Source organism: Pseudomonas sp. SDI (assembly GCF_003105155.1).
GTDB lineage: Bacteria > Pseudomonadota > Gammaproteobacteria > Pseudomonadales > Pseudomonadaceae > Aquipseudomonas.
The window spans coordinates 1-81,672 of record NZ_QETK01000025.1; the positions used below are offsets into that span (position 1 = coordinate 1).

At 64.4% G+C, this 81,672-nt stretch carries 65 protein-coding genes, 3 tRNA genes, 1 other RNA gene and 2 pseudogenes; 24 read left to right on the forward strand and 47 right to left on the reverse strand.

All coding sequences use genetic code 11. The annotated features are described in order from the left end of the window. Nucleotides 1-172: 172 nt before the first annotated feature. From DCO48_RS22755 to DCO48_RS16715, 3 genes are read left to right on the forward strand one after another with little or no spacing between them, the layout of a single operon-like run. Nucleotides 173-337 (forward strand): hypothetical protein, encoded by a 165-nt coding sequence (locus tag DCO48_RS22755; protein ID WP_165840788.1) that lies wholly within the window; start codon nt 173-175, stop codon nt 335-337. Then, nucleotides 334-540: a hypothetical protein gene (locus tag DCO48_RS16710; RefSeq protein WP_116551725.1), complete on the forward strand. Its 207-nt coding sequence runs from the start codon at nt 334-336 to the stop codon at nt 538-540. Before DCO48_RS22755 ends, DCO48_RS16710 begins: the two co-directional genes overlap by 4 nt. Then, nucleotides 537-1,319, forward strand: a complete 783-nt coding sequence (locus tag DCO48_RS16715) for a BRO family protein (protein ID WP_116551726.1) — start codon at nt 537-539, stop codon at nt 1,317-1,319. The genes DCO48_RS16710 and DCO48_RS16715 overlap by 4 nt, the downstream gene beginning before the upstream one ends. Here the strand turns inward: DCO48_RS16715 and DCO48_RS16720 are convergent. The 7 genes and pseudogenes from DCO48_RS16720 to DCO48_RS16750 all read right to left on the reverse strand — a co-directional run bounded on the left by DCO48_RS16720 (nt 1,264) and on the right by DCO48_RS16750 (nt 10,990). Beyond that, nucleotides 1,264-2,670 (reverse strand): site-specific integrase, encoded by a 1,407-nt coding sequence (locus tag DCO48_RS16720; protein ID WP_116551727.1) that lies wholly within the window; start codon nt 2,668-2,670, stop codon nt 1,264-1,266. The two genes, DCO48_RS16715 and DCO48_RS16720, sit on opposite strands and share 56 nt — an antisense overlap. Before the next feature lie 80 nt (nt 2,671-2,750). Then, nucleotides 2,751-2,847: signal recognition particle sRNA small type (gene ffs, locus DCO48_RS16725), an RNA gene on the reverse strand. A 133-nt stretch (nt 2,848-2,980) separates the two neighbouring features. Further along, nucleotides 2,981-3,235, reverse strand: a pseudogene (locus tag DCO48_RS16730) (putative zinc-binding metallopeptidase); the annotation flags it as partial. 17 nt (nt 3,236-3,252) lie between these two features. Further along, a complete protein-coding gene (gene ligA / locus DCO48_RS16735) occupies nt 3,253-5,607 on the reverse strand; it encodes an NAD-dependent DNA ligase LigA (RefSeq protein WP_116551728.1) in 2,355 nt (784 codons plus the stop codon). A gap of 145 nt (nt 5,608-5,752) precedes the next feature. Further along, on the reverse strand, nt 5,753-6,625 hold the full coding sequence (gene zipA / locus DCO48_RS16740; RefSeq protein ID WP_116551729.1) for a cell division protein ZipA: 873 nt from the start codon (nt 6,623-6,625) through the stop codon (nt 5,753-5,755). A gap of 214 nt (nt 6,626-6,839) precedes the next feature. Continuing rightward, on the reverse strand, nt 6,840-10,328 hold the full coding sequence (gene smc / locus DCO48_RS16745; RefSeq protein WP_116551730.1) for a chromosome segregation protein SMC: 3,489 nt from the start codon (nt 10,326-10,328) through the stop codon (nt 6,840-6,842). Nucleotides 10,329-10,330: 2 nt separating this feature from the next. Then, nucleotides 10,331-10,990, reverse strand: coding sequence for a GntR family transcriptional regulator (locus DCO48_RS16750; protein ID WP_116551731.1), 660 nt, complete (start codon nt 10,988-10,990; stop codon nt 10,331-10,333). A gap of 281 nt (nt 10,991-11,271) precedes the next feature. Here DCO48_RS16750 and xdhA point away from each other — a divergent pair, with 281 nt between their 5' ends. From xdhA to guaD, 4 genes are read left to right on the forward strand one after another with little or no spacing between them, the layout of a single operon-like run. Then, nucleotides 11,272-12,726 (forward strand): xanthine dehydrogenase small subunit, encoded by a 1,455-nt coding sequence (gene xdhA, locus DCO48_RS16755; protein WP_116551732.1) that lies wholly within the window; start codon nt 11,272-11,274, stop codon nt 12,724-12,726. After that, complete coding sequence (xdhB, locus tag DCO48_RS16760) at nt 12,719-15,118, forward strand: xanthine dehydrogenase molybdopterin binding subunit (protein WP_116551733.1); 2,400 nt, start codon at nt 12,719-12,721, stop codon at nt 15,116-15,118. Before xdhA ends, xdhB begins: the two co-directional genes overlap by 8 nt. A 35-nt stretch (nt 15,119-15,153) precedes the next feature. Continuing rightward, entirely contained in the window at nt 15,154-15,999 is an 846-nt protein-coding gene (gene xdhC / locus DCO48_RS16765) for a xanthine dehydrogenase accessory protein XdhC (RefSeq protein WP_116551734.1), read from the forward strand. A gap of 10 nt (nt 16,000-16,009) precedes the next feature. Further along, complete coding sequence (gene guaD / locus DCO48_RS16770) at nt 16,010-17,314, forward strand: guanine deaminase (protein WP_116551735.1); 1,305 nt, start codon at nt 16,010-16,012, stop codon at nt 17,312-17,314. On the opposite strand, the gene aqpZ is transcribed toward guaD, so the two are convergent. Together aqpZ and DCO48_RS16780 are read right to left on the reverse strand one after the other, a co-directional pair. After that, complete coding sequence (gene aqpZ / locus DCO48_RS16775; protein WP_116551736.1) at nt 17,311-18,009, reverse strand: aquaporin Z; 699 nt, start codon at nt 18,007-18,009, stop codon at nt 17,311-17,313. The genes guaD and aqpZ overlap by 4 nt on opposite strands. 188 nt (nt 18,010-18,197) lie before the next feature. After that, nucleotides 18,198-18,962 carry a GntR family transcriptional regulator gene (locus DCO48_RS16780; protein ID WP_116551737.1) on the reverse strand — a complete coding sequence of 255 codons (765 nt, stop codon included), beginning with the start codon at nt 18,960-18,962 and terminating at the stop codon, nt 18,198-18,200. A 357-nt stretch (nt 18,963-19,319) separates the two neighbouring features. Here DCO48_RS16780 and DCO48_RS16785 point away from each other — a divergent pair, with 357 nt between their 5' ends. Both DCO48_RS16785 and DCO48_RS16790 read left to right on the forward strand, forming a co-directional pair. Next, nucleotides 19,320-20,669, forward strand: coding sequence for an NCS2 family permease (locus DCO48_RS16785; protein ID WP_116551738.1), 1,350 nt, complete (start codon nt 19,320-19,322; stop codon nt 20,667-20,669). Nucleotides 20,670-20,856: 187 nt separating this feature from the next. Then, entirely contained in the window at nt 20,857-21,876 is a 1,020-nt protein-coding gene (locus tag DCO48_RS16790) for an RHS repeat-associated core domain-containing protein (RefSeq protein ID WP_116551739.1), read from the forward strand. A 15-nt stretch (nt 21,877-21,891) separates the two neighbouring features. Here the strand turns inward: DCO48_RS16790 and DCO48_RS16795 are convergent, their stop codons facing one another. From DCO48_RS16795 to DCO48_RS16815, 5 genes are all read right to left on the reverse strand, one after another. Next, nucleotides 21,892-23,421: a DHA2 family efflux MFS transporter permease subunit gene (locus DCO48_RS16795; RefSeq protein WP_116551740.1), complete on the reverse strand. Its 1,530-nt coding sequence runs from the start codon at nt 23,419-23,421 to the stop codon at nt 21,892-21,894. Continuing rightward, nucleotides 23,418-24,620, reverse strand: a complete 1,203-nt coding sequence (locus DCO48_RS16800; RefSeq protein ID WP_116551741.1) for an HlyD family efflux transporter periplasmic adaptor subunit — start codon at nt 24,618-24,620, stop codon at nt 23,418-23,420. Before DCO48_RS16800 ends, DCO48_RS16795 begins: the two co-directional genes overlap by 4 nt. 17 nt (nt 24,621-24,637) lie before the next feature. Continuing rightward, complete coding sequence (locus tag DCO48_RS16805; RefSeq protein WP_116551742.1) at nt 24,638-26,116, reverse strand: efflux transporter outer membrane subunit; 1,479 nt, start codon at nt 26,114-26,116, stop codon at nt 24,638-24,640. Further along, nucleotides 26,113-26,586 carry a MarR family winged helix-turn-helix transcriptional regulator gene (locus DCO48_RS16810; RefSeq protein WP_116551743.1) on the reverse strand — a complete coding sequence of 158 codons (474 nt, stop codon included), beginning with the start codon at nt 26,584-26,586 and terminating at the stop codon, nt 26,113-26,115. The genes DCO48_RS16805 and DCO48_RS16810 overlap by 4 nt, the downstream gene beginning before the upstream one ends. 109 nt (nt 26,587-26,695) lie before the next feature. Beyond that, the gene (locus DCO48_RS16815; RefSeq protein ID WP_116551744.1) at nt 26,696-28,147 is read right to left on the reverse strand and encodes a DUF2235 domain-containing protein; all 1,452 of its coding nucleotides are present in this window, start codon (nt 28,145-28,147) and stop codon (nt 26,696-26,698) included. A 229-nt stretch (nt 28,148-28,376) separates the two neighbouring features. On the opposite strand from DCO48_RS16815, the gene DCO48_RS16820 reads away from it, so the two are divergent. The 10 genes from DCO48_RS16820 to DCO48_RS16865 all read left to right on the forward strand — a co-directional run bounded on the left by DCO48_RS16820 (nt 28,377) and on the right by DCO48_RS16865 (nt 41,693). Next, entirely contained in the window at nt 28,377-29,336 is a 960-nt protein-coding gene (locus DCO48_RS16820) for a MoxR family ATPase (RefSeq protein ID WP_116551745.1), read from the forward strand. Nucleotides 29,337-29,339: 3 nt separating this feature from the next. Next, nucleotides 29,340-30,284 carry a DUF58 domain-containing protein gene (locus DCO48_RS16825; protein WP_116551746.1) on the forward strand — a complete coding sequence of 315 codons (945 nt, stop codon included), beginning with the start codon at nt 29,340-29,342 and terminating at the stop codon, nt 30,282-30,284. Beyond that, nucleotides 30,281-30,775 carry a DUF4381 domain-containing protein gene (locus DCO48_RS16830; protein WP_116551747.1) on the forward strand — a complete coding sequence of 165 codons (495 nt, stop codon included), beginning with the start codon at nt 30,281-30,283 and terminating at the stop codon, nt 30,773-30,775. The genes DCO48_RS16825 and DCO48_RS16830 overlap by 4 nt, the downstream gene beginning before the upstream one ends. Further along, complete coding sequence (locus DCO48_RS16835; protein ID WP_116551748.1) at nt 30,768-31,844, forward strand: VWA domain-containing protein; 1,077 nt, start codon at nt 30,768-30,770, stop codon at nt 31,842-31,844. The genes DCO48_RS16830 and DCO48_RS16835 overlap by 8 nt, the downstream gene beginning before the upstream one ends. After that, nucleotides 31,841-33,559, forward strand: coding sequence for a VWA domain-containing protein (locus DCO48_RS16840; RefSeq protein ID WP_116551749.1), 1,719 nt, complete (start codon nt 31,841-31,843; stop codon nt 33,557-33,559). The genes DCO48_RS16835 and DCO48_RS16840 overlap by 4 nt, the downstream gene beginning before the upstream one ends. Beyond that, the gene (locus DCO48_RS16845; protein ID WP_116551750.1) at nt 33,556-35,181 is read left to right on the forward strand and encodes a BatD family protein; all 1,626 of its coding nucleotides are present in this window, start codon (nt 33,556-33,558) and stop codon (nt 35,179-35,181) included. Before DCO48_RS16840 ends, DCO48_RS16845 begins: the two co-directional genes overlap by 4 nt. A 164-nt stretch (nt 35,182-35,345) precedes the next feature. Next, nucleotides 35,346-36,587, forward strand: coding sequence for an exonuclease SbcCD subunit D C-terminal domain-containing protein (locus DCO48_RS16850; RefSeq protein WP_116551751.1), 1,242 nt, complete (start codon nt 35,346-35,348; stop codon nt 36,585-36,587). After that, a complete protein-coding gene (locus DCO48_RS16855) occupies nt 36,584-40,231 on the forward strand; it encodes an AAA family ATPase (RefSeq protein WP_116551752.1) in 3,648 nt (1,215 codons plus the stop codon). The genes DCO48_RS16850 and DCO48_RS16855 overlap by 4 nt, the downstream gene beginning before the upstream one ends. After that, entirely contained in the window at nt 40,228-40,821 is a 594-nt protein-coding gene (locus DCO48_RS16860; RefSeq protein ID WP_116551753.1) for a glutathione S-transferase, read from the forward strand. The genes DCO48_RS16855 and DCO48_RS16860 overlap by 4 nt, the downstream gene beginning before the upstream one ends. A gap of 149 nt (nt 40,822-40,970) precedes the next feature. Continuing rightward, entirely contained in the window at nt 40,971-41,693 is a 723-nt protein-coding gene (locus DCO48_RS16865; protein WP_116551754.1) for a ribonuclease, read from the forward strand. A gap of 49 nt (nt 41,694-41,742) precedes the next feature. On the opposite strand, the gene DCO48_RS16870 is transcribed toward DCO48_RS16865, so the two are convergent. The 11 genes from DCO48_RS16870 to DCO48_RS16920 all read right to left on the reverse strand — a co-directional run bounded on the left by DCO48_RS16870 (nt 41,743) and on the right by DCO48_RS16920 (nt 53,776). After that, nucleotides 41,743-41,922: a hypothetical protein gene (locus tag DCO48_RS16870; RefSeq protein WP_116551755.1), complete on the reverse strand. Its 180-nt coding sequence runs from the start codon at nt 41,920-41,922 to the stop codon at nt 41,743-41,745. A 122-nt stretch (nt 41,923-42,044) separates the two neighbouring features. Further along, nucleotides 42,045-43,184, reverse strand: coding sequence for a lactonase family protein (locus DCO48_RS16875; protein ID WP_116551756.1), 1,140 nt, complete (start codon nt 43,182-43,184; stop codon nt 42,045-42,047). Continuing rightward, nucleotides 43,150-43,446 carry a DUF5629 family protein gene (locus tag DCO48_RS16880; RefSeq protein ID WP_116551757.1) on the reverse strand — a complete coding sequence of 99 codons (297 nt, stop codon included), beginning with the start codon at nt 43,444-43,446 and terminating at the stop codon, nt 43,150-43,152. Before DCO48_RS16880 ends, DCO48_RS16875 begins: the two co-directional genes overlap by 35 nt. A 131-nt stretch (nt 43,447-43,577) precedes the next feature. Continuing rightward, nucleotides 43,578-45,962 carry an RND family transporter gene (locus DCO48_RS16885; RefSeq protein ID WP_371919521.1) on the reverse strand — a complete coding sequence of 795 codons (2,385 nt, stop codon included), beginning with the start codon at nt 45,960-45,962 and terminating at the stop codon, nt 43,578-43,580. Nucleotides 45,963-45,976: 14 nt separating this feature from the next. Then, the gene (locus tag DCO48_RS16890; protein ID WP_371919520.1) at nt 45,977-47,041 is read right to left on the reverse strand and encodes a WD40/YVTN/BNR-like repeat-containing protein; all 1,065 of its coding nucleotides are present in this window, start codon (nt 47,039-47,041) and stop codon (nt 45,977-45,979) included. A gap of 235 nt (nt 47,042-47,276) precedes the next feature. Continuing rightward, complete coding sequence (gene pepN, locus DCO48_RS16895) at nt 47,277-49,934, reverse strand: aminopeptidase N (protein WP_116551760.1); 2,658 nt, start codon at nt 49,932-49,934, stop codon at nt 47,277-47,279. Nucleotides 49,935-49,946: 12 nt separating this feature from the next. Then, on the reverse strand, nt 49,947-50,777 hold the full coding sequence (locus DCO48_RS16900) for a DUF2797 domain-containing protein (protein WP_116551761.1): 831 nt from the start codon (nt 50,775-50,777) through the stop codon (nt 49,947-49,949). Next, a complete protein-coding gene (locus DCO48_RS16905; protein ID WP_116551762.1) occupies nt 50,774-51,034 on the reverse strand; it encodes a YeaC family protein in 261 nt (86 codons plus the stop codon). Before DCO48_RS16905 ends, DCO48_RS16900 begins: the two co-directional genes overlap by 4 nt. 14 nt (nt 51,035-51,048) lie before the next feature. Next, complete coding sequence (locus DCO48_RS16910) at nt 51,049-51,918, reverse strand: rhomboid family intramembrane serine protease (protein WP_116551763.1); 870 nt, start codon at nt 51,916-51,918, stop codon at nt 51,049-51,051. Next, nucleotides 51,915-52,886: a metallophosphoesterase gene (locus tag DCO48_RS16915; RefSeq protein ID WP_116551764.1), complete on the reverse strand. Its 972-nt coding sequence runs from the start codon at nt 52,884-52,886 to the stop codon at nt 51,915-51,917. Before DCO48_RS16915 ends, DCO48_RS16910 begins: the two co-directional genes overlap by 4 nt. After that, the gene (locus DCO48_RS16920) at nt 52,886-53,776 is read right to left on the reverse strand and encodes an NAD(+) kinase (RefSeq protein WP_116551765.1); all 891 of its coding nucleotides are present in this window, start codon (nt 53,774-53,776) and stop codon (nt 52,886-52,888) included. The genes DCO48_RS16915 and DCO48_RS16920 overlap by 1 nt, the downstream gene beginning before the upstream one ends. A 134-nt stretch (nt 53,777-53,910) precedes the next feature. Here DCO48_RS16920 and DCO48_RS16925 point away from each other — a divergent pair, with 134 nt between their 5' ends. After that, nucleotides 53,911-54,855, forward strand: a complete 945-nt coding sequence (locus DCO48_RS16925; protein WP_116551766.1) for a DUF1853 family protein — start codon at nt 53,911-53,913, stop codon at nt 54,853-54,855. A 263-nt stretch (nt 54,856-55,118) separates the two neighbouring features. Here the strand turns inward: DCO48_RS16925 and DCO48_RS16930 are convergent, their stop codons facing one another. Next, nucleotides 55,119-56,405, reverse strand: coding sequence for an arsenic transporter (locus DCO48_RS16930; protein ID WP_116551767.1), 1,287 nt, complete (start codon nt 56,403-56,405; stop codon nt 55,119-55,121). A 161-nt stretch (nt 56,406-56,566) separates the two neighbouring features. Here DCO48_RS16930 and DCO48_RS16935 point away from each other — a divergent pair, with 161 nt between their 5' ends. Then, the gene (locus DCO48_RS16935; protein ID WP_116551768.1) at nt 56,567-57,115 is read left to right on the forward strand and encodes a cytochrome b; all 549 of its coding nucleotides are present in this window, start codon (nt 56,567-56,569) and stop codon (nt 57,113-57,115) included. Here DCO48_RS16935 and DCO48_RS16940 read toward each other — a convergent pair. Together DCO48_RS16940 and DCO48_RS16945 are read right to left on the reverse strand one after the other, a co-directional pair. Continuing rightward, nucleotides 57,112-58,017: a 1-aminocyclopropane-1-carboxylate deaminase/D-cysteine desulfhydrase gene (locus tag DCO48_RS16940; protein ID WP_116551769.1), complete on the reverse strand. Its 906-nt coding sequence runs from the start codon at nt 58,015-58,017 to the stop codon at nt 57,112-57,114. The two genes, DCO48_RS16935 and DCO48_RS16940, sit on opposite strands and share 4 nt — an antisense overlap. Nucleotides 58,018-58,110: 93 nt before the next feature. Beyond that, nucleotides 58,111-60,147 carry an NADPH-dependent 2,4-dienoyl-CoA reductase gene (locus DCO48_RS16945; protein WP_116551770.1) on the reverse strand — a complete coding sequence of 679 codons (2,037 nt, stop codon included), beginning with the start codon at nt 60,145-60,147 and terminating at the stop codon, nt 58,111-58,113. 226 nt (nt 60,148-60,373) lie between these two features. On the opposite strand from DCO48_RS16945, the pseudogene DCO48_RS16950 reads away from it, so the two are divergent. The 3 genes and pseudogenes from DCO48_RS16950 to DCO48_RS16960 form a co-directional block, all read left to right on the forward strand. Continuing rightward, nucleotides 60,374-60,499: pseudogene (locus tag DCO48_RS16950) on the forward strand (OprD family outer membrane porin); the annotation flags it as partial. Nucleotides 60,500-60,589: 90 nt separating this feature from the next. After that, the gene (locus DCO48_RS16955) at nt 60,590-61,711 is read left to right on the forward strand and encodes a carbon-nitrogen hydrolase family protein (RefSeq protein ID WP_116551771.1); all 1,122 of its coding nucleotides are present in this window, start codon (nt 60,590-60,592) and stop codon (nt 61,709-61,711) included. Nucleotides 61,712-61,715: 4 nt separating this feature from the next. Next, complete coding sequence (locus tag DCO48_RS16960; protein ID WP_116551772.1) at nt 61,716-62,753, forward strand: AraC family transcriptional regulator; 1,038 nt, start codon at nt 61,716-61,718, stop codon at nt 62,751-62,753. Nucleotides 62,754-62,967: 214 nt separating this feature from the next. Here the strand turns inward: DCO48_RS16960 and DCO48_RS16965 are convergent, their stop codons facing one another. The 19 genes from DCO48_RS16965 to DCO48_RS17055 form a co-directional block, all read right to left on the reverse strand. Continuing rightward, nucleotides 62,968-63,846: a DUF2242 domain-containing protein gene (locus DCO48_RS16965; RefSeq protein WP_116551773.1), complete on the reverse strand. Its 879-nt coding sequence runs from the start codon at nt 63,844-63,846 to the stop codon at nt 62,968-62,970. 113 nt (nt 63,847-63,959) lie between these two features. Continuing rightward, entirely contained in the window at nt 63,960-64,709 is a 750-nt protein-coding gene (locus DCO48_RS16970; RefSeq protein WP_165840790.1) for an SDR family oxidoreductase, read from the reverse strand. 175 nt (nt 64,710-64,884) lie between these two features. Continuing rightward, nucleotides 64,885-64,961 (reverse strand) — tRNA-Asp (locus tag DCO48_RS16975). Between the two features lie 99 nt (nt 64,962-65,060). Further along, a tRNA-Asp gene (locus DCO48_RS16980) sits at nt 65,061-65,137 on the reverse strand. A 76-nt stretch (nt 65,138-65,213) separates the two neighbouring features. After that, nucleotides 65,214-65,289 (reverse strand) — tRNA-Val (locus DCO48_RS16985). A gap of 158 nt (nt 65,290-65,447) precedes the next feature. Then, entirely contained in the window at nt 65,448-66,206 is a 759-nt protein-coding gene (locus DCO48_RS16990) for an SDR family oxidoreductase (RefSeq protein WP_165840791.1), read from the reverse strand. 11 nt (nt 66,207-66,217) lie between these two features. Continuing rightward, nucleotides 66,218-67,429 (reverse strand): O-succinylhomoserine sulfhydrylase, encoded by a 1,212-nt coding sequence (locus tag DCO48_RS16995; protein WP_116551776.1) that lies wholly within the window; start codon nt 67,427-67,429, stop codon nt 66,218-66,220. 15 nt (nt 67,430-67,444) lie between these two features. Continuing rightward, nucleotides 67,445-68,950: an amidophosphoribosyltransferase gene (purF, locus tag DCO48_RS17000; protein WP_010223267.1), complete on the reverse strand. Its 1,506-nt coding sequence runs from the start codon at nt 68,948-68,950 to the stop codon at nt 67,445-67,447. Between the two features lie 41 nt (nt 68,951-68,991). Further along, complete coding sequence (locus tag DCO48_RS17005) at nt 68,992-69,546, reverse strand: CvpA family protein (protein ID WP_116551777.1); 555 nt, start codon at nt 69,544-69,546, stop codon at nt 68,992-68,994. Nucleotides 69,547-69,644: 98 nt separating this feature from the next. Then, complete coding sequence (locus tag DCO48_RS17010; protein ID WP_116551778.1) at nt 69,645-70,304, reverse strand: SPOR domain-containing protein; 660 nt, start codon at nt 70,302-70,304, stop codon at nt 69,645-69,647. After that, nucleotides 70,288-71,595 carry a bifunctional tetrahydrofolate synthase/dihydrofolate synthase gene (folC, locus tag DCO48_RS17015; RefSeq protein ID WP_116551779.1) on the reverse strand — a complete coding sequence of 436 codons (1,308 nt, stop codon included), beginning with the start codon at nt 71,593-71,595 and terminating at the stop codon, nt 70,288-70,290. The genes DCO48_RS17010 and folC overlap by 17 nt, the downstream gene beginning before the upstream one ends. Then, nucleotides 71,592-72,512, reverse strand: coding sequence for an acetyl-CoA carboxylase, carboxyltransferase subunit beta (gene accD / locus DCO48_RS17020; RefSeq protein WP_116551780.1), 921 nt, complete (start codon nt 72,510-72,512; stop codon nt 71,592-71,594). The genes folC and accD overlap by 4 nt, the downstream gene beginning before the upstream one ends. A 281-nt stretch (nt 72,513-72,793) precedes the next feature. Continuing rightward, entirely contained in the window at nt 72,794-73,414 is a 621-nt protein-coding gene (locus tag DCO48_RS17025; protein ID WP_116551781.1) for a phosphoribosylanthranilate isomerase, read from the reverse strand. Nucleotides 73,415-73,453: 39 nt separating this feature from the next. Beyond that, entirely contained in the window at nt 73,454-74,329 is an 876-nt protein-coding gene (truA, locus tag DCO48_RS17030) for a tRNA pseudouridine(38-40) synthase TruA (protein ID WP_116551782.1), read from the reverse strand. Between the two features lie 90 nt (nt 74,330-74,419). Then, entirely contained in the window at nt 74,420-77,227 is a 2,808-nt protein-coding gene (locus tag DCO48_RS17035; RefSeq protein ID WP_116551783.1) for a FimV/HubP family polar landmark protein, read from the reverse strand. A gap of 150 nt (nt 77,228-77,377) precedes the next feature. Beyond that, nucleotides 77,378-78,388 carry an aspartate-semialdehyde dehydrogenase gene (locus DCO48_RS17040; RefSeq protein ID WP_116551784.1) on the reverse strand — a complete coding sequence of 337 codons (1,011 nt, stop codon included), beginning with the start codon at nt 78,386-78,388 and terminating at the stop codon, nt 77,378-77,380. A 150-nt stretch (nt 78,389-78,538) separates the two neighbouring features. Next, the gene (asd, locus tag DCO48_RS17045) at nt 78,539-79,651 is read right to left on the reverse strand and encodes an aspartate-semialdehyde dehydrogenase (RefSeq protein ID WP_116551785.1); all 1,113 of its coding nucleotides are present in this window, start codon (nt 79,649-79,651) and stop codon (nt 78,539-78,541) included. Between the two features lie 66 nt (nt 79,652-79,717). Continuing rightward, on the reverse strand, nt 79,718-80,800 hold the full coding sequence (gene leuB, locus DCO48_RS17050) for a 3-isopropylmalate dehydrogenase (RefSeq protein WP_116551786.1): 1,083 nt from the start codon (nt 80,798-80,800) through the stop codon (nt 79,718-79,720). A gap of 54 nt (nt 80,801-80,854) precedes the next feature. Beyond that, nucleotides 80,855-81,622 carry a class I SAM-dependent methyltransferase gene (locus DCO48_RS17055; protein ID WP_116551787.1) on the reverse strand — a complete coding sequence of 256 codons (768 nt, stop codon included), beginning with the start codon at nt 81,620-81,622 and terminating at the stop codon, nt 80,855-80,857. Between the last annotated feature and the right edge of the window lie 50 nt (nt 81,623-81,672).

An 81,672-nucleotide genomic window follows, 5' to 3' on the forward strand; every position in this document is an offset into this window, starting at 1 on the left:
CAGCTATCGATCGCCAGTTACATCCATGGGTTTTACAACGACAGCCGACTGCACTCTGCGCTGGGCTACCGTTCTCCGAACGAATATGCCAAAGGCTTGAGGCAGAAGGCTGGATAACAAGCTTCTTGGCGTCCGCTGCCAGGGGACAGGCCCAGTCGTTATTGATTGCATCGTGGATGAACAGCTAAGCCTCTTTGAAGCCCGTCTCCGGGAGCGCCTGGAAGCGACCGTCCGGTCTATCACCCTGGGCCACATCCATCAGGTCCAGGACTTCCTGCAAATGACCCAGGAGCTGGTCGTCAAAATCGACGTGAACATGCAGGAGGTGAAGGCATGAGCCGCGTAGCCGTCATTCTGAACGTCTTCACCAAAACCATTGCACGCCTGGAGGCCCTGGCTAAGCGCAACCGCCGTCGAGCCAGTGTGAAGTCCGCTAAGGCCGACGTACTGGATACCCAGGCCCAGGAACTGCTCAAGGAAGCCGAAACCGCAGACAAAGCAGCAAGCCGACTGAAGGGCTTCCTGGAGGAGCCGGTATGAGCCTGCAGGTATTCAACTTCGGCCTGCAGGATGTTCGGGTCGTGGAGCTGAGGGGTCAACCGTGGTTCGTCGCAAAAGACGTTACGGAGGTGCTTGGCTTCACCATCGACAACATGCGTTATCACGCCAAGCAGACCTTTAATGCGGACGAAAAGCAGGTAGTCAAACTACCGGGCTTCCGTGGCTTAGGCGCCCTCTGCCTGTCTGAATCAGGCCTGTACAAGATCATCATGCGGAGCGACAAGCCCGAGGCCAAAGCCTTCCAAGACTGGGTAACGCGGGTAGTCCTCCCAGCCATCCGCAAGGACGGCGCCTACATCATGGGGGAGGAGAAGGTAGCAACCGGCGAGCTGTCGGAAGACGAACTGCTGGAGAAAGCCTTCGGCATCCTGCAGCGCAAGGTCGACCGCCTGACCCAGGAAAAGGTGGCACTGCAGGCTGAGAACGCCCGCATCCTCCCTGCAGCCCAGGTCGGGGAAGCCGTTGGCCAACGCTCCCGTATCGGTGTGGTCGACTTCGCCAGGAAGCTCCCAGGCGTGAACACCATGCAACTGCAGAAGACCCTCCAGGTTATGCAGTACCTGTTCAAGCGGGATGGCCACTGGGCTGTTTACAACAAGCACAAGGGCGTTCTGTTCGACGAGGTAATGGCACCTGATGGCCGTTCCAAGATTGTTGTACTGGAGAAAGGCCAGCGACTCCTGGTCCAGCTCTCCATCGCACTTACAGGGACTCCAGGGAAACCAGCTCTACTGTCGGCGCCAATATGCCCGGTTTAAAGTCTTTGCCGTAACGGTTGAAGGTAATACCTCCCGCCTGATGGCCGAGCAGCCCACCGACCAATGACTCAGCAACCCCCTTCTGTTTCAGATGGTCGGCCAATGTGTGTCGGAAGCTATGGAAGTCCTTCTTGCCGACTTCATCACGGAACCCCAACTGGTCACGCAATCGAGCAAACCACTTGGACGGAGCCGCGCTATAGCCATGCTTACTATGGCAGGTCAGTTCAGGGAACACCCGTTGCTTCCCAGACTCCTTCACCTTCTGCACGTACGCCAAGAAACCCAACTCAACCAGCTTAGAGTGGATCGGCACCAACCTCTCCGACCCCGGTGTCTTGAGCTTCTGGTCGGGCCGAGTGGCACGTATATGAATGCAGGCGATACCGTCAATGGTGACGATGTCGTCAGTGTAGAGCTGGCAAAGTTCATTGAGCCGGGCACCCGTATAGAGCCCAAGTAGCGGTAGCCAGTATTGGTTCGGCTTGCCGCCATGAGCGGGCGGGTACGTGGCTTTGTCGAACAGCCGCTTTAGATCCTGCACACTGAATACGCTACGCTCCTCACTGACCTTATGCCGCTGACGCACACGAAGACCATCAAAGGGATTACGGCTGCAATAGCCCTCCCTGACTGCATATGAGAAGAATGTCGTTAGGTTCTTGATGTAGTTGTTGAACGTCGTGACGCTAATGGTGCTGGTCGCCTCCGCGATAGTCTGCTCTAGCGGCTGGTCAGGCAGTTGGTGGAGACGCGGCGGTAGTTTCAACGCAGTCTCCCGGAACCGATGAGCATCCTTACGGGTTATCTGGTCGATGGGTAGGTCGCCAATGATTCTGGTCAACAGCACAGCCACAGCACGCTTGTCGTCCAGGGACTTCACCAGTACCCCTTCCCTACATTGCTGAGCCAAGTGCTCCTCGACCACAGCAAGAAAGCCCGGCGATTGCGGTGTAACCGAGGGCTCTATCACGGACGGCCTCACTGGAGCGACCGAGACGGCTACTGAAGGCTGGGACGGCGATGCAGAGGGCAAGGGCATGGTCGTGCCAACCATCTGCTGCTGACGAAGCCATGAGGCCCAACTGGCAAGACGCTTACCCCCAACCTCCCAGGCCCCGCGAATCAAGTCGAGCGACGGTCGCAACCCCTGGAATGCCTGGGTAAACAAACCCTGGACCTGGGCCAGAATATCCCGCCCACGAATCAACGCCTCCCGCTTGCAGCGAGTCTGCAGGGAGCGACGTATTTCTCTTTGAGGGAATAACGGACGAATTAAATCCGGCACCACAATTCGGAAGTAGTAAACCGAGTGGCGGGACAACAAAAGATAGGACGGGATGGTCGACACGGATGTATCACTCCTTGTACCACCGCGTGGTAAAGGGTGAAAAACCGTTAAGAATCAATCACTTAGATGATTGGAGGCGACCCCACCAGCCACACCCCGGCACACAATGTTCCCGCTGTGGCTGCTCCCTTCCGGGCCTGACCAGGTTGACGGGTAATCGTTGCGGGGGGACCGATGGGGTCACCATAACGCAGCCTGTCTAGCGACAAGCCGCGCCATTGTACCGGCCTGATACCAAGTTACAACCTTTTATTTTCAGAATCAGCTAGATAGCCGCGTCCGCGACACACAAATGAATGAAATGCAGCTTGCCCAGCGCCAGCGCCGTGTCCAGCGCATCGGTCATGTGCAGGTAATGCGCCCAGGTTTCGGCCCAGTCCTCCCACGGGTGCATGGTCGCGTAAGCGCTGACATGCGCCATCGCCCAATTGGCCGGGGCGCCCTGCTGGTAATGCCACTAAAGCGCCGCCGCATAGCTGGCACGCTCGTCGCCGAACAACCGGCGAAAATCCTCCAGCCAGACGCTGTCGATCACCAGCCGATCCCCGTAGTAATGCCCCACTTCGCTGCCGCGCCGTTCGCTCAGACCGTAATACCATGCTTAGCCAGGAAGCCGACGAACTGGTCTTCGTCCAGCACCTCCAGGCCCAGCTCGTTGGCCTTGGCCAGCTTGGAGCCGGCACCAGGGCCGGCCACCACACAGTGGGTCTTGGCCGACACCGAGCCGGCCACCTTGGCCCCGAGGCTTTCCAGCTTGTCCTTGGCGATGTCGCGACTCATGCGCTCCAGCGAACCGGTCAGCACCCAGGTCTGCCCGGCCAGCGGCAAGCCCTCGGCAACTTTCTTCTCGCAGGCCCAATGCATGCCGAACTCGCGCAACTGCGCTTCGATGGCGTGCGCCAACTGTTGATTGGCCTCATCGCGGAAAAACTCGCGCACCGCATCGGCCTGCTTGGTGTTCAGTGCCTGACGCAAGTCGATGCCATCGGCGGCGATGATCGCGTCGAGGCTACCGAGCTTGGCCACCAGCTTCTCGGCACCGGTGGGGCCGACCGAGCTGATGTCGAGCTTGGCGATCAGCCCGGCCAGGGTGGTGCTGGCAGCGAACTCGGCCGCCAGCTCACCTTCGTCCTGCAGTTGCATGCCACAGGCCAGCAGTTGCTCGATGACGCCCTGGTTGTGCGCGTCCTCGAAGAAGTTGTGGATCTCATGGGCCACTTCCAGGCCGATGTCCGGCAGGTAGGTGAGTACCTGCGGCAAGGCCACCTGCACCCGCTTCAGCGAACCCAGCGAGCGCGCCAGCACCTTGGCCGTCTCCTCGCCGACATCGGGAATACCCAGGGCATAGATGAAGCGCGCCAGGCTCGGCCGCTTGCTGTCTTCGATGGCCGCGAGCAGCTTGTTGCTCGACACTTCGGCAAAGCCTTCGAGGTCGACGATCTGCTCGAAGGTCAGCCGATAGAGGTCGGCCGGCGACTTGATCAGGCCTTCGTCCACCAGTTGCTCGACGCTCTTCTCGCCCAGGCCTTCGATGTCCATGGCGCGTCGCGAGACGTAGTGAATGATCGCCTGCTTGAGCTGCGCCGCACAGGCCAGGCGGCCGACGCAACGGTACACCGCGCCCTCGCTGTGGGTTTGCTTGCCCTTGCTGCGCTTGACCAGCACGGTGCGCTCGACGCGCGAGCCGCACACCGGGCATTCGCTGGGAATATGCACCGGACGGGCATCGGCCGGACGCCGCTCGGTAACCACCTGCATCACCTGCGGGATCACATCGCCGGCGCGGCGGATGATCACCGTGTCGCCGATCATCACGCCCAGGCGGGCCACTTCGTCCATGTTGTGCAGGGTCGCGTTGGCCACGGTGACGCCGGCCACTTTGACCGGCTTGAGCCGCGCCACCGGGGTCACCGCACCGGTCCGGCCAACCTGGAATTCGACGTCGAGCACTTCGGTCAGCTCTTCTAACGCCGGGAATTTATGCGCGATGGCCCAGCGCGGTTCGCGGGCGCGAAAGCCCAGCTCGCGCTGCGAAGCCAGGCTGTTGACCTTGAACACCACGCCGTCGATCTCGTACGGCAGCTCGTTGCGACGCTCGCCGATGTCACGGTAGTAGGCCAGGCATTCGTCGATGCCAGCGGCGTGCTTGAGCTCGCGGCTGATCGGCAGGCCCCAGCCCTTGAGGGTTTCGAGAATGCCGATATGAGTATCGCCGATCTGCTCCGAGACTTGCCCGAGGCCATAGCAGCAAAACTCCAGCGGACGGCTGGCAGTGATCTTCGAATCCAACTGGCGCAGGCTGCCGGCGGCGGCATTGCGCGGGTTGGCGAACGTCTTGCCACCGCTCTCTGCCTGGGCGGCATTCAAGCGCTCGAAGCCAGCCTTGCTCATGAACACCTCGCCGCGTACTTCCAGCACGGCCGGCCAGCCGCTGCCGTGCAGCTTGAGCGGGATGTTGCGCACGGTGCGCACGTTGACGCTGATGTCTTCGCCGGTGGTGCCGTCGCCACGGGTGGCGCCCTGCACCAACTGACCGTCGCGGTACAGCAGGCTGACGGCGAGGCCATCGAGCTTCGGTTCGCAACTGTAGTCCACCGCCGAACCGCCGCCGAACAGGTCGCCGGCAGGCAGGTCGAGGCCTTCGACCACCCGGCGGTCGAACTCGCGCAGGTCGGTTTCCTCGAAGGCGTTACCGAGGCTGAGCATCGGCACTTCATGCCGCACCTGGGTGAACGCCGTCAGCGCCGCACCGCCAACCCGCTGGGTGGGCGAGTCGTCGCTGACCAGTTCGGGGTGCTCGGCTTCCAGGGCCTGGAGTTCACGGAACAGGCGGTCATACTCAGCGTCTGGCACGCTCGGCTCGTCGAGCACGTAATAACGGTAGTTGTGCTGGTCGAGTTCGGCGCGCAGTTCGAGGATGCGGGTTTCGGCGGTCATGGTTGTAATCTCTTGCAAAGCAAAAGAGCAGCCTGGGCTGCTCTCGCGTAGTTCGGTAAGGCCTTGAGGACCTCATCGCGGGACAAGCCCGCGCCCACAGTGTGCTGCGGTGCTCTTGTGGGAGCGGGCTCGTCCCGCGATGCTTTTAGCGTTTTTGAGTCAGCGCACGACGCTCAAACTCGACGATCCGCTGACGGTAATGCTCAATCGTCTGCGCGGTCATCACGCTGCGCTGATCGTCCTTCAGCTCGCCGTTCAGCTCATGCGCCAGCTTGCGTGCCGCCGCCACCATCACGTCGAACGCCTGTTTCGGGTGACGTGGGCCTGGCAGGCCGAGGAAGAAGCTCACCGCGCGGGTGCTGAAGTGGTCGATGTCATCCAGGTCGAACACCCCCGGCTTCACCGCGTTGGCCATCGAGAACAGCACTTCGCCGTTACCGGCCATGCTTTCATGACGGTGGAAGATGTCCATCTCGCCGAAGCGCAGGCCGCTTTCGAGTATGTTCTGCAGCAGCGCCGGGCCCTTGAAACCACCCTCGTCGCGGGAAATCACGCTGATCACCAGCACTTCTTCAACCGGCGGCAGGTCTTTGCCTTCGCTGGCGCCGAAACCGCTGGTCTTCGGGCTTTCGTCCGGGAAATCGTCGTCGGCATTGCCGAACAGGTCCGGCTCACGCGCCTCGGCGGCCAGGTTCAAGTCGCCCTGGCTCGGCTCGCTGGCACGCTTGCCACGCTTGCTCTTGCCAACTTTCGGCTCGCGCTGCTCGCGCAGCGGGACGCTCATCGACGGCAGGTCATGCTCATCGAGCTGCGGCTCTTTATGGTTGTCCAGCACACGGGGCGGGCCGAGCACCTCGGCGCCACCGCTCTCGTCGTCCGGCAGATTGGAGAAACTGCGGTCCAGACGGAATTTCAACTTGCCCTTGCCACCGCGCATCCGGCGCCAGCCGTCAAAAAGAATACCGGCGATGACAATAATGCCGATGACGATCAGCCACTCGCGCAGACCGATTTCCATGTAATCCCGTGCCTCTGTGAAAAATGCTGAAAAATAAAGGGTTTAAACCCCTTTAAAACGTGGCGCCAACTCTATGTTCTGACAGGCGTTTTACCCACGCATAGAAAAATTGACATTAAGCTAGCACGACCAAAGATAACTTTACACCGTCTGTCGCAACTGACACGGCCATTTGCTGCAAGTTCGTGCGCCATCTCGCTTTTCGCGGGTCGTTTCAGGCGTCGACCATGGCCATCGCCTCCTCTACGTCCACTGCCACCAGCCGTGAACAGCCCGGCTCGTGCATGGTTACCCCCATCAACTGATCGGCCATTTCCATGGCGATCTTGTTGTGGGTGATATAGATGAACTGCACCGTCTGACTCATCTCTTTAACCAACCGCGCATAGCGACCGACGTTGGCATCGTCCAGCGGCGCATCGACTTCGTCGAGCATGCAGAACGGCGCCGGATTCAATTTGAAAATGGCAAATACCAAGGCCAGGGCAGTCAGCGCTTTTTCACCGCCCGAGAGCAAATGAATGGTGCTGTTCTTCTTGCCCGGCGGCCGCGCCATGATCGTTACCCCTGTATCGAGTAGATCTTCGCCCGTCAGTTCCAGATAAGCGCTGCCACCACCGAAAACTTTTGGGAAAAGCGCCTGTAATCCGGCATTTATCTGATCAAAGGTATCCTTGAAGCGGTTGCGGGTTTCCTTGTCGATTTTGCGGATGACGTTTTCCAGGGTCTCGAGCGCTTCGACCAGGTCATCGTTCTGCGCATCCAGGTAGCGCTTGCGCTCGGACTGCTGCTGGTACTCGTCGATGGCCGCCAGGTTGATCGCACCCAGGCGCTGGATACGCCCGTCGATGCGCTCCAGCTCAAGCTCGGCCTCCTGCTCGCTGGCCCCCTCGGCAAGGGTGGCCAACACGCCGTCGAGGTCGTAGCCGTCGGTGTGCAGTTGCTCCTGCAAGGTCTTGCGGCGCACGCTCAGCCCCTGCCATTCCATGCGGTGCTGCTCCAGCTGGCTGCGCAACAGTTGTGCCTGCTGTTCGGCCTGGGTCCGGCGCTTCTCGGCGTCGCGCAGTTCACGGTCGGCTTCGTCCATGTGCAGGCGGGCCTGACGCATTTCCTCGTCGACGCTCATGCGCTTTTCCAGCAGTTCTTCGAGTTTCAGACGCAGCTCTTCCAGCGGCGCCTCGCCCTCCTCCAGGCCCAAGCTCAACTGCTCGCGCTTTTCCGTCAGGCGTTCGGCCTGCAGTTCCAGGCGCTCCAGGGCCTGACGGGTAGAATCGTGCTGGGCGCGCAACGACCCCAGGCGCACCGCCAGTTGATGACCGTGATCCTTGTGCTGGCGGGCCTCCTGGCGCACGCGGTCGAGGCGCTCGCGCAACTGGTCGCGCTGGGCCAGCAGTCGCTCACGCTGCTCGGTGTCCTGGGCCATCAGGTCGAGGGCGTCCTGCAATTGCAGACGCGACTCGCCGAGGCTTTCGTGTTCGAGGGCGCGTTGTTCGAGCATTTCCGCCAGCTCTTCTTCCAGACGCTGACGCCGCAGGCTCAACTGCTCGGCGCGGGCCTTGCCGGCGGACAGCCGGGCCTTCAGCTCGCCCTGCTGGCGCGCCTCGTCCTGACTGCGCCGGCGCAGCTGTTCGCGCCCCTCTTCCAGCTCGCGCTGCTGTTCACGCAGGGCCAGCAGTTGTGCTTCAAGTGCTTCGAGGTTGGCCGCGAGGGTTTCGCGCTCAAGGCCCAGTTGCTCCAGCTCCTGGCCACGCGCCAGTACGCCGCCCTGGGCGTCGCTGGCGCGGTTGACGCGCAGGAAGTGCCGGCCGACCCAGTAGCCATCGCGACTGATCAGGCTGACGCCGTCAGCCAGTTGGCTGCGCGCAGCCAGTGCGGCTTGCAAGGTTTCCACCGGGCGCACCTTGCCCAGCCACGGGCTCAGGTCGAGTGTGCTCTGCACCTTGTCCAGCAAGCTGCCCGCCACCCCGGCGCCCGCTGTGCCAGACTCGATCAGACGCAGGTCACCCTGGCTGAAATCGCCCAGCTCCAGGCCGCCGAGATCGTCGACCAGCACCGCCTGCAGGTCGGCACCGAGCACGGTTTCCACCGCCAGCTCCCAACCGGCGTCCACCCGCAGACCTTCGGCCAGCCGTGGGCGCTGTTCCAGGCCCTGCTCGCGCAACCACTGCGCGGTGCCACTGTCGGGATCGAGCGCGGCCTGTTGCAAGGCCTCCAGCGACGCCAGCCGCCCGCCCAGACGTTGCAGCTCGCCTTGCGCCTGCTGCTGGGCCTGGGTGGCCTGCTGCAGGCGCTCGCGCAGGGCGTCGAGGCGCTCGCCGGCTTGCAGCTCTTCAAGCTGAAGGTCTTCCAGCAGCAGTTCGCTGCTGGCCAGTTGTTCGCTCAGTTCGAGGATCGCTGCGTCTTCCGGGTCGGCACTGAGCTGATCGCGCTCTTCGCTCAACTTGCGCTGGCGCTCGGCAACCCGTTCCAGGCTCTGCTCCAACTGCTGGATGCGCGACTGCTGCACCTCGGCCTGACGGCGCGGCTCGGCGGAGCGGCTGTTGAAGGTATCCCACTGCTCCTGCCAGCCGTGCATGGTGGCTTCGGCTTCTTCCAGGGTGGCCGCGGCTTCTTCGGCGGCGGCCAGGGTCAGTTCCTGTTCCGGTTCGAGCATTTCCAGCTCTTCGCCGAGGGTCGCCAGCAAGGTGCGGTCATGGCCCAGGTGCGACTCGGTTTCCAGGCGCGAACGCTCGGCTTCCTTGAAGTCGTCCTGCAACTGGCGCAGGCGCTGCTGGCCATGCTGGATGTTCTGCTCGACCCGGGCGATGTCGCCGCCCACCGAATAGAAGCGCCCCTGCACCAGGCTGAAGCGTTCCGACAGGTCGTGGTGACCATCGCGCAGGCGCTCAATGCTCGCATCGGCATTGCGCTGCTCGGCCACCAAGGCCTCGAAGGCGATTTCCTGATCGGCGATGATCGCCTCGCGCTGGCCGACCTGGTCGTGCAGCGCCTGCCAGCGCAGGGCGGCCAGTTGGGCCTTGAGCTGACGCTCCTCGGCCTTGTATTCCTTGTATTTCTCCGCCGCCTGGGCCTGCCGGTGCAGGCGTTCGAGCTGGCGTTCGAGCTCTTCGCGCAGGTCGGTCAGGCGCTCCAGGTTCTCGTGGGTGCGGCGGATACGGTTTTCGGTCTCGCGGCGGCGCTCCTTGTACTTGGAGATACCGGCGGCTTCTTCGATGAAGTTGCGCAGTTCTTCGGGCTTGGCCTCGATCAGCTTGGAGATCATCCCCTGTTCGATGATCGAGTAGCTGCGCGGGCCCAGGCCGGTGCCGAGGAAGATATCGGTGATATCGCGGCGCCGGCACTTGGCGCCGTTCAGGTAATAGGTGTTCTGCGCGTCGCGGGTCACCTTGCGGCGGATAGAGATTTCCGCGTAGGCGGCGTATTCGCCGACCAGGGTATTGTCGCTGTTGTCGAACACCAGCTCGATGCTCGCCTGGCTGACCGGCTTGCGGCTGGTCGAGCCATTGAAGATGACGTCGGTCATCGACTCGCCACGCAGGTTTTTTGCCGAGCTTTCGCCCATCACCCAGCGCACGGCGTCGATGATGTTGGATTTGCCGCAGCCGTTGGGGCCGACCACGGCCGCCATGTTGCTGGGGAAATTGACGGTGGTCGGGTCGACGAACGACTTGAACCCCGCCAGGCGAATGCACTTCAGGCGCATGCTTAGGCAGGCACCAGGGCGCCCAGTACCACCAGGCAGCTGCGTTCGCAGTAGGCCGTGAGCACCTCACGAATACGCGGCTGGTCATTGGCCACCACGGCAGCCAGCAAGTTGGCGAACAGCTCGAGGAACTCGCCCATCTCGGCCTTGCGCTGGTCCAGCGCCAGGTAGTAATTGCGGCTCATCGCCGGCTGCAGGTTCTCGACGGTTTCCTGCAGGTACGGGTTGTTGGCGAACGGATAGGCCGCCCGCATCACGGCAAAGCTGTCTTCGACGAAGGCGCGGATGTCCTGGCGTTCGCAGGCGTCCTGCAGGCGCTGCTGGATTTCGAGGAACGGCCACAGGTCGGCATCGCTGCGTCGGCCATGGGCCACCGCGTTGGCCAGCAGGATGTACAGCTCGCTCATCAGCGTGCAGAGGCTGCGCACGTTGTGCTCATTGAGCTCGGTAACGTGGGCGCCGCGGCGCGGCAGGATGGTCACCAGGTGGCGTCGCTCAAGGATCAGCAGCGCTTCGCGCACCGAACCACGGCTGACATTCAACGCCTGGGTGACTTTCAGCTCCTGGATACGTTCGGCAGGCTTGAGCTCACCGCGAATGATCCGCTCGGCCAGGTAATGGGCAATTTGCTCGGAGAGGCTGTCCGGCGCCTTGAACGTCATGGTTTTCCTTCAAAATCATTGAACTGTGCACAAGCGCGGATTGTAGCGCACTTGCCCGGCCCTCGCGCAGGGGCAGCAGCGCAGAAGTTGGCACGAATGCCGCAAAACATTCGCCTGCCGCCAGGGGTTCTATGCTCAAGGGACAGGTTGGCGAAAGGCGCTAGTGCTTGCACGCGCAAAAACTTGACCTTTAAGTCAGAAAACAATTGACCGAAAAGTCAGGGCTGAATAAAGTCAGTGCCAGTCCGCTCAACAACAATAATTCGCTTGTGAGGCCTTCCGTGATCCAGTTTCTATTTAACCAGGAGCTGCGCAGTGAGCATGCCCTGGATCCCAATCTGACGGTGCTTGAGTACCTGCGCGAGCATCTGGGTAAATCCGGCACCAAGGAAGGCTGCGCCAGCGGCGATTGCGGTGCCTGCACAGTGGTGGTTGGCGAGCTTCAGATCGATGCCAGCGGCGCCGAGCATCTGCGCTACCGCAGTCTCAACGCGTGCCTGACCTTCGTTTCCTCGCTGCATGGCAAACAGCTGATCAGCGTCGAAGGGCTCAAGCACGAAGGCAAGCTGCACAGCGTGCAACAGGCAATGGCCGACTGCCACGGCTCGCAGTGCGGCTTCTGTACGCCGGGCTTCGTCATGTCGCTGTTTGCCCTGCAAAAGAACAGCGATGCACCGGACCTGCACAAGGCCCAGGAAGCCCTGGCCGGCAATCTCTGCCGCTGCACCGGCTACCGGCCGATTCTGGATGCCGCCAAGCAGGCCTGCTGCCAGGCCCAGCCGGACCAGTTCGACAGCGCCGCAGCGCAGACTATCGCCCGCCTCAAGGCCATCGCGCCGAAAGAAACCGGTGAACTCAACAGTGGCGACAAGCGCTGCCTGGTGCCGCTGACCGTCGCCGACCTGGCCGACCTCTACGGCTCGCACCCGGAAGCCCGCCTGCTCGCCGGCGGTACCGACCTGGCACTGGAAGTGACCCAGTTCCACAAAACCCTGCCGGTGATGATCTATGTCGGCAACGTCGCCGAACTCAAGCGCGTCGAGCACAGCGCCACGCACATCGAGATCGGCGCGGCTACCCCGCTCACCGACTGCTACGAGGCGCTGAGCAGCGAGTACCCGGACTTCGGCGAACTGCTGCACCGCTTCGCCTCGTTGCAAATCCGCAACCAGGGCACCCTGGGCGGCAACATCGGCAACGCCTCGCCGATTGGCGACTCGCCGCCCCTGCTGATCGCGCTCGGTGCGCAGATTGTTCTGCGCAAGGGCGAAAACACGCGCACGCTGAACCTGGAAGACTATTTCATCGACTACCGGATCACCGCGCGCCAGGAAAGCGAGTTCATCGAGAAGATCATCGTGCCACGCGCCAGCGCCGAATGGACGTTCCGCGCCTACAAGGTGTCCAAGCGCCTGGACGACGATATCTCCGCAGTCTGCGCCGCGTTCAACCTGCAACTGGACAACGGCATCGTCAGCGACGCGCGCTTGGCCTTTGGCGGTATGGCGGCGATCCCGAAACGGGCCCGCGCCTGCGAAGCCGCGCTACGCGGCAAGCCCTGGAACCAGGCCGCCATCGAGCGCGCCTGCCAGGCCCTGGCCGAGGACTTCACGCCGCTCTCGGACTTCCGCGCCAGCAAGGAATACCGCCTGCTCGGTGCGCAGAACCTGCTGCGCAAATACTTCATCGAACTGCAAACGCCGCACATCGAAACCCGGGTGACCGCTTATGTCTAACCATCATCACGTCGCCAAGAGCCAGGCGGAACTGGCCGCGCTGTTCAGCCAGGACCTGACCACCGGGGTCGGCCGCAGCATCAAGCACGACAGCGCCGACAAGCAGGTCGCCGGCGAAGCCACCTACATCGACGACCGCCTCGAATACCCGAACCAGTTGCACGTCTATGCGCGGATGTCCGACCGCGCCCACGCGCGCATCCTGAGCATCGACACCCGCCCGTGCTACGCCATCGATGGCGTGCGCCTGGTGATCACCCATGAAGACATTCCCGGCCTGAAAGACATCGGCCCGGTGATGCCCGGCGACCCGCTGCTGGCCATCGACGTGGTCGAGTTCGTCGGCCAGCCGGTGCTCGCCGTCGCTGCCCGCGACCTCGATACCGCGCGTCGCGCAGCGATGGCCGCGATCATTGAATACGAGGACCTGGAGCCGGTGCTGGACGTGGTCCAGGCACTGCGCAAGAAGCACTTCGTGCTCGACACCCACACGCACAAGCGCGGCGACTCGAACCGCGCCCTGGCCAGCGCTCCGCACCGCGTGCAGGGCACCCTGCACATCGGTGGCCAGGAACACTTCTACCTGGAAACCCAGATTTCCTCGGTGATGCCCACCGAAGACGGCGGGATGATCGTCTACTGCTCCACGCAGAACCCGACCGAAGTGCAGAAGCTGGTGGCCGAAGTGCTCGACGTACCGATGCACAAGATCGTCGTCGACATGCGCCGCATGGGCGGCGGTTTCGGCGGCAAGGAAACCCAGGCAGCCAGCCCGGCCTGCCTCTGCGCGGTGATTGCACGGATCACCGGCCAGCCGACCAAGATGCGCCTGCCGCGCGTCGAAGACATGCTGATGACCGGCAAGCGTCACCCGTTCTATGTCGAGTATGACGTCGGCTTCGACGACAACGGCCGCCTGCACGGAATCAACCTCGACCTGGCCGGGAACTGTGGCTACTCGCCGGACCTCTCGGCGTCCATCGTCGACCGGGCCATGTTCCACTCCGACAACGCCTATTACCTGGGCGATGCCACGGTCAACGGTTTCCGCTGCAAGACCAACACCGCGTCGAACACCGCCTACCGTGGCTTCGGCGGCCCGCAGGGGATGGTCGCCATCGAGGAAGTGATGGACCGCATCGCCCGCCATCTGGTACTCGACCCGCTGGCGGTGCGCAAGGCCAACTACTACGGCAAGACCGAGCGCAACATCACCCACTACTACCAGACCGTCGAGCACAACATGCTTGAGGAAATGACCGCCGAGCTCGAAGCCAGCGCCGACTACCAGCAGCGCCGCGAATCGATCCGGCGCTTCAACGCCAACAGCCCGATCCTGAAAAAGGGCCTGGCGCTGACCCCGGTGAAGTTCGGCATCTCGTTCACCGCAACCTTCCTCAACCAGGCCGGCGCACTGGTGCACATCTACACCGACGGCAGTATCCACCTCAACCACGGCGGCACCGAGATGGGCCAGGGCCTGAACACCAAGGTGGCGCAGGTGGTGGCCGAGGTGTTCCAGGTGGATGTCGGGCGCATCCAGATCACCGCGACCAACACCGACAAGGTGCCGAACACCTCGCCGACGGCGGCCTCCAGCGGCGCCGACCTGAACGGCAAGGCGGCGCAGAACGCCGCGCAGATCATCAAGCAGCGCCTGGTCGAGTTTGCCGCACGACACTACAAGGTGACCGAGGAAGACGTCGAGTTCCGCAACGGCCATGTGCGCGTGCGTGACGAGATCCTCACCTTCGAAACCCTGATCCAGCAGGCGTACTTCGGCCAGGTATCGCTGTCGAGTACCGGCTTCTACCGCACGCCGAAGATCTTCTACGACCGCAGCCAGGCGCGCGGCCGGCCGTTCTATTACTACGCCTTCGGCGCGGCCTGCGCCGAGGTGATCGTCGACACCCTGACCGGCGAGTACAAGATGCTGCGCACCGACATCCTGCATGACGTCGGTGCCTCGCTGAACCCGGCCATCGACATCGGCCAGGTGGAAGGCGGCTACATCCAGGGCATGGGCTGGCTGACCACCGAGGAACTGGTGTGGAACGCCAAGGGCAAACTGATGACCAATGGCCCGGCCAGCTACAAGATCCCGGCGGTGGCCGACATGCCACTCGACCTGCGGGTGAAGCTGGTGGAAAACCGCAAGAACCCGGAAGACACGGTGTTCCACTCCAAGGCGGTCGGCGAGCCACCGTTCATGCTTGGGATCGCGCCGTGGTGTGCCCTGAAGGACGCCGTGGCGAGCCTGGCCGACTACAGCGTGCAACCGCTGATCGACGCCCCGGCGACGCCGGAGCGGGTGCTCTGGGGTTGCGAGCAAATGCGCAAGGTGGTGGCGGCCCGCGCGGCGGCCGCCGAGGTTGAGACAGTGACGCCGTGATGAGGCCAGCCCAGAGCCAAAAAGGTAACTGACTTATGCACACCTGGATCAACGCCCTCGCCGACCTGCACGACCGCGGCGAACCCTGCGTACTGGTGACCATCATCGAAGAGCGCGGCTCGACCCCGCGCAATGCCGGTTCGAAAATGGTCGTCAGTGCCAGCCAACTGTTCGACACCATCGGTGGCGGCCACCTGGAATACAAGGCCATGCACATCGCCCGGCAGATGCTCAGCGAAGGCCGCCAGAACACTCACCTGGAGCGCTTCAGCCTGGGCGCCAGCCTCGGCCAGTGCTGCGGCGGCGCCACCGTGCTGCTGTTCGAACCGATGGGCGGCGTGCAGGCGCAGATCGCCGTGTTCGGCGCAGGCCATGTCGGCCGCGCTCTGGTACCCTTGCTCGCCGCGTTGCCCTGCCGGGTGCGCTGGATCGATTCCCGCGAGCAGGAATTCCCTGCGGTGATTCCCGCCGGGGTCAGCAAGATCGTCAGCGAAGAACCGGTCGACGAGGTCGACGACCTGCCCCCGGGCAGCTACTGCATCGTCATGACCCACAATCATCAGTTGGACCTGGAACTGACCGCCGCCCTGCTCAAACGTAACGATTTCACCTGGTTCGGCCTGATCGGCTCGAAGACCAAACGGGTCAAGTTCGAGCACCGCCTGCTCGAACGCGGGTTTACCGCCGAGCAGTTGCAACGCCTGCGCTGCCCGATGGGTATCGCCGAGGTGAAAGGCAAGCTGCCGATCGAGATCGCCGTGTCCATCGCCGGCGAAATCATCGCCACCTACAACGCCAGCTTTGGCCAGCACAACCCGGCCGCCAATGCTGAACCCATTGCCCAATTGCTGCCGCCGTCACGGCGCAGCCAAGCCATTTGACGAGAGCCTTATGAGCGCAACCCGCAAAGCCTACCGTGCCGCCCTCCTGCACAGCGTCGCCGACCCCGCCGAAGTCGGCGTGGAAGCGTCCTACGCGTATTTCGAAGACGGCCTGCTGATCGTCGACAACGGCAAGATCAGCGCCATCGGCCATGCCGCCGAGCTGCTGCCGAGCCTGCCGGCCGACATCGAAGTGGTCCACTACCAGGACGCGCTGATCACCCCGGGCTTCATCGACACGCACATCCATTTCCCACAGACCGGGATGATCGGCTCCTACGGCGAACAACTGCTGGACTGGCTGAACACCTACACCTTCCCCTGCGAAAAACAGTTCGCCGACAAGGCCCACGCCGACAAGGTGGCGAAGATTTTCGTCGAGGAACTGCTGCGCAATGGCACCACCACCGCGCTGGTGTTCGGCAGCGTGCACCCAGCGTCGGTCAACGCCTTCTTTGAAGAAGCCGAACGCCTCGACCTGCGGATGATCGCCGGCAAGGTGATGATGGACCGCAACGCTCCCGACTACCTCACCGACAGCGCCGAATCCAGCTACGTCGAGAGCAAGGCGCTGATCCAGCGCTGGCATGGCAAGGGTCGCCTGCACTACGCGGTCACCCCGCGCTTCGCGCCGACCAGCACCCCGGCGCAACTGGCCCTCGCCGGCCAGCTGCTGAAGGAGTTCCCTGCGCTGTACCTGCACACCCACCTAAGCGAGAACCTCAAGGAAATCGAATGGGTGAAGGCGCTGTTCCCGGAGCGCAGCGGCTACCTGGACGTGTACGACCACTTCGAACTGCTCGGCGAGCGCTCGGTGTTCGCCCACGGCGTGCACCTGTGCGACGCCGAGTGCAAGCGCCTGAGCGAGACCGGTTCGGCGGTGGCGTTCTGCCCGACCTCGAACCTGTTCCTCGGCAGCGGCCTGTTCAACCTGCCGCAGGCCGAACAGTTCAAGGTCAAGGTTGGCCTGGGTACCGACGTGGGTGCCGGCACCAGTTTCTCGCTGCTCAACACGCTGAACGAAGCCTATAAAGTGATGCAACTGCAAGGCGCGCGCCTGAGCCCGTTCAAGTCGCTGTACCTGGCCACCCTGGGCGGCGCTCGCGCGTTGAGCCTGGAAGACCGCATCGGCACCCTGCAGGCAGGCACCGATGCCGACTTCATCGTCCTCGACTACAAGGCGACGCCGTTGCTCGACTACCGCATCCAGCAGTCGAACAGCATCGAGGAGACGCTGTTCGTGCTGACCACCCTGGGCGACGACCGTACCATTCGCGAAACCTACGCCGCCGGGCGTTGCGTGCACCAGCGCTAAGGTTCGCGGAACAGTCCACGGTAGAGCGTGCCGCCGATCACCGCCCCGATCAGCGGCGCCACCCAGAACAACCACAGCTGTTGCAGCGCCCAGCCGCCGACGAACAAGGCCGGCCCGGTGCTGCGTGCTGGGTTGACCGAGGTGTTGGTGACCGGGATCGAGATCAGGTGAATCAGCGTCAGCGCCAGGCCGATGGCGATGGGCGCAAAGCCAGCCGGGGCACGGGTATCGGTGGCGCCCATGATGACCAGGATGAACATCGCGGTCATCACCACTTCACTGGCAAAGCCGGCTGCCAGCGAGTAGCCGCCCGGGGAGTGTTCGGCGTAGCCGTTGGAGGCCAGGCCGGCGGACAGCTCGAAGCCGGCCTTGCCACTGGCGATGAAATAGATCACTGCCGCACCGAGGATCGCCCCGACGACCTGGGCGAGGATGTAGGGCACCAGCTCTTTGGCCGGGAAGCGCCCGCCGGCGACCAGCCCGACGGAAACCGCGGGGTTGAGGTGACAACCGGAGATGTGCCCGATGGCGAACGCCATGGTCAGGACCGTGAGGCCGAAGGCCATGGCCACCCCGACCAGTCCGATACCGCTCGGGAATGACGCGGCGAGCACCGCGCTACCACAACCGCCCACTACCAACCAGAAGGTGCCGATCAGTTCTGCACCCATGCGTTTGCCCAGTGGCATCGACATTTGTCCATCCTCAAAGAAGTTGATGTACGCCGCAAAGCGCAAGCCCAACTGCTTTGATGAGGTTTGCAAATGTGAATCTAGCAGAGGTTGGAAGGAGTGCCAGTGGCACCCCGAAAGCATCGCGGGACGAGCCCGCGCCCACAAGAGCGCGGGAGCGGGCTCGTCCCGCGATTGATGTCGGCGCGAACTCAGCCCTTGATCGAAACCGGCCCACGCTTCTTGGTTTGCAGCAGGTGCGAGAACACCGCGTGCAGATCGTCCGAAGCGCTTTCCTCGTCGAGGTTGAGCTTGCTGTCGATATGATCCATGTGATGCATCATCAGGCTCACCGCCTGCTCGGCATCGCGCGCCTCGATGGCGTCGATCAGTTGCATGTGCTCGTCGTACGAGCAGTGCGAGCGGTTGCCGCTCTCGTACTGGGCAATGATCAACGAGGTCTGCGACACCAGGCTGCGCTGGAAGCTGATCAACGGCGCGTTACCCGCCGCCTCGGCCAGCTTCAGGTGAAATTCGCCGGAGAGCCGGATACCGGCGCCGCGATCACCACGCGAGAAGCTGTCGCGCTCTTCGCGAACCATCTGGCGCAGTTCGTTCAGCTGTTCCAGGGTAGCGTGCTGCACCGCCAACTCGGTAATGGCCCGTTCGACCATACGCCGCGAGAAGAACACCTGACGCGCCTCCTCGACCGTGGGGCTGGCCACCACGGCGCCGCGGTTCGGTCGCAGCAGCACCACGCTTTCGTGGGCCAGCCGCGACAGCGCGCGACGAATGATGGTGCGGCTGACGCCAAAGATCTCGCCCAACGCTTCCTCACTCAACTTGGTACCCGGCGCGAGACGTTGTTCGAGGATCGCCTCGAAAATATGCGCGTAGACGATGTCGTCCTGGGTGCCACTACGGCCGGCCTTGCCAGCACGCGTGGGCTTCTTGAGAGGTTGCAGCTGTTCGTTCATGGGCACTCGAGCACGGAGATCCACCTATCGGACCTTGACTGTAATACCAGCCAGTGGGGCGAAGGCAAGTCCTGGATAGAAAATTAGATGAATAAGGTATGGGCGCATTGTACACAGGCGAAGCGATTTCTGCAGTGGATGATGGCCTTTATAGCGCAGTCGACAAATATTGTGTGTTCAGCAGCAAAAACATTATTTGCATTCTTTGTATACAAACGCATAATCCACCCGTGCAACTTCCTGACTCCACGGTCAACAAACGGAATCGGTCAGCTGCCAACCACTCTCTCCAGGGCCCCCTAGTGCGTGCGCAGGCTATGGCCCTGAACAATAAGAAAGACTTGAGGAGTACACGCTGTGGAAAGCCGCAAATCCGACGCCCCTACGCTGGATCTTGCTCCCCCGCTCGAAACGAGCTGGCTGGAGCGGATTTTCAAACTCAAGCTACATGGCACGACCGTCAAGACCGAGCTGATCGCGGGTCTGACCACGTTCATCACGATGGCCTACATCATCTTCGTCAACCCCAACATCATGGCCGATGCCGGCATCGATCACGGTGCGGCCTTCGTCGCCACCTGTATCGCCGCGGCACTCGGCTGCCTGCTGATGGGGCTGTACGCCAACTGGCCAGTGGGCCTGGCCCCGGGCATGGGCCTGAACGCCTTCTTCACCTACACCGTGGTCGGCACCATGGGCTACACCTGGGAGGCCGCGCTGGGTGCGGTGTTCGTCTCCGGGGTGTTGTTCATGTTCCTCACCCTGTCCCGCGTGCGCGAATGGCTGCTCAACAGCATCCCGGTCAGCCTGCGCCACGCCATGGGCGCCGGCGTCGGATTGTTCCTCGGGCTGATCGGTCTTAAAACCGCGGGTATCGTCGTCGCCAGCCCGGCCACCCTGATCAAACTGGGCTCACTGCATGAGCCTGGCCCGCTGCTGGCGGCGATCTGCTTCCTGATGATTGCGGTGCTCAGCTACCACCGCGTCTTCGGTGCAATCCTGATCAGCATCATCAGCGTGACGCTTGCCGGCTGGGGCCTGGGGCTGGTCGAGTACGGCGGCGTGTTCTCACTGCCGCCAAGCCTGGCGCCGACCTGGATGGCGATGGACGTGGCCGGGGTATTCAACGTGAGCATGATCGCCGTGGTCCTGGCATTCCTCTTCGTGCACATGTTCGACACCGCCGGCACCTTGATGGGTGTGGCACAACGGGCCAACCTGGTAAATGCCGACGGGCGTATCGAGAACCTCTCGCGCGCACTCAAGGCCGACAGTGCCTCCAGTGTGTTCGGCGCCGTGGTGGGGGTACCGCCGGTGACCAGCTACGTGGAAAGTGCTGCCGGGGTAGCCGCCGGTGGCCGTACCGGCCTGACCGCCGTGGTCGTCGGCCTGCTGTTCGTCGCGGCGATGTTCTTCGCCCCGCTGGCGGGCATGATCCCGGCCTACGCCACCGCCGGTGCGCTGATCTACGTGGCCATGCTGATGATGGGCAGCATGGCGCACATCAACTGGGATGAAGCCACCGACAGCATCCCGGCGATCATTACCGCGATCATGATGCCGCTGACCTTCTCGGTTGCCGACGGTATCGCCCTGGGCTTTATCACCTACGTGGTGCTCAAGGCCGGCACGGGGCGCTACAAAGAGATCTCGGCCAGCCTGTGGGTGCTCTGCGCAATCTTTGTTGCCAAGTTTGTGTTCCTCTGACAAACCGACACCGAACGCCTCAAGCCATGGACGTACTGCGCTTCCCGTCGGGGAACGGCATTGCGTCCGTGGCCGGGGCAGGCGTTGATGCGGACCTGTCATTTTTGCCAGTAGCCCGACTTTTTAGCCGAATATACGCTCCAGTCACTTAACAGAAAGTTTACTTTCCTGCCAAAGAGTGACCGAAATGCCTTCAGAAAGATCGATTCCATCCGCGCTAACTAGCTACCTCTACGATCCGCTTGACCGCCTCCTCGGCAGCGCCATCATGCAACGCTTTTACCAGAACGCCTTCCTGATTACCGCGCTGCAAGGCAACCGCGCCGTCTCGTTCCTGCGCCATCAGTCTCAACCCCTGGCACAACACGGCCAATCCAGCACACTACTGGCAACCGACCAGCAGTGCAGCGTGCTGGGCACGACGATGACTAACCCGTACGTAAGCTACGGCCCCTACGGCCACCGAGCGAAACGCGACGACAGTCTGCTCGGTTTCAATGGCGAACTGCCCGACAAGGTCAGCGGGCATTACCCGCTGGGCAACGGCCACCGTTGGTTCAGCCCGGTACTTATGCGCTTCAACAGCCCGGACCGCATGAGCCCGTTCGACAAAGGCGGGATCAACGCCTACTGCTACTGCCTGGGTGACCCGATCAATCGGCACGACCCTAGCGGCAAGGTTCCATCCTTTTTCAAGAAAATCCTCGAAAGCGCACTGAGCCTGGCAGATCAAGCCGGCAAAAACCTCCCCCCTAGCCCGACGTGGACACTGGGTTACGACAAGCAATTCTTCGCTGAAGCCTTGAAAATCGCGAAGACCTCGGCACTCCGCAAAGCCGGTAGGGTGATGCCAAGCCAGATAACCGATAGCCCGCTATACCGGTTCGGCGTAGGCAACGTGAACAATCCCGCGCCGTTTACCAGAAAGGTGAACTCGGTGGTATTAAACAAGGAGAGTCACGGCATGCCGCCGCTACCCAACCAGATGGATGACATCTATATAGCTCATGCAACTGCGGCCAACGCCGGGGAGATCTCCAGCACCACTGCCCACGTGTCGATGGCCGTTGTCTGGCACCGACAGAGCGGGCCGGACAGCGTCGTTGCCACGGGGTTTCATGTGGTAGCCGCCGCTGCCGCCGGGGTCGAAGACCACTGGGGCTACAAGACCGGCAAGATCCTCCGCGAGATCCGGAAAGATCCGTGATCGCGGCGTCGCCCCTCAATGCCCCGCCGACGCCGGCCCGGCTTTCGCCGCAAACGGCGGCTTGGCAAACCACACCAGCAGAATCAACCCAGCAAAAATCCAGCCCATGAGGGTGAAGTAGTCCACCGTCGACATCATGTAGGCCTGGCTGCCGAGCATCCGCTCCAGTTGCGTATACGCCTGCGGGCTGGCCCCGCCCAACTGGTTCAGCGCTTCACGCGTGGCCGGCTCGAAGGTACTGATGTGCTCGCTCAGGTAGGCATGATGCTGATCGGCCCGACGAATCCAGATCCAGGTGGTCAGCGACGCGGCAAAACTACCACCCAGGGTCCGCAGGAAGGTCGCCAACCCGGAACCGTCGGCAATCTGCTGGGGCGGCAAGTCCGACAGCAGGATGCTCAGGGTCGGCATGAAGAACAGCGCCACGCCGATACCCATGAACAGTTGCACCAGGGCGATGTGCTGGAAGTCCACCTCGTTGGTGAAGCCGGCGCGCATGAAGCAACTGGTGCCGATGGCCAGAAACGCCAGGCCGGCCAGCACCCGCAGGTCGAACCTGTGCGCGTACTTGCCCACAAATGGCGACATCAACACCGGTAGCAAGCCGATCGGTGCCACGGCCAGACCGGCCCAGGTGGCCGTGTAGCCCATCTGCGTCTGCAACCACTGCGGCAGGATCAGGTTGATGCCGAAGAAACCGGCATAGCCGCCCACCAGCACCAGGGTGCCGATGCGGAAGTTGCGGTACGCGAACAGCCGCAGGTTCACCACCGGGTGCTTGTCGGTCAGTTCCCAGATGATGAAAATCGCCAGGAACACCACGGAAATCAGGCTACCGATAACGATGAAATTCGACTCGAACCAGTCCAGGTCGTTGCCCTTGTCGAGCACGATCTGCAAGGCGCCGACCCCGACGATCAAGGTCAGCAGGCCGACATAGTCCATCGGCTGGCGGCTGGTGCTCACCGGCCGGCGCTTCATCTGCTGGCGCACCACGGCGGCGGCGAACAGACCGATCGGCACGTTGATGAAGAAGATCCACGGCCAGCTGTAGCTGTCGGTGATCCAGCCGCCGAGAATCGGCCCGGCAATCGGTGCCACCACCGTGACCATCGCCAGCAGCGCCAGCGCCATGCCCCGCTTCGCCGGCGGGTAGACCGCAATCAGCAAGGTCTGGGTCATCGGGTACAACGGCCCGGCGACCACCCCCTGCAACACTCGAAAACCGACCAGTTCCGGCATCGACTGGGCAATCCCGCAGAGGAACGAGGCCAGCACGAACAGCAGCGTTGCCCAGATGAACAGCTTGACCTCACCGAAACGCCGGCTCAGCCAGCCGGTCAATGGCAAGGCAATCGCGTTGCTCACCGCAAACGAGGTGATCACCCAGGTGCCCTGCTCCGAACTCACCCCGAGGTTGCCGGAAATGGTCGGCAGCGCAACGTTGGCAATGGTGGTGTCGAGCACCTGCATGAACGTCGCCAGCGACAGGCCGATGGTGGTCAGCAGCAGGCTCGGCGGCGTAAATGAGGCGTTGTTGCTCATCGCTGCGCCGTCTTGCCGGACGTGGCGCTGTTGTCGTGGATCAGGCGGGCGATCAGGCGGTCGGCTTCAACCAGCTGGCGGTCGAACACCTGAGTGGCGAACGAGGCCTTCTGCGCTGGCTGTTGGGCCAGCACCGGGCCGCTCTGGTCGTGCAGGTCGACGTCGACCTGGGTCGACAGGCCGATCCGCAGCGGGTGCTGTTGCAGCTGTTCGGGGTTGATATGAATGCGCACCGGCACCCGCTGGACGATCTTGATCCAGTTGCCGGTGGCGTTCTGCGCCGGCAACAGGGCGAAGGCACTACCGGTACCGGCGCCGAGGCTGTCGATGGTGCCGCTGTACTTCACGTCGCTGCCGTACAGGTCGGCGACGATGTCTACCGGCTGGCCGATGCGCATGTTGCGCAGCTGGGTTTCCTTGAAATTGGCGTCGATCCACAGCTGATCCAGCGGGATCACGGCCATGGTCGCGGTGCCCGGCTGCAGGCGCTGGCCGAGCTGCACGGTACGCTTGGCCACGTAGCCAGTCACCGGCGCCACCAGCGTGCTGCGGGCATTGTTCAGGTAGGCCTGGCGCAGCTCGGCCGCTGCGGCCTGCACGTCAGGGTGCGACGAGACCACGGTGTCGTCGACCAGCGCGGTGGTGCTGTTCAGTTGCTGACGGGCGTTGCTCAGGGCGCTTTGCGCGGTGCTCAAATCGTCACGCGCATGCGACAGTTCTTCCTGCGAGATCGCCCCGCCGGCCGCCAGGGTTTTACGCCGGTTGAAGTTTTCCTGGGCTTTTTGCAGCTCGGCCTGGCGCGCCGCCACCTGGGCTTTCTGCCCATCGACGTTGCTGTACAGCCCGCGCACCTGACGCACCGCGCGAGCCAGCTTGGCCTCGGCGGCCTGCAGGCCGACCTCGGCGTCGCTCGGGTCGAACTCGACCAGGGTCTGCCCGGCCTGCACCAGGTCGCCGTCATCGGCACCGATGCTGATCACCGTGCCGCTGATCAGCGGGGTGATTTCCACCACGTTGCCGTTCACGTAGGCGTCATCGGTGCTTTCGCTCCAGCGCCCGTACAGCGCGTGCCAGGCCCATACGCCGGCGCCGAACAACAGCACCAGGATAAGCAGGACGAACAGCCAGGTCTTGCGCTTGCGCTGGTTGGAGAGGTCCTGCTCGCTAGCAGCAGTGTCCGGGGAAGTGGCAGTGGCCATGACAAATACCTTGGCGTTTATTGATTACGGGAGGCCGGCGGCACTGCCGCGGTCTGCGGGTCGCTGTGCGGGTCGGCCTGGAAGCCACCGCCCAGCGCTTGCATCAGTTGGATCGACAGGTCGATCCGTTCGGCGTTCAGTTCGGCCAGCTGGCGCTGGGCTTGCAACAGCTGTTGCTCGACGCTCAGCACATCGAGGTAGTTGCCGATACCGGCGCCATAGCGCTGCGCCACAGTGTCGTAGGACTGCTGGGCGATGTCGGTGGCGTGCTGTTTGGCAGCAACCTGCGCCCCCAGCGCATGCAACTGGTCGATGCTGTCGCTGACTTCGCCCAAGGCGCGCACCAGGCTCTTGTTGTACTGGGCCACGGCCAGGTCGTAGTCGGCGTCGCGGGCATCGAGGTCGGCACGCAGGCGGCCGCCATCGAAGATCGGCAGCGATACCGTCGGCGCCACATTGAAGAAGCGGCTTGGCGCGCCGAAGATCGCGTCGCCCAGCAAGGCCTGGGTGCCGGCGGCGATGCTCAGGTTCAGGTTGGGGTAGAACTGGGTCTTGCCGGCGTCGATCGATTTGCTCGCCGCCTCGACCCGCCAGCGCGCGGCCACCAGGTCCGGGCGGCGGCCCAGCAGTTCGGCGGGAAGCACCGAGGGCAGCGCCACGGCAGCGGGCGTGAGGACATTCGGCCGGCCGAGCTGCTCGCCACGGTCGGGGCCCTTGCCGAGCAACACGGCCAGCGCAACGCGGGCGCTGCGCAGTTGCTTCTGGGCATTGATCGCCTGCTCTTCGGCGCTGGCAGCCAGGCTTTCGGTCTGCTGGTACTGGTACTCGCTGTCGATCCCCGAAGCCAGGCGGCGCTGACCCAGCTCAAGCATCTGCCGGGTGCGTTTGAGGTCGTCCTGGGCCAGGTCGGCAACAATGTAGGCCTGACCCAGCTGGCTGTAGGCGCGGGCAACGTCGGCGGCCAGGGTCAGGCGCGCGGCCTGCTGGTCGACCTCGGCGGCGCGAGCCTGGCCGAGGGCGGCTTCCCAGGCGTCACGCTGGCCGCCCCAGAGGTCGAAGGTGTAGTTGAAGGTGGCCTCGACCGTGCGCAAGGTGGAATAGGCACCGCCCTCCCCCCGTGGGTCCTGATCGCGGGCCAGGCGCGAGCGGCTGATCCCGGCGCTGGCGTCCAGGCTCGGCATCCGTGCCGCATCGGCGGCATAGGCAGCGGCACTGGCTTGGTGCGCACGGGCGCTGGCGATCTGCATGTCCGGGCTGTCGCGCAGGGCCTCGGCGATCAGGCGGTCCAGTTGCGGGTCGCCGAGGTTGCGCCACCAGTCGCGACGCGGCCAGGCGGCCGCCGACAGGGTCACGCCCTTGAGCGTCTGCCCAGCCTTGAGCTCGGCAGCATCGAGGCGCAGGCCTTCCGGCAGCAGGCCGCGGTAGTTGGCACACCCGGCCAGGGTCAGCGCCAGCACGATCAGGCTGAAGCCGGTTCGCAGCGGGTTCAGGTTCATTTCGCACCTACGCGCAGCGCGGTCAGGCTGTCGCCCGCAGCCAGCAACACCTTGGTCAGGATCTGCTCCAGGGTGGCCAGCTCGCCCGGTTCGAGCACGCCGACCACTTCGTTCATCGCGGCGGCACCGATGTGCGGCAACTGGTCGGCGAGCTTCTGCCCTTCTTCGGTCAGCGCCAGGCGTACCTGGCGGCGGTCGTCCGGGCAACGCTGACGGAGGATCAACTGTTTCTGCTCCAGGCGGTCGAGCATCCGCGTCATCGAACCACTGTCCAGCGCCAGGTAGCGGCACAGCTCGGCCGGAGTGTCGACGCCATACTGGGCGTTGATGATCAGCACCTTGAACTGCGCGGCGGTCACGCCGAACGCTTGCAGGTGCGTATCGAGAATGCGGTCTTTGACCAGTGCAGCACGCCCCAGGAGCATGCCGATGGTGCAGGTCTGGAAGTTTTCCGGGGTGAAATGCTGCATGGCGGAGTTACCTGCTTAGGCAGTGGTTTACAAAATGTTACTGCCTAAGCAGATAATGTCAAACAATTAATTAGCTTGCTTTCTATTAAGGTGATGGACGGGTCGCGCTTCAGGCATTGCCATGCACCGTGCGCCGAGCGGCCGCCGGGCGATGCAGAAACACCGCATCGAGCACGCTCTCGGCAGCCTTGCCGGGCTCGCCCCAATGCGCCGAACAATGCACGTAGCGGCTGTAGAGCAACTGCTGCTCGGCCGGGTCGAGGTCGAGCGTCGTGGCCTGGCCGAGCGCGAAGGCCTGAAGTTTTGCCGCAATGCCGTGTAGTTCGGCGGGCAATGCCAGTGCCTCGATGCCGTCGACGGCGGCGAACGGCACCTCGAAGCGCAGCGCCCAGGCGTGCATGATGCGCAGGTATACCCGCGATAACGCCCCTGCGACCGTGCGCGTGCTCTGCACGGCGGCGAACACGCGCTTTCTCGGCTGAATGTCTTCCAGTCGATTGAACGGCAACGGCTCGCTCCAGTAACACAGTTGCGGCACCAGCCCGCGGGCGCGCCAGGCGGCGCCCTGGTGTTCGAGCAACTGCTGCACGCGCTGACTGGCCGGGGCTTGCGAATCGTCCAGCAACAGGCTGACCTGGCAACTGTCGGGCCGACTGAGCAGGACCCGCTCGTGCACCTGTGGCCCATAACCGCCGCCGAGGTCGGCGTGCGCGCCGGGCAGCAGGATGTCGTCATCGGTGCCAGTCAGGGCAAAGTTTTCCCGCAGCTCGTCGGCGGCCACCAGCTGAATCACCTGTCGCGCCGCGCCGCTGGCCAGGGCCAGTTGCAGGCCGCCGTAGCGATCATTGCCGGCGCTGAAATTGCCCACCAGCGGCGCGACGATGGCCACCACGGTGTCGAACAGGCCGATGAAATTCAACTGCACATCGATGCCGCAGCGCCAGCCGAAGTGTGCCGCCAGGTCCGGCGAGCCGCTCGGCAGCCGACGCGCCAACAGGCTGTCGGCGCCCTTGCGCAGGTCGTTGGCGAAATGCCGGGCCTCGGCGGCGCCCCGACTGAAGCCGAACAGGTCGAAGACCATCCGCGCCACACGCAGCTCAGGATTGTTGCGGCGCAACTGGGCAAGCTTGCCCAGCACCGCCGCAGGTGTCTGCTCGATCCGCGCCATCACCCCGGTGCGCCAGCGGCCGGTGCCCTGGGCGTAGCGCGAGTCGAGCGCGCCAGCCGTGGTGCCGACGCCTTCGATATACACCGCCAGCGCCGCCTCGGTCTGCCCCGGCGCCAACACCTCCGCAGCCTGGTCGCGGTACAGCGCATACAGGTGGGCAATGTTCGACAGTTCGTTGCCGTAGCTGTCGCTCGGCAGCACCCCGCCTTCGGCAAAACCCTGCGCCCGGCACGCGACCTGGGCAGCAGCGGCCAGTTCCGCGCCCGCCGCCCAGGCCCGACACGCGGCGGCCTGCAGGCTGTTGTCGCGGTTGTTGCCGGTGCCATCGAAAAAGATCCCGATCCGCAGGGTGATCGCCCGCCCCTGCTGCGGATTGCTTGCATTCGTGCTCATGCGCCTACCTCTCGATTGAAGAGAGGTAGTTAAGGGAGCCCGGCCACGCGCCCATAAGCAGACATGTCGCCAGCGCGCGCAAGGTTTTTCAGCAGCAGGTCGCGGCAATTTCGCCAAGAAATTTACACCGCGCCGTTAGTCGGCAGAGGCCCGGATGGATTAAAGTATCAGCCCCTGCCCGGCGGCTTTTTTGCAGTACCGTCGGGCGCCATTCCAGGAACCGTCGACGATGGAACATCGTGAAGCGCTGATCGCGCTGCGCACCTTTCTTTCAACCCAGATCCTTGGCCAGGAAAAACTGGTCGAGCGCTTGCTGATCGTACTCCTGGCCGACGGCCACATGCTGGTAGAAGGCGCGCCGGGCCTGGCCAAGACCAAGGCGATCAAGGAACTGGCCGAAGGTGTCGAAGCACAGTTCCACCGTATCCAGTTCACCCCCGACCTGCTCCCGGCCGATATCACCGGCACCGAGATCTACCGCCCGGAAACCGGCAGCTTCGTGTTCCAGCAAGGGCCGATCTTCCACAACCTGGTGCTGGCCGACGAAATCAACCGTGCGCCGGCCAAGGTTCAGTCGGCGCTGCTCGAAGCCATGGCCGAGCGCCAGGTCAGCGTCGGCCGCAGCACCTACGAGCTGTCGCCGTTGTTCCTGGTCATGGCCACGCAGAACCCGATCGAACAGGAAGGCACCTACCCGCTGCCCGAAGCGCAGCTCGACCGCTTCCTGATGCACGTGAAAATCGGCTTCCCGGACGCCGCCGTCGAGCGACGCATCCTGCAGCAGGCCCGGGGCGAAGCGCTCAACGGCGAAACCAAGCCGGAACGCCGGGTCAGTCAGCAGGCCATCTTTGCTGCGCGCAAGGAGATCCTTGGCCTGTACATGGCCGACGCGGTGGAGGAATACCTGGTGCAACTGGTCATGGCCACGCGCAACGGCAGCAAGTACGATGCCGAGCTCGGCGACTGGATCGCCTACGGCGCCAGCCCGCGCGGCTCGATTGCCCTCGACCGCTGCGCGCGGGCCCACGCCTGGCTGGCCGGGCGCGACTTCGTCAGCCCGGAAGACATCCAGGCGGTGCTGTTCGACGTACTGCGTCACCGCATCATCCTTTCGTTCGAGGCCGAAGCGGCCGGTATCGACCAGGACCGGGTGATCCAGCGCATCCTCGACGTCGTTGCCGTGGCCTGATCGATGCCCGAACACCTGTTGGCCGCCCCCGGCATCCGCATCAGCCTCGCCGAGCTGATCGAGATGCGTCATCGCGTGCGCGAAGTGCAGCTGTTTTCTGCCCCCGGCCAGCGCAGCCCGCTGGTCGGCCTGCACCATTCGCGGCTGCGTGGCCGTGGCGTCGACTTCGACCAGGTGCGCGTCTACCAGGCCGGCGACGATGTGCGCAACATCGACTGGCGGGTCACCGCACGCACCCAGGAGCCGCACACCAAGCTGTTCCATGAAGAGCGCGAGCGGCCGATCTTCATCCTCGTCGAGCAGAGCCGACGGCTGTTCTTCGGCTCCGGGCTGATGTTCAAATCGGTGCTCGCCGCCCAGGCGGCAGCATTGATCGGCTGGGCCGCGCTCGGCCACAACGACCGCATCGGCGGGCTGGTCTTCGGCGACAACGAACACCACGAAATCAAACCCCGGCGCAGCAAGCAGAGCCTGCTGCAACTGCTCAATCGCCTGGCGCGGGTCAACCAGTCGCTGCACACCGAGGCCCAGCCGCAGGGCGACAACCTCGGCATGGCCCTGCGCCGTGCACGCGAGGTGCTGCGCCCAGGCAGCCTGGCCATCGTGATCTGCGACGAGCGGGCGCTGAACCCCAGCGTCGAACAGCAACTGGGCCTGCTCTCGCGGCATTGCGACCTGCTGTTGCTGCCGCTGTCCGACCCGCTCGACCATGCCCTGCCCGCCGCCGGCCTGCTGCGCTTCGCCCAGCGCGGCGCACAGCTGGAACTCGACACCCTCGATGCGAGCCTGCGCCAGAGCTACCGCGCGCAAGCCGAGGCACGCCTCGAACGCTGGGAACTGCTGGCGCAAAAACTGCGCGTGGTGCTGATGCCGCTGAGCACCCAGAGCGAAATGACCGAACAGCTGCGTGAGTACCTCGACCCGCAACGCGCGGGGAAACGCCGATGAGCCCGCTGGAACAGCTGCAACCATTGATCGCCCCGGCGCCGGTCGGGCTGTGGCCGCCCGCACCGGGCTGGTGGCTGCTGCTGGCGTTGCTGCCGCTGCTCGGCTGGGGCGCCTGGCGCCTGCGCCACTGGCGACCGCGGCAGGCGCCGCTGCCGCGCGCCGAACAACCGCTGGAGCCGATCCGCATCGAAGCCCTGGCCGAACTGGCGCGCCTGCCCAAGCCCTACGACGGCGCCCCGGCCGGTGCCTGGCTGCAGCAGATCAACGCGCTGCTCAAGCGCCTGTGCCGCAACCATTACCCGGATAGCCAGAGCCACACCCTCAATGGCCGCCAATGGCTGGCCTTCCTCGATAACCGCTGCCCGGCCGCCGGGCTGACGCGCTGGATGGTGCTGGTAGAAGGCGCCTACAAGCCCGAGTGCCGGCTCGACGACAAGGCCATCGCCGGACTCAACCAGGCGGTCGACACCTGGATTCGCAAACATGTTTGAACTGGCCTGGCCGTGGGTCTTTGCCCTGTTGCCGCTGCCGTGGCTGGCGCGCCTGCTGCTGCCGCCAGCCGACAGCGGCGAGCCGGTACTCAAGGTGAGCTTCCTCGACGAACTCGAAGGCCTGGCCGGGCGCCGCGCCCGTCTCAACCTGCCGACCTGGCGCCAGCAGGCGCCGTTCGTGCTGGTCTGGGTGCTGCTGCTGTGCGCCGCCGCGCGTCCGCAATGGCTCGGCGAGCCGCTGCCGGTGGCCGCCAGCGGGCGCGACCTGCTGGTGGCGGTGGACGTGTCCGGCTCGATGGACTTCCCCGACATGAGCTGGCAGGGCGAAGAGGTCAGCCGCCTGAGCCTGGTCAAGGCGCTGCTCGGCGACTTTTTGCAGGCGCGTGAAGGCGACCGCGTCGGCCTGATCCTGTTTGGCAGCCAGGCCTTCCTGCAAGCCCCGCTGACCTTCGACCGACGCACCGTGCGCACGTTCCTCGACGAAGCGCAGATCGGCATCGCCGGCAAGAACACCGCCATCGGCGACGCCATCGGCCTGGCGGTAAAACGCCTGCGCATGCGCCCGGCGCAAAGCCGCGTGCTGATCCTGGTCACCGACGGCGCCAACAACGGCGGGCAGATCCACCCGCTGACCGCGGCGCGCCTGGCGGCCCAGGAGAACATCCGTATCTACACCATCGGCATCGGTGCCGACCCGGACCAGAACGGCAGCGCCGGCCTGCTCGGGTTGAACCCGAGCCTGGACCTCGACGAAGCCTCACTCAAGGAAATCGCCGAGCTGACCCATGGCGAGTATTTCCGCGCCCACGACGGCAACGAGCTGAGCGCCATCGGCGCTACCCTCGACCGCCTCGAACCGGTCGAGCAGCAACCCACCCAGGCGCGCACCGCGCAAGCGCTGTATGCCTGGCCGCTGGCCCTGGCGCTGCTGTTCAGCGTACTGCTGGTGGTGCGCGAGCGCTGGCCGGACAACCTGCTACAACGTCTGCTCAGGCGGCCGCACTTCCTCCAGCCTCACCCGGAATGGCGCGAGCGGCTCAAGCGCCTGCGCCTGCGGAGACGCCGATGATCGAGCTCTGGCCGCAATGGCTGCGTCCCGCCTGGCTGCTGCTGGTCCCGCTGCTCGGCTGGCTGCTGTGGAAGCTCTGGCACCGGCAGAAACGCGCCGGGCGCTGGCAGATGATCCTGCCGCCAGCGTTCCACGCCGTGCTCCTCGGTGGCGGTAATGGCCGCGACAGCAAGCTGCCGTGGATCGCCCTCGGCCTGGCCTGGCTGCTGACCCTGCTGGCCCTGGTCGGGCCCAGCTGGCAACGCCTGGAAGACAGCCACCAGCGCCCGGCCGACCCACTGGTGATCATGCTGGAGCTGACCCCCTCGATGCTCGCCGCCGACAGCCCGCCAAACCGCCTGGAACAAGCCCGACGGAAGATCCTCGACCTGCTCGAACACCGCCGCGACAGCCAGACCGCGATCATCGTCTACGCCGGCAGCGCGCACACGCTGGTGCCGCTGTCCGACGACCTCGCCACCAGCCGCAACCTGCTCGAAGCGCTCGACCCGACAATCATGCCGCAGGCCGGCCAGCGCGCCGACCTCGCCGTGCGCAAGGCCCTGGCCCTGCTCGCTCAGGGCGGCCTGGGCCAGGGCCGTCTGCTGCTGATTGGCTCGTCGCTGAGCGAGCAGGAGCGCGAAGGCATCGTCCAGGCCCTCGGCCGACAAGGCCCGAGCCTGCTGATGCTCGGCGTCGGCACGGCCGACGGCGCGCCGGTGCAGCAGGCCAACGGCGAGCTGATCAAGGACGCCGACGGCGCGATCCTGCTGCCGCGCCTCGACAGCCCCGGGCTCAAGGCGTTTATCGGCAGCACCGGCGGGCGCTACCGGCATGCCCGCATCGACGACCTCGACCTGCGTGGCCTGGGCCTGTTCGACAGCCTGCACAGCCTGCGCGCCGAGGGCCAGACGGTGAAACTCGACAGCTGGGCCGACCAGGGTTACTGGCTGCTGTTGCCACTGCTGTTGCTGGCCGCCTGTGCCGGCCGGCGTGGCTGGCTGTTCTGTCTGCCGCTGTTGCTGTGCCTGCCGCAGCCGAGCTATGCCTTCGACTTCGACGACCTCTGGCTGCGCCCCGACCAGCAAGGCCAGCGCCTGCTCGAACAGCAGCGCCCGGCCGATGCTGCGAAGCACTTCAAGGACCCGCAATGGAAAGGCCTGGCGCTGTATGAGGCCGGCGACTATGCCGGCGCCGCCCGCCAGTTCGCCCAGGGCAACAGCGCCGCCGCCCACTACAATCGCGGTAATGCACTGGCCCGCAGCGGCGAGCTGGAAGCCGCGCTGGACGCCTACGAGCAAGCGCTGGAGCGCCAGCCGGAGCTGGCGGCGGCGCTGACCAACCGGGCCCTGGTCGAACAGCTGCTGCGCCAGCAGGACGCCGCCCCCGAGGCCGAGCCGGATCCCGGCAACGAGCCCGAGCAACCGTCCAGCCAAAGCCTGCCGACCGACAGCGCCAGCAACGGCCAGGCGTCCAGCAGCAGCGAGGGCGACAGCGAACAGCCGAGCGCGACCAGCGCACAACAGGACAACGCCAACCCGGACCCGAGCCGGCCGCCCAGCCAGGCCGACGACGAAACCACCCGGCCGCCACCACGGCCGACCGCCAGCAGCCTCGACGCCGAACAGCGCCAGGCCCTGGAGCAATGGCTGCGGCAAATCCCCGACAACCCGGCGGAGCTGCTGCGGCGTAAATTCTGGTACGAACAGCAACAGCATCAGGAAACCCGTCGATGAGTCGCGTCTGCGCCCTCGTTTTCAGCCTTTTACTCGCCCTGCAGGTGCAGGCCGCGAGCCTGCACGCCAGCGTCGACCGCGCCCGCCTCACGGCCGGGGAAACCCTGGAGCTGACCCTGGAGAGCGGCGACGTGACCCAGTTCGGCAAGCCCGACCTGGCGCCCTTGCAAGGCCAGTTCGAGGTCCGTGGCACCCGCCAGGTCAACAGCCTGACCTCGCTCGACGGGCAGAACGAAGCCACCACCCGCTGGATCGTCACCCTGCTGCCGCGGCAGAGCGGCAGCCTGGAAATTCCCGCCCTGCAACTGGGCGAAGCGCGCAGCGAGCCGCTGCAGTTGCAGGTGCTGCCGGCCGAAACCAGCAGCGCGACCAACCTGGCCCCGGTGTTCATCGAAGCCAGCCTCGACGACAGCAGCGTGTACGTGCAGGCCCAGGCCGTGCTGACCTTGCGCATCTACCATTCGGTGTCGCTGTACGACGACAGCAACCTCAGCCCGCTGCAGCTGACCGAGGCCAAGGTCGAGCCGCTAGGCGAGTCGCGCACCTACGAGAAAGCGCTCAATGGCGTGCGCCATGGGGTGATCGAGATGCGCTATGCTATCTACCCGCAGCAAAGCGGCGAGCTGAGCATTCCGGCGCTGGCCTTCAGCGCCACCACGGTCGACCGCGAGGCCGAAGCGGCCAGCGGCACCGTGCGTAGCGGCAAGCAGGTGCGGGTCAGCTCCGCGCCCCTGACCTTGCAGGTGAAAGGCCGCCCGGCCGACTACCCGGCCGACCAGCCGTGGCTGCCGGCGCGCAGCCTGAGCCTGGAGGAGCATTGGAGCCCGGACCCGGCGCAGGTGCCGACGCAGATCGGCGATTCGCTGACCCGTAGCGTCGTGCTCAAGGCCGAGGGCTTGTCCAGCGCGCAACTGCCGAGCCTGCCGGGCACCGAAGTGGTCGGTTTGCGGCGCTACCCGGACCAGCCGCAGTTGCGCAACCAGATCAACGACCGGGGCCTGCTAGGCAGCCGCGAGGAGCGCGAAGCACTGGTGCCCACGCACAGCGGCGTGCTGGAGCTGCCGAGCCTGGAGGTGGTCTGGTGGAACACCCGCGAGGATCACCTGGAACACAGCAGTTTGCCGGCGCGCCGCCTGCAGGTGCAGGACAATCCTGCATTGACCGCCGACGCGCCGGCCAATACCGGCGCCGTGGAGCAGCGCCCGCTGTGGCCGTGGCAGTTGAGTACGCTGCTGCTGGCCTTGACCACCCTGGCCGGGTTTGCCCTGTGGTGGCGGGCGCGCTCGCAGCCGGCAGTGCTGCGTGCGGCGCAGGCCGGGCCGAGCCCACGGACCCTGCTCGACGACCTCAAGCGGGCGTGCCTGGCCAATGACCCGCAGGCCACCCGTCAGGCACTGGACGCCTGGGCGCGGCAACAGCCGGAAACCCTGGCCGACATGGCGGCGCGTTTTGTGCCGTTGTCGGATGCACTGGATGGCCTGAACGGCGCGCTGTACAGCGAGACCGGGCAGTACTGGCAGGGCGAGGACCTGTGGCGGGCCATCGGCACCATCCCGGCGGCCGAGCTGGGGCAACTGGCGACCGGGGAAAACGGCAGCTTGCCGCCGCTCTATCCGAAATAGCGCCGGGCCCTAGCGCGGGACGAGTCGGGTCGCCGCATCGCCGCTCCCACAGTGAACCGCGTGGTGGCTGGCTTTTGTGGGAGCAGGCTCGTCCCGCGATGAAGCACCCACACCTTCCGCTACGGGTTACCATACTCGGCCTCTGCCCCCCCACAGGACTCCCAATGCGTCTGTTTCACACCTCCGACTGGCACCTGGGACAAACCCTGCATGGCCAGGAACGCGACTTCGAACACGCCTGCTTCCTCGACTGGCTACTCAGCCAGCTCAACCTGCGCCAGCCCGACGCCCTGCTGATCGCCGGCGATATCTTCGACACCGTCAACCCGCCGGTCAAAGCCCAGGAACGCCTCTACGACTTCATCGTCCAGGCCCACGAGCAGCAGCCCAAGCTGACCATCGTGATGATCGCCGGCAACCACGACTCCGGCTCGCGCATCGAACTGCCCGCCGCACTCATGCGTCGTCTGCGCACCCACGCCATCGGCCGCGTGCAATGGCTCGACGACGGCGTGCTCGACAGCGAGCGCCTGCTGATCCCGCTGACCAACAGCAAAGGCAAGACTTGCGCCTGGTGCCTGGCCCTGCCCTTCCTGCGCCCGGCCGAAGTCACCGGCGCCGCCCTTGGCGACGACTACCTGCGCGGCATCGCCCAGGTCCATGAACGGCTGATCGCCGCCGCCGTCGAACGGCGCAACGCCGGCCAGGCACTGATTGCCGTGAGCCACGCGCACCTGGCCGGCGGCTCGGTCTCGGAAGACTCCGAACGCAGCCTGATCATCGGCAACGCCGAAGCCCTGCCGGCCAGCCTGTTCAGCAAGGACATCGACTACGTCGCCCTCGGCCACCTGCACAAGCCACAACGGGTCAACCGCGAAGAGCGCATCCGTTACAGCGGCTCGCCGATCCCGCTGTCGTTCTCCGAGATCGACTACAAGCACCAGATCCTCGAAGTCGAGTTCGACGGCGCCAACCTGGCCAGCATCGAACCACGCCTGGTGCCACGCGCCGTGCACCTGCAACGGCTCGGCCCGGCGCCGCTGACCGAGGTGCTCGAACAACTGGCCGAATTGCCGGTGGTCGACCTGCTCGAAGACCCGCAGCGCCAACCCTGGCTGGAGGTGCGCGTGCGTCTCGACGAACCGCAACCCGACCTGCGCCTGCAAATCGAAGCAGCGCTCAACGGCAAGGCCGTGCGCCTGGTGCGCATCGCCGCCGAGTACGCCGGGCGCGCTGCCGCCGATGGTGACGACGCGTCAGCACTGGTGGAACTGGGCCAGTTGACCCCGCACGAGCTGTTCGGCCGCGCCTGGGAACAGGCCTACGGCAGCGCCGTGGACGAACAGACCCTGGCCGATTTCGCCCAGCTGTTGCAGGACGTGCAACAGGAAGAGGAGCAGCCATGAAGATTCTCGCCATCCGCCTGAAGAACCTCGCCTCGCTGGCCGGCCCCTTCGAAATCGACTTTACCGCCGAGCCGCTGGCCAGCGCCGGCCTGTTCGCCATCACCGGCCCCACCGGCGCCGGCAAGAGCACCCTGCTCGACGCCCTGTGCCTGGCGCTGTTCGGTTCGGTGCCGCGCCTGAGCAGCATCGGCCGGGAAACCAAACTGCCGGAAGTCGACAGCGAAATCCTTACCAGTGACCCGCGCACCCTGCTGCGTCGTGGCACCGGCAGCGGCTATGCCGAGGTCGATTTTGTCGGCATCGACGGCCACCGCTACCGCGCCCGCTGGGAAACCAACCGCGCCCGCGACAAGGCCACCGGCAAGCTGCAAGGCAGCCGCCAGAGCCTGCACGACCTGGACAGCCAGCAATTGCTGAGCAACCAGAGCAAGCGCGAGTACGAGCAACTGATAGAGGCCCGCCTGGGCCTGAACTTCGAGCAGTTCACCCGCGCCGTGATGCTCGCACAAAGCGAATTCAGCGCATTCCTCAAGGCCGACGACAAGGAACGCAGCGAGCTGCTGGAAAAGCTCACCAACACCGCCATCTACAGCCAGCTCGGCCGCCGCGCCTACAGCAAGAGCAAGGCAGCCGAAGACGCGCACAAGGCGCTGGTCGAACAGGCCAGCGGCATTACCCCGCTCAGCGCCGAGGAACGCGCCGAGCTGGATGCGCAGTACAGCGAAGCCCAGCGCCTGCTCAAACTGGAGCAGGCACAGTTGCGCCAGTTCGAACTGCAACGCAGCTGGCTGGCCGAGCTGCTGCAATTGCAGGAGCAGCTGCGCACCGCTAACGAAGACCTGCACAGCGCCCAGCAGCATTGGCAGCAACTGGCGGGCGAGCGCCTCAACCTCAGCCGTCTGGAGCAACTGGCGCCGCAGCGCCATCAGTTCGCCCGGCAACTGGAACTGGCCGCCCAGCTCACCCCGCTGGCCGCCGCCATCGCGGGCCAGCGCCAACAGCAGGTTGAATGGCAGGCGCGCCAGCAACAACTGGACGCCGAGTTGAGCGCCGCCAGTGCCGCGCTCAAGACCGCCATCGCGGCACAGGCCGACAGCGCACCGCAACTGCGCCAGGCATTCGCCGAACAGAACACCCTGGCTCGCCTGGATCAGGAACTGAATGCCCAGCTGGCACTGGTGCGGCAGGCCGAACAGGCCAGCAGCGAAGGCCAGCAACAGCTGCACAACCTCAACCAGCTGCAACAGCGCAACCGCGAACGCCTCGAAACGGTCGCCAATCAGCTTGCGCAAAGCGCGACACTGGCCAGCCTGGGCGACGCCTGGAACGCCTACCGCGGCCAGTTGCAGCAATTGATGCTGATCGGCAATCGCCTCAGCCAGGGCAACGACGAACTACCAGCGTTGCAGCAACGTGCCGCCGCCGCCGCGCGGCAGTTCGAGGAACAGCGTGCAGCGCTGGCCCTGCTGTTTGTCGAAGCCGCTGCCGAGCCCGAGGCACTGGCCGAACAGATTGGCCTGCTCGGCACCCTGTTGCAGGACAACCGCAAGCAGCAGCGCGGCATCGAGGAACTGGCGCGGCTGTGGGGCAGCCATCAGGAACTGGAGCAGCGCGTACTGGACCTGCGCCAGCGCCAACAGGCCGCCCAGCAGCAACGCGAGCACCTGATTGCCCAAGGCCTGCAGGGCAAGACCGAGCTGACCGCGGCCGAGCAGGCACTGAGCGTCACCCGCCAGTTGCTCGAACGCCAGCGGCTGGCCCGCAGCGCCAGCGTCGAAGAGCTGCGTGCGCAGTTGCAGGACGACCAGCCATGCCCGGTCTGCGGTAGCCAGGAACACCCCTATCACCAGCCCGAAGCGTTGTTGCAAAGCCTCGGTCGCCACGATCAGGACGAGGAAGCCAACGCCCAACGCAACGTCGACCAGCTCAAGGCGCGGCTCGACGAATTACGCACGCAACTGGGCGGGGTCAACGGCCAGATCAAGGAATACCTGCACCAACTCGAACAGCTGGGCGCACAACAGCAAGCGCTGCTGCCGGGCCTGGAAGCGCATCCGCTGTACCCACAACTTGCCGATCAGGACGCCAAGGGCCGCAGCGCCTGGCTGGAACTGCAACTGCGGCGCCTGAACGACGATATCGGCCGCGACGAGCAACGCCAGGCCACCCTGCTCAAGCTGCAACAGGACGCCGCCCGCCTGCAACAGCAACTGCAGGCCAGCAGCGAAGCCAGCCAGCAGGCCAGCCAGCACCTGAGCCAGCAGCAACAGGCACTGAGCGCCGACCAGCAGCGTCTCGACCAGGAACTGGCCGGCTTCGCCGAGCTGCTGCCAGCGGAGATTGTCCAGCGCCTGCGCGAACAACCCTCGGCGACGTTCCTGCACCTCGATCAGCAAATGGCCGAACGCCGCGAGCAGCTAGAGCGGCAAAAGGACGAGCAGGACGAGCTGAACGAACGCCAGCAGCAACTGGACAAGCTCCAGTTGCAACAGCAGGCGCGCCAGCAGAAGCAGGAAGAACTGCAACAGCAGCTCACCACGTTGACCGGCCAGCAATTGCAGGCCCGTGCAACGCTGGCCTCGCTGCTCGGCGAGCAGACCAGTGCCGAGCACTGGCAGCAACACCTGGAGCAGGCCATCGAGCAGGCCCGCAGCAGCGAAGCTGCGGTCAACCAGCAGTTGCAGGATGCGCGCACGCGCAGCGTCGAGCTGGCCACCGCGCTCAAGGCCGAGGAACAGCGTCAGCAGGCGCTGGAACAGGAAAACCAGCAGTTGCAGGCGCTGATCGGGCAGTGGCGGCAGGCGCACCCGGAACTCGACGATGCCGGCCTGAGCGAACTGCTGAGCATCGACGACGAGCAACTGACACAACTGCGACAACGCCTGCAGAACGCCGAAAAGGCCATCGAACAGGCCAGCGTGCGGGTTCAGGAGCGCGAGCAGCGCCTGCAACAGCATCAGGCCCAGGGCAATGGCGCGTTGACCGCCGAGCAGCTGGAAGCGGCGCTGGCCGAGGCCCAGCAACAACTGGCCAGCCGCGAGCACGAATGCGCCGAACTGCGCGCCCGGCAGAGCGAAGATCAGCGCCGCCAGCAGGCCAATCAGGCATTGGCCGAGCGTACCGCCCAGGCCTATGCCGAGTGGCAACGTTGGGCGCGGCTGAACGCGCTGATCGGTTCGGCCACTGGCGACGTGTTCCGCAAGATCGCCCAGGGCTACAACCTCGACCTGCTGGTGCACCATGCCAACGTGCAACTGCGTCAACTGGCCCGGCGTTACCGCCTCAAGCGCGGCGGCAGCCTGCTCGGCCTGCTGGTGCTGGACACGGAGATGGGCGACGAGCTGCGTTCGGTGCATTCGCTGTCGGGCGGGGAAACCTTCCTGGTGTCGCTGGCGCTGGCCCTGGGGCTGGCCTCGATGGCCTCCAGCACCTTGCGCATCGAATCGCTGTTTATCGACGAAGGTTTCGGCAGCCTCGACCCGGAATCGCTGCAACTGGCCATGGATGCCCTGGACGGCTTGCAGGCCCAGGGCCGCAAGGTCGCGGTGATTTCCCATGTGCAGGAAATGCACGAGCGCATCCCGGTGCAGATCCAGGTGCGGCGTCAGGGCAATGGCTTGAGTAGCGTGGAGGTCAGTGGATGATTCTGTATTCGTTCCGGCGTTGCCCGTATGCCATGCGCGCGCGCCTGGCGTTGCGCTACAGCGGCTGCGCGGTGGAGATCCGCGAGGTCAGCCTGAAGGCCAAGCCGGCCGAGATGCTGGCGCTGTCGCCGAAGGGCACGGTGCCGGTGTTGAGTGTGCAGGGCCAGGTGCTGGAGGAAAGCCTGGAGATCATGCGCTGGGCACTCGCCCAGCACGATCCGCAGGACTGGCTATTGCGCGCCGATGCAGCGGCGGCCGAACAGGCCGAGACGCTGATTGCGCGCAATGACAGCACGTTCAAGCTTCAGCTCAATCACTACAAGTACGCCGAGCGCTACCCGGCGCATTCGCGGGAGGCGTACCGGGCACTGGCCGAGGACATCCTCGGCGACCTCGACGCGCGGCTGGCGCAGCGCGACTACCTGCTGGCCGAACACCCGAGCCTGGCGGATGCGGCGTTGCTGCCGTTCATTCGGCAGTTCGCCGGGGTGGAACCGGCGTGGTTTGCCCAGGCGCCCTACCCGCATCTGCGGCGGTGGTTGCAGGGATGGCTGGACTCGACGTTATTCACTGCAATCATGGCGCGCTGAAAAGCATCGCCGGCAAAGCCTGTGGAGCCGACGTTGCCGGCGATCTGCCGCACAGCGGCAGGGCACCTGATATTTCTGTCAGTAGACGCCGTTGTCAATCTCACGACTAATAGGCTCTACCGCATTCATGGTGCACAGGAGTGACGTTGATGAACGCGCTTTGTTTAACCGGCTATGTCCTTTTACTGTCGTTGAGCAGTTGCACTACCGCCTTCGCACTGGATGACAACGAAGAAATCACCGACGCCAGCACAAGTAACGACTATCTGGTCTACTCGGTGACCTGGCAGCCCAGCTTCTGCGTACTGAAACCGGCAACGCCCGGTTGCGCTACACCGCCTGCAGCCTTTCTCACCCATGGCATTTGGCCGTACAACAAAAGCACTGCGGAAAAGACCAATCGTCATCCGCAATTCTGTAATACCGCGCCCAGTTGCCAAGCCGGAACGACGTGCGAGATCAGCGCCGAACACCTCACCGCAATCACCACCGACCCGCAGATTGCCAGGCTGGTAACCGCTGACCCGGCGGGCATGTTCAAGCATGAATGGAAAAAGCACGGCACCTGCTCGGGCAAGCTCGATACCGACTATTTCCAGGACATCGTCAAACTGCGCAAGGTGGTGAAATTCAAGAACAACCAACGTGAACAGGCGTTCAATACCTGGGTTGGCGGCAGTGTCGATTTCGCCACGCTTAAAGAGGCATTTCCGAGCAATACCTCGTTCCGCTGCTTTGTCAAAGACGACAAACAATACCTGCACGAAGTGTTCTACCTGATCACCGCCGATGGCCAACCGTACGAGAATGACCCAACGCTGCAAATCGGTATTACCTGCCAGCAACAGCCGACCTTTATTCCAGGCGCGTAAATATTGCCACGGCGACCGCCAACGGCCGCCGTGGCCCTAGCCAAGGCTCTCAATGCTGGCCTTTATGATCCAGCGCCGCATAGAAATTCGCGCTCTGCTGCAAATATTTCTGGGTATAGCTCGGTGTCGCCGACTTGCGTTCCTCGACCTGCACCTGGGCGCCCGCAGGCAGCACAACCGAAGCAGAGATGGCGGAGGCGGCGATGACCGAGAAAAGATTGAAGTTCATGGCATTGACCTCGAAGTCGGAAGTTTGAAGTGGCCGTCTGCGGCCGTGAAGCAAACTTACGCCCGCCACCCCCGCGCTGAAAAATTCATTGCGGCAGTAGCGGATATCAAGGCAATTGATACTTAGTCGATGAACTTCAGGTCCGACGGTGCCGGCTGATCCAGCACCTGCAGGGTCTTGCCGAGCAGCCCGTTCAGCGGGTCGCGTTTGATCACCAGCAGTTGGTTGCTCTTCTGATTGGCGATCAACACGTAGCCCTGGCTCGGGTCCAGGGCAAACTCGCGCGGGTGATCGCCCTCCACCGACCGTCGTTGCAGAAACTGCAAGCTGCCATCCTTGGGGTTGACCACGAACACCACCAGTTCGTTGGCGGTGCCGCGATTGCTCACATACAGGAAGCGCCCGTCGGCGGACAAGTGCAAGGCCCCGGCGGCCTTGGCCGCGGCGTCCGGCTGGTCGGTCAGCTCGACCAGCTGGCGCTGCACCAGGGTGCCGCCACGGTAGTCGAACACGGCCACCTGGGCGCTCATTTCCAGGGTCAGGTAGGCCTGTTTGCCATCGCTGGAGAACAGCAGGTGGCGTGGCCCGCTACCGGCTGGCAGGCTCACCGAAGCTGGAGTGGCCGGGCTCAGCGGAGCCTTGGGGTTGTCGCCGTTGTAGCGGTAGATGAACACCCGGTCGGCGCCCAGGTCGCTGGCAAACACATAGCGCCCGTCGCGCGACGACACCACCGAATGCACATGCGGCCCGGCCTGACGCTCAGGGTTAACCTTGCTGGCCGGATGCTGCAACTGCTGCACCGGTGCCGACAGCCGGCCATCGGCGGCCACCGGCAGTACGCTCAGGCTGCCGCCCGGATCGGGCTGCACGCCATAGTTGGCCACGAACAGGAAGCGCCCGTCGTGGCTGAGGCTGGAATGGGTCGGCTCATCGCCGTGGCTGCTGACCTGGCTGAGCGGGCTCAGTTGATAACCGGCCGGGGCGAGGCTGAAGCTGCTGACTTCGCCCTTGCCGGCACCGTTTTCGTTGACCACGAACAGCTGGCGGTGATCGGCCGAGAGGGTCAACCAGGACGGATTGCGGCTGTTGAGCACCTGCAACGGAGTCGTATCGAGCCTGCCGCTGATGCTGTCGAAGCGGTAGCGGTACAGGCCTTCGCTGGCGCCGTCGGTGTAGCTGCCCAACAGCAGTTGGTGGCTGTGGGCCGGGGTGGTCAACAGCATGGCACTAGCGGTCAGCAGTATCGTCAGCAGGTGCGTCATGGTCTTCTTGGTCTTCGTCCGGGGCGCGGAAGGCGCTCATCAAGACTAGACGATGCTCGCCCTGCTCGGTGTCGATCAACCAGTCCTGGCCATCGGCACGCGCCTGGTCGAGCTGGGCCGGGCTGAAGCTCCAGCGCTTGAGCGCGCGGCCATCCATCAGTTCGATGTGCAGGCCGGTGGCGTCGTGGGTGAATTCGAAGGCGTGCAAACCGTCGATCAGGAGCATGTCGCAGGTGTGCAGGGCTTGGCTAAGGGTGGTCATGGGCGAGGATCTGGTTCCGGCAGGAAAGCCGGGATGATACCTCAAAAGCAGCGCGGGACGAGCCCGCTCCCAGAGGGGTGTAGGTGATCCCTCTGTAGGAGCGGGCTCGTCCCGCGATGCAGACACCTCGGTTAGTGGGCGAAGATCGACCCGCCCTGCTTGCCCGCCAGTTTCTCCGGCTTGATCAGGAACCGCGCCAGGGCCGGCAACAGCCACAGCGCACCGAACATGTTCCAGAGCAGCATGAAGGTCAGCATCAGGCCCATGTCGGCCTGGAACTTGATCGCCGAGAAGATCCAGGTACACACACCGATCGCCAGGCACAGGCCGGTGAACAGTACCGCTTTACCGGTGGACTTCAGGGTCTGGTAGTAGGCCTCCTGCAACGGCATGCCGGCACGCAGGAAACTTTCCAGACGGCTGTAGATGTAGATGCCGTAGTCGACACCGATACCCACCCCCAGCGCCACCACCGGCAAGGTCGCCACCTTCACCCCGATGCCCATGAAGGCCATCAGCGCGTTACCCAGCACCGAGGTCAGCACCAGCGGCAGGACGATGCACAGGGTCGCGGCAAACGAGCGGAAGGTGATCATGCACATCACCGCCACACAGATGTACACCAGGATCAGGATGGTCAGCTCGGCCGACTTGATCACCTCGTTGGTGGCCGCCTCGATCCCGGCGTTACCGGCTGCCAGGAGGAACTCCAGGCCGTCCTTGTTGTGCTCGTCGGCGAAGGTTTTCACCGCGTTTACCACGCGGTCGAGGGTCTCGGCCTTGTGGTCGTTGAGGAACACCAGCACCGGTGCCAGCGAGCAGTCGGCGTTGTATAGGCCGTCGGCACGCGAGATCGAGCTGTTGAGCACATCCGGGTTACGCGACAAGGTCTCCCATTTCAGGTTGCCCTCGTTCATGCCCTTGATCATCTGCTTGGACACGGTCACCAGCGAGATCGCCGACTGCACGCCCGGGGTGTTCTCCATCTTCCACATCAGCTCGTCGATCGGCGCCATGGTCGGGTACACCGAGCAGCCTTCGCTCTGGGTCTTGACCATCACCACCAGCACATCGGAACTGGTCGAGTAGTTGCCGATAATGAAGCTGTTGTCCTGGTTGTAGCGCGAATCCGGGCGCAGCTCCGGCGCGCCTTGGTCGAGGTCGCCGATCTTCAGGTTCTGGCTGTACCAGAGGCCGCCACCAAAGGCGAGCAAGGCCAGCACGACGGACACCGGTGCCACCTTGGCACTGGCGAAGTTCGACAGCAGGCGCCAGAACGGATGTTCACGGGTTGCGTCCTTCTTGCTGCGCTCAATGGCCTTTTTGCTGATGCCGACATAGGAGATCGCTACCGGTAGCAGGATCAGGTTGGTGAAGACGATCACCGCCACGCCGATCGAAGCGCCGATGGCCAGTTCGCGAATCACCCCGATGTCGATGATCAACAGGGTAATGAAGCCCACCGCGTCGGCGAGGATAGCGATCATCCCCGGCAGGAACAGCTGGCGGAAGGTGCGTCGCGCGGCGGTCAGGGCGTTGTCGGCGTCGCTGGACTGCAAGGCGATGCCGTTGATCTTCTGCACCCCGTGCGAAATGCCGATGGCGAAGATCAGGAACGGCACCAGCATCGAGTACGGGTCCAGGCCGAAGCCCACCGCGTGCATCAGGCCGAGCTGCCAGACCACCGCCACCAGGGTGGTGATCAGCACTGCGATGGTGCTGCGGATGCACCAGGTAAACCAGTACAGCAGGATCCAGGTGATGACCAGGGCGATACCGAAGAACATCGCCACCATCATCAGGCCGTCGATCAGGTCGCCGACCTTCTTCGCGAAGCCGACGATGTGGATCTTCACGTGCGGGTTCTGCGCCTGGAACTTGTCGCGGATCTTCTCTTCCAGCTGGTGTGAGAACGCCTGGTAGTCGAGCTTGACCTGTTTGCCCTGGTCCTGCGGATCGGGGTAGGACTCCAGCAACGGAATATCGATGATGCTCGACTTGAAGTTGTTCGCCACCAACCGGCCGACCTGACCGGACTTGAGCACGTTGTTGCGCAAGTCTTCGAGGCTGTCCTCGGAGCCGTCGTAGGTCTGCGGAATCACCTCGCCACCGGCAAAGCCTTCCTCGGTCACTTCGGTCCAGCGCACACTGGGGCTCCACAGCGACTTGAGGCCGGAGCGGTCGACGCCGGGGATGTAGAACACCTCGTCGTGGATCTGGCGCAAGGTCTCCATGTAGTCCTTGCTGAAGATGTCGCCGTTGGTCGACTCCACCGAAATACGCACCGTGTTGCCGAGGTTGGCCAGGTCGTTACGGTGTTCGAGCATGTTCTGGATGAACGGGTGCTCCAGCGGGATCATCTTCTCGAAGCTGGTCGAGGGGCGGATCAGCGTGGCCTGCCAGAACAGGAAGATACTCACCAGCAGGCAAATACCGATGACCACCGGACGATTGTTGAAGATCAGGCGCTCGAGCAGGGTCGCTTTGCCCTGATGGTGTTGCTGATTCATGTCGATCGACTCCCGACTGGTCATGGTTGCACCCTCTCGGCACCGGTTGCCGTGGCGGCATGCTCGCCGCCCTGGCCGACCACGATCAGGTTGCCGTCCGCCACCGCAGTCACGGCCGACAGCGCCAGGCGATCGGCGCGATTGACCACGCTGAAGCTGACCCCGTCGTCGCCGCTGCGCAGCACGGTGCCGCCGTTGCCGACTAATACCAGGCTGCCATCATCGAGAAGCGTAGCGCCTGCCAGGCCGAATTCGAGCGGGCCGCGTACCCCTTGCAGCGGGACTTGCTGCCAACTGTTGCCAAAATCGCTGGAACGGTAGAGGTTGCCGCGCAGGCCATAGGCCAGCAGGGTGTTGGCCTGGGCGGTGCCGATCACGCCGAAAAAGGTGCCTTCGTATGGGCTTTGCAGTTTTTCCCAGGTCTGGCCGAAATCGCTGGAGCGGAACAGGCTGCCTTGTTCGCCAACCACGAACAGGCCGGCGTCCTTGACCGCGGCGATGCCATTGAGGTGGAGTTGATCCGGGTTATCGAGGCGTTCGCTGATGTCTTGCCAGTGCTTGCCGCCATCGGTGGTTTCCAGGGTGGCGCCATAGGCACCGACCGCGATGCCGTGTTCGGCGTTCTGGAACCAGACGTCGAGCAGCGGCGCTTCGCGCTGCAGGTCTTCGAACTGTTTGCTCCAGGTGGCGCCGCCGTCGTCGCTGGCGAGGATCTGCGCATCGTGACCGACCGCCCAGCCGTGCTTGGCGTCGACGAAGTAGACTGCCGTGAGCAACTGCCGGGTCGGCACCCGGGCCTGGCTCCAGCTGTTGCCTTGGTCGTCGGAGAAGAGGATATGGCCACGGTCGCCGACGGCCACCAGGCGCGTGCCGGCCTTGGCGATGTCGATCAGCAGGCTGCGTTCAGCCTTGGCCGAGGTTTGTGAATAGAGGGTCTTGGTCGTATCGTCGCCTTGTGCGGCGTCGACGCTATCGGCCAGCAGCCCCATTGCCAGTGCCAGCAGGGCGCCAGTGGCCAGCGCAGTAGCGGCTGCCCTTCCACGCCGTGCCCCCTGAATGGCGTGTGCCATGACAGGCTCACTCATAGACCTCTCCCACGATTATTGTTATTTGGGTAGTGCCTGCGGGGCTGAAAGTACCTGAATAGAGCCCCGCGAATGTAGAGCTCAAGCTAACAGGCTTTGGAAATGGATGACAACGCGGTTGTCGTTATCTTTTGTTAAGACGGCCTGCAATGCATCGCGGGACGAGCCCGCTCCCACAGGGTTCGCGCAACCTTGTGGGAGCGGGCTCGCCCCGCGATTAGTCACGAGCGAAGACTCAAGCCAGGCTCTTGCTCACCACTTCGAACACATCGCTGGACAACGCACCCGAGCCACGGATCCGCTCAAGCTCGGCTTTCATCAGCGCCTGACGCGCTGCGTCGTACTTGCGCCAGCGGGTCAGCGGTGCCAATTGCCGCGAGGCAATCTGCGGGTTCAGGGCATTCAGCTCGATCACCAGGTCCGCCAGGAAGCGATACCCCGAACCGTCCGCCGCGTGGAAGTTGATCAGGTTCTGTCCGGCAAACGCCCCCACCAACGCCCGGACCTTGTTCGGGTTCTTCAAGGTGAATGCCGGATGCTCCATCAGCTTGCGCACCCGCGCCAGGCCGCCCGGCAAGGTGCTGGCGGCCTGCACGCTGAACCACTGATCCATGACCAGCGGGTTGTCCTTGAAGTGCTCGGCGAAGGTGTCCAGGGCCTTGGCACGCTCGGCCTCGAACGGCGAGTTGACCAGCACGGCCAGCGCCGTCAGGCGCTCGGTCATGTTGTCACAGGCGTCGAACTGTTCCAGGGTCGCTTCCAGCACCTGCGACTTGCCGCTGAGCATCAGGTACGACAGCACGATGTTCTGCAAACCACGCCGGGCGAAATGCTCGGCCTCGGCCACATACGCGGTTGCCCGCGATACCGCCCGGTTGGCCTGGTAACGCGCCCACAAGGCATCGAACAGCTGCGCGGCCAGTTGCTGGCGGGCGAACTCGCGGGCCGCATGAATGGCATCGACATCGGCCACTTCGCTGATTTCGGTGAGGTACGCCTCGCTTGGCAGCGAGAGCATTTCGGCAACCATCGCCGGGTCCAGTTGCTCGTTGGCCAGTACGCTGCCCAGCGCCGTCACCAGGCGCTGATCGAGGCGTAGGGCAACGCCCTGTTGATACTGACCGATCAGCTCCTGCAATACCTGCACCGACAACTGCTGGCCGGCTTCCCAGCGGTTGAAGCCATCGCTGTCGTGCTGCATGAGGAACATCAGCTGGTCGCGGTCGTACGGGAAACTCAGCTTCACCGGCGCACTGAAGCCGCGCAGCAACGACGGCAACGGCTTGGCAGCAACCCCGACGAAGGTGAAGGTCTGCTCGGCTTCGGTCACCGACAGCACCCGGCTGCTGCCCTGCGCCGCCGCTTCGCCGCTCAGGCGCAGGGCGATGTCGTTGCCCTGGGCATCGAGCAGGCCGAGCTCGACCGGAATCACGAACGGCAGCTTTTCGACCTTGTCCGGGGTGGCCGGGCAGCTCTGGCGGAAGCTCAGGCTGTAGGTTTGCGCAGCGCTGTCATACGCCTCGCTAACCTGCAAGCGCGGCGTACCAGCCTGGCTGTACCAGCGTTTGAACTGGCTGAGGTCGACACCGTTGGCATCTTCCATGGCCTTGATGAAGTCGTCGCAGGTGACTGCCTGGCCGTCATGCCGCTCGAAGTACAGGTCGCTGCCCTTGCGGAAGCCCGCGTTGCCGAGCAGGGTACGCACCATGCGCACCACCTCCGAACCCTTCTCGTACACGGTCAGGGTGTAGAAGTTGGAGATTTCGATAAAGCTGTCGGGACGCACCGCGTGGGCCATCGGCCCGGCATCTTCGGCGAACTGGTGGGTACGCAGGTAGGCTACGTCCTCAATGCGCTTGACCGTGCGCGAGTTCATGTCGGCGCTGAATTCGGCGTCGCGGAACACCGTAAAGCCTTCCTTGAGCGACAGCTGGAACCAGTCGCGGCAGGTCACGCGATTGCCCGACCAGTTGTGGAAGTATTCGTGGGCGACCACCGCCTCGACGCGCTGGTGCGCGGCATCGGTGGCGGTTTCGGCGCGGGCCAGCACGCAACTGGAGTTGAAGATGTTCAGGCCCTTGTTTTCCATGGCGCCCATGTTGAAGTCGTTGACCGCGACGATCATGAAGATGTCCAGGTCGTACTCGCGGCCATAGACTTCTTCGTCCCAGCGCATCGACTTCTTCAGGCTGGTCATGGCGTGGCTGCACTTGTCGATGTTTTCTGGCTCGACATAGATGCGCAGGGTCACGTCGCGCCCCGACTGACGGGTAAAGGTGTCTTCGATGCACCACAGGTCGCCCGCCACCAGCGCAAACAGGTAGGCCGGTTTCATGAACGGGTCTTCCCAGGTGGCCCAGTGCCGACCGTCGGTCTGCGGGCCGCTGCCCACCGGGTTGCCATTGGACAGCAGCACCGGATAGCGATGCTGCTCGGCGATCACCGTGGTGGTGAAGGTGCTCATCACGTCCGGACGATCGAGGTAATAGGTGATCTTGCGGAAACCCTCGGCCTCGCACTGGGTGCAGAACATGCCGCCGGACTTGTACAGGCCTTCGAGGGCGGTATTGCGCTCCGGGTGGATCTTCACGCTGGTGTCCAGGGTGAAGCACGCGGCGGTCGGCTGCAGGGTCAGGTGGCTGTCGCTGAGCTGGTACTCGCCAGCCGCCAGCTCGCGATTTTCCAGCGCGACGCTGAGCAGTTCGAGTTGCTGGCCGTCGAGCACCAGCGGCGGCAAGTCAGCGCCGCGCGCCGGGTTGCGGCGCATGAGCAACTGCGCATGAACCAGGCTGTAATCCTCGAACAGCTCGAAGGTCAGGTGGGTCTCGTCAATCAGGTACTCGGGCGCCTGATAGTCCTTGAGGTAGATCACTTGCGGCTGATCGGTACGCATGTGGCGGTCCTTTTACTGATGCACGGCCAGCTGGTAGGCCGTGTACTTGCGAATGTTGATCACACCGGTATCGAAGATCAGGTACTGGCCCTTGATGCCCAGCAGGGTGCCTTCGGCCACGGGATTCTTGTCCAGGTTGAAGCTGGCGATCTTGCTCGGATACGCCTCGACCGGATAGCGGATTTCGACGGGCTCGGCGTCAGTCAGCGGCTGGATCGCCTGTAGGCCGAATCGCTCCTGCAATGCCTTGAAACCTTCGCCACAGCTGTCGAACAACTGCTCGCGCACCGCCACCAGGTCGACCGCCTCGGCCTCGCCCTTGAGCAGCGCACGCCAGTTGGTGCGGTCGGCAACCTGACTGCGGAACAGGTCTTCGACCAGCCCGGACTGCTGCCGGGTGGCCACCCGCACAATGGGCAGGGCCTGGCTGGCGCCCTGGTCGAGCCAGCGCGTGGGCAATTGGCTGGCGCGGGTGATACCGACCTTGATGCCCGACGAGTTGGCCAGGTACACCACGTGGTCGGTCATGCAGAACTGCTCGCCCCAGGACGGCTCACGGCAGGTGCCCTGCGCGTAGTGGCACTTTTCCGGGGCCATGATGCACACGTCGCACTGCGCCAGCTTGGTCATGCACGGGTAGCAGTAGCCCTGGCTGAAGCTGGTTTTGGTCTTGCGCCCGCAATGGCAGCAGTGGATCGCGCCCAGGTACTCAAGGCGCACGGTCTGACCCAGCATCGGGTTGACCGGCAGCTCCACGTCGCCCAGGCGAAACGCGTATTGCACGACCGGCGTCTCGAGACGCGCGGACATTTTACTGATGGAACCGCGGCCGACTTCGATCAATGGATCGCGTCCGACTTGAACAGGATGTTCGGCACCGGCGCCGACTTCGAGGCACATTCCTGCGGGCCCATGTAGCCGGTACGCTGCTCTTCCGGCAGGTTCTGGATTTCCCAGGCAATCACCGCCTGCAACGACAGCTCTTTCTGCTCGGTGGTGAGCTTGCGCCCGTCGGACCATTTACCGAGCTCCACCGCCAGTTTCAGGCTCTGGTAGATCTCCGGGGTGATGTTTTCGATCATTTGCGCAAAAGTGGACATAGCGTCTCCCAAAATCAAGCGAACAGTTTACGCCGGGCCAGCGCCCCGCCCAAGAGCCCGCTCAGGCAACCGACCAACAGCCCGCCGACATGCGCAGCGTTGGCGATCTGGCCGAAGCCGAGCAGGCTGACCAGGCCGGACATGCACAGCACCAGCCAGATCAGCATCATCACCAGCACGCCCTTGGGCATGCGGTACACCGGGTTAGGCGCCAGCCACTGGTACAGCCAGATATGCCCGAGCAGGCCATAGAGCACCCCGGACAACCCGCCGAACAGGCTCGGCCCGCCAAACAGGTACTGGGCGACGTTCGACACCAGGCCAAACAGCAGGCTCAGGCCAAGCATGCTCAGCGCGCCCTGGCGCAGTTCGATGCGCCGGCCCAGCTCCCAGAACCACAAGCCGTTCATCGCCAGGTGGAGGATACCGAAGTGCACCAGCATCGGCGTGATCAGGCGCCACCACTGGCCATTGCCCAGGCTTTCGGCCAGCGGCGTAAAGATCAGGTAGTCGCCCTGCACACGAAAATCGAGGAAGGTCAGCCAGCTCAGGGTCTGCCAGTTGTCGCCCAGCCCGGTGAGGCCCGCGACCAGCAGGCACAGCAGCAGGATCGCTGCGGTGGCCTTGCTCGCCCGCAACTGCCCGGCGATGCTCGGCCGGGCCGGCACGGCCGGGTCGGCGGCCGGCAGTTGGATATCGTCATTGCCCTCGGGGAAGCGCTGGTACAGCTGGCGCACGTCGTCGGCCAGCGGTTCGGACACCCACAGCACCTGCTGACCGGCCTCCTCGCTCACCCGGTGCGGCACTTGCAGGCGCCGCAGCAAGCCGACGAAGCCACTGAGATCGACACTCAGCGGCAGGCGTAGTACTTCAACCACATTCATTGACTGGCCTCCGGCCGTTCCACGTCGACCCAGACGAACTTGCGCGGGTCGAGACGGGTTTCATCATCCAGGCGATACGCCACCAGTTTTCCGTAGAGCACCGCACTGTAGTCCAGGCACGCCAGGTTGGCGCGAATCGGTGCCGGCTTGCCGCTGCGCCAGTAGTGGCCGACGAATAGCAACGGCTCGTCCTCGCCATAGCGCAGCAGGGCATTCTTCTGCGTCTTGCTCAGCGGCGCGGCGGCCACTTCGGCCGGCAGCGCGTCGGGCTGGAAGACGATGTCGCCGTAGGTCTGCGGGTCTTCTTCCCAGAACTTGGTGCGGAAGAACGCGCGGGTCAGGCCGTCGCCACCAGTCAGCGTCAGACCGTCCGGCAGGCGCATGTCGGTGCCGCGCAGCAGGCGGTTGCAGACCGTCCCGGCAAAGCTGTCGGCAATCGCCGACGCCTGGACGAAGTGCTCGTCGATGCAGCCGTCGGGGTACTGCTGGCGCAGCGGTTCGATCAGCCGCGCATCCCAGCAGGCATGCACCAGGCGGAAACGCCCGGCGTCGATGAACAGCGGCAGTTCGTAGAACCAGCCGAGGAAGTCGTGCCAGTCGCCGGGGTGCTGGGCGAACTGGCTCAGGGTTTCGTCGATCAGCCGGGCATGCCGCGGGGTGTGCTCGCGCACGAAGGCCTTGCCGGTGCCGGGCAGCGCCGGGGTGGTCCAGCCGAGCGCGTTGTATTCATGGTTGCCCATGATGCAGTGCGCCTGGCCGGCGTCGACCATGTCGTGAACGATGTGCAGGGCCTCGCGGATCCGCGGGCCACGGTCGATGATGTCGCCAAGGAACAGCGCCTGGCGCGACGGATGGCGCCAGACGCCGGCCTGACGCTTGTAGCCGAGGGCATCGAGCAGGCGCTCCAGGGTGTGGGCACAACCGTGGACATCGCCGATCAGGTCGAAACTTCGCGCTGGATCGAGCATCAGTCGCCTCCACCACCCAGACGGCTGCCCCAGCCGAGCTTGGTCCGGCAGACCTCATAGTAGTTGTGGTCCAGCGGATGGATCAGGCGCAGCTTCTGCGGTTTCTTGTTCACCGTGATGGTGTCGCCGGGAGCACAGGTGAAGTGGTTCTGGCCGTCACAGGAGACCTGCGGATAGATCTGCAGGTCTTGCGAAACGACGATTTTCAGCTCGCTGTTGCCGTCGACCACAATCGGCCGACCAGACAGCGTGTGCGGGTACATCGGCACGATGACGATGGCGTCGAGCTTGGGGTGCATGATCGGTCCGCCGGCGGACAACGCGTAGGCGGTGGAGCCGGTCGGGGTGGCGACGATCAGGCCGTCGGCCTTCTGGCTGCAGACGAACTGGCCGTCGATGTAGATCTCGAACTCGATCATCCGCGTCGACTTGCCCGGGTGCAGCACCACGTCGTTGAGCGCGTCGCCCTGGCCGATGGCTTCGCCATGGCGGCGCACTTCGGCTTGCAGAAGGAAGCGGTTCTCGACCAGGTAGTGGCCGTCGAGCACGTCGGCGACTTTGACTTCCAGTTCGTCGGGACGGATATCGGTGAGGAAGCCCAGGCTGCCGCGGTTGATCCCCAGTACCGGGATGTTGTGCCGGGCCAGGGCGCGGGCGGCGCCGAGCAGGCTGCCGTCGCCGCCAACGACGATGACCATGTCGCAGACCTCGCCGAGCAGCTTGCGCGAGGAGGTTTGCAGGCCGTGGCCGGGCAGGACGTCGGCGATAGTGTCTTCGAGGATGACGTGCAGATGACGCGCCAGCAGGAATTTTTTCAGTCGGCGGATGGTATCGAGCACCTGCGAACTGCCGAGGCGACCGATGATACCGATATTGCGAAATTGCTCCATGGGGCTCCTGCGAGGCTCTGCGGCGGTAAAAAGGCGATCTGCGCCAAAGTGTTCGATTATGGGCGAAAGGGCCGGGCAGCGGCAAACGACGGTTTTTTCCGCGGGCGCGAAGGCATCGGGGCTATGCTCGCAGGATGAATCCGTTCCCCAGCCTTGCCGCCCTGCCCCGCCAGTTGCGCCAACCCTCGGTGCGCGACCTGGCGTGGGTGCTGGTGGCGCCGCCGCTGCTGGCGCTAACGCCATGGCCGCAGCGCCATCCATTGGCCGCCAGCGACTGGGTGGCGGCGCCGGAACAGCTGCGCGACTGGCTACTGGCGCTGGACCGCGACGCCCAGCCGCTGCTGGACTGGCTGGCGCGTTCGGCCAGCCGGCGCCTGGGTTTGTATTACGAGCGGCTGTGGCAGTTTGCCTTGCAGCAGGCACCGGGGGTGGAATTGCTCGCGGCCAACCTGCCGATTCGCCAAGGCGGGCACACCCTGGGCGAGCTGGACATGCTGCTGCGCGACCGTGAAGGGGTGCATCACCAGGAGCTGGCGATCAAGCTGTACCTGGGGCCGGCGGCCGGCGACGGCAGCGATGCGGCACGCTGGCTGGGGCCCGGCTGCCATGACCGGCTGGAACGCAAGCTGGCGCACCTGAGCGGGCATCAGTTGCCGATGTCGGCGCGGGCCGAGAGTCGCACGGCCCTGACGGCGCTGTCGATCACGACGCTCTCTGCGCAATTGTGGATGGGCGGGTATCTGCTCTACCCGTGGCCGGGGCAGGCGTTGTCGCCGCAGGGCGCACACCCGGGGCATTTGCGTGGGCGCTGGGTGTATCAGCGCGACTGGCCGGCGTTTGTTGCCCTGGCTGGGCCGGGGCGCTGGCAGTTGCTGCCACGCAGTGCCTGGCTGGCACCGGCTCGCTATACAGCGCAGGCTACCTGGCGGAACGGGCAACTGGAGGAATGGCGACAGGCGCTCGATCCGCTGGCGCCGGCGCAGTTGCTGGTGCGCCTGGTGGAGGATGACGATGGCGACTGGCAGGAGCTGGAGCGGGTGTTTCTGGTGTCGGACAGATGGCCTGATCTTCCCAGCTGAAGCTGTTTATGCTGCATGAGGCACCTCTGCAGGCACTGACTCCCCAGGGGGAGCCGACACGCCTCTGTGGACGCTGACACCCTTCTGTGGCCGGCCTTGCCGGCGATGCGCTTGATCTTTTGTGTGTTTATCCATTTTGGTGGGTGCGGCTGCCCTCCAGAATGGAGATGCCCACCGAGACCCAAGCCCAAGCCAAAAAATCAGAAGCATCACCGGCAAAGCCCGCTCACACTGGGATACCTGCTCCTTCAGATGAGAACCAGCTACCCCACCGTCAACCGGACGGCCAGCGCCGCCAACGTCACCAGCAACACCGGCACGGTCAACACCACCCCCACCCTGAAGTAATACCCCCAGCCAATCTTCACCCCCTTGCGCTCCAGCACATGCAGCCACAACAGTGTCGCCAGGCTGCCAATCGGGGTGATCTTCGGCCCCAGGTCGCTGCCGATCACGTTGGCATAGATCATCGCCTCCTTCACCACCCCGCTGGCCTGGCTGGCATCGATCGACAGCGCCCCGATCAACACCGTCGGCAGGTTGTTCATGATCGACGACAGCAACGCCGTCAGCAGCCCAGTACCAAACGTCGCGCCCCACACCCCGCCAGCGGCGAACCCCTCCAGCCAGCCGGCCAGATAGCCGGTCAAGCCGGCATTGCGCAGCCCATAAACCACCAGGTACATGCCCAGCGAAAACACCACGATGTGCCACGGCGCTTCCTTAAGCACCCGCCGCGTGGCGATCGTGTGCCCGCGCGCCGCCACCGCCAGCAACACCGCGGCACACACCGCCGAAATCGCACTGATCGGTATCCCCAGCGGCTCCAGGGCAAAGCAGCCCAGCAAGAGAATCGCCAACACCAGCCAACCGGCGACAAAGGTCGCCGGATCGACGATCACGCTGCGCGGGCGGTCCAGTTGCAGCGGGTCGTAGTCGGCCGGAATATCCTTGCGGAAGTACCACAACAGCACCGCCAGGGTCGCCGCCACACTCACCAGGTTCACCGGCACCATCACCGCCGCATAGCGGTTGAAACCAATGCCGAAGAAGTCCGCAGACACAATGTTGACCAGGTTCGACACCACCAACGGCAGGCTCGCGGTGTCGGCAATGAACCCGGCGGCCATGACGAAAGCCAGGGTCGCCGCCGGCGAGAAACGCAGCGCCAGCAGCATCGCCATCACGATCGGCGTGAGGATCAGCGCCGCGCCGTCGTTGGCGAACAGCGCCGAGACCAACGCCCCCAGCAGCACGATGAAGGCAAACAGACGCCGCCCGCTGCCGCGTCCCCAGCGCGCCACATGCAACGCCGCCCAGGCGAAGAAGCCCGCCGCATCGAGCAGCAGGCTGATGATGATCAGCGCGATGAACGTGCCGGTGGCGTTCCAGATGATCTGCCAGACCACCGGAATATCGCTCCACTGCACCACCCCGCCAAGCAGCGCCAGACCGGCACCCAGTACCGCGCTCCAGCCTACGCCCAGGCCCTTGGGCTGCCAGATCACCAGGGTTATGGTCAGCAGAAAGATCAATGACGCCATCAGCATGGAACGGAAACCTTGCGTAGAAATGAAGAGAAACCGCGGATTCTAGCGACTCTCGGTTTTTTTTGACGCATCGCAGGTGTAACAATGCCAGCAACGATTAGAGTTAACCCCAGCGCCAGCAAGAGCGTACCGCCACCGACCTGAAGAAGAGGACTACCCCGATGCCCCTGACCAATACCCAGGCCCGCTATGGCAGCCTGTCGATTGCCCTGCACTGGCTGATGCTGATCCTGATGATCGCGGTATATGCCTGCATCGAATTTCGCGGGATCTTCCCCAAGGACAGCGCCGAGCGCGACCTGATGAAGAGCCTGCACTTCATGCTCGGCCTGAGCGTGTTTGTGCTGGTCTGGTTGCGCGTGGTGCTGCGTGTCGCCCACCCGACCCCGCGCATCGAACCAACACCACCGACCTGGCAGACCGGCCTGGCCCACTTGATGCACCTGGCCCTGTACCTGCTGATGATCGGCATGCCACTGGCCGGCTGGGTGATCCTCAGTGCCGCCGACAAGCCGATTCCGTTCTACGGCCTGGATCTACCGGCACTGGTGGCGCCGGACAAGGACCTGGCCAAGCTGGTCAAGGAATGGCACGAATGGTTCGGCGCGCTGGGTTACTGGCTGATCGGCCTGCATGCGCTGGCCGGGCTGTATCACCACTATGTGGTGCGCGATAACACCTTGCTGCGCATGCTGCCCAAGGGCGATTAAGCGAAACCGCGACGGCCCTGCAGACCGCCCGTGTGCAGGAAGATCAGGCGGGTGCCGGCGGCAAATGCGCCGGCCTCGACCTGATCGCGCAAGGCCAGCAGGGCCTTGCCGGTGTACACCGGTTCGAGCGGCAGAGCGGATTCGGCTTCGCATTCGGCGATAAACCGCAGCAGCGACTCGTCGACCTTGGCAAAGCCGCCACGGCAGGCGTCGTACAGCCTGTAGGCGGCGCCCGCCGGCCCCACCAGCGCTTCCACCGTCGGCGCCACGCCATGGTCGGCCGGCACGGCCAGCGCGCCATAAACCGGGTGCGCGCCCTGCTCGGCCAGTACCAGGCCGGCCAGCGTCGTGCCGCTCCCGGCAGCCAGCCACCAGCCATGGTAATCGTCCCAGCCCAACGCCGAGCGTTGCGCCCGGGCCTGGGCGACGATCTGCGCGCAACCTTGTGCACCGAGTACGCCGCCACCGCCTTCGGGCACGCACTGCCAGTGGGGATAGCGCGCCTGCCAGGGCGCCCAGAAATCGGCGCGATGACGCGCGCGGTAGCCGGCGTAACCGAGCCAGTGCAGGTGCATGCCGAAGGCTTGCAGGTCGCGCACGGTCGGAGTGTCCTGCGGCTGGCCGCGCAGCAGGCCGGCCGTGGCAAACCCGAAGCGTTTGCCGGCGGCCGCCAGCGCGTGCAGATGATTGGACCAGGCTCCGCCCAGGCTGATGATGCCAGGGGCCGCATTGGCGTAGGCCAGGTTCAGGTGTTCGAGGAGTTTGAAGGCCTTGTTGCCGCTGATCAGCGGATCGATCAGGTCCAGGCGCAGCACCGCCACGTCGATGCCGGCACGGCTTAGCCAACTGAGCTGCAGGGGTTGCAGGGGGGCTTGAGGGAAGGCGCGAACGTCGTGGAGCATGGGCTGGGCTCTGGCCACAATTGAACTGCAATTCTATCAGCCGCCAAAAGCATCGCGGGACGACTCGTCCCGCGATAAGCCCCGACCTGCCGCTTACAACTCAGCGGCCAGACGCGAGCCCTGGTTGATCGCCCGCTTCGCATCCAGCTCGGCTGCGACATCCGCACCACCGATCAGGTGCACCGACTGCCCCGCCGCCAGCAAGCCTTCCTGCAGCTCACGCAGTGGATCCTGACCGGCACAGATCACCACATTATCCACTGGCAGTACCTGCGGCTCGCCCTCGGCGATGCGGATATGCAGGCCCTGATCGTCGACGTTGAGGTACTCGACGCTGTTGAGCATCTGCACCTGCTTGTTCTTCAGCCCGGTACGGTGAATCCAGCCGGTGGTCTTGCCCAGGCCATCGCCCACCTTGGTTTTCTTGCGCTGCAAGAGGAACACCTGACGCGCCGGGGCCTGTGGCTCGGCCTTGATCCCTGCCACCCCGCCGCGCGCCTTCAGGTCGCTGTCGATCCCCCACTCCTTCCAGAACGCCTCGCGGTCCTGGCTGGTGGCCACGCCCTGGTGCACGAGGAACTCGGACACATCGAAACCGATGCCGCCGGCGCCGATCACCGCCACCTTCTGCCCCACCGGCTTGCGCTGCAACAGCACATCCAGGTAGCTCAGCACCTTGCTATGGGCGATCCCCGGAATGGTCGGCAGACGCGGCGCAATACCGGTCGCCAGGATGATCTCGTCGTAGCGGCCCTCGACCAATTGCGCGACATCCACCCGCGTGTTCAGGCACACCTCGACACCGCTGGTCTGCAACTTGCGCTTGAAGTAGCGCAGGGTCTCGTAGAACTCTTCCTTGCCCGGCACCCGCTTGGCCACGTTGAACTGGCCACCGATCTCGGCCGCCGAATCGAACAGGGTCACCGCATGGCCACGCTCGGCCGCCACCGTGGCCGCCGCCAGCCCAGCCGGGCCGGCACCGACCACGGCAATGCGCTTGACCTGGGTCACCGGCAGGTAATTCAGCTCGGTTTCATGGCAGGCGCGCGGGTTGACCAGGCAACTGGTCAGCTTGCCGCCGAAGGTGTGGTCGAGGCAGGCCTGGTTGCAGCCGATGCAGGTGTTGATCTCGTCGCCACGCCCGGCGGCAGCCTTGTTGACGAAGTCCGGGTCGGCGAGGAACGGCCGCGCCATCGACACCATGTCGGCATCGCCCTCGGCGAGAATCTGTTCGGCCACTTCCGGGGTGTTGATCCGGTTGGTGGTGATCAGCGGAATGCTCACTGCGCCCCGCAGCTTGGCCGTGACCTTGCTGAACGCCGCCCGCGGCACCTTGGTGGCAATGGTCGGGATCCGCGCTTCGTGCCAGCCGATACCGGTGTTGATGAGGGTCGCGCCGGCCTTCTCGATGGCCTGGGCCAATTGCACGATCTCTTCCCAGTTGCTGCCGCCCTCGACCAGGTCGAGCATCGACAGGCGGAAGATGATGATGAAGTTAGGCCCGACCGCCTCACGCACCCGCGAGACGATCGCCACGGCCAGACGCATGCGGTTCTCGTAGCTGCCACCCCAGCGGTCGGTCCGGTGGTTGGTGTGCGCGGCAAGGAACTGGTTGATGAAGTAGCCTTCCGACCCCATGATCTCGACGCCATCGTAGCCGGCACTTTGCGCCAGTTGCGAGCAGGTGACGAAGTCCTGGATCTGCTTCTCGATGCCCTCTTCGTCCAGTTCACGCGGCTTGAACGGGTTGATCGGCGCCTGAATGGCGCTTGGCGCCACCGATTTCGGGCTGTAGGCATAGCGCCCGGCGTGGAGGATCTGCATGCAGATCTTGCCACCGGCCTCGTGCACCGCCTGGGTGACGATCCGGTGTTTTTCCGCTTCTTCCGCAGTGCTCAGCTTGGCCGCACCGGAGTACACCCCGCCTTCCACGTTCGGGCCAATGCCGCCGGTGACCATCAGGCCGACGCCGCCACGGGCACGTTCGGCGAAATACGCCGCCATGCGCTCGAAGCCACCCGGCTTCTCCTCCAGGCCGGTGTGCATCGATCCCATCAGGGTGCGGTTGCGCAAGGTGGTGAAGCCCAGGTCCAGCGGGGCGAGCAGGTGTGGGTAGTGAGCGGCGGTCATGGGGAACTCCACAAGCTGAATCACGGAATGCGGGCACCTAGCCGGTGGCGGGGCCCGTCGGTTATCTGTGGCCGACATTAAAGCGCCAGCCATCGCGGCTCAATGATCGAAAGTGACAAGTTAATGATTCTAACGGACAGCAGGCCGCCGCTTTTCCAACAAGCATCTGCCGACACTACGGAGCAACCATGCGCACACGCTCCACGCGGTCCCTTGCCGCTCTCTCGGCGGCGCGGTAGAACAGCGCGCGTTCGATACCGTGCTCAAGGCCGGCGAGGTGTTCCCGACCACGCCGGTGGTGCCCTATCGCGACTCGCGCCTGCTGCCGGAATCGTTTCGCGCGGTGACCCTGCGGGCGCCTTTTTTATTCACGGGGAAACCCGGTACACTCGGTCCCTGATTTACGTACTGCGACACGACCGGTTGGTGAACGCCTCAAGCCATGCGAAAACTCCTGTTAGGCGCCCTGGCGCTTGTTCTCATCGCCATCCTCTGTGGCTACGGGCTGTGGACCGAACAGCGCCCGACCGGGCACTACCTCTCCGATCTGCGGGTGCAACTGGCGCTGAACGACGGCGTGCCGACCGACAACGGCAACCTGCTCGGTATCGAGCCGCTGCTCTACCCCGGCGACTACCAGAACCTCAAGCGCCTGCGCCGCAAGCTTTCCGCCTACCTGGAGCAGGCCCGCGCCCAGGGCCTGGTCAGCGAAAAAACCATCGTCGTGCTGCCCGAGCACATCGGCACCTGGCTGTGGGCGCGTGGCGAAAAGAACGAGCTGTATCAGGTCACCCGGCTCGACGAAGCCTGGCAATGGCTGGAACTGAGCAACCCGATTCGCTATGGCCTGGCCATGCTCGAGGCCGAAGGTGACGACCGCCGCGCCGACGCACACCTGCGCATGAAAGCCGCGCAGATGGCCAGCGACTATCAGCAACTGTTCGGCGGGCTGGCCCGCGAGTTCGGCGTCACCCTGGTCGCCGGCTCCATCGTGCTGCCCGAGCCGTACCTCGACAAAGGCCAGCTACGCCCCGGCAGCGGTGCGCTGTACAACAGCAGCGTGGTGTTCGCCGGCGACGGTTCGATTCTCGGCGCACCACAACGCCAGCAGTACCCGGACAGCGACATGCGCCGTTTCATCCGCCGCGGCAACGCCTACCCGCTGCAAGCGCTGGACACTCCGGCCGGACGCCTTGGCGTGCTGGTGGGCAGCGACAGCTGGTACCCGGACAACTACCAGGCGCTGGCCGCGCAGTCGGTCAACATCATCGCCAACCCGGCGTTCGTCCGCGGCAAGGGCAGTTGGCACGGGCCATGGCGCGGCAATCGCCACCAACCGCTGGCCGCCGAACTGCCGCTCAAGCCAGGCGCTGTCAGCGAGGCCGAGGCCTGGCAGCAACTGACCCGCAGCGGCGACGCCAGCGGCACGGCGGCGATGAGCGTGTTCCTGCGCGGACAGTTCTGGGAAGTCACCGGCGAAGGCCTGGGCTTTGCCCGTCGCACGGGTTTCTACCAGAGCGCCAGCGCCAGCCAGGGTGCGCGCTTACTGAACGTCTGGCTGTGAGGCCATGAGCCGCCCGCGTGTACGCCTCGGCGACCTCTCGGTCGGCTTTATCCAGAGCCTGGAAGAAACCCTGTGCGCGCTGGGCCACGAGCCGAGTGCGCTGCTCGAACGCTACGGGCTGAGCCCTCAGCGCCTGGCCGAGGCCGGCGCCCGCCTGTCGATCCCGCGCTACATGCACCTGGGCCACGCGGCCATCGAACTGAGTGGCGAGCCCGCCCTGGGCCTGTACATGGGCCGCCGCAGCCGCTTGAGCCAGGCCGGGCTGGCCGGGGTCACCGCCGCCCAGGCGCCGACCCTTGGCGACGCGGCGCGCACCCTGCTGCGCTTCGAGCCGCTGTACGCGGCCAACTACCGCGGCCAGTCGAGCTTCGAGGAGGACCCGCACGGCGCCTGGCTACGCTTCTACTCGATCAGCCCGTACAACGCCTATAACCGCTTCGTGGTCGACTCGGTGCTGGCCGGTTGGCTGGCGCAGTTGTCCGGACTGTTCGGCACGCCGCTGCTGGCCGAGCGGGTCGAGATCGAGTTCGAGGCGCCGGCCTATGCAGCGCAGTACCAGCACCTGAGCGCGAATGTGCAGTTCGGTGCCGAAACCAATCAGTTACGGTTGAGTCGGGCCAACCTTGAACTGCGCAACCCGGCACACTGCCCAAGCACCTGGCAGCACCTGTTGCTATTGTGCGAGCGCGAATGGCTTGAGCGCACGCGCATCCGTAGCCTGGCCGAGCGCATCGCACATCTGCTCGGGCCGCTGCTCAATGGCGGGCACGAGCCCGATCTGGAAGAAGTGGCCAGGCGCCTGCAACTGCCCACCTGGACATTGCGGCGCAAACTGGCAGAAGAAGGTACGCAGTTCCGCGCCATTCTCAACGATACGCGGCGCGACCTGGCCATGACCTATATCCGCGACACGGAGCTGGCCTTTGGCGAGATCGCCTATCTGCTGGGTTTTGCCTCGGCAGAAGCCTTCCAGCGGGCATTCAAACGCTGGAGCGGGGTTACCCCGGGGGAGTTTCGCCGCAGTCAGCGGCGCTCGGCCTAGAGCTCGGTGGCGTCGTCGGCGGGCTCCGGGAGGTCAAGCGCGTAAGCCTGGTATTCGAGGAGTTCTTCCTGGTATTCGTCCATCGCCTGCTCCATCTTGCTCATTCATGTCATTCGGTTCGGGTTCAGCCTAAGGCGGCTGGGTGACGAAAATATGACAGTGGCGGGTAATGAGATAAACGTAGCAGGCGTTACAAAAATTATCCGCTCTCCCCTTACAGCGGCGCCGGCACGGGCGCGACAGGGGTCTCCGGAGCGGCCGCAGCCGGCGCCGGCTCACTGACCGGCACACTTTGCTCGACGCTGATCGGCGCCGCGCTGGCCGGTGGCGCGATAGGCTGCGAGCCCTTGCTGTCGTCGACGATCGGCGCGGCCGGGGCTTCGACGACCGGTACGGCCTGCGGCGCCGGCGTTTCGACAGTCGGAGCAGCAACCACTGGGGTTTGCGCAGCGGCCGGGGCCATGGCACTTGGCAGCGGCGCTGGGGTTTGCTCCGGTACGCCCAGTTCGGCGGCCGGCTTCTCTGCGGGTTTTTCCGCTTCGGCAGCTTTTTTGTTCTTTTTCGGCTCTTTCGGCAGGAAGCTTTCGACCAGAGCGAAATAGCGTTCGTAGAACTTGGCCGAGGTCACGGTTTCACTGGCGACCTTGACCATCGAGTCGTCGGTGGAGCCGATAGGCATCGATACCGAGCCGAGCACACCGACCCCGAGACTGGCCGAGGTGTTGGATTTTTTCAGCGCGTAGCGGTCCTGCAGGGCGTTGGCGAACATGGTCGAACGGCCGTCGGCACCGCTGTCGGCAGCGCAGACCACGTTGAAGCTGATTTGCAGGTGCGAATCACCGGTTTGCTGGAAGCTCTTGTTGCCATTGACCTGGCCACGCTCGCTGGTGGTGATGATGTAGCCCTGGCTGAGCAAGGCGCGCCGAGCGGCCTCGCAGGTGCCGGCTTCGCTCACGGGAAAGCTGCGCGAGAAGGTACCCGAGTCGTCGAAATTCTCGTGTTCGTAGATCGCGGCTTTTTTCGAGGAACAGCCGGAAACGCCCGCCAGCACTAGGGCCAGCCCGAGCGCACCGAAGACGGTAGACTTTGACATTACAAATCCTGGGTAAAACGATCGGCGCCTATTGTGCATCACATTGGCGGCAGATCGAAACCGCAGGTCTGTTGGATTGGATAAATTTCATAGGCAGACCGCTTACCCCTGTCTCAACCAAACAGCCCGCCCTCATCGCTGTCGATCACAATCGACGACAGGCTCACATGCCGTGGCCGACTCAGGGCAAACAAGACGGTTTCAACCACATCGCGGTTGGTCCCGCGCTCGCCCTTCTGCCGCATTGCCGCAGCCTCCCAGGCCGGCTCCAGTGGGGAAATGTCGTCCAAGTACGGCGGGTGCACGCACAACGAGCGTACAGGCGTTCCTGCGAGCTGTTGGCTCAAACCTTCGGCCAGGGCCCGCTGCGCCTGTTTCGCCGCGTAGAACGGCACAGAGACGCCCTGCAGCGCCGCATTCGGCAAACCGCTGATCGAACCGATGGTGAGAATGTCCGGCCGCGGTGAGCGGCGCAGTACCGGCAGCAGGCCCTGGGTGAACAGGAAGGTGCCGGTTACCGCGGCATTGATTACGCCGCTGACGGCCTCGGCGCTGTAGCCCTGTTCGGCGGCTTCCAGCCACATGGCGCCGTTATTGATCAGGATGTCGATCTGCGGGTGTTTGGCATTGATGGCTTCGACGGCATGGGCGACGCTGGCCATGTCGGCGAGGTTCAGGGTGACGCAAAACGGCTGCCGGCCACTACGCGCTTCGATGCTGGCGGCAACCTGGCCCAGGGCCTGCGGGTTACGTCCGCACAACACCAGGTGACAGCCGGCATCCGCCAGGCAGATGGCCAGGGCAGCGCCCAATCCACGGCCCGCACCGGTGACTACCGCAGTTGCTCCCTTCAACGCTTGCATATCCATTCCTTGGTTAGGTTGGCAAGCGTAGGAGCATACCTGAAAAGCTTCGCCAGTACGGCGAGCCCACAGCGGGTGCAGCAGCCTGTGGAAACCCGAAAGCCAGAAACAAAAAAAGCGACCCTGAGGTCGCTTTCTTTGTGCTTCGAGGAGTTCAAGGGCCTCGAGGCGGATATGGCGCAGCGGACGGGACTCGAACCCGCGACCCCCGGCGTGACAGGCCGGTATTCTAACCGACTGAACTACCGCTGCGTATCGCACAGGCTTTCGCCTGTTTGAAACTGGGATCTGGCCTGAAGGCTTCGGTGCCTTCGGACCTCAAACCGGTGGTTAAACCGATCTGGAGAAAAGTGGCGCGGCGGACGGGACTCGAACCCGCGACCCCCGGCGTGACAGGCCGGTATTCTAACCGACTGAACTACCGCCGCGCATTGTAGACTTGCGTCTGGTTCCTCTCTCGCTACACCTTCTTACGAAATGTGTAACTAGGAACATCTCAGGAAGTGGTGGGTGATGACGGGATCGAACCGCCGACCCTCTGCTTGTAAGGCAGATGCTCTCCCGGCTGAGCTAATCACCCGTGTGCTTCGCTGAGGTGGCGAAATTTACGCAGGTATCGAACCTAAGTCAATACCCCTGTTGAAGTTTTTTTAAAAAAGTTCAAAAACAGCTGCACACTTTAAGCGGCAAGCAGCAAGAAAAAGCAAAACCACCAGGCACCGCTCGAAACTTGCCGCTTCAGGCGTAAATCATCTTCTTGGTCATGCCACCGTCGACCACGAACTCCTGACCGGTCACAAAACCGGCCTGTTTCGACAGCAACCACGCCACCATCGCCGCCACGTCCTCGACAGTGCCGACCCGACCGGCCGGATGCTGGGCATGGTCAGCCTCGCTCAACGGTTCGGCACGGCGCACCGAAGGATCACGCGCATCGATCCAGCCAGGGCTTACCGCATTGACGCGGATCTCCGGGCCCAGGCTCATCGCCAGCGCATGGGTCAGGGCCAACAGCCCGCCCTTGCTTGCCGCATAGGCCTCGGTATCCGGTTCGGATTGCGCCGCACGGGTCGACACCAGGTTGACGATGGCACCGCAGTGCGCGCGCAGGTACGGCGCACAATGCTTGGCCAACAGCATGGGCCCACCGAGGTTGACCGCCAACACGCGGTTCCAGTGGTTCAGGCTGAGGCTTTCGAGGGTAGTGTTGTGCGGATCGGCAATCGCCGCATTGCACACCAGGGCGTCAAGCCGACCAAACTGGCCAAGCACCTGCGCGACCCCGGTAATCACCTGGGCTTCGTCGGCGACATCCATGCCAACGAACCAGGCGTGATCACCGAGCAGCCTGGCGACTTTTGCGCCACGGCTGCGGTCGAGGTCAGTGAGGACCACCTGCCAGCCCTCGGTGATCAGCCAGGCAGCAATGCCCAGGCCAATCCCGCGGGCCGCACCGGTGACCAACGCGACACGGCCGTTATGGTCGGTCTCGGCCACCGACCAGTCGATCACAACGCCGCCAGGCCACGGGCCAGGTCGGCCTGCAGGTCGGCAACGTCTTCCAGGCCCACGGCAACCCGGATCAGGCTGTCGCGGATCCCGGCGGCCTCACGCTCCTGCGGCGACAGGCGGCCGTGAGAGGTGGTGCCCGGGTGGGTGATGGTGGTCTTGCTGTCGCCCAGGTTGGCGGTGATCGAGATCAGCCGGGTGGCATCGATGAAGCGCCAGGCCCCCTCTTTGCCGCCCTTGACCTCGAAGCTCACCACCGCACCAAAGCCACGCATCTGGCGCTTGGCCAGCTCGTGTTGCGGATGGCTGTCGAGGCCAGCGTAATACACCTTCTCGATGCCGTCCTGCTGCTCCAGCCATTCGGCCAGGGCCTGAGCGTTGGCGCAGTGCGCACGCATGCGCAGGTTCAGCGTTTCCAGCCCCTTGAGGAAGATCCAGGCGTTGAACGGGCTCAGCGACGGCCCGGCGGTCCGCAGGAAGCCGACCACCTCTTTCATCTGCTCGCTACGCCCCGCCACCACGCCGCCCATGCAACGGCCCTGGCCGTCGATGAACTTGGTTGCCGAATGCACGACGATGTCCGCACCGAGCTTCAGCGGCTGCTGCAAGGCTGGGGTGCTGAAGCAGTTGTCGACCACCAGCATGGCGCCCTTGGCGTGGGCGATTTCCGCCAGCGCGGCGATATCGACCAGTTCGGCCAGCGGGTTGGACGGCGACTCGACGAACAGCAGCCTGGTGTTGGCCTTGATCGCCTGGTCCCACGCGCTCAGGTTGGCCAGCGGCACGTAGTCCACCTGCACACCAAAGCGCTTGAAATACTTCTCGAACAGGCTGATGGTCGAACCGAACACGCTCTGCGACACCAGTACATGGTCGCCGGCGCTGCACAGGGCCATCACCGTGGAGAGGATCGCGGCCATGCCGGTGGAGGTGGCAACCGCTTGCTCGGCGCTTTCCAGGGCGGCAATGCGCTCCTCGAAAGCCCGCACGGTCGGGTTGGTGTAGCGCGAATAGACGTTGCCTGGGACATCGCCAGCGAACCGTGCAGCAGCATCGGCCGCCGTACGGAACACGTAGCTGGAGGTGAAGAACAGCGGATCGCTGTGCTCACCTTCCGGCGTGCGATGCTGGCCGGCGCGTACCGCCAGCGTGTCGAAAGCGACCCCTTCGAGGTCGCTGTCCAGGCGCCCGGCATCCCATTCCTGTGTCATGCCGCTGCTCCCCTGTCAGTTGTTGTAAAGGTCGATGATAGCGCTGACGGCCTGATTCTTGACCTTGGAGGCGTCGTTGCGGGCCTGCTCGATCTTGTCCAGGTAGGCCTCGTCGATGTCGCCGGTGACGTACTTGCCGTCGAACACTGCGCAATCGAAATGCTCGATCTTGATCTTGCCACCGCCGACCGCTTCGATCAGGTCCGGCAGGTCCTGGTAGACCAGCCAGTCAGCGCCGATCAGTTCGGCGACATCCTGGGTGCTGCGGTTGTGCGCGATCAGCTCATGGGCACTGGGCATGTCGATGCCGTAGACGTTAGGGAAGCGTACCGCCGGGGCTGCCGAGCAGAAGTAGACGTTCTTCGCGCCGGCTTCGCGGGCCATCTGGATGATCTGCTTGCAGGTGGTACCGCGCACGATCGAGTCGTCGACCAGCATCACGTTCTTGCCGCGGAATTCCAGCTCGATGGCGTTGAGCTTCTGCCGTACGGATTTCTTCCGTGCAGCCTGGCCAGGCATGATGAAGGTACGGCCGATGTAGCGGTTCTTGACGAAGCCTTCGCGGAACTTGACGCCCAGGTGGTTGGCCAGTTCCAGCGCCGCGGTGCGACTGGTGTCGGGAATCGGGATGACTACGTCGATGTCGTGGTCAGGGCGCTCGCGCTGGATCTTCTCGGCGAGTTTCTCGCCCATGCGCAGGCGTGCCTTGTAGACCGAGACGCCGTCGATGATCGAGTCAGGACGGGCCAGGTAGACGTGTTCGAAGATGCACGGCGACAGTTGCGGATTAGTCGCGCACTGACGGGTGTGCAGCTTGCCCTCTTCAGTGATGTACACCGCCTCGCCTGGCGCCAGATCACGGATCAGGGTGAAACCGAGTACGTCGAGGGAGACGCTCTCGGAAGCGATCATGTACTCCACACCTTCGTCGGTGTGACGCTGGCCGAAGACGATCGGGCGGATGCCGTTCGGGTCACGGAAGCCGACAATGCCGTAACCGGTGATCATCGCCACCACGGCGTAACCGCCGACACAGCGGTTGTGCACGTCGGTCACGGCGGCGAACACGTCTTCTTCGGTCGGTTGCAGCTTGCCACGCACCGCCAGCTCATGGGCGAAGACGTTGAGCAGCACTTCCGAGTCGGAGCTGGTGTTGACGTGACGCAGGTCGGACTCGTAGATCTCCTTGGCCAGCTGCTCGACGTTGGTCAAGTTGCCGTTGTGTGCCAGGGTGATGCCATACGGCGAGTTGACGTAGAACGGCTGGGCCTCGGCCGAGGTCGAGCTGCCCGCGGTCGGGTAGCGCACGTGGCCGATCCCCATGTGGCCGACCAGGCGCTGCATATGGCGCTGCTGGAAGACATCACGGACCAGGCCGTTGTCCTTGCGCAGGAATAACCGGCCATCATGGCTGGTCACGATACCGGCAGCATCCTGGCCGCGGTGCTGGAGGACGGTTAGCGCGTCATACAGCGCCTGATTGACGTTCGACTTACCGACGATACCGACGATGCCACACATGCGACGCAACCCCTACTTAATGAAACTGGACTGAACAGGACTCAGGGCGTTTTGGGCCCAAGCAGCTGTTCCTTGAACGGGAGATCAGCCGGTGCGCTGATCCCGCTGGCTAGCCACTGGCTGGTCAACCCCAGAATGAGGTTTTTCGACCAGTCAGCTACCAATAGAAATTGTGGCAAAAGCCGCGACTCCTGCCACCACGGATCCTGTTGTACCGGGCCCAGGCTCAGCAGCCCGACAGCCACCACCACCAGCAAGGCACCTCGCGCGGCGCCGAACGCCATGCCAAGGAATCGATCGGTGCCGGACAACCCAGTCACGCGGATCAGCTCGCCAATGAGAAAGTTGATCATGGCCCCCACCAGCAGGGTGGCGACGAAAAGAATGGCGCATCCGGCGATAACACGGGCCGATGGCGTCTGGATGTACCCCTCGAGGTACTGCGACAAGGCTCCACCGAACATCCAGGCCACCGCACCAGCGATGATCCAGGTGAGCAGCGACAAGGCTTCTTTGACGAAACCGCGCTTGAGACTGATCAGCGAAGAAACGGCGATGATCGCAAGAATCGCCCAGTCGACCCAGGTAAATGCCACAGTGTTGCCTGCAAACGGATAAGGCGGCGCATTTTACCAGAGCGAGGGGCTATCGGTAAGCAGTGATTTGCCGTCTGGCACAGGCCGGACGGCAGGCATCAATTGCGCTCGGGCTGGAAGCGGACCACAAAGCCGTTGAGCTTCTGCTGGCGACCCAATAGGTCGCGCAGGCGTTCGGCCTCGGCACGCTCGATCAACGGCCCGACGAACACCCGGTTCATACCGTCGGCAGAGCGGATATAGGCGTTGTAACCCTGGCTGCGCAGGGTTTTCTGCAGGCTGTCAGCGCTGGCCCGATTAGACAGGCTGGCCAGCTGTACCGACCAACTGACCGGCAGGCCATTACCGTCGACCTTGGCCGGCGCCGCAGCGGCAGGCTTGGCTGGAGCACTGGCAACGGCCGGCGCAGGTTTGGCCACGGGCGCTGCCGGCTTGACCACGGGGGCCGGCGCAGGCACTGGAGCCGGGGTTGGCGCAGGCGCAGCAACCACCGGATCGACGGCAATCGGCGTGCTCGGCGGCGCTGGCTGCTGGCTGGCAACGGTGGCTTCTTCGAGCACTTGCGGCTCAGGCACGGCCACCGGTTCGACCTGCACTTGCGGCAGCGTCGGCACCGCCGGCGCTTCCGGCGCCTCGACGCGCACCTGGCGCAGTTCGTCTTCACGGGTGAACAGCATCGGCAGGAAAATCACCGCCAGTGCCACCAGTACCAGGGCACCGACCATCCGCTGCTTGACGACTTTATCCAGCAACGCCATCTGTTCCTACCTCCATGGTCTGCCGGTCGAGCCATTGCAGGGCCTCGCCGACACAGAAAAATGAGCCGAACAGCAGGATCTCGTCATCCGCCGTCGCTTGCGCGCACTGCCCGTCGAGGGCGGCGGCGACACTAGGGTAAGACTGCACCGTTGCGCCAAGGTTCTCCAGAGCCGATTGCAACTGCCCAGCCGGCCGACTGCGAGCGGTATCCAGCGGGGCCACGGCCCAGGCATCCACCCGCGACGTCAGCGGCGCGAGCACGCCATCCAGATCCTTATCGGCGAGCAGGCCGAACACCGCCAGGCGCTTGCCACGTGGCGGCCGTGCGGCCAGCCGCGTGGCCAGGTACTCGGCAGCATGCGGGTTGTGCCCGACGTCGAGCATCAGGTTCAACACCTTACCCTGCCAGGTGATGCGCCGACGGTCCAGACGACCGACAATCCGTGCGGCCTGCAACGCCTGGGCGATGACCTCTGGCTGCCACGGCAGATCCAGCAGCAGGTAGGCCTGCAAGGCCAGGGCGGCGTTTTCCATCGGCAGGTCGAGCAATGGCAGGTCGCGCAACTCGACCACCTCGCCAGCCGCATCGACGCCACGCCATTGCCAGAACTGATCGGTGCTGGCCAAATCGAAATCACGGCCACGCAGGAAGAACGGCGCCTTGAGCTCGCGCGCCTTGTCGAGCAACGGCTGCGGCGGGCTGAGGTCGCCACACAGGGCCGGCTTGCCGGCACGGAAGATCCCGGCCTTTTCGAATGCCACCCGCTCGCGGGTATCGCCCAGGTAATCGACGTGGTCGACGCCAATGCTGGTGACCACGGCAAGGTCCGCATCGGCCAGGTTGACCGTGTCCAGACGCCCGCCCAGGCCCACTTCCAGCACGACGGCATCCAGCGCTGCGCGACTGAACAGCCAGAACGCCGCCAGGGTGCCGGCTTCGAAGTAGGTCAGGGAAATTTCGCCACGGGCCGCCTCGACGGCCGCGAACGCTTCACACAGCTGGGCGTCGCCGGCCTCGGCGCCATTCAGCAGCACCCGCTCGTTGTAACGCAACAGGTGCGGCGAACTGTACACGCCGACCTTCAGGCCCTGGGCCCTGAGCAATGCGGCAATGAACGCACAGGTCGAGCCCTTGCCGTTGGTGCCGGTCACCGTGATTACCCGTGGCGCCAGCGTGCCCAGCCCGAGCCGTGCGGCAACCTGGCGCGAACGCTCCAGGCCCATGTCGATGGCCGACGGGTGCAACTGCTCGAGGTAGGCGAGCCAGTCGCCAAGGGTACGTTCGGTCATACGTTGGCAGGCACTGGCGGAACGACGATCGGCTCGATGACCGGCGCGACGAACTTCGGCGTCGGCAGGCCCATCATTTGCGCCAGCAGGCTGCCCAGGCGTGGACGCAGCTCGCTACGCGGAATGATCATGTCGATTGCACCATGCTCCAGGAGGAACTCGCTGCGCTGGAAGCCTTCCGGCAGTTTTTCCCGCACGGTCTGCTCGATCACGCGCGGGCCGGCGAAGCCGATCAGCGCCTTTGGCTCACCGACGATGACGTCGCCGAGCATCGCCAGACTGGCAGAAACGCCACCGTAGACCGGGTCGGTCAGTACCGAGATGAACGGAATGCCTTCTTCGCGCAGACGCGCCAGCACGGCGGAGGTCTTGGCCATCTGCATCAGCGAGATCAGCGCTTCCTGCATGCGTGCACCGCCGGAAGCGGAGAAGCAGACCATCGGGCAACGGTTTTCCAGAGCATAGTTGGCTGCGCGCACGAAGCGCTCGCCAACGATGGCCCCCATGGAGCCGCCCATGAACGAGAATTCGAAGGCGCTGACCACGATCGGCATGCCCAGCAGGGTACCGCTCATGGAGATCAATGCGTCTTTTTCGCCGGTCTGCTTCTGCGCTGCAGTCAGGCGATCCTTGTACTTCTTGCCGTCACGGAACTTCAGACGGTCGACCGGCTCCAGCTCGGCGCCCAGTTCGACACGGCCTTCGGCGTCGAGGAAGATGTCGATGCGCGCACGTGCACCAATGCGCATGTGGTGGTTGCACTTGGGGCAGACATCCAGGGTCTTTTCCAGCTCCGGACGATAGAGCACGGCCTCGCAGGACGGGCACTTGTGCCACAGGCCTTCCGGCACCGAGCTCTTCTTCACCTCGGAACGCATGATCGAAGGGATCAGTTTGTCTACTAACCAGTTGCTCATGCTTTCTTTCTCCAGTAGCGGCGACCGGCAGGCAAATGTTGCCGGGTCACGCGTATGCCCTTGAGCTCAATTCGTGTATGACGCGATGATGATCGGCCCCCGGCGCTGCACGTTCAGCGCTGGCACCCTGAGCCCGATCCATCGTCAACCTGTAAAGGCGACGCCAGTGGCGCCACCCGATAATTTCGACCGGCCCTGCGGCGCGATCCGGCAGCAACGGGCTGCGAAAGCTATGGACGATTGCGCGCAGCCAGCCGTCACATCGGCGATGCCCTGCCCTTTCACGCCTGCCGCACGGCGCGCATGAACGCTTCGATCTTCAGTGGATCCTTGATGCCCTTGGCCGCTTCCACACCGCCGCTGACATCCACCGCATACGGCCGCACCACGGCAATTGCCTGAGCGACATTGGCGGCCGACAGGCCACCAGCAAGGATAATCGGCTTGCTCAGCGTTGGCGGCACCAGCGCCCAGTCGAACGCTTCGCCGGTACCCCCGGGCACCCCGGCTACATAGGTGTCGAGGAGGATGCCGCTGGCATTGCGGTACAGCGTGCAGCTGGCCTGCAGGTCGTCGCCCGGGCGTACCCGCAGCGCCTTGATCCACGGCCGGTGATAGCCCTCGCAGTCGGCCGGGGTTTCATCGCCATGGAATTGCAGCAGGTCGAGGGGAACCACCTCGAGGATTTCGTTCAGCTCGCAACGGCTGGCATCGACGAACAGGCCCACGGTGGTCACGAACGGCGGCAGCGCGGCGATGATCGCCCGCGCCTGCTCGGCCGTCACTGCCCGCGGGCTCTTGGCGTAGAACACGAAGCCAATGGCATCGGCCCCGGCCTCGACGGCGGCCAATGCGTCTTCTATACGGGTAATCCCGCAGATCTTGCTGCGAACGGCAGACATAGCCCCGTGAACCTCAGCTGATTCGGAAAGTCCCGGATGTTAGCAAATGACTTGCGGGTCGTCAGCCGCCAACGACTCGAAGCCGGAAAGGAAATGTGGACCGATGTAACGAGACGGCAGCGCGTACTCTGGCGGGTACTCCACCTGCACCAGGTACAGGCCGAACGGATGCCCGGTCACCCCCGCCGCCCGGCGGTCGCGGGCAGCCAGCACTTCAGCGGCCCACTCCACCGGACGCAGCCCGGCGCCAATGCTCATGAGCACGCCGGCAATGTTGCGCACCATGTGATGCAGGAAGGCGCTGGCGCGGATGTCGAGGACGATCATCTTGCCGTGCCGGGTCACCCGCAGGTGATACATCTCCTTGACCGGCGACTTGGCCTGGCACTGGCTGGCGCGGAACGAGCTGAAGTCATGGGTGCCAACCAGATAAGAGGCCGCCTGTGCCATGCGCTCGACATCGAGCGGCCGGTGATTCCAGGTGACCTGGTCGCCGAGATGCGCCGGGCGCACCTGATCGTTGTAGATAATATAGCGATAGCGCCGGGCCTTGGCCTTGAAGCGGGCATGGAAATGCGCCGGCATCTCCGCCGCCCAGGTCACGCTGATGTCATGCGGCAGGTTGATATTGGCGCCCATGGTCCAGGCTTTCATGCTGCGCACGGCGCGGGTGTCGAAATGCACCACCTGGCCGCTGGCATGTACCGCGGCGTCGGTGCGCCCGGCGCAATGGATGGTTACCGGCGAGTCGGCCACCCGCGACAGCGCTTCTTCCAGGGTTTGCTGCACGCTCAGGACGCCGCTGGCCTGACGCTGCCAGCCGTGGTAGCGCGAACCTTTGTATTCAACGCCCAGGGCGATGCGGAAGTAGCCTTCGGCCGCCGATTCGGCAGCTGCGTTATCGATGATTTCCAAGGAGATAAAGCCTGTCGGTTTAAGCAATGCCGGGGATTATAACGACAACGGCAGCCACCTGGGCTGCCGTTGGCGCTGCGAGGGAACGACTCAGACCAGTTTGTTGAGCATATCCTCGGCTTCCTGCTTCTGCTCGGCGGTGCCGTCCTTGACCACTTCCTGGAGGATGTCACGCGCGCCGTCATGGTCGCCCATGTCGATGTAGGCACGCGCCAGGTCGAGGTTGGTGGCGCTGACGTCGGTACCGTTCATGAAGTCGAAGTCGTCGCCCATGTCGAGGTCGTCGAAATCGGCGAGCTTGGCGTCTTCGGCGGTGAAATGCGCTTCGATGGGCGGCTGTTCGAGGCTGACCGAGAGCTTGTCGAGTTCGGCGTTGACGTCGTCCAGCTCCGAGGCAAACCGCGCATCGGCTTCCGACAGCGTCTCATCGGCCAGCGACAGGTCGAAATCTTCCGGCAGGTCCAGCTCGGGCAGATCGGCTTCCAGGCCCAGGTCGCGGTCGAATGCGGCCAGTTCGGCCTCGATGTCCAGCGGCTCGCTGGCCGGCAGTTGGGCAGCGTCACCACCAACATCGAGGTCGAAATCGGCCAGATCGTCGAGGCTCGGCATTGGCGTAGGGACAGGTTCGACCGGCACCTCGACCGCTACTTCCGGCACCTCAGCCACTGGCTCGGCGACCGGCTCGGCGGCAGCTGGAGCGTGCTCCTCGAACAGGCTGTCGAAGTCCAGGTCGTCCAGCGCGGCGGGCTCGCCGACTTCGGCAACGGCAGGCTCTGGCTGCACGCCAATCTCCTGCGGCTCGGGCTCGGCCAAGGCCTGCGGTTGCAGATCCTCCAGCCCGTCCAGATCGTCCAGGCTCAGGTCGAAGGCGTCGTCCAGGTCGGCCTCGGCCGGCAGCTCCAGGTCCAGCGCTGGCGCTTGCGGCTCTTCGGCGAGCAACGCCTGCACAGCGTCGGCGTCCAGCGCCGAGGCCAGCATCGCCGCACCGGCGATACCGGCAGTGACGACCGCGGCCATGGCCGGGAAGCGGCTCTTCAGCGCTTCGACATCGGCATGGTTCTGGCCAGTGGCGATCAGCTGGCGCTCGTGACCGGTGAAGGCGTCGCGATCACCCTGACGGGCATAGACTTCCATCAGTTTCAGACGCAGGTCGCTGCGCTCCGGCGACTGCGCCACGGCCGGCTCAAGCAATTCGGCAGCATGGTTCAGGCGACCGCGGGCAATGGCCATTTCCGCTTCGGTGAGGATTGCATCGGCCGCCGACGCGGCGACAACCGGCTGGGCAAACGACGTATCCGCCACCACCGGCTCGGCGCTCGGCGCCGCTACAGGCTCGGCAACCACCACCGGCTCAGGAGCGGCAACCACCAGCGGTTCTGGCGCAGGTTGCAGCTTGGCCGCTGCGTCCGGCACTTCGGCGGCACTCGCAGCCGCCGCCGACGCCGCCACCACAGCAGGTGCCAGAATGACGGTAGGCGGCGCCACTTCGAGGCCTTCGAAGCTGCTTTGTGGCAGGTCCAGGTCCGGGCCCAGGTCGCTTTCTTCGGCCAGGGCGCGGGCCATGCGCATGTGTTTTTCCGCTTCCTGCTGGGCCTTGCGCTTGCGCGCCAGCAACAGCAGCAGCAACAACAGGACGAGCAACGCCGACGCACCGATCAGCGCCAGCAACAGCGGGTTGCCGAGCAGATCGTCGAGCGCACTGGCGCTGCTCTGGTCAGCGTCCGGGGTGGCGGCGGCATCGGCGACCGGGGCTTCGGCTGGCGGCGCGGTGTCGACCGCCGCCGGCGCCGGGCTGACCACCGTGTCGACCGGGGTCGGGGCCGGTTGCAGTTGGGCGTTGATCGCCGGGGCGGCGCCTGGCAGTGCGGCGGCCGGAGCAGCCGGCTGCGCACTCTGTGCCTCAAGACGCGCCAACTGATCGTTTTTCAGGGCGATCAGCTTTTGCAGTTTGTCCAGCTGGCTTTGCAGGTCGGACACCCGACTTTTCAGCTCGTCGCCTTCACGACGGCTGGAGTCGAGGCTTTCCTGGGTGGTCGCGAGCTTGTCGGCCAGGGCTTTGTCACCCGCCGCGCCTTTGCCGCCTGGGCTGACCAGACGCAGGTTGTCCTGCTGGGCGATGCGCGCAGGCGCCGCCTCGGTGCCGGCGCGCCGGGTCGCATCGAGTTGGCGCGCGCGCGGGCCGAGACGCCGGCCCTCACGCCAGGCGGCGTACTGCGCGGCCACTTCCTTGACCGCCTGCGGTTGCGGCGTGCTCTGGATCTGTTGCTGATCGGGCAGGCGCAATACCTGGCCGGTTTTCAACTGGTTGATATTGCCGTTGATAAAGGCGTCCGGGTTGAGCGCCTGAATCGCCAGCATGGTCTGCTGCACCGAACCGCCGCCCTGGCGGGCGCGCGAGGCGATTTCCCAGAGGGTATCGCGGCGCACCGTGGTGTATTGCGCCGGCGCGGTAACCGCCGGGCTGACTGCAGCAGCCGCCTTGGCGGCCTCGGGGGAAAATTTGGACGGGTCGACCAGCACGCTGTAGTCACGCAACAGACGGCCCTGCGGCCACATGACCTGCACCAGGAACTTGACCATCGGTGCCGGTAGCGGCTGGCTCGACGTCACCCGCAGCACGCTCTTGCCGCCAGGGTTGATCACCGGGGTGAAACGCAGGTCGTTGAGGTAGGCCTGGCGCTCGACGCCCGCCTTGCTGAACTCGTCGGCCGGGGCCAGGCTCGGCAGCACTTCGGCGGCGCTCAGACCGTTGACATCGAGTAGCTCGATCTCGGCTTCCAGCGGTTGATTCTGGGCCGACTTGAGGGTCAGTTCGCCCAACCCGAGGGCATGCGCCATACCGGAAGACAGCGCCGACGCTGCGGCTATTGCTAACACCAGTTTGCGAATTCGAAGCATGACCTCATCCTTTGTGTGAACCTTCCCCGGCAACCGAGAAGAAGTGAAAAACCGCCCTGAGGCACTGCCTACGACCTGCCCCGCAAGCGCCACAGGGCCGCTCACTTCCAGCAATTCAAGATGTTTATGCAAAGTGTTGCCAAGTATCTTTTACACAAGGCCTTTTATCAACAATTCCGCCAGCTGTACCGCGTTCAATGCCGCGCCCTTGCGCACGTTGTCGGTGGTCAGCCAAAGGTTCAGTTGCTCAGCCTCGTCGATGCCGCCACGCACCCGTCCAACGTAGACCACATCCTGGCCGACTGCGTCACCCACAGGCGTTGGATAATCGTCGCCATCGACCAGCTCGACGCTTGCGGCGCTTTCCAGCGCTGCGTTCACCGCCGCCAGGTCGACCGCCTTGCGGCTGTGTACCGACACACTGTAGCTATCGCCAAAAAACACCGGGACTTGAACGCAAGTGACGGAAATCTTTAGTAAAGGCAAGCCGAGCAATTCGCGCAACTCGCTCACCAGCCGGCGCTCCAGCGCGCCATGCCCGTCGACGTCGCTGGCCCCGACCTGGGCGAGCAGATTGAACGCTACCTGGCGGTCGAAGAAACGTGGCTCCAGTGGGCGCGCGTTGAGCAACTCGGCGGTTTGCCGAGCCAGCTCGCCCACCGCTTCGCGGCCCTGGGCGGAGATCGCCATGCAGGCGGTAAGGTTGATCCGCTCAAGGTCGAGCAGGCCTTGCAGCGGCGCCAGCACCACGGCCAGGGCAACGGCGGCAGCACTTGGGCTGACGACCTGCACCGGGGCGCTCAGGCCATCGAGCGCAGCCGGGTTGGCTTCGGGAACCACGGCCGGCACCTGGGCCGCCGACAGCGCACCAGACAAATCGATCAGCGCGCAACCGGCGGCCTCGGCGCGGGCGGCGAAGCTGCGGGTCACCGCCGGACCGGCGGCGAAAAAGGCCAGCTTGACCTGGCTGAAGTCGAACGCGTCGACTTCACGCACGCGCAGGTTCTTGCCGCGATAGCTGACCGCGCTGCCGGCCGATTCGTTGCTGGCCAGCAGGTGCAGGGTGCCGACCGGAAAATCGCGCTCTTCGAGGATCTGGACGAGGGTTTCGCCGACGGTACCGGTGGCGCCGATTACGGCGATATCAATAGGCTGGCTCATGGGAAATTCCTCTGCTGGAGCGGGGGGAGCGGCACTTTACTTGGATTCCTTTCGCTAGGTAAGGCTTTCGTCCGGCGATGAGGCGCACACAGAAAATAAAAAACCCGCACTGACAAGCAGTGCGGGTCCGTGTTCACGCGGCCGCAGCGATCAACGCTCCAGCAGGATCCGCAGCATGCGGCGCAGCGGTTCGGCCGCACCCCACAGCAACTGGTCGCCCACGGTGAAGGCACCGAGGTATTGCGACCCCATGTTCAGCTTGCGCAGACGACCCACCGGGATGTTCAGGGTACCGGTGACGTTGGTCGGGCTCAGCTCCCGCATGCTGATTTCGCGCTGGTTCGGCACCAGTTTCACCCAAGGGTTGTGCTGGCTGATCATGCCTTCGATGTCGGCAATCGGCACGTCCTTGTTCAGCTTGATGGTCAGCGCCTGGCTGTGGCACCGCATGGCCCCGATACGCACGCAGATGCCATCGACCGGGATCGGGCTCTTGAAGCGACCGAGGATCTTGTTGGTTTCGGCCTGGGCCTTCCACTCTTCACGGCTCTGCCCGTTCGGCAGCTCCTTGTCGATCCACGGAATCAGGCTGCCGGCCAGCGGCACGCCAAAGTTCTCGGTCGGGTAGGCTTCGCTACGCATGGCCTCGGCAACCTTGCGGTCGATGTCGAGGATCGCGCTGGCCGGGTTGGCCAGGTCATCGGCCACGGCGGCATGGGTGGCGCCCATCTGCTTGATCAGTTCGCGCATGTTCTGCGCACCGGCGCCCGAGGCCGCCTGGTAGGTCATGGCACTCATCCACTCGACCAAGCCGGCTTCGAACAGGCCGCCCAGGCCCATCAGCATCAGGCTGACGGTGCAGTTGCCACCGATGTAGTTCTTGGTGCCGGCGTCCAACTGCTGGTCGATCACCTTGCGGTTGACCGGGTCCAGGACGATGACCGCGTCATCCTGCATGCGCAGGCTGGACGCGGCGTCGATCCAGTAGCCCTGCCAGCCGGCCTCGCGCAGCTTGGGGAAGACTTCGTTGGTGTAGTCGCCACCCTGACAGGTCAGGATCACATCGAGGGTCTTGAGCTCTTCAATGCTGTACGCGTCCTTGAGCGGAGCAATGTCCTTACCCACCGACGGACCCTGGCCTCCAACATTGGAGGTAGTGAAGAACACCGGCTCGATGAGATCGAAATCCTGCTCTTCCAGCATCCGCTGCATGAGCACGGAACCGACCATACCGCGCCAACCGATCAGACCTACACGTTTCATCGCAACTACACCTTCGCTAAAAGTGGGCCGCTGCCTTGGGGATAAATCGGCAGCGGGCCAGAGAGATTACAGATTCCGCAGCGCTGCGACTACTGCGTCGCCCATTTCCTGCGTACCCACCTTGCTGCAACCGGCCGACCAGATGTCGCCAGTACGCAAGCCCTGATCCAGTACCAGGCTGACCGCCTGCTCGATGGCCTCGGCGGCCGCCTGCTGGTTGAAGCTGTAACGCAGCATCATCGACACCGACAGGATGGTCGCCAACGGGTTGGCAATGCCCTGCCCGGCGATGTCCGGCGCCGAACCGTGGCACGGCTCGTACATGCCCTTGTTATTGGCGTCCAGCGAGGCCGACGGCAGCATGCCGATGGAGCCGGTGAGCATGGAAGCTTCATCCGACAGGATGTCGCCGAACATGTTGTCGGTGACCATCACGTCGAACTGCTTCGGCGCGCGCACCAGTTGCATGGCCGCGTTGTCGACGTACATGTGGCTCAACTCGACGTCCGGGTAATCCTTGGCGACGTCTTCCACCACTTCACGCCACAACTGGCTGGAAGCGAGTACGTTGGCCTTGTCCACCGAGCAGAGCTTCTTGCCACGCACGCGGGCCATGTCGAAGCCGACACGGGCGATGCGGCGCACTTCGCTTTCGCTGTACGGCAGGGTGTCGTAAGCCTGACGCTCGCCGCCGTCCAGCTCGCGGGTGCCGCGTGGCGCGCCGAAGTAGATGCCGCCGGTCAGCTCACGAACGATGAGGATGTCCAGGCCGGCGACGATTTCCGGCTTCAGCGAAGACGCGTCGGCCAGTTGCGGGTAGAGGATCGCCGGACGCAGGTTGGCGAACAGGCCCAGTTGCGAACGGATTTTCAGCAGACCGCGCTCCGGGCGGATGTCGCGCTCGATCTTGTCCCATTTCGGTCCGCCCACGGCACCCAGCAGCACGGCGTCGGCCTGGCGCGCACGCTCCAGGGTTTCGTCGGCCAGTGGCACACCGTGCTGGTCGATGGCCGCGCCGCCGATCACGTCGTGGGTGAGGCTGAAGCCGAGCTGGAACTTGTCGTTGGCCAGCTCCAGCACCTTGACCGCTTCGGCCATGATTTCCGGGCCAATGCCATCACCTGGGAGAATCAGAATCTGCTTGCTCATGCTTTCCTCTATCTCAATTCAAGCGGCGCGCCGTGATCGGCCCACCGGAAAATACTAGCGCTCGGCCCAGAGTACCAAGACATCGGTACTGAAGGAGCCATCGGCTTCGATCTGATAATACTGCCGCACTTCTTCACCCATCGCCTGCTGCAACTGGCGAATCGCCGCACGCATCGGTTCCGGGGTGCGCATGCGCTCGACCCAGCTGGTGTATTCCAGGCGCAGGCGCTGACGGCTGTGGCTGCGGGCGAACAGGCCGGCATCGCTGACCGTGCGCAGCCATTCGGCGGCGGAATAATCGCGCACATGGCTGGTGTCGCGCAGCACTTCGACGCTTTGCAGGTAGGTGTCGAGCAGCGGGCTGCCCGGTGACATCACGTCAACGAAGGCGGCCACCCCGCCCGGCTTGAGCACCCGGCGTACTTCGCGCAGGGCCACGCCGAGGTCGCTCCAGTGGTGCGCCGAGTAGCGACTGAAGACAAAGTCGAACGAAGCGTCGGCGAACGGCAGGCACTCGGCGGCGCCGCGTTCGGTCACGATGTTGTTCAGGCCCCGCTCGGCCGCCGCCGCGGCAACCACCTCGAGCATCTGCTGCGACAGGTCGTAGGCGACCACGTCGGCGACCAGCGGGGCCACCTGGAAGCTGACGTGACCGGCCCCGCAGCCCAGGTCGAGCAGGCGGGCGTGCTGCTGCCCGGCCAGCTCGGCCTGGAGCAAGGCGAATTCGCTGCCCTGGGCGTGTACGGCACTGCTCAGGTAGGCCGAGGCCTGCTCGCCGAACTGGCGCTGGACGACGTCGGTATGGGCTTTGGGGGCGGTCATCAGGATCTCCATTACCTATCGCTGGCAAGGCCAGCGCCCACAGGGATTGC

Bases quoted from the DNA above. Each gene is read 5' to 3' on its own strand.
- DCO48_RS16710 (WP_116551725.1), top strand. From the start codon at position 334: ATGAGCCGCGTAGCCGTCATTCTGAACGTCTTCACCAAAACCATTGCA.
- DCO48_RS16715 (WP_116551726.1), top strand. From the start codon at position 537: ATGAGCCTGCAGGTATTCAACTTCGGCCTGCAGGATGTTCGGGTCGTG.
- ligA (WP_116551728.1), bottom strand. From the start codon at position 5,607: ATGACCGCCGAAACCCGCATCCTCGAACTGCGCGCCGAACTCGACCAG.
- zipA (WP_116551729.1), bottom strand. From the start codon at position 6,625: ATGGAAATCGGTCTGCGCGAGTGGCTGATCGTCATCGGCATTATTGTC.
- smc (WP_116551730.1), bottom strand. From the start codon at position 10,328: ATGCGCCTGAAGTGCATTCGCCTGGCGGGGTTCAAGTCGTTCGTCGAC.
- DCO48_RS16750 (WP_116551731.1), bottom strand. From the start codon at position 10,990: ATGACGTTCAAGGCGCCGGACAGCCTCTCCGAGCAAATTGCCCATTAC.
- xdhB (WP_116551733.1), top strand. From the start codon at position 12,719: ATGTCTAACCATCATCACGTCGCCAAGAGCCAGGCGGAACTGGCCGCG.
- xdhC (WP_116551734.1), top strand. From the start codon at position 15,154: ATGCACACCTGGATCAACGCCCTCGCCGACCTGCACGACCGCGGCGAA.
- guaD (WP_116551735.1), top strand. From the start codon at position 16,010: ATGAGCGCAACCCGCAAAGCCTACCGTGCCGCCCTCCTGCACAGCGTC.
- aqpZ (WP_116551736.1), bottom strand. From the start codon at position 18,009: ATGTCGATGCCACTGGGCAAACGCATGGGTGCAGAACTGATCGGCACC.
- DCO48_RS16780 (WP_116551737.1), bottom strand. From the start codon at position 18,962: ATGAACGAACAGCTGCAACCTCTCAAGAAGCCCACGCGTGCTGGCAAG.
- DCO48_RS16790 (WP_116551739.1), top strand. From the start codon at position 20,857: ATGCCTTCAGAAAGATCGATTCCATCCGCGCTAACTAGCTACCTCTAC.
- DCO48_RS16795 (WP_116551740.1), bottom strand. From the start codon at position 23,421: ATGAGCAACAACGCCTCATTTACGCCGCCGAGCCTGCTGCTGACCACC.
- DCO48_RS16800 (WP_116551741.1), bottom strand. From the start codon at position 24,620: ATGGCCACTGCCACTTCCCCGGACACTGCTGCTAGCGAGCAGGACCTC.
- DCO48_RS16805 (WP_116551742.1), bottom strand. From the start codon at position 26,116: ATGAACCTGAACCCGCTGCGAACCGGCTTCAGCCTGATCGTGCTGGCG.
- DCO48_RS16810 (WP_116551743.1), bottom strand. From the start codon at position 26,586: ATGCAGCATTTCACCCCGGAAAACTTCCAGACCTGCACCATCGGCATG.
- DCO48_RS16815 (WP_116551744.1), bottom strand. From the start codon at position 28,147: ATGAGCACGAATGCAAGCAATCCGCAGCAGGGGCGGGCGATCACCCTG.
- DCO48_RS16820 (WP_116551745.1), top strand. From the start codon at position 28,377: ATGGAACATCGTGAAGCGCTGATCGCGCTGCGCACCTTTCTTTCAACC.
- DCO48_RS16825 (WP_116551746.1), top strand. From the start codon at position 29,340: ATGCCCGAACACCTGTTGGCCGCCCCCGGCATCCGCATCAGCCTCGCC.
- DCO48_RS16830 (WP_116551747.1), top strand. From the start codon at position 30,281: ATGAGCCCGCTGGAACAGCTGCAACCATTGATCGCCCCGGCGCCGGTC.
- DCO48_RS16835 (WP_116551748.1), top strand. From the start codon at position 30,768: ATGTTTGAACTGGCCTGGCCGTGGGTCTTTGCCCTGTTGCCGCTGCCG.
- DCO48_RS16840 (WP_116551749.1), top strand. From the start codon at position 31,841: ATGATCGAGCTCTGGCCGCAATGGCTGCGTCCCGCCTGGCTGCTGCTG.
- DCO48_RS16845 (WP_116551750.1), top strand. From the start codon at position 33,556: ATGAGTCGCGTCTGCGCCCTCGTTTTCAGCCTTTTACTCGCCCTGCAG.
- DCO48_RS16850 (WP_116551751.1), top strand. From the start codon at position 35,346: ATGCGTCTGTTTCACACCTCCGACTGGCACCTGGGACAAACCCTGCAT.
- DCO48_RS16855 (WP_116551752.1), top strand. From the start codon at position 36,584: ATGAAGATTCTCGCCATCCGCCTGAAGAACCTCGCCTCGCTGGCCGGC.
- DCO48_RS16860 (WP_116551753.1), top strand. From the start codon at position 40,228: ATGATTCTGTATTCGTTCCGGCGTTGCCCGTATGCCATGCGCGCGCGC.
- DCO48_RS16865 (WP_116551754.1), top strand. From the start codon at position 40,971: ATGAACGCGCTTTGTTTAACCGGCTATGTCCTTTTACTGTCGTTGAGC.
- DCO48_RS16870 (WP_116551755.1), bottom strand. From the start codon at position 41,922: ATGAACTTCAATCTTTTCTCGGTCATCGCCGCCTCCGCCATCTCTGCT.
- DCO48_RS16875 (WP_116551756.1), bottom strand. From the start codon at position 43,184: ATGACGCACCTGCTGACGATACTGCTGACCGCTAGTGCCATGCTGTTG.
- DCO48_RS16880 (WP_116551757.1), bottom strand. From the start codon at position 43,446: ATGACCACCCTTAGCCAAGCCCTGCACACCTGCGACATGCTCCTGATC.
- DCO48_RS16890 (WP_371919520.1), bottom strand. From the start codon at position 47,041: ATGAGTGAGCCTGTCATGGCACACGCCATTCAGGGGGCACGGCGTGGA.
- pepN (WP_116551760.1), bottom strand. From the start codon at position 49,934: ATGCGTACCGATCAGCCGCAAGTGATCTACCTCAAGGACTATCAGGCG.
- DCO48_RS16905 (WP_116551762.1), bottom strand. From the start codon at position 51,034: ATGTCCACTTTTGCGCAAATGATCGAAAACATCACCCCGGAGATCTAC.
- DCO48_RS16910 (WP_116551763.1), bottom strand. From the start codon at position 51,918: ATGAATGTGGTTGAAGTACTACGCCTGCCGCTGAGTGTCGATCTCAGT.
- DCO48_RS16915 (WP_116551764.1), bottom strand. From the start codon at position 52,886: ATGCTCGATCCAGCGCGAAGTTTCGACCTGATCGGCGATGTCCACGGT.
- DCO48_RS16920 (WP_116551765.1), bottom strand. From the start codon at position 53,776: ATGGAGCAATTTCGCAATATCGGTATCATCGGTCGCCTCGGCAGTTCG.
- DCO48_RS16925 (WP_116551766.1), top strand. From the start codon at position 53,911: ATGAATCCGTTCCCCAGCCTTGCCGCCCTGCCCCGCCAGTTGCGCCAA.
- DCO48_RS16930 (WP_116551767.1), bottom strand. From the start codon at position 56,405: ATGCTGATGGCGTCATTGATCTTTCTGCTGACCATAACCCTGGTGATC.
- DCO48_RS16935 (WP_116551768.1), top strand. From the start codon at position 56,567: ATGCCCCTGACCAATACCCAGGCCCGCTATGGCAGCCTGTCGATTGCC.
- DCO48_RS16940 (WP_116551769.1), bottom strand. From the start codon at position 58,017: ATGCTCCACGACGTTCGCGCCTTCCCTCAAGCCCCCCTGCAACCCCTG.
- DCO48_RS16945 (WP_116551770.1), bottom strand. From the start codon at position 60,147: ATGACCGCCGCTCACTACCCACACCTGCTCGCCCCGCTGGACCTGGGC.
- DCO48_RS16955 (WP_116551771.1), top strand. From the start codon at position 60,590: ATGCGAAAACTCCTGTTAGGCGCCCTGGCGCTTGTTCTCATCGCCATC.
- DCO48_RS16960 (WP_116551772.1), top strand. From the start codon at position 61,716: ATGAGCCGCCCGCGTGTACGCCTCGGCGACCTCTCGGTCGGCTTTATC.
- DCO48_RS16965 (WP_116551773.1), bottom strand. From the start codon at position 63,846: ATGTCAAAGTCTACCGTCTTCGGTGCGCTCGGGCTGGCCCTAGTGCTG.
- DCO48_RS16970 (WP_165840790.1), bottom strand. From the start codon at position 64,709: ATGCAAGCGTTGAAGGGAGCAACTGCGGTAGTCACCGGTGCGGGCCGT.
- DCO48_RS16995 (WP_116551776.1), bottom strand. From the start codon at position 67,429: ATGACACAGGAATGGGATGCCGGGCGCCTGGACAGCGACCTCGAAGGG.
- purF (WP_010223267.1), bottom strand. From the start codon at position 68,950: ATGTGTGGCATCGTCGGTATCGTCGGTAAGTCGAACGTCAATCAGGCG.
- DCO48_RS17010 (WP_116551778.1), bottom strand. From the start codon at position 70,304: ATGGCGTTGCTGGATAAAGTCGTCAAGCAGCGGATGGTCGGTGCCCTG.
- folC (WP_116551779.1), bottom strand. From the start codon at position 71,595: ATGACCGAACGTACCCTTGGCGACTGGCTCGCCTACCTCGAGCAGTTG.
- accD (WP_116551780.1), bottom strand. From the start codon at position 72,512: ATGAGCAACTGGTTAGTAGACAAACTGATCCCTTCGATCATGCGTTCC.
- DCO48_RS17025 (WP_116551781.1), bottom strand. From the start codon at position 73,414: ATGTCTGCCGTTCGCAGCAAGATCTGCGGGATTACCCGTATAGAAGAC.
- DCO48_RS17035 (WP_116551783.1), bottom strand. From the start codon at position 77,227: ATGCTTCGAATTCGCAAACTGGTGTTAGCAATAGCCGCAGCGTCGGCG.
- DCO48_RS17040 (WP_116551784.1), bottom strand. From the start codon at position 78,388: ATGAGCCAGCCTATTGATATCGCCGTAATCGGCGCCACCGGTACCGTC.
- asd (WP_116551785.1), bottom strand. From the start codon at position 79,651: ATGAAACGTGTAGGTCTGATCGGTTGGCGCGGTATGGTCGGTTCCGTG.
- leuB (WP_116551786.1), bottom strand. From the start codon at position 80,800: ATGAGCAAGCAGATTCTGATTCTCCCAGGTGATGGCATTGGCCCGGAA.
- DCO48_RS17055 (WP_116551787.1), bottom strand. From the start codon at position 81,622: ATGACCGCCCCCAAAGCCCATACCGACGTCGTCCAGCGCCAGTTCGGC.